The following is a 113,213-nucleotide window of genomic DNA, read 5'->3' as shown; positions in this document are numbered from 1 at the left end:
GGGGGGGGGGGCGGCCCCGCCCCCCCCCCCCCCGCGCCCGGGGCGGGACGGGCGCGGCCCCGCCCCCCCCCCGCCGCTGGCCCGTGCGCCGGGTGGGCCGCCGCGCCCGGGCTGGCTGCTGGCCGAGCCGCAGGCCTTGGCGCCCGAGGGCCTGCGCCTGCTGGCCGGGCCCGAGCGGATCGAATCTGGCTGGTGGGATGGCGGCGATGTACGGCGTGACTACTACCTGGTCGAAACCCCGGCTGGCCAGCGCGGCTGGGCCTACCGGCCATTGGGCGAAGGCGGGCCGTTGTGGCTGCAGGGCTGGTTCGCATGAGCGTGGGCTATGCCGAGCTGCACTGCCTGTCGAACTTCACCTTCCAGCGCGGGGCCTCGAGTGCCCGCGAGCTGTTCGAGCGGGCGCACCAGCAGGGCTACCAGGCCCTGGCGATCACCGACGAATGCACCCTGGCCGGTATCGTGCGCGCCTGGCAGGCGGCCAGGGAGACGGGCCTCAAGCTGATCGTCGGCAGCGAGGTGCGGGTGCACGACGGCCCCAGGCTGGTGCTGCTGGTCGAAAACCTGAGCGGCTACCAGCACCTGTGCCGGCTCATCACCCTGGCGCGGCGCCGGGCGAAAAAGGGCGAATACCAGCTGCTGCGCGAAGACTTCGCCGGCCCGCTGCACGGCCTGCTGGCGCTGTGGGTGCCGGACGAGCCGTTGCAGGCCGGCCCCGGCCTGTGGCTGCGCGAGGTGTTCGGCGAGCGCCTGTGGCTGGCGGTGCAACTGCATCGCGGTGCCGACGATCATCAGCGCCTGCAACAACTGCAGGGGTTGGCCGCGAGCCTGAACCTGCGCGCCGTGGCCTGTGGCGACGTGCACATGCATGCGCGTGGGCGGCGCGCGCTGCAGGACTGCATGAGCGCGCTGCGCCATCACAGCACCGTGGCCGGTGCCGGGCAGCACCTGTTCGCCAATGGCGAGCGGCACCTGCGGCCCCTGGCGCAGCTGGCCGAGCTGTACCCGGCCCACCTGCTTGAGGCCACCCTGGAGATTGCCCGGCGCTGCACCTTCGACCTCGGCCAGTTGCGCTACCAGTACCCGCGCGAAGTGGTGCCCGAGGGGTACACGCCGACCGGCTGGCTGCGCACGCTGTGCGAACGCCAGGTGCCGTGGCGCTGGCCGGGAGGAATCGAGCCGGCCGTGCGCCAGACCCTCGAACACGAACTGGCGCTGATCGCCGAGCTGGGCTACGAGAGCTACTTCCTGACCGTCTACGACATCGTTCATTTTGCCCGTGGCCAGGGCATCCTGTGCCAGGGCCGGGGCTCGGCAGCCAACTCGGTGGTGTGCTTCGTGCTGGGCATCACCGAGCTGGACCCGACCCGCACGCACCTGCTGTTCGAGCGCTTTTTATCGCGTGAACGCGACGAGCCGCCGGACATCGACGTGGACTTCGAGCACGAACGGCGCGAAGAGGTGCTGCAATACGTGTTCAACCGCTATGGCCGCCACCGCGCCGCCCTGACGGCCGTGGCCAGCACCTACCATGCCGCCGGGGCGGTGCGCGACATTGCCCGGGTGCTGGGGCTGCCGCCCGACCAGATCAACGCCCTGGCCGATTGCTGCGGGCGCTGGACCGACCGCATCCCGCCGCCGGAGCGGTTGCGCGAAGCCGGTTTCGACCCCGACAGCCCGCTGCTGCACCGGGTGCTGACCTTGACCGGCGAGCTGATCGGCTTCCCCCGGCACCTGTCGCAGCACCCTGGTGGCTTCGTGATTTCCGAGCAGCCACTGGACACCCTGGTGCCGGTGGAGAACGCCGCCATGGACGAACGCACGGTGATCCAGTGGGACAAGGACGACCTGGACATGGTCGGCCTGCTCAAGGTCGATATCCTGGCCCTGGGCATGCTCAGCGCCTTGCGCCGCTGCTTCGACCTGGTGCGCTACCACCGCGGGCGCGAGCTGACCATCGCGACCCTGCCGCCGGACGATGTCCCCACCTACGACATGATCGGCCGTGCCGATACCGTGGGGGTGTTCCAGATCGAGTCACGGGCGCAGATGGCCATGCTGCCGCGGCTCAAGCCACGCGAGTTCTACGACCTGGTGATCGAGGTGGCCATCGTGCGCCCCGGGCCGATCCAGGGCGACATGGTGCACCCGTACCTGCGCCGGCGTAACAAGCAGGAGCAGGTGATCTACCCGTCGGATGCGCTGAAGAAGGTCTTCGAGCGCACCCTGGGCGTGCCGCTGTTTCAGGAACAGGTGATGGAGCTGGCCATGGTGGCCGCCGACTATACGGCGGGCGAGGCCGACCAGTTGCGCCGTTCGATGGCCGCCTGGAAACGTCACGGCGGGCTGGAGCCACACCGCGAGCGGCTGACCCGGGGCATGCTGAACAACGGCTACAGCGTCGAGTTCGCCGAGCGCATCTTCGAGCAGATCAAGGGCTTTGGCAGCTACGGGTTCCCCGAGTCCCACGCGGCCAGCTTTGCCTTGCTGACCTACGCCAGTTGCTGGCTCAAGTGCCACGAGCCGGCGATCTTCGCCTGTGCGCTGATCAACAGCTGGCCGATGGGCTTCTACAGCCCGGACCAGATCCTGCAGGACGCGCGCCGCCACCGCATCCAGATTCGCCCGGTGGATGTGCAGCACAGCCAGTGGGACTGCAGCCTGGAGCCGGTGGGCGGCGATGAACTGGCGCTGCGCCTTGGCCTGCGCCAGGTGCGCGGCTTTCGCCAGGACGATGCCCTGCGCCTGGCACAGGCCAGGGCGCAGCGGGCGTTCGGCGATGTGGCCGACCTGTGCCTGCGTGCCGGCCTGGATGCGCGGGCGCGGGCGCTGCTGGCCGATGCCGGGGCCCTGGGCGCCCTGGCCGGGCACCGTTATCAGGCGCGTTGGGAAGTGGCGGCGGTGCAGGCGCAACTGCCGCTGTTCGCCGGGGTGGAGCCGCCCCGTGAAGCGCCGGTGAACCTGCCGGTGCCCAGCGTGGGCGAGGACCTGTTTGCCGACTATGCCAGCGTCGGCACCACATTGGGCCCGCACCCGCTGAGCCTGCTGCGCCGACGCCTGAATGGCCTGGGCTGTCGCAGTTCGCAGGCCCTGGAGGGGGCCGAACACGGCGATGCGGTGAGCGTGGCGGGGCTGGTCACCGGGCGCCAGCGGCCAGGCACTGCCAGCGGCGTGACCTTCGTGACCCTGGAGGATGAGTTCGGCATGGTCAACGTGGTGGTGTGGCGCGAGCTGGCCGAGCGTCAGCGCCGGGTGCTGGTGGGCTCGCAGCTGCTGCGGGTGATGGGTACGCTCGAATGCGCCGACGGCGTGCGCCACCTGATCGCGAAGCGCCTGGAAGACCTCAGCCCGCTGTTGCACGGGCTGGATGTGCGCAGCCGCGACTTTCGCTGATCACACCATCGCCAGGCGCTGCTTGCGGGTGGGCGGCGGGAAGGCGCGGTCGATGGCGCGCAGGTCTTCGCTGCTCAAGGTCAGGCTGGCCGCGGCGGCATTGAGCTGCACATGGCGCTTGTCCACCGCCTTGGGGATCGCGATCACGCCGTCTTCACGGGTTACCCAGGCCAGCGCCACCTGGGCCGCGGTGGCGCCATGGCGTTCGGCGATCTGGTTGAGGGTCGCGTTTTTGAGCAGGCGTCCGGCCTGGGCCAGCGGGCAGTAGGCCATGGTTGGCAAGTGGCGCTTGTGGCTGTAGGGAAGCAGGTCGAACTCGATGCCGCGCTGCTCGGGGTTGTACAGCACCTGGTTGGTGGCGCAGGCCGGGTTGTCCAGCTCGCGCAGGTCATCGGTATCGAAGTTGGACACGCCCCAGCGCCGGATCTTGCCGGCCTCGCGCAGGCGCTCGAAGGCTTCGACGGTTTCCTCCAGCGGGTACTGGCCGCGCCAGTGCAGCAGGTACAGGTCGATATGGTCGGTGCCCAGGCGCTGCAGGCTGCGCTCGCAGGCGGCGGGGATGCCGCTGCGGCTGGCGTTGTGCGGGTACACCTTGCTGACCACGCAGACCTGCTCGCGACGCCCCTGGATGGCCTGGCCCACCACCCGCTCGGCGCCGCCCTCGGCATACATTTCGGCGGTGTCGATCAACGTCAGGCCCAGGTCGATGCCGTGCTGCAGGGCGGCGACCTCGGCTTTCTGCTGGCCGGGGTCTTCGCCCATGTACCAGGTGCCCTGGCCGATGACGGGTACGGTGGAGTCGCCGAGTTCGAGCGTACGCATGGAAGGCTCCTGCAAAGTGGGGAGGGTGGTCTACTGTCCTTTAGGGTTTTGTGGCGGGTCAAGCCTACCCGCGTCGACATTGATTTGAATAACCAATCAATCCATCAAAAAAACAAAATTAACAAATGAGTGGCCAAGGGCGAAGATGGCCCCAGACGCTCTCCGACGACCCTCGTCGGTTCTACAACTACAAAAGGCGAATCAGCATGGCCGGACTGGACAAGCGCGTAGCGACCTATGAAGAGGCCCTCGAAGGCCTTGCCGACAACATGACCGTACTGGCAGGCGGCTTCGGCCTGTGCGGCATCCCTGAAAACCTCATTGCCGAGATCAAGCGCCGCGGCGTGCGCGGCCTGACCGTGGTGTCCAACAACTGTGGCGTCGACGGCTTTGGCCTGGGCGTGCTGCTCGAAGACCACCAGATCCGCAAGATGGTCGCCTCGTATGTGGGCGAAAATGCCGAGTTCGAGCGTCAGCTGCTCAGCGGTGAGCTGGAAGTGGAACTTACCCCGCAAGGCACCCTGGCCGAGAAGATGCGCGCCGGCGGCGCCGGCATCCCGGCCTTCTTCACCGCCACCGGCTACGGCACCCCGGTGGCCGAAGGCAAGGAAGTGCGCGAATTCAACGGGCGCAAGTACATCCTCGAAGAAGCCATCACCGGTGACTTCGCCATCGTCAAGGGCTGGAAGGCCGACCACTACGGCAACGTGGTGTACCGCAACACCGCGCAGAACTTCAACCCGCTGGCCGCCACCGCCGGCAAGATCACCGTGGTGGAGGTCGAGGAGATCGTCGAGCCAGGCGTGCTGCTGCCTACCGAGATCCATACCCCGGGCATCTACGTCGACCGGGTCATCGTCGGCACGTTCGAGAAGCGTATCGAAAAACGCACCGTCAAAGCCTGACCCGACCCCGCGCAGAACAACAAAGAGAACCTGAGCATGGCACTTACCCGCGAACAAATGGCACAACGTGTAGCCCGTGAACTCAAGGACGGCTACTACGTCAACCTTGGCATCGGCATCCCGACCCTGGTGGCCAACTACGTCCCGGCGGATATGGACGTGATGCTGCAATCGGAGAACGGCCTGCTGGGCATGGGGGAATTCCCCACCGAAGCGCAGCTGGACGCCGACATGATCAACGCCGGCAAGCAGACCGTGACCGCCCGCACCGGCGCGTCGATCTTCAACTCGGCCGAGTCCTTCGCGATGATCCGTGGCGGTCACGTCGACCTCACTGTGCTGGGGGCGTTCGAGGTGGACGTGGAGGGCAACATCGCCTCCTGGATGATCCCGGGCAAACTGGTCAAGGGCATGGGCGGGGCGATGGACCTGGTGGCTGGTGCCGAGAACATCATCGTCACCATGACCCATGCCTCCAAGGACGGCGAGTCCAAGCTGCTGTCGCGCTGCAGCCTGCCGCTGACCGGTGCCGGCTGCATCCGCAAGGTGCTGACCGACCTGGCCTATCTTGAGATCGAGAATGGCGCGTTCATCCTGCGCGAGACAGCGCCGGGGGTGAGCGTGGAAGAGATCGTCGCCAAGACCGCCGGCAAGCTGATCGTGGCCGATGATGTGAAAGAGATGACGTTCTAGGCTGATAACCGCCTTGCCTGTGCTGGCCTCTTCGCCGGCAAGGCCGGCTCCTGCAGGGAACCACGCATTCCTGTGCAGGAGCCGGCCTTGCCGGCGAAGGGGCCTTCAGCCGTTCAAAAAAAATCAATAAGAAGGAAAATCCCGTGGCCGCCGAACTCCAAGACAGCCGCTCCGCCCGCTTTGCCCTGCGTTGCTCCAACTGGGCCGAACGCTGGTTCCCCGACTCCTGGGTGTTCGCCGCCCTGGCCGTGGTGCTGGTGTCACTGGCCGCCCTGGCCATGGGCGCCAAACCCCTCGATACCGCCACCGCCTTCGGTGACGGGTTCTGGAGCCTGATCCCCTTCACCATGCAGATGGCCTTCGTGGTCATAGGCGGCTATGTGGTGGCCAGCTCGCCGCCGGCGGTGAAACTCATCGACCGCCTGGCGCGCATTCCGAAGAACGGCCGTTCGGCCGTGTGCTGGGTGGCGCTGATCTCGATGGTCGCCTCGCTGCTCAACTGGGGCCTGTCGCTGGTGTTCGGCGGCCTGCTGGTACGCGCCCTGGCGCGCCGTACCGACCTGAAGATGGACTACCGCGCCGCCGGTGCCGCCGCCTACCTGGGCCTGGGCGCCGTATGGGCCCTGGGCCTGTCCTCGTCGGCTGCGCAGCTGCAAGCCAACCCGGCCAGCCTGCCGCCGTCGATCCTGGCGATCACCGGGGTGATCCCGTTCACCGAAACCATCTTCCTCTGGCAGTCGGGCGTGATGCTGGCGGCGCTGGTCATCGTGTCGCTGATCGTGGCCTACGCCACTGCACCCGGCCCGCAGAGTGCCCGCGATGCCCAGGCCTGTGGCATCGACCCCAGCTTCAGCGCACCACCACCGGCGCAGCGCACGCGCCCGGGTGAATGGCTGGAATACAGCCCGGTGCTGACCCTGCTGCTGGTGGCCCTGGCGGCTGGCTGGCTGTACCACGAGTTCTCGACCAAGCCGGCCATCACCGCGATCTCGGGGCTCAATACCTACAACTTTCTGTTCATCATGCTCGGCGCCTTGCTGCACTGGCGCCCGCGCAGCTTCCTGGATGCGGTGAGCCGTGCGGTGCCGACCACCACCGGGGTACTGATCCAGTTCCCGCTGTACGGCTCGATCGCGGCCATCCTCACCCAGGTCAAGGGCGTGGACGCGCAAACCCTGGCGCACCATATCTCCACCTTCTTCGTGCAGATCGCCTCGCATGACACCTACGCCTTGCTGATGGGCGTGTACTCCGCGGTGCTGGGCTTCTTCATTCCCTCCGGTGGCGGCAAGTGGATCATCGAGGCGCCCTACGTGATGCTGGTGGCCAACGACCTGCAGTACCACCTGGGCTGGGCGGTGCAGATCTACAACGCCGCCGAGGCGCTGCCCAACCTGATCAACCCGTTCTACATGCTGCCGCTGCTGGGCGTGCTGGGGCTCAAGGCGCGCGACCTGATCGGCTTCTCGTTCGTGCAGTTGCTGGTGCACGTGCCGCTGGTGCTGTTCTTGCTCTGGGCGCTGGGCACCACGTTGCAGTACACGCCACCTGTGATGCCGTAGCGCGTCCGACGGGTGAAAAAGGCGATCTTCGGATCGCCTTTTTCATGCCTAAATTAAATCGATAAGCATTCGTATTAAGGGTGATCCGATGATGTCCCGCTGTGTATTTCTAAACGGAATTTCCCGTCGTAAAACAAGGAGAAGGCCGCGATGTTCGCGCCGATTACCCGTTCCATGACGTTGACACTGGGCCTGTGCGGCACCGCCTGCAGCGCCGTCGCACTGGCTGACAACGAACCCCTGCCCGACGCCGCCCCCCAGGCGCTGGAGCTGGGTTCGACCAACGTGAGTGCCCAGGGCCTGGGCAGCACCACCGAAAACACCGGGGCCTACACCACCGGCAGCATGAGCACCGCAACCCGCCTGAACCTGTCGATCAAGGACACCCCGCAGTCGATGTCGGTGCTGACCCGCCAGCAGCTGGACGACTTCCAGCTCGACAACCTCTCCGAAGCCATGGGCCAGGTGACGGGCGTGGTGGTGCAGCGCAACGACTCCGAGCGCCCCACCTACAACTCGCGCGGCTATGCCATCGACAACTTCCAGATCGACGGCATGCTCAACACCTTCGCGGGGCTCAAGTCCGACTCGGACACCATCATCTACGACCGCATCGAAGTGGTGCGTGGCGCCACCGGGCTGACCACCGGCGCCGGCGACCCGTCGGGCACCATCAACATGATGCGCAAGCGCCCCACCCATGAACTGGCGGTGAAAACCGGCCTGCGTGGCGGCAGCTACGACAACTACTACAGCTATGTCGACGTGGGCGGGCCGCTGGCCTTCGACGGCCGTCTGCGCGGGCGCAGCGTGCTGGCCTACCGCGATGCCCATTCGTTTCGCGACCGCTACCAGACCCAGCGCGAGGTGGCCTACGGCATTCTCGAGGGCGACCTGAGCGACGACACCGTGCTGGCGGTGGGGTACGACTACCAGAACAAGCATGTACAGGGTGCCTCGTGGGGCACCGTGCCGTACTGGAACGCCTCCGGTGGCAAGGCCAAGCTGCCGCGTTCGAACAACATCTCGGCGCCGTGGAGTTCATGGCCGCTCAAGGACGAGACCGTGTTCGCCACCCTCGACCAGCGCCTGGGCGGCGACTGGCACCTCAAGGCCGCCTACACCTACCGCCAGAGCGAAACCGACGGCAAGGTGTACTTCGGTGGCCAGGGCTTCCCCGAGGCCGACCGCAGCGGCATGAATGCCTGGGTCAGCCACTTCATCGGCGACGAGAAAATGAGCGCCGCCGACCTCAACCTGGGCGGGCCCTTTGCGCTGCTGGGGCGCGAGCACGAATTCATGATCGGCTATGGCGAGTCGCAGCGGCGCAACAGCGCGCCGCTCAAGCGGCCCCTGGACCTGCCGCCCGGCTACACGACCATCCCCGACTGGAAGTACCTGGGCGGGGTAGACAAGTTCGCCGATACCGTGACCAACCTGGATGGTTCGCGCGATACCACGCAGCAGAAGGCCGGCTATGTCGCCACCCGGCTGAACGTGACCGATGCACTGCACCTGGTGCTGGGCAGCCGCTACGGCAGCTGGAAGGTCACGGGGCGCTCATGGGCATTCGATGCGGCGGGGCAGGTGGTGGAGAACCCGCGCTCCAGCCGCACCCACAATGACGTGTGGACACCCTATGCGGGCGTTCTGTACGACATCACCGACCACTACACCGTGTACGCCAGCTATACCGACATCTTCAAGCCGCAGAACTACAAGGATGTCGACGACAAGTACCTGGAACCGGTGGTGGGCAGCAACTACGAGGTGGGCCTGAAGGGCAGCCTGCTGGACGAGCGCCTGAACCTGTCGACGGCGGTGTTTCGCAGCAAGCAGGACAACGTGGCCGAGGTGGACGATTCCATTCCGGTAGGGCCCAACGGCGAGCAGTATTACAAGTCCGGCGGCAAGGGCAATACCGTGGAGGGCTTCGAGGCGGAGGTCGCTGGCGAGGTGATGGCGGGGTGGAACATGACCCTGGGCTACAGCTACACCCACTCGCTGGATGCCGAGCACAAGCGGCGCAACACCACCCAGCCGTTGAACATGGTGCGCTGGAACAGCACCTACAGGGTGATGGACAGGTTGACCGTGGGTGGGTCGGTGGATTGGCAGAGCGACATCTACCGCAGCGGCAATCGTCCGGTGGGGCGAGGCAGCGATGGCCGGATCATCACGGCGCCGGCTGACATTCGCCAGCGGTCCTACACGGTGGTGGGGTTGATGTCCCGTTACGAGTTCGACGAACACCTGTCGGCGTCCTTGAACGTGAAGAACCTGCTGGATACCAGGTACTACAACAACGTGGGGTTCTACAACGGGGTGTACTGGGGTGATCCGCGCACGCTGACGGTGAGCCTGGATTGGCGGTTGTAGCGCCCTGAAGCCGAGCCAACAGGGCTGGCGATGCATGCCCTGTTGGCCGGCGATACCGTGCGCCGAGGCCGTGATAAGGCCTTACCCCATCTGTTCGAGCAACCCGCGCAACCGCTCACGCCCGGCGTCATCCAGCCCGAACACCGGCCTGCGCGGCTCGCCCACCTCCAGCCCGGTCAACGCCAACCCTGCCTTCACCGTCGCTGGCAAGCCGCCCTTGAGGATGAACTCCAGCAATGGCAACTGCCGGTAGAACAGCGCCCGCGCCGCCTCAAGGTCGTTACCCAGCACGGCCTGGTACAGCTGCTGGTTGAGCGCCGGAATCAGGTTGGCTGCCGCCGTGCACCAGCCCGTGGCACCGGCCACGAACGCTTCCAGGGCCAACGGGTTGCAGCCGTTGTAGAACGGCACCTGGCCTTCGCCCAACTGCTGCAGTTTGTGCATGCGCTGGATGTCGCCGGTACTCTCCTTGACCATGGTCACGTTCTCGACCTGGCGCACGATGCGCATGATCAGCTCCACCGACAGGTCGGTGCCGCTGGTGGCCGGGTTGTTGTAGAGCATGATCGGCACGCCGATGCAGTCGCCGATGCTCTGGTAGTGCTGCAGGATCTCGGCTTCGCTCAGCTTCCAGTAGGCCGCCGGCAATACCATCACCGCATCTGCCCCATGGGCCTCGGCAAAGCGCGCACGGCGCATGGCACTGGCGGTGGTCAGGTCCGAGACGCTGACAATGGTCGGTACCCGCCCGCCAATGTGCGCCAGGCTGAACTCGGCCACCTGGTCCCACTCGCGGTCGCTCAGGTAGGCGCCTTCGCCCGTGCTGCCCAGGGGTGCGATGGCCTGTACCCCACCTTCGATCAGCCGATCGATGGAGCGGCCCAGGGCCGCCAGGTCGAGCTGGGTGCCGTCGGCGCTGAACGGGGTGATGGTGTAGCCGATGATGCCGTGAAAAGTCGTGGACATGAAAAACACTCCGCAGAAAACAGGTTCAGTTCAGGCAGTCGGCATGCTGACGCAGGCACTGCCGGGCATAGTAGGCGAACGCCGCGCCGTGGCGCTTGGGGCGGGCGATCCAGTCGTGCGCTTCGCGCCCCAGCACCGGCTCGATGGGCTTGATCTGGCCGGCTGACATCGCCAGCAACTGCAGGCGCGCCGCGCGCTCGATCAACTGCGCGATCACACAGGCTTCCTCGATGCTGGCGCCGGTCGACAGCTGGCCGTGGTGCGAGAGCAGGATGGCGCGCTTGTCGCCCAGCGCCGCGCTGATCAGCTCGCCTTCCTCGTTGCCCACCGGCACCCCGGGCCAGCCTTCGAGAAACGCGCAGTCCTCGTACAGCGGGCAGAGGTCCATGTGCGACACCTGCAACGGTACCTCGAGCATCGACAGCGCGGCGATGTGGGTCGGGTGGGTGTGGATGATGCAGTTCACATCCGGGCGTGCGCGGTACACCCAGCTGTGAAAGCGGTTGGCCGGGTTGGGCATGCCGCTGCCCTCGAGCACCTCCAGGTCCTCGTTGACCAATAGCAGGTTGCTGGCGGTGATTTCATCGAAGCCCAGCCCCAGTTGCTGGGTGTAGAAGGTGCCCGGTTGCGGGCCGCGGGCACTGATCTGCCCGGCCAGGCCGGAGTCGTGGCCGTTGTCGAACAGGATTCGACAGGTCAGCGCCAGCTTTTCACGCACAGTCCACGTATTATCGGCAAGCGAGCCCTGCATCTGTTCCAGGGCCTGCTTGACCAGTTGGTCCTTGGGGAGTGCTAATGTCTTGGCCATTGGGGTTTCCTCGGTGGCGGATCGGACGTCAGGGCTGGCCCGCCCCGGTTGCTTGGAAGGTGAGCGGGGTGGTCAACCTCATGACACAAACAAGGCTATATGACACAAAGTGTCATTGGCAAGGGAAAGGTTGCCCATTGCACCGGGAATAGCGGCGTTAAATGTCTATCCGATTGAAAGTATTAAGAAAAAAACTTGGGCTGACGCTTGAGACGCTGGCCGAGAAAACGGCCATGACCAAGAGCTACCTGTCCAAGGTGGAGCGGGGTCTGAACACGCCTTCGATTGCGGCGGCGCTGAAACTGGCGCGGGCGTTGAACGTGAACGTGGAAGAACTGTTCGCCGAAGACCAACCTGCGCAGGCGCGCTACAGCCTGGTACGCCGGGGTGAACGCCAGGCGTTGTCCGGCAGCGCCGAAGGGCCGGGCTACGCGGTGCTGGCCCAGCATATCGGCCAGCGCAGCCTGCTGCCGTTCATCATCTGCCCGCCGGCGGACTTCAGCGACTCGACGTTCAAGGAGCACCTTGGCGAAGAGTTCCTGTTCGTGCACGAAGGGCAGGTGGAAGTGGACTTCATGCACGAGCGGGTGTTGCTCGAGCGCGGCGATGCGCTGCACTTTAATGCCCAGACACCGCACCGGCTACGCTCGGTCGGGGCGGTGCAGGCGCAGTTGCTGGTGGTGGTGCACGACGCCGATTCGCCGGTTTAACCGGGCTGTCGAATGTACGCCACCGGCACGTGGGCCGTCAGCCATACGCCATTGTCGGCCTGGAAGAACGCCAGGCCCTGGGCGTGCATTGCCGCTGCATCGATGTGCAGCAGTACCGGTGAGCCGTAACGCTGGCCGACCGCAATGGCCGTGGCAGGGTCGTGGGACAGGTGCACGTGGTGACGGTTGCCGGCGATCAGGTCCTGTTGGGCAATCGAGTCGAGAAAGCGCGTTGCCGTACCGTGGTACAGCTCGGCAGGCGGCGCCTTGGGCGCGTACTGGAGCTCGACCGTCGCTGTCGAGTGCCCCTGTACGGCGCGAATCCTGCGGCCATCGTCCGACAGGCCGAAGCGTTTCTTGTCGCTGCTGGCCACCACCGCCTGCAGGTGCGCCAGGTCCAGCGCGCGGCCCTGGCGAGCGGCGCCGGCAATCAGTGCATCGACATCGCCCCAGCCTTCGCTGTCCAGTTGCAGATCGATGGATTCGGGGGCGTGACGCAGCACGTAGCTGAGAAATTTGCTGGTTTCGGTGAAGTGCTTGCTGTTCATGCGGGTCTTCCTTGAACGGTCTGCGCGGCAGCTTATCAGGGCGCGCAAGCGGCGACGAGCGGTGCGCAAGGGGCAGTGGCACGCCTTGAAGCCTGATAGAGTGCGCGTTGTTCCACTGCCCACAGGCCCGCACGCGATGACCACCACCTCGTATTTCTGGCGTGACCCGGCGTTGCCCTTCATCGAGGCGCGCGGGGTCGCAGACGGTCGCAAGGTCTGCTATGCGCGCCATTCCCATGCCGGGTTCTCCATCGGTGCGATCACTGCCGGGCGTAGCTCCTACCTCAGCGGGCACACCTGGCGCGAGGTCGAGACCGGCACGGTGGTGATGATGAACCCCGGTGTGGTGCACGCCTGCAACCCGATCGCCGACCAGCCGTGGTCGTACCTGATGTTGTACGTGGACATGCCGTGGCTGACCCGGCTTGGCTTCGCACCGGTCGCTGCCACCCTGAGTACCGCCCCGGCCCTGTTCGAGGCCCTGTTGCAGTTGTACGACGTGCTCATCGACAACCAGCGTGGCGCGGCGTGCAAGGCGGCGGCTGCCGAAGCGTTCTTCGGCGACCTGCGCCAGCAGCTGGAGGCAGCGCCACCGCCGCTGGCCAGGCCGGATGCGCGCCTGGAGCGGGCGGCGGCATTCATTCGCGCACATTGCACCGAACCGCTCAAGCTCGAAGACATTAGCCAGGCGGCCGGCTTGTCCACCTCGTATCTGATCCGCACCTTCAAGCAGCATTACGGCCTGACCCCGCACGGCTTTGTGCTGGACTGCCGCGTGCAGTACGCCCGCGCCCAGTTGCGCCAGGGCCGGCTGATCGCCGAGGTGGCGCTGGAGGCCGGGTTTGCCGACCAGGCGCATCTGCAACGGGCATTCAAGCAGCACCTGGCTGCGACGCCCGGGCATTACCGCTCAGCCTAGGCGCTGTACGAAAAGCCTTGATACTCGGTGATGCTGCGTTGAAAACAGCCTGACCTTCGTCTTTTTCATACAGACCCCTGCATCAGGTACAGCGCACTCAGCACCAGCAGGGCGGCCAGGCTGCGATTGAACAGGCGCAGGCGCCGCGGGTTGTCGAGGTAGCTGCGGATCAGGCTGCCGGCCAGCGCCCAGCAGCCCAGCGAGAGGTAGCAGATCACCAGGTAGATCAGGCTGAACTGGCCCAGCAGGGCGGTTTCGCCCTGGCCCACGAAGGCGCCGATGCCCGCCACGCAGGCCAGCCAGGCCTTGGGGTTGAGCCATTGCATGGCAGCGCCGCGCAGCAGGCTGGGTGCGTGGGTATCACGCCCTTCACCGAGCGCGCCGTCGTCGCGGGCCAGTTTCCATGCCATGTACAGCAGAAACAGCACCCCGGCCCAGTGCAGGGCAACGGCAAGACCTGGCCAGTGGCGCAGCACCTCATGCAGGCCTAGGCCGATCAGTACCAGCAGCAGGATGAACCCCAGGGTGGCGCCGGTAACGTGGCGCATGGCCGGGCGCAAGCCATGCCGTGCGCCGGCGCCCAGGGCAACGATGTTGACCGGGCCAGGGGAAATGGAGGCGGCCAGGGCGAAGGCGGCCATGGAAAGGCTGAGGCTCATGCGGCAGATCCTTGAGGGGGAGGGTGCAGCGAGGGTAGGCGGGAAGGTCGGTGGGGTATTGAAGGAAATTGCCCTGTGCCGCAGCGCGTGTTTTGCCACAGATTGAAATAATTTCACGCTGTGAGAAAAGTCAGCTGAAATTGTAGGATCACCGTCCCTAATTGACCCAAGGTTGATATGACTTCGTTCTCGGAGCCTCCCAGTACCCGGCCGTCCTGGCCATCCTCCCTTTCCCGTCCCCGTGACGTTTCCCGCCTGAGTACCTGCCCATGGAATGGCTAGCCGACCCCACGGCCTGGCTGGGCCTTGCCACGCTGATCGTGCTCGAGCTGGTACTGGGTATCGACAACCTGGTGTTCATCGCGATTCTCGCCGACAAGCTGCCGCCCCATCAGCGCGACCGCGCGCGGGTGATCGGCCTGTCGCTGGCGCTGATCATGCGCCTGGGCCTGCTGGCCAGCATCTCGTGGATGGTGACGCTGACCGCGCCGCTGTTCGAGGTGTTCGACAAGAGCTTCTCGGGCCGTGACCTGATCATGCTGTTCGGCGGTGTATTCCTGCTGTTCAAGGCCACCATGGAGTTGCACGAGCGTCTCGAAGGGCATGTCGCCCACCATCAGGGCCCGGCGCGCCATTCGGCGTTCTGGCCGATCGTGGCGCAGATCGTGGTACTCGATGCAGTGTTCTCGCTGGACGCGGTGATTACCGCCGTGGGCATGGTCGAGCACCTGTCGATCATGATGATCGCGGTGATCTTCTCCATCGGCATCATGATCGTTGCGAGCAAGCCGCTGACCCGCTTCGTCAACGCCCACCCCACGGTGATCATGCTGTGCCTGGGCTTTCTGATGATGATCGGCTTCAGCCTCACCGCCGAGGGCCTGGGCTTTCATATACCCAAGGGGTACCTGTATGCGGCAATCGGCTTCTCGATCCTGATCGAGCTGTTCAACCAGCTGGCCCGCGCCCGGCGCAAACGCAGCCTGCAACAGCACCGGCCATTGCGCGAGCGCACCGCCCACGCGGTGATGCGCATGCTGGGCGGGCGCCGGTTGCAGGCCGACGAGGTGGGTGAGGACATCGCCGACCTGGTCGAGGATGGCGATGAACAGGTGCTGTTCGACCGCCGCGAACGGGTGATGATCAGCGGCGTGCTGAACCTGGCCGAACGCCCCATCAGAACGCTGATGACAGTACGCGCCAAAGTCGACTTCATCGACCTGGCGCAACCGCCGGAGGCGATCCGTACCGCGCTGATGCATTCGTCCTACTCGCGCCTGCCGCTGATTCGCCAGGGGCGGGTGGAGGAGCCGCTGGGCTTCGTGCACAAGAAGGAGCTGCTCAGGGAGCTGCTGGCCGGTCACGAGCCGGACCTGGAGCGCCTGGCGCGCACGCCGCTGAACCTGCTGGAGAGTTTCAGCATCCTCAACGCGCTGGAGCAGATGCGCAGCCAGTCGACCCACATCGCCTTCGTGGTCAACGAATTCGGCGACTTCACCGGCGTGCTGACCATGACCGACATCCTCGAGTCCATCGCCGGCGAGCTGCCCGATGCCAGTGAAGTCGAAGGGCCGGGCATCGTGCAGGCGCCGGACGGCTACCTGGTCAACGGCGCGCTGAACCTGCGCCAGATCCAGGCGCAGATCGGCTTTGCGGCCAAGCCCACCGAGGACTACCAGACCCTCGCCGGCCTAGTCATGAGCTTGCTCGACCGCCTGCCGCGGGTGGGCGATCAACTGACCTGGGGCGACTGGCTGATGACCGTCGAGGCCGTGCAGGAGCGCCGGGTGCGGCAGGTACGGCTTACACCGAACGCCGCCGCTGACGCAGCAGGTGCCTGACCCCCTCGAGCACCAGCACCACCACTGCCAGCCAGATCGGCAGGTAGGTCAGCCACTGGTCCGGGGCGATGCTCTCGCCCAGGATCAGTGCCACCGCCACCAGCAGCACCGGTTCCACATAGCTGAGCAGGCCGAACAGGCTGAACGCCAGCAGACGGCTGGCCATCACGTAGGTGACCAGCGCCAGGGCGCTGATCACGCCCAGGATCGGAATCAGCACATAGAGCTGCGGGTGGGCCAGCAGGTCGGCTGCGCTCAGCGGGCCCTGCACGATGAAGTACACCGAGGGCGGCATCATCAGGCACATGTCGGCCCACAGCCCGCCCAGGTGATCGGTGCGCAACTTGCGCCGCAAGATGAAGTAGAACGGGTAGCCGCCGGCCACCAGCAGGGTTTCCCAGGCGAACGAGCCATGGCGTATCAGTTCATGCCCCACCCCCACCACGGCGCAGGCCACGGCGACCTTCTGCAGGCGTGACAGGCGCTCGCCATACACCACCCGCCCGGTCAGCACCATGGTCAGCGGCAGCAGGAAGTACCCCAGCGACACCTCCATGCTGCGCCCGTGCAGCGGTGCCCACAGGAACACCCACAGCTGCAGCCCCATCAATGTCGAGGTACCCACCAGCCCCAGCAACAGCAGCGGGTTGCGCCGGATGCGCTGCAGTACGCCGATTGCCAGTGGCCAGTCCTTGGACAGCAGCATGAACAGCGTGATGCACGGCAGGGTCAGCAGCATGCGCCAACCGAAGATTTCCTCGCCGTCGAGGGGGGTGAGCAGGGAGGTGTAGTAGTACATCAGGGCGAACAGACACGACGCCATGACCGATGAAACGATGCCTCTGGACAAGGGGGCCTCGGGAGCACGAAGGGGTAGGGAAGTGGTGAGCGCGCATGATCTCAGGGGCGCGTCACCTGGGCAACCGGCTGTGTGCCCAATGCAGCCACGAACTCGGCCAACGGCATCGGCCGGGCAAACAGGTAGCCCTGCTGGAAGTCCACCCGGTGCCGGGCCAGGTAGTCGCGCTGGGCGATGGTCTCCACGCCCTCGGCGACAATGCCCAGGCCCAGCTTGCCCGACAGCTCGATGATGCTGTCGAGGATATGCAGCGACAGGGCATCGACGCCGATCATGGCCACGAAGCTCTGGTCGATCTTCAGGTAGTCGACCTTGAACTGGCGCAGGTAGCCCAGGCTCGACTGGCCGGTGCCGAAGTCATCGATGGCGATCATCACCCCCAGGGCCTGCAGCCTTGCGAACAGCTGCTCGGTGGTGTCGCTGGGTACCACCAGCTTGCGCTCGGTCAGCTCCAGGGTCAGGATCACCCGGCCAGGCGGGAAGGCGGCGAGAAAATCGCGGCAGTCGTCATACAGGGCCATGTCCTGGCAGTGATCGGCAGTGATGTTGATGCCCACATGAAAGCCGTCGCCAAAGCTCTGGGCGTGGGGCGCCAGGCCTTCGGCCACGCGCTGCATCAGGCGCCGGGTCATGGGCACGATCTGGCCGCTGTGCTCGGCGTAGGGAATGAACAGGTCTGGGCGCACCATGCCTTCGCGCGGGTGCTGCCAGCGCATCAGCACCTCGGCGCCGGCCCAGCGGTAGTCACCCTCGCGCACCACCGGCTGGAAGTACGGGATGAACTCGTCGGCCTCCAGTGCCCGTTGCAGCTCCACCCGTGGCGAACTGGCCCTGCGCAGCTGCCAGCGGCAGGCCGCGCCGGCCATCACGCCCAGCAGGGTCACCAGGCCGAACAGCCCCGGGTACTCGGCGCGCATCAGGCGCCAGGGCTCGCCAGCGGCATAACCGCTGTGCACCGAAAAACGATAGCGCTGCGAGGCCTGCTGCGTCGGCGCCACGGCAAACACCGGGGGCGGGCCCTGGTGCACCACGCCGTCTTCGCCCATCCAGTTGGGGCCTACCTGCAGCACCAGGGTGGTGCCCTGGTCGAGCAGCTCCAGGGCGCTGCTCAGGTGGTCGCCATCGACGGTGGTGATGGCGCCGTCGTTGCCCTTGCTGAGCCGGTAGGCCAGCAGTGCATGGCCGGGCGTCACCGAGTTGCCGTTCATCAGCCACAGGCTGCCATCGACATAGTCCTTGGCATCCACCGGCTCGCTGAAGTTGCCAAAAAGCGAACTGCAGTACAGGTCATTGTCACGAAACAGGTTGCTGGAGCGCACGAACGAGCCGCGTGTCACCTGTTCGCGCAGGGCCAGCGTGGCCTCTGCGCAGGGTTGGCGGGTCAGGGGCAGCAGGGCCTGGGCGGCGCCGGCGATGTTGTCGAGGATGCGTTCGAAGTGCCCGGTGACCAGGGCGGTAGTGTTCGCGGCCCTGGCCTCGAGCTCACGCTGGGCCTGCCAGTGCATGATCAGCACGCCGGACACCACCGGTATCGCCCCCACCAGCCATGGCAGCAGGGCTCGCAGGGTCCAGCGACCGGGGCGTTTTTTCGTGAGGGGCATGGTGGCTACCTGTGCGGGATGAGCGCGGATGATTTCAAGGGCAGGGTTTCCCTGTTACCCCTGAGCGCACAGCATAGCCGTTCATCGGCCCGTATACAGCTGAGGCGTCAGCCTGATGTACTGCAGGGGAGGCTGCCGCTGTCGGCAGGCCCGGGCACTAAAGTACTTACAATTTTTCTTACGCCCTGTAGAATCGCGTTACGCATACAATAATAAGGTCCTTCGCCACTGGAGGATCAGACGGCCGAGAATAGGTCCCATATGAAGTGTCATGGGTTCAAACTGATTTATGGTGACTACCTCGCCCGCAGTGTGAGGGGCATCTCCTGCGCGCCGCCACGTTCGCTCCACATCGACAGCAAGCTACCCCTGTGATTTGAACGCTTTGATGATGAGGAAACGAACATGGCAGATATCTTCGAAAACCCGATGGGCCTGATGGGCTTCGAGTTCATTGAACTGGCCGCACCTGTCCCGGGTACCCTGGAGCCGATCTTCCAGATCATGGGCTTCACCAAGGTTGCCAGCCACCGCTCCAAGGACGTGCACCTGTACCGTCAGGGCGGCATCAACCTGATCCTGAACAACGAACCCAAGAGCGTGGCGTCCTACTTTGCCGCCGAGCATGGTCCGTCGGTGTGCGGCATGGCCTTCCGTGTGCGCAATGCTCATGAAGCCTATGCCCGTGCCCTGGAGCTGGGTGCCCAGCCGGTCGAGATCGAGACCGGGCCGATGGAACTGCGCCTGCCGGCGATCAAGGGTATCGGCGGCGCGCCGCTGTACCTGATCGACCGTTTCGAGGAAGGCAGCTCGATCTACGACATCGACTTCAAGTGGATCGAAGGCGTGGACCGCAACCCGGTCGGCGCCGGCCTCAAGATCATCGACCACCTGACCCACAACGTGTATCGCGGGCGCATGGCCTACTGGGCCGGCTTCTACGAGAAGCTGTTCAACTTCCGCGAGATCCGCTACTTCGACATCAAGGGTGAGTACACCGGCCTGACCTCCAAGGCCATGACCGCCCCCGACGCGATGATCCGTATCCCGCTGAACGAGGAGTCCTCCAAGGGCGCCGGCCAGATCGAAGAGTTCCTGATGCAGTTCAACGGCGAGGGCATCCAGCACGTCGCCTTCCTCACCGACGACCTGATCAAGAGCTGGGACGCGCTGAAAAAGCTCGGCATGCGTTTCATGACCGCACCGCCGGACACCTACTACGAAATGCTCGAAGGCCGTCTGCCGAACCACGGCGAGCCGGTGGGCGAGCTGCAGTCGCGGGGCATTCTGCTGGACGGCTCGTCCGAGGCGGGCGACAAGCGCCTGCTGCTGCAGATCTTCTCCGAAACCCTGATGGGCCCGGTGTTCTTCGAGTTCATCCAGCGCAAGGGTGACGACGGCTTCGGCGAGGGCAACTTCAAGGCCCTGTTCGAATCCATCGAGCGCGACCAGGTTCGCCGCGGTGTACTGACCGCCGAATAAACGCGGCGCGTATGCAAAAAGGCCATCGAGCATGCCTCGATGGCCTTTTTTTGTGCCTGCGCCGGCCTCAACCGTAACGACGGACCGATGGCGCGCGGCGGTTGCGAAACAGCGTCCAGTACACCGCTGCCGAGGTCATGACGCCCACCAGCAGCAACGACGGGATGATGGCCTGGGCGTTGGACAGCATCGCCTGCCAGATATGGCCGTCCGGGTAGCCGCCATGGATGGTGTACCCGTAACTGGCGGACAGCACGCGGACATGCTGTTCGGAGTGATCGGGCAGCACGTCGTCGAAGGTGCTGCCCTCGCTCCACAGGTAATCGTCACCGAACTGCAGCACCAGATTGGCGCTGGCCTTTACCCGCTGCATCGTGGCTTGCAGGGTCTTGGCGTCGACCAGGGCCAGCACGCCGAGCGGGTACTCCTGCAGGCGGTAATACAGGATGGCCGAGTCCGGGGTCACATCGTTGCCCGGCTCCAGGCGCAGGCGCTGGTTGAAGAAGCTGCCCGGGTCGACCAGCAGCTGGTATTCGCCGTGCACCGTGCTGCAGTAGGCACGGTTCTCGCGCACCAGCACCAGCGAGCGCAGCTCGGGGCGCATCACCACTTCGGTACGCAGGCTGGGCAGGGCCCGCGGGCAGGGGAAGTCCGCCAGGTTGAGCACCTTGTTGCTGGCATTGTGCAGCGAGTCGAGGATGCGATCGATGTCCTGCTGGGTGTGCTGGATCGAGACCAGGGTCGACTCGGCCAGCATCTTTTCCACCTGCCAGCTCATGATCAACAGGCCGCACCCCACAGGGGTCAGGCCGATCAACAGGATGACCAGCAGTTCCAGCAGCACACGGCCAGCGCGAAATTTGTGACGGGGCATGATTCACCTATGTTGACAGAGCGGGCCGCAGGGGCGCGCGGGCATCTTGAGCGGATGCCGTTCAGCATAAGTGAGGGGCGTAGTTTGCCCTTGTAAGACGCGACGACATTGGCCGTGCTATTCGTCGACACTCCGGGGGGCTAGCCTGCCTTCGATGCGGCCAGTACTGCCAGCACCTGGCGTGCGACAGCGGCCGAGGAGGCGGGGTTCTGCCCGGTGATCAGGCGCCCCTCGCGCTGGTCGCGCACCACGTATTCCTGCCAGGGGTCCTCGGCCTTGCTGTACAGGCCACCGCGCGCGGCCAGTTCGTTCTCGGTCAGAAACGGCACCACCTTGTCCAGTTCGACCAGTTGTTCCTCGACGTTGGAGAACCCGGTAACCTCGCGGTCCTTGAGCAGCAGGGTGTTGTCACTGAGCTTGATGTTGAGCAGGCCGACCGCGCCATGGCACACCGAGGCCACCACGCCGCCGGCCTCGAAGATCTGGCGCGCCAGGCCCTGCAATGCCGTGTTGTCGGGGAAGTCCCAGATCACCCCGTGGCCGCCGGTGAAATAGATCGCGTGGTAGTCCTGCGCCTTGACCTGGTCAGGGGCCAGGGTGGCGCCCAGGCGGTTCATGAACGCCTTGTCGTCGTACCACTGCCAATCCAGGTCCGGGGCCATGCTCAGGCTGTGCGGGTCGATCGGCACGTAGCCGCCGGCAGGGCTCACATAGTCCACCTTGTAGCCGGCCTTCTCGATCACCGCAACGAAGTGCACGGCTTCGCCCAGCCACAGCCCGGTGGCGCGCTTGAGGCTCGGATACCTGGCGGTATTGGTCAGCACTACCAGTACTTTCTTGCTCATTGCAGCGTTCCTCTGGTGATCGAGCGCGGGGAGGGGTGGAGCGAAGCAAACCTATAGAGCATAGTCGCGGCCGCAAAACCCGCCATCGCCCAGGGCGTTGTGCTAGTTTCCACCCATACAGCCGCTGTCACAGGAGTCACCGCCATCATGTCCACACACACCGATCCGTTCATGCAGGCCGCCATCGACGAAGCGCGGAAGAGCCTGGCAGAAGGTGGCATTCCCATCGGCTCGGTGATCGTGCACCAGGGCAGGATCATCGGACGCGGCCACAACCGCCGGGTGCAACAGGGCAGCGCGATACTGCATGGTGAAATGAGCGCGCTCGAAGATGCCGGGCGCCAGCCGGCCAGCGTGTACGCCGACGCCACCCTCTATACCACCCTGTCACCCTGCGCCATGTGCAGCGGCGCCATCCTGCTGTACGGCATCAAGCAGGTGGTGATCGGCGAGCACCACACCTTCCTGGGCGAGGAGGCCCTGCTGCAGAGCCGTGGCGTGAACCTGCAGGTGCTGCATGACGCCACCTGCACCGGCCTGATGCGCGGATTCATCGAGGACCACCCCCAGCTCTGGAACGAAGATATCGGCGAGCAGTCCGAGCCTTGAGCCCCAAGGAAGCGCACCCGATCATGCACACCCCCCACTCTGAAGCGGCCCCGAACCTGTCGGGCGGCATGAGCGATGCGGTACGCCAGTTCGACTGGAGCCGCACCGCCCTGGGGCCGGCGCCGCAATGGCAGGCTTCGCTGCGCATCGCCGTGGACATGCTGCTGGCTTCCAAGTTTCCGGGTTGCTTGGTGTGGGGCCCCGAGCTGATCAGCATCCACAACGACGCGTTCGTGCCCTTGCTCGGCGCCAAGCCGGCGCCGCTGGGCAAGCCGCTGAGCGTGATCTGGAGCGACGTGTGGGACGATATCAGCGCCCTGGCGCAGCGGGCCTACGCCGGCGAAGCGGTGTTCATGGAAAACTTCGCGCTCGATACCGACCGCAACGGGGATGTGGAGCGGGCGTACTTCACCTTTTGCTACAGCCCGGTGCGCGACGAGTCCGGCCAGGTGGCGGGCTTTCTGAACACCGTGTTCGAAACCACCGAGACGGTCAGAAACGAGCAGGTGTGGCGCGAACGCGCCGATGCCTTCGAACAGAAGATCATGGAGCAGACCGCAGACCACGAGCGCATCTGGGAGCTGTCCAGCGACATCATGATGCTGGTGCGCGAAGACCTGCAGATCTACGCCATCAATGCCTGCGGTCGCGAGCTGCTGGGCTGGGACGATTCGTTCATCGGCAGGCCGGTGCTGGAGCTGTGCCATGTCGACGACCGGCCGGGCATCGAAGCGGTGCACCAGCAACTGCGGGCCGGGCAGACCGTGCAGGGCTTCAAGTGCCGCTACCGTCACCGCGACGGCCACTACCGCTGGTTCAACTGGTCGATCGTGCCCAGCACCGGCATCTATACCGCCATCGGCCACGACATCACCCTGGACCAGGAGCGCGCCGCGGCCCTGGTGCAAGCCGAGGAACTGCTGCGCCAGAGCCAGAAGATGGATGCCGTGGGCCAGTTGACCGCCGGCATGGCACACGACTTCAACAACCTGCTGACCGGCATCAGCGGCAGCCTGGAAATGATCGAGCGGCGTATCGGCAGTGGCCAGCTGGACGGCCTGGATCGCTACATCGCCGCCGCCAAGGAGGCGTCCCAGCGCGCGGCGGTGCTCACCCACCGCCTGCTGGCGTTCGCCCGGCGCCAGCCCCTCGACCCGCGCCCGGCAGACCTCAATGCCCTGGTGCACGGCATGGACGCCCTGATCCGCCAGACCCTGGGCCCGGACATCGCCCTGCAGCTGAAGGTCGAGCCGCAGCTGTGGCGCACCCTGGTGGACGCCAACCAGCTGGAAAACGCCTTGCTCAACCTGTGCATCAACGCACGCGATGCGATGCGCGCCGGCGGGCGCCTGACCATCAGTACCGGCAATGAACGCTACGATGCCCGGGTCGCAGGCAGGGACGGCCTGCCCCCTGGCGACTATTGCTCGCTGACGGTAGAGGACGACGGCCAGGGCATGAGCCCCCAGGTGATGGAGCGCGCCTTCGAACCCTTCTTCACCACCAAGCCCGTGGGCCAGGGCACCGGCCTGGGCCTGTCGATGGTGTACGGTTTCGTGCGTCAGTCGGGCGGGCGGGTGTGGATCGAGGCGTCCGATACCGGCGGCACCCGCATCAGGCTGGTGCTACCACGCTACTGTGGCGCCGACAGCCAGTCTGCGGCCAGCGTACCGGTGCCGGCCAAGGCCAGCGTGCCGGGCAAGGGGCGGATCCTGCTGATCGATGACGAACCGACCCTGCGCATGCTGATCAAGGAGGTGCTGCAACAGGAAGGCTACGACGTGATCGAGGCCGTGGATGGCCGTTCAGGCCTGGCGGCGTGCCTGGCCGGCCCGCCGGTCGACCTGCTGATCACCGACATCGGCCTGCCCGGCGGTTTCAGTGGGCGCCAGGTGGCCAGCGAGGTGCGCCGGCACAACCCGCAGCAGAACATACTGTTCATCACCGGCTACACCGACGAAGCCATCGCCCAGCGCGACACCCTCGAGGCGGGGGTGGAACTGCTGACCAAGCCCTTCCCGCTGGACCGCCTGCAGCGCAAGGTCAAGGCCATGCTTCAGCGCGCCGAGTCGCGCGGGCCGGGGGCCGGCACGCCGGCGGCCTGACTGGCCACGCGCTCCAGCAGCAGGTAGACGACGCAGGCCACCAGCAGCGGCAGCAGAAAGTACAGTACGCGGTAGGCAATCAGCGCCGCCAGCAGGGTGCCCTTGGCGTACTGGCCCTGCAGCAGGGTGATGAACACCGTCTCCAGCACCCCCAGGCCTGCCGGAATATGCGTGATCACCCCGGCAATGCTGCTGATCATCAGCACCCCGACGATGCTCGGGTAGCCCACCTTGTCCGGCAGCAGGGTGTAGATCACCAGCCCCATCAGCAGCCAGTTGCATGCCCCCATGACGGCCTGCAGCAGTGCCAGGCGGATGCCCGGCAGCGTGAGCACCTGCCCGCGCACCTGCCAGCTGCGGCGCCTGGCGAACGCGCAGGCGCCCAGGTAGGCCGCAGCGGCCAGCAGCATCAGCACACCGATCACGCGCAGCCCGCCGGTGCCGATCTCCATCCCCGCCGGCAGGCGCGGCAGGCCACAGGCGAACAGGCTGCCGGCCACCAGCAGGTAGCCCAGCCAGTTGGTCACCAGGCCCAGCCCGAGCAGGCGGCTGATGGTCGGTACATCCAGCCCCAGGCGCGAATACAGGCGATAGCGCAGGGCAACCCCGCCCACCCAGGCACTCAGGTTCAGGTTGAACGCGTAGCACACGAAGGCCAGCGGCACGACCTGGCGCGCCGGCAGCTGGTGGCCGGTGTAGCGCCGCCCCAGCAGGTCATAGCAGCTGAACAGCACGAAACTGCACGCCGCAATCGCCCCGCCCAGCAGCAACACCCCGGGCGGGTAGGACACCAGGGCGTGACGCACCTCGCCCCAGTCCTGGTTGCGCAGCAACATGAACAGCAATGTCGGTATCAGGATGAAGAACGCCAGGGTCAGGGCCCGGCGCGCCCATTGCCAGTGTGTGCCGGAAAGCTTCATGACAGCGGCTCCTGCAGCGCCGCTGGCGGCTGCAGCGGCTTGAGCCGGGGCTGGTGTGCAGGCAGCCAGCCGACGATGGCCGGGAACAGCCGGGTGAAGTGGAACGCCATGAAGATCAGCGGTGCGCGCCACCAGTAGCCGCGCAGCACCCGTTGCAGGCTCACCGGCTTGCATTGGCTGTTGGCCAGCGCCTGCAGGTGCTCGCCCAGCAGCTGGTTGAAGGCCTGGTCGCGGATCACCAGGTTGGCCTCGAGGTTCAGCGACAGGCTTAGCGGGTCGAGGTTGCTCGACCCCACCGTGGACCACTCGCGGTCCACCACCGCGACCTTGCCGTGCAGCGGGCGCTCGCAGTACTCGTGAATGCGCACGCCGTCGCGCAGCAGGTAGTTGTAGAGCATGCGCGAGCACAGCCGCACCAGCGGCATGTCGGGCATGCCCTGCAGGATCAGGGTGACGTCCACGCCACGCCGGGCCGCATTGCGCAGGGCCCGCAGCATCCGGTAGCCGGGGAAGAAATAGGCGTTGGCGATGATGATCCGTTCGCGCGCGGTGACGATGGCGCGCATGTAGTGCTGCTCGATGTCGGTGGGGTGCTCGGCGTTGTCGCGGATGCACAGGCACATGCGCGCCTGCACGCTGTCGGCACTGATCGGCGGCGCCCGGCGCCACCAGCCCCGGGGCCGCACAGGGCGGGCGCGCTGGGCGTCGAGCAGGGTCAGGGTGGCCTGCTGCAGGTCGGCCACGATCGGCCCCCGTACCCGCACGGCGTAGTCCTGCTTGGCCATCGGCCCGAAGTCGGCCAGGTGGTCGGCGCTGTAGTTGATTCCGCCGACAAAGGCAGTGTGCCCGTCGATCACCAGGATCTTGCGGTGCAGGCGGCGGAACAGGTTGGTGCGCAGCCCCAGCCGCCGCGGGCTCGGGTCGAACGCCTGCAGGTGCACACCGGCCTGGCTCAGCGCCAGCAGAAAGGCGCTGCTCAGGTCGGCGGTGCCATAACCGTCCACCAGCACCTCCACCTGCACGCCGCGTTGCGCTGCCTCGATCAATACCTGTTGCAGCTGCTTGCCGACCTTGTCCTCGAAAATGATGAAGGTCTCCAGCAGCACCTGCTCCCTGGCATTGGCAATCGCCTCGAAGGCGGCCGGGAAGTACGCCTCGCCATTGATCAGCAATTGCACCTCGTTATCCTCGCGCCAGTCGGCCTTCATAGCAGTACCTCCACGAACAGCGGCAAGTGGTCTGACAGGTGCGACCAGGGTTTGCGCCCCATCACCCGGGGTTGCCGGGCCTGGGCGTTGCGCACATAGATACGGTCCAGGCACAGCAGTGGCCAGCGCGCCGGAAAGCTGCGTGCGGGGCGCCCGTGGGCCTGGGTGAACACCTCCACCAGGCCGCAGCCGGCCAGGTGCTGGTCGGCGCGCTGGCGCCAGTCATTGAAGTCGCCCGCCACGATCACCGGCGCCTCGGCGGGCAGGCTGTCCAGCAGCCGGCACAGCAGGCGCAACTGCTTGACGCGCTGGCGCTCGTCCAGCCCCAGGTGCGCGCACACGGTGTGCAGCGGACGCTGGCCGGGTACATCGAGCACGGCGTGGAGCAGGCCGCGGCGCTCGCTGCCGGTCACGCTCACATCGAGGTTTTCGTAATGCCGGATGGCGAACTTGGACAGCAGCGCATTGCCGTGCTCGCCGTCCGGGTACACCGCGTTGCGCCCGTAGGCGTACTGCGGCCACAGGCTGTCGGCCAGGAACTCGTACTGCGGCACGTGGGACCAGTCCGGGTGGCGGCTGGCATGGCCACGGTGGCTGCCCAGCACCTCCTGCAGAAACACCAGGTCGGCGTCCTGGCTGCGCACGGCCTCGCGTAGCTCGGGCAGCACATAACGCCGGTTGAACGCGCTGAAGCCCTTGTGCACATTCACCGTAAGCACCCGCACGGCGTGCTCGGTGACCTGCCGGCCGGCCACCGGCGGGGGCTGGGGCAGGCTCATGGGGCGTTGCCCGGGCCGAGCATCTGCGCCACCTTGCGCGTCAGCTGGGTGAACTTGAATGGCTTGTTGATCATCTGCATGCCCGGGTCGAGAAAGCCCCGGCACGAGGTGGCGTTTTCAGCGTAGCCGGTGATGAACAGCACCTTCAGCCCCGGGCGCAGCTTGCGCGCGATCTCCGCCAGCTGGCGCCCGTTCATCCCCGGCAGCCCCACATCGCTGATCAGCAGGTCGATCGGCCGGTCGGAGCGCAGAACCGACAGTGCCAGGCTGGCGTCGGCCACCTCGCAGCACTGGTAGCCCTGCTCGGCGAGGGTCTCGTGGACCAGCTGGCGCACCGTGTGGTCGTCTTCCACGATCAGCACGCGGTTGCTGCCATTGGCCTCCGGCGGCGGGCCGGGGGCGGGCGCTGGCGCGCCCTGTACATCCCCCACATGACGCGGCAGGTAGAGCTCGACCTGGGTGCCATGGCCGATGCTGCTGTACAGCGCCACGTGCCCCTGTGACTGGCGACTGAAGCCATACACCATCGACAGGCCCAGCCCGGTGCCCTGGCCGATGGGCTTGGTGGTGAAGAAGGGATCGAAGGCGCGGTCCACGCTGCTTTGCGGCATGCCGCAGCCGTTGTCGTGCACGCTCAGCAGCACATAGTCGCCGCTGGCCAGCGGATGCCCGCCAGGCAACGGCTTGCCCTGGCGACGGTTGCCGGCGTGGATGCGCAGCTCACCGCCGTTGGGCATGGCATCACGGGCATTGCTCAGCAGGTTGTCGATGGCTTCGCGCAACTGCTGCGCGTCCACCTCGATGTGCCACAGGTCGGCGTCGAGGCTGACCTGCAGGTCGATCTGCGGGGTCAGCAGGGCGCGCAGCTGGTCGCCGTCCAGCAGGCTGGCCAGGCTGACCGGGCCCGCATCCAGCGGCTGACGGCTGGAGAATGCCAGCAGCCGATGGGTCATGCTGGCGGCGCGCTGCACCGCCCCCAGGCTCATGTCGATAAGCTTGGGCAGGTCTTCCTGGCGGCCCTGGGCAAGGCGCCGGCGGATCAGCTCCACGCTGCCGCCGATGCCGGTAAGCAGGTTGTTGAAGTCGTGGGCCACACCGCCGGCCAACTGGCCGATGGCTTCCATCTTCTGCGTGTGGCGCAGCTGTTGTTCGTCTTCGCGCAGGTGGCGCAGTTGCTCTTCCACCCGTTGCTCCAGGTCCTGCAGGCGGGCCGCGCTGTACTGGGCCTGGTACTGGCGACGGCGTGCGCGCAGCGAAGCGTGGGTCAGGGCCAGCAGGCCGCTGGGCTGGAACGGGCATGCCAGCAGGAACAGGTTGCCCAGCGCCGTGTGCAGGTCGGCGTCCGGCGCCCGGGCCGGGCTGGTCAGCAGCACCACCGGCAGGTCCGACCAGGCGGGCTGGGTACGCAGGTAGTTGTGCACGGGCGACTGCACGAAGCCGCCCAGGGACTCGTCGGCGATGATGGCCAGCCCCGCACCCTGTCCCAGGGCATCGGCCATCTCGTCCAGGTCGCGGGTGGCCAGCGCCTGTATGCCGGCTTCGTCGAACAGGTTCAGCGCCAGGCGGCTGAGGGTGGGCGGGGCAAGTATCAGTGCGCGTTCGCCGTTTGGCACCGAATTGTTCACGGGCGATCTCCTTTGATAACGCACAGCCAGGCGATTGCCTTTTTATCCATGCACTATCACTGGACACGCCACTTTCGGCGGGGTTCAAAACGCTTGCGGGAGCCCGGACGAGGGGCCTCAGAGGCCTTGCTGCACCAGCGGATCGTCCGGGTTCTGCTGCTCCAGCTGGGCCAGCAGCACCTGCACGTTCTGCAGCTGGCCGGTCTCTTTCCAGTAGCCGATCAGCAGCACCCGCGCCTTGCGGTTGGCCGGCTGGCGGGCGAGCAGGGTTTCGAGCTGCTTCTGCGCCACCTCGACCTGCTCCAGGCTGTGCAGGGTCAACGCCAGGGTATAGCGATACTCGGCGTTGTCCGGGTCCAGCGCCAGGGCCCGGTCGAACGCCAGCAGCGCGTATTCGTGCTGGTCGTGGCGCATCAGCCACAGGCCCAGCTCGTGTTGCAGGAAGGCCGAGTCGGGGTGGCGCTTGAGCGCCTGGGCCAGCAGCTCGCGGGAGGCATCGGCGTGGCCCTGGCTGTCGAGCAGGCGCACCTTGGCCGCCAGTGCCTCGAGGTCGTCGGGGGCCAGCGCCAGCGCTCGCTCCAGTGCCTGCGCCGCCTCGTCGTCATGGCCCTCGTGCACGTACAGCCGGGCCAGGTGCACCTGGGCGGCGGCATCGTCGAGCTGCTTGAGCAAGGCCTGCTGGTACTGCTCCAGTGCCTGCTGCAGCGGGCCGTAGTACAGGCCGACATCGTCCGGGCCCAGCCCCAGCAGCGCATCGACCGCGGCAAAGCGCACGCTCTGCTCGGGGTCTTCGAGCATCGGCCCCAGCAGCACGCTGCGCTGCGGCGCCGGCACCAGCGCGCTGATGCTGGCGATCGCCGCGCGGCGCACCAGCGGGTCGTCGTGGCTCAGGTCCTGGTCGGCCAGCTTCAGCGCCAGCGGCGAAGGGTAGTTGGGCAGCTCGGCATGCAGGCTGGCGCGGCGAATGCCCGACAGGTCGGCGCGCGCCAGTTGCTGGTACAGCACCCGCGCCGCCCCCGGCTGCCCTTCATGGGCCATGGTCAGCGCCTTGGTGTAGCCATGGCTGGGGGCCGGCGCGGGGGCCGGGGCGTCACCCAGCCAGCCGTAGCCCAGCCCGATGACGAGCAGCACGAGCAGGCTGAGCAGGGTATAGAGGCGCGGTTTTGACATGCGGCATCCGGGCAGGCGGGGTGGGGCAAGCTTGGGTCAGCCAGGAAACGGAGTCAATCCGTTTTCCCCCTTCACCTGCCCGCGCCCTGCGCCGCAGCCCGTGCCGCGAGCCGTCAGGTGCGAAAATGCACCACCAGGCTCTGCAGGTCGCTGCCCAGGCGCGCCAGTTCGACGCTGGAGCTGGCGATCTCGCTGCTGGCCAGTGCCGACTGGTCGGCGGTTTCGCGCACATGCAGCACGTTGCGGGTGATTTCCTCGACCACCGTGGTCTGTTCTTCGGCGGCGCTGGCGATGCGCAGGCTCATCTGCTGGATGTCCGAGACCTGCCGGGTGATCGCCGCCAGCGCATCGCCGGTGTTGCGCACCCCGGTCACGGTCGACTGGGTCTGCTCCACGCTGGACTGCATGATCTGCGTACTCTCGTTGGCAATGCGCTGCAACTCGCCGATCAGGTGCTCGATCTCCTCGGAAGACTGCTGGGTACGCTGGGCCAGGCTGCGCACCTCGTCGGCCACCACCGCGAAGCCGCGCCCGGCCTCGCCGGCACGTGCCGCCTCGATGGCGGCATTGAGCGCCAGCAGGTTGGTCTGCCCGGCCACGGCCTTGATCACCCCGAGCACGCTGGCGATACGGTCGATTTCCTGGTGCAGGCGGCTCATCGACTCGGCCGACACCCCGACCTCGCCGGCCAGCGCCTCGATCTGCACGATGGCATTGCGCGAGATGCCCGAGGCGCCGCTGGCTTCCTCGTCGGCCTGGCGGGCCGCCTGGGCCGCGTCTTCGGAGTTGCGTGCCACGGCCTGCACCATCGAGGTCATCTGGTTCATGGCGGTGGCGACCCGGTCGGTGTCGCTGCGCTGGCTGTCGGTGCCGGCCTGGGTCTGGGTGGTGATGGTGGCCAGCTGGCTGGCCGATACCGCCAGTTGCGAGGAGCCGTGACCAATGCGCGTGATCACCTCGCGCAGACGCTGGCTCATGTCGCCGATGGCGCGCAGCAGCTGGCCCAGTTCGTCACGCCGATGGCTGTCCAGCTGCACGGTGAGGTCGCCGTGGGCGATGCGCTCGGCCGCCTCCAGGCTCTGGCGCAGCGGGCGCACGATCTGCCGGCCGATCAGCCAGGCGATCAGGGTGCCCAGCACCAGGGTCGCGACGGTCACGCCCAGCAGAATCGAGACCACCGTGGCCACGCTGGCGGCAGCGCGCTCCTCTTCCTTCTTGTACAGCACGTTGATGCTGCCCTGCAGGTCGGCCAGCAGGGCGTTGGCCTGCACCACCCGGGCGCTGTCGGGCGGGTCCAGAGCCAGGGCGGCCTGGTGGGTGGTGATGTAGCCCTGCAGGCCGTCGGCCAGTTGCTGCACGGTCTGCAGGTCTTCGGCGGGCCAGGCGCCGCGCTGCACGTCCTCGAGCACCGCGTTCAGTGCGCTGTGCAAGGCCTGCTGGTGGGTCTGGTGGGTGTCCAGGTGGGCGGCCTGGGGCGCCAGCGCGTACTGGTAGTTGGCCTCGCGGGCAAACACCGTTTCGTCGAACAGGGTGCTCAGTCGGTTGATCCGCTCGAACGAGGTCTTGTCGTTGTGCAACCCCTTGAGGCCGGTGGCGGCCAACCACACCGCCAGGGCCAGCATCAGCCCGAAGCCCAGTGCCAGTTTGCGGGTGACGGTGAGGTTTTCCAGTGAAAGTACGCGCAGCATGAACGCTCCTTAGAGTGGGGGGAACGTGGTTCCCGCCACACTATAGAAGCGCTGTCGCAGTGGATGAAGGCTAAGTGCCATACATCACGCCAAACGTTGATCCAGCTCAATTTTATTGTCGGACAAAACTCAGAAGTCGTAACTCAGGCTGGTGTAGTAGAACGCGCCCTGGGCGCCCTCGGGCGAGGTGATCGAGTACTTCTGCACCCCGTACAGGGTCTGGCCTTCGAGTTTGTCGGGGTGACTGTCGAACAGGTTGATCGCACCCACCGAGACCTTCAGCCCCTGGTCGAAGCGGTAGCTGAGGTCCAGGTCGGTGATCCACTGTGCGCTGAAGGTCTGGTCCAGGTCGGGGTTGCTGGCATTGAGGCTCTGCCATTCACCGTAGCGGCGCTGGGTCAGGGTCACGCCCCAGTTCTGGTACAGCCAGTTGGCGCTGAGGGTCAGCTTGGTGTCGGGGGTGCCGTGCTCGATCAGGCCCTGGGTGGCGCGCCCGACGATCTGGTTGCCGGCAATGCCGCCGGCATCGCGCAGTTCGGTGATGCGCGTGCGGGTCTTGGCGAAGCCGGCGTTCAGGTCCAGCCGGCCGTACTGCGCCAGGTCCCACTGGTACTGGCCGGCCAGCTCGATGCCGTCGGTGCGAGTGTCGGCAATGTTGGTATAGAACGCCGCACTCTGGATGTTGGCATACGGCGTACCGGCGAAGATCGGCCCCACCACGTTGGCCGGCAACTGGTCGGACAGGGTGATGCGGTTGTCGATGTCGATGCGGTAGGCGTCCACGGTCACCGAGGCGTTGGCCAGCGGGCGCCACACCAGGCCCAGGGAGTAGTTGGTCGACTCTTCGGGCTTGAGCGCGCGCCCGCCCAGCAGCGCGGCCTCGGGGCTGTCGGCACGCAGGGTGCGCTGCTGCACCTCGACCCAGTTGCCGCTGCCAGGTGGCTGCTCCACCACCTGCACGCTGAACGAGGACAGCCCGCTCTGCACCAGTGAAGGGGCGCGGTAGCCGGTGCTGAGGCTGCCGCGTGCGGCGATCTGCGGGGTGAAGTCGTAGCGCAGCGACAGCTTGCCGTTGGTGGTGTCGCCAAAGTCCGAGTAATGCTCCGAGCGCAGCGCCACGCCGGCCTGGAACTTGTCGGTGAGCTGCCCTTCGAGGTCGACATAGGCGCCGAACACCTTGCGCTCCAGCGACGCGGCATCGACGTTGGTGATGCCCGAGTAGTAACCGGGGATCGGCCGCCCGCTGACCGGGTCCAGGCTGCCGAACAGCGGCCCGTTCTGCCAGCCGGCCGCCTCCCCGGCGCCCAGGTGGTAGTTCTCCTTGCGCCAGGCCAGGCCCGCCGACAGGGTCAGCGGCCTGGCCAGCAGGTCGGTGGGGAAGTCGCGCACCCAGTCCAGGGTCAGGTTGGTCTGTTGGTTCTCGCGCTCGCCGGTGTAGATGCTCGACGGGCTGGCCGTGCCCCAGCTGGGGTTGATGGCGTTGCGGTCGGTGGACTTCAACGTGTCGTTGCCGTAGTTGGCAGCCAGGTCGAACGTGCCCAGGGTTTCGTCCTCCCAGCGCAGGCCGCCGGTCACGGCATAGTCTTGCAGGTTGTAGCGGGTGACCGGCAGGCGCCCGTCCGGGTAGCGGCGCAGCGCATCGCTGCCGTAGTTGCGGGCCAGGGTGGTGGGCGGGTCGAAGAAGCCGTCGGCGTCGGTGTTCTTGTGCGCATAGGTGGCAAAGCCATAGGCGGTCAGCCCTTCGCCCAGGCCGATTTCGCTGTTGGCCACCAGGTTGTACTGGTCCGAGACATTGCCCGAGCCCCAGCGCCAGGTGCGGTAGCGGTTGTTCTGCTCGCGCGGGGTATCGGTGCTGGTGCTGCCGGGGTAGAAGATCCGGTTGTCGGGGTTGGTGTCGCTGGCCGGGTCCTGGCTGCCGGCATCGAAGCTCAGGGTCAGGAAGCCATCGTTGGGCAGGGCCAGGCCCTTCCAGCCGCTGAGCTTGCGCTGCAGGCCGTCGCCCTTGTCATAGCCGCCGAAGCGATAGCCCACGTTGCCGCCGTCGTCGTTCTCCTTGAGCACGATGTTGATCACCCCGGCGATGGCGTCCGAGCCGTACTGGGCGGCGGCGCCGTCGCGCAGGATCTCCACCCGCGACACCGCGCTGAGCGGGATCAGGCTCAGGTCCACGGCCGCTGCGCCACGCCCGTTGGCCAGGCCCTGGCGGGTCACGTTGGCGCTGGTATGGCGGCGCTTGCCGTTGACCAGCACCAGCACCTGGTCCGACGCCAGGCCGCGCAGCGAGGCGCCCTGGGCGATGGAGCCGGCGAACGCGCCCTGGGGCGACTGCGGGAAGCTGAACGAGGGCGACAGGGCGGTCAGCGCACCGGACAGGTCGCTGGCGCCGGTGTCCTGCAGCTTTTCGGCGCTCAGCACATCCACCGGGGCTGCGCTTTGCAGCGCGGTGACGTCGCTGCGGCGGGTGCCGACCACGACCACGGTATCGAGCTTGTCATCCGCGCCGGGTGCGGCCTGGGCAGAGCATTCGGGCACGGCAACGCTGCCGATGACCAGCGCGATGGCGCCGGCCAAGGGGGTGGGACGCAACATGGGGTGTACTCCTTGCAAGGCAGTTGAAGTGCGCCGGCAGCCTGCCGCCGGCGCGTTCGATCAGAATCGGCTGGTGACGCTGACGCCGACCGTGCGCGGGTCGCCGTAGGTCAGCACGTACTGGCCCTGGGGGCCGTTGGGCCGGCCGTGCACCTGGTAGCGGCGGTCGGTGAGGTTGTTGACGAAGCCGGTCACGCTGAGCTTTTCATCCGCGCTGAACCAGGTCAGGCGGCTGTTGGCCAGGGTGTAGTGGGGCTGGCTGAGGGTCGGCTCGGCGCTGCTCTGGCGGTTGGCCAGAAAGTATTCCTTGTCGCGAAAACTCACGTCGGCGCCGGCCACCAGCTTGCCGCCGATCGCCAGCGGGATGGTGTAGTCGGCGCCCAGCGACACCACGTTGCGCGGCGAGCGCACGAAGCTGTTGCCGGTGTAGTCGGCGGTCACTTCGCCGGTGGTGGGGTTGACGTTCTTGAAGTCGGTGTACTCGGTGTCCAGGAACGACACCGCCGCGCGCAGGTGCAGGTAGTCGGTGGGCTGGCCCTCGATCTCCAGCTCCGCGCCCTTGACCTTGCCCTTGGCCCCGTTGGTGAGCGCGGTGGTGAGCACGCCGCTGTTGACCGTCAGCAGGTTGACCTGGATGTCCTGGTAGTCGTAGTAGAACAGGTTGGCGTTGACCGTCAGGCGGTGGTCGAACCACTCCGATTTCAGGCCCAGCTCGTAGGCATCGAGCTGTTCCGGGTCGACCGTGGTCAGCTGCGCCAGGTTGCTCGACAGGCCGGTGTTGAAGCCGCCGGAGCGAAAGCCGTGGGCATAGCGAAAGAACACCCGCAGGTTGTCGTTGATGCGGTACTCGGGCGTCACATCGTAGGTCCAGGCGTCCCAGCGCTTGCTCTCGTCGCGGTTGCCGTTGGCACCCGCAGCGCCCAGCGGCACCAGCGGGCCGTTGGCGCTGGTGCGGGTGAGCTGGGCCAGGTCCAGGTCGATGCTCTTTTTCTCGGTGGTCCAGCGCAGCCCGCCGGTCACGGTGAAGTTGTCGCTCAGGTCATAGGCCAGGTTGCCGAACAGCGCGTAGCTGTCGGTCTTGTGGGTGTAGTCGAGGCTGCTCAGGTCGACCCCGCCGATCTGGTTGGAGCCGGTGCCGTTTGGCGTCGGGCCCGGGGTCACGAAACGCCGGTCGGTGCTGTCGAGGGTTTCGTGAAAGTAATGGGTGCCGAGCATCCAGCGCAGGGTTTCCTGCTGCGGGGAGGCCAGGCGAAATTCCTGCGAGTACTGGTCGTAGCGGTTGTCGGTGTCGCTCGCGCCGTTGACCTCGTAGGGGGTGTAGTCGGCGTCGGTCAGCGACTGCTGGCGGATAGAGTCGTAGGCGGTGATGGAGGTCAGCCGGTAGTCGCCGATGTCCCAGTTCAGGGTCAGCGAGGTGCCGTCGTGGTCGAGTTTGGAGTGCTCGTCCACGTTCAGCTCGATGCGCCGCCCCTGCGGGCGCTGGTAGCCGACGTTGTAATAGGTGCCCAGCGGCAGCGAACCGCTGCTGCCATCGCCCTTGAACTGGCGCCCGTGGAGCTTCCACAGCGCCTCCAGGTCCGGGTTGAGCCTGGCCAGAAACTGCACGCGCACGGCCTTCTTGTTGACGTCGCCATAGGTCTGGTCGTTGGTCAGGTTGTGGGTGAAGCCGTCGCGCTCCTCGGAATACAGCGACACCCGGCCGGCCAGGCGTTCGTCCACCAGGGTGCCGCCCAGGGCGCCGTTGAGGATGCGTTCGTTCTTGCTGCCAAAGCCGATGGTGCCGAAGCCGTCGGTGTCGAAGGTGGGCTTTTTCGAGATCACGTTGACTGCCCCCGCCGTGGTGTTCTTGCCGTACAGGGTGCCCTGAGGGCCGCGCAGCACCTCGATGCGCTCCAGGTCGAACAGCGGGCCGCCGCCGGCGACGGGTGCGTTGAGGTAGACGTCGTCGGCATAGATGCCCACCGGGTAGACCGTGGCGGCGCCGGTGTCGCCGGTGCCCAGGCCGCGGATGTACCAGCGCGGGCGGCCATCGCCATCGGGGTTCTTGGCCGAGGCGTTGGGGATGAAGGTGGTGATGTCGCCCATGGCGCGCACGCCGTCGGCGGTGATACTGGTGCCCTGGACCGCGCTGACCGCCACCGGCACTTCCTGCAGGGTTTCTTCGCGGTGTTGTGCGGTGACGGTGACGGTCTTGAGTGCCGGCGTGGTGCTGTCGTCGGCGTGGGCGGTGCTGGTGCCTGCGAGCAGCAGGCCCAGGCCGATGCCCCTGGCCAGTGGATGAAGCTGATGCATGGTGTGGCTCCCCGAGTGTGGCTGATACGGGGCTAGAGCAGGGTTTGTGCCATGTTTGCAAGCTGTTGATTTACATGGGTTTTATCGGGTGTTTCGGGGTGGGTTGCTAGTGGTGCAGCAGGGGGCTGTGGAATGCCTGCTGCTGCAGCAGCAACCGGTTGGCAAGGCGGCGCCTTGCATCGCGGGTCAAGCCCGCTCCCACACGGACCGTGCGAATCCTGTGGGAGCGGGCTTGACCCGCGATGGGCTGCAAAGCAGCCCCAGCAATCAGGTGGCCACCCGCGACGTCGACCCGATCACCGCCTCCAGCACACTGAAATCGATCCAGTCGCGCACATCGAAGCGCCGCGCAATGAAATGCCACCGATGCAGAAAATCGGTGAAATCCTGCAGCGCCTCGATCGAGCGACTGTCCAGCGTGGTGCGCAGGCGCCGGTGCGCGTCCTCGCCATACGCCGCCGCCACCCAGTACTCGCTGGTGTTGAGCTCGCGCGCCAGGTAGCGCCGGGTTTCATCGGGGTTGGCCCAGGCCCACTGCTCGGTACGCAGCACCACGTCGACGATGCGCGTGCACGCGCCGAAATGCTGTTGCAGCAGGTTCAGGTCAACAGTCAGGGTGCGCGGCGTGCCGTTGTTGGAACGGATCAGCGGGTCGGGGTGCGAGCCGGTGTCGATCACCACCCGCAAACCGAACTCGTGGGCCAGTTGCAAGGCCGAGGCCCCCTTGAGGAAGATCGCGTCGATGTCGCCGCGCAGCAGCCCGATCAGTTCGTTGTTGCGCCGGCTCACCCGGTTCATGCCCAGGGTCACCGTGGCGCCATGCACATGGGTGACCTGCTCGTCGCTGTGGGTGCCGCCGTAGGGGTAGTCCACCAGTTCCACATCGGCCACGTCCAGGCCTTCGAGCCTGAGCGCGTTTTCCAACCCGCGCAGGGCCTGGGCGCGGGTGAAGTCGATCTGCACGTTGGCCCACTTGGGCAGGCCGAAGCGGCGGTTCTTGAGGTCGCGCACGCTTTTCACGCCGCTGTCCTCGGTGGTCAGGATCAACTGCACCTCATCGGCCCAGCTCAGCCCCAGCACGCGGGTCTGCACGCCGCTGGCGTAGGCCCAGATCGCCGGAATGTTGCCGCCGTGGCGCACCGAGTTGGGCAGGTGATGGTCGTAGTGGGCTTCGCGCACTTCGCGCTCGCTGGACTCGCGCAGCGACTGGATCGAGGTGCCCAGCGGCTGGAACGCCTCGGCCAGGCGCCCGGTCTGCACGGCGATGCCAAGGCCGGTCGGCACCGGGCTGTGGGTGTACCAGAGGGTATCGAGAGGGGTGGTCATAGGGGCATCGGGTCCTTGATGGGTTGTTGTTGCACCAGCGGCAGCACTTCCTGGCCGATGCGCAGGGCTTCTTCCAGGTGCGGGTTGCCGGCCAGGATGAAGGTCGAGAAGCCGGCGTCGCGGTACTCGGCCAGGCGTTCGGCGATGTTCTGGTGGCTGCCCACCAGGCCCACGGTGGGGCCGGGCTTGGCCTTGGCGAAACCGGCCCACAGGTTTGGCCCCAGAATCAGGTCGTCGAAGCGCTGGATGTTCTGGTGATAGGCGCTCTGGCGGGCGCCGCCGACCGAGTCGCTGGCAGTGCTGAAGGTGCTGGAGAGGGCGCTGGGCCTGCCGTCGAGCCTGTCGAACTGGCGGCGCAGGTCGCGCCAGGCGGCCTCTTCGGTTTCGCGGGCGAACAGGTCCACGCGCAGGCCGAAGCGCACCGTGCGGCCCTGCCTGTCGGCCAGCTCGCGCACGCGCTCGATGTGCGGCCTGAGCTGCTCGATCGGCTCGGCCCAGTTCAGGTACACGTCGGCATGGCGTGCAGCCACGTCCAGGGCCGGGTCGGAGAAGCCGGAGAAGTACACCCCCGGCTTGCGCACATGGCCCAGGTGCTCGGGCAGGGCGCCGTTGTCCAGTTGATAGACCTCGCCCTGGTAGCTGAAGTGCTCGTTGCGCCACAGGCCGTCGATGATGTCGAGAAATTCGCCGGTGCGCCGGTAGCGCTGGTCGTGGTCGAGAAAGTCGCCCTGGGCGCGCTGGCTGGCGGGGTTGCCGCCGGTGATGATGTTCCAGTCCAGGCGGTCGTGGCTCAGGTGCTGCAGGATGGCGGCCTGCTGTGCGGCATAGGCGGGCAGGGTCCAGGCGGCCTGGAAGGCGATCAGAAAGCGCAGGCGGCGGGTTTCGCGGGCCAGTGCGGCGGCCACGATCCAGGGTTCGGGGCCGGTGGGCAGCAGGGCGCCTTCGAAGCCGGCCAGTTCGGCAGCCTTGGCCACCTGTGCGATGTAGTCGATATAGGTGAAGCCGTCGGGGCGGCCGTCTGCCAGCCGGCCGGGTGCGATATGGCCGTGCTGGTGGCTGAAGCTGCCACGGTTGTGCCGGTCGGTGCTCAATTGCGGCCCGTCGGTGCCCAGGGGTAGGCGCCAGAAGAATTCGGTGCTCATGGCTGTTCCTCGGTGAATGTGCCAGAGGTGGTGCAACCGTCATGCCACGCGGTGCGGGCCCGATTTTGCGGGGGGTGGGCGACTGCACTGCTGCCAGGGCAGCAGTGCAGCAGCAGTGGGTGCGGCGGTTGCAGCACCAGAGCAATGCCCCCCTGTGGGAGCGGGCTTGACCCGCGATTGGCCCTAACCGGCCCGCGCATAGCTGCGATGCAGCGCCGCATACGCCCCACCCCTGGCCAGCAACTGCGCATGCGGCCCTTGCTCCACCAGGCGGCCCTGGCCGATCACCACGATGCGGTCCGCCTCGCGAATGGTCGCCAGCCGATGCGCGATGATGATCGCCGTGCGCCCCTCGCACAGCCGACGCAACGCCCGCTGGATGCGCCGCTCGGTATGCACGTCCACCGCCGAGGTGGCTTCGTCCAGCACCAGCACCGCGGGGTCTGCCAGGTACGCCCGCACCAGGCACACCAGCTGGCGCTGCCCATGGCTCAGGTGCGCGCCCAGCGCCCCCACCTGGGTCGCGTACTGGTGCGGCAGGCGCTCCAGCACTTCATCGGCGCCCAGCTCGCGGGCCGCCGCGATCAGCGTCGCATCGTCCGCCCCCGGTGCTGCCAGGCGCAGGTTGTCGAGGATGCTGCCGGCAAACAGCACGTTGTCCTGCAGCACCACACCCACGTGCCGGCGCAACTGCTGCTGGCTCAACTGGCGAACATCGATGCCATCGAGCTTCACCGCGCCGCCGTCCACGTCATAGAAGCGCGTGAGCAACTGCACCAGCGTGCTCTTGCCATGCCCCGACGGCCCGACCAATGCCAGCACCTCGCCGGCCCGTATGTGCAGGTCCAGCCCGTCGATCACCGGCGTTGGCGCCTGACGCTCATAGGCAAAGCGCACCTGCTCGAAGCGCACCTCGCCACGCGCCCTGGGCAACGCCACGGGCACCTGCGGGTCGAGAATCTGCGGCGCGGTGTCCAGCAGCAGAAAGATCCGCTGCGCCGAAGCCGAACCGGTGGCATAGCGCTCGAACAGGTCGGTCAGCTCCTGCAACGGCCCCAGAAACAGCATCACGTAGAACAGGCTTTCACCCACCTGGCCTACCGTCACCGAACCCTCGGCCAGCCCGTAGCCACCCACCAGCACCAGCACCGCCATGCCCATCGCGGCCAGCAGCGCGGTGAACGGCGCGAACCAGCCCGAGCGCAGGCTGCCCAGAATCAGCGCGCGGTTGAAGTCGTCCAGCAGGCCCTGGTAACGCTGCAGGTTGGTCTGCTGCCGGCCGGTCTGCTGCAGCAGGCGCACGCCGCTGACGCTCTCCACCAGATGGGCGGTGAAGCGGCTGCGGTTTTCCGCGACCTTCGCCCAGTTGTGCTGGGCGATACGCTTGAAGCCCCAGGTGGCGAGCAGCAGCAACGGCACGCTGCCGATCAGGCTGAAGAAGAACAGCGGCTCGATCAGCCACAGCATCACCGCCGCCAGGCTGCAGCGCAGCAGGGCGCCGAGCAGCTCGGGCGGGCCCTGGATCAGCAGCGGCTCAAGCGCGTCCACGTCGCGGTCGGCCCGCGAGATGATGCGCCCGGCGCGGGTGCGGTCGAAGTAGCCCACGCTCAGCGCCTGCACGTGCGCAAACACCCGCACGCGCAGGTCGTTTAGCACGCTGATCGCGGCGCTGCCGGCGATGTACTGCGACAGCCCCGCCAGCACGAAGCGCCCCAGCCAGCTTGCCGCCAGGCCCGCGCCCAGCCACAGCACCAGCGGCGGGTCCAGCAGCCAGGCGTTGCCGTCATGGATCAGCCCGTGATCGAGCAGCTCGCGCACGAACCACGGGCGCAGGAACACGGTGAACACCAGCACCAGCTCCAGGCCGATCACCCAGCCGATCTGCCGGCGCACCGGGCGCAGCAGGGGCAGCAGGCGCCGGAACATGCTGCGGTCCAGGGCCTTTCTTGCCAGTGATTCTTCTATTTCGATATCGCTCAGGGCAGTGCCCGCTTGCGGCTTAGCCATGCTCGATCCCCAGCAGTTCACGGTAGGTCGGGTTGCGGTGCAGCAGCTGCGCATGGCTGCCGCTGTCGGCAATGCCGGTACTGCTCAGCAGCAGCACGCGGTCGGCCAGTTGCACGGTGCTCAGCTTGCTGGCGATCAGCAGCAGGGTCGGTGCATGCCCATCGCTGCGGCGCTGGCGCAGGGTGTCGAGCACACGCTGTTCACTGATCGCGTCCAGCGCGCTGGTGGCGTCGTCCAGGCACAGGATGTCGGGGGCCGCCAGCAGGGCGCGGGCCAGGCACAGGCGCTGGCGCTGGCCGCCCGAGAGGGTCACGCCACGGTCGCCCAGCGGCGTGTCCAGGCCCTGGGGCAGGCGCGCCAGCACGTCCTCGGCGCTGGCCTGGCGCAGTGCATCGAGCAGTTGCGCGTCGCTGGCCGTGGGCGCACCCAGGCGCAGGTTGGCAGCCAGGCTGTCGGCGAACAGAAAGCTCTCCTGGGGCAGCACATGCACGCGCCGGCGTAGTTCATCCAGCGCCAGGGTGCGCACGTCGTGCCAGCCCCGTGCAGCGCTGCCCAGCAGCACGCGGCCCTGGTCGGCCTCGGTCAGGCGCGGCAGCAGGCTGGCCAGCAGGCTCTTGCCGGTGCCGGTGGCGCCCACCAGCGCGACCACCTCGCCGGGTTCTATCTGCAACGAGCACTGGCTGAGCACCGCCTGCCCACCGCCGGGCGCTGCCACGCCGACAGCCTCCAGCTTCAGGCCCAGCGGCCCCGGGGGCAGCGACTGCTGACCGCTGACGATGTGTACCGGCGCATCGAGCAACTGCCAGATACGCTCGGCCGAGGCGCGCGCGTCGGCGAAGGTCTGCATCACCCGGCCGATGCCTTCGATGCGAAACACCAGGGTGGTGGCGATCAGCAGCGAGGTCACCAGCTCGCCGATGCCGATGCGCCCCTGGGCCACCAGCTGCGCACCGACCACCAGGATCCACACATGCCCCAGCGCCACCACCGCCTGCGGCAGCGGTATGCGCGAGCTGGCGTAGGCCAGCGCCTGGCGTGCATGCCCGGCAAACACCTGCACCTGCGCGGCAAAGCCCTCGATGCGCTGGGCCTGCAGGCCGAACGACTTGATCACCCGTACCGCGCCGATGCCTTCGGCCAGGTCCTGGTTGACCCGGTCGTAGGCGGCGCCCACGGCCCGGTCCAGTGCCACCAGGCGCTCGGTCTGGTGCACGAAGATGCCCAGCCCGAGCACGGTCAGCAGCAGCGGCCCCAGGGCCAGCCACGGGTCGTACCAGGCCAGCAGGCCGACGGTGGCCAGCACCACCAACGGGGTTTCCACCAGTTGGCGCCAGAAGCTGATCAGCGCATCGCGCACCTTGTCCGCATCGCGGGTGGTGCGGGTGACCATCTCGCCCATGCCGTGCTGCCAGTGGTAGCCCAGGTGCAGGGCCTGCACCTGGGCCAGCAGGCGCTCGCGCAGGCGCGTAAGCAGCGCCTGGCCGAGCACCAGCGAGCCGATGGCCGCGGCGTACTGCAACACCGCGCGGCCCAGCGCCACCGCGGCTATCAGCCAGAACCAGTGCCAGGCCAGGCGTGCATCCAGGCTGCCATCGGCCAGGCGTACCACGGCGGCGCCGGCACTCACGTCGTTCAGCGCATGGCCGATCAGCCATTGCTGCCAGACCAGCCCCAGGTTGATGAAAACGAACAGCCCGGCGACCAGGGCGAAACGCCAGGGCATTTCGCGGTAGATCGCCAGGCTGCGCAGCAGCGGGTGTCGAGGGCTCATGGAAAACTCGAGGCAAAGGGGAAAGCAGGCGCAGGGCAGGCCCCGCGCCCGGTGTTCAGCGGCTGGCGCCCGCGCTCTGCCTGGCGGCGAGAATGGCAGTGTATTCGCCCGGGTCGATGCCGTTGAGGTAGTAGTTGCCCACGTGGTGCAGGCGCCAGCGGATCGGGTCGTGGGTGGTGTGCACCCGCGCATTGCGCCAGAAGCGGTCCAGGTTCCATTTGCTCAGCGAGGCGCTGGCCCCCAGCAGCGAGAAGATGTCGCTGGAGATCTTCAGCGAGGCGGCATCCGAGTGCGCCCGCGCGGTGGCTACCGCGAGAATCAGCTCGTCCTGCAGGGCCTTGTCGTCGGGGGCCAGCTCGTGCGCATCGAAGGTCCGTGCGGCATCGCGCAGCAGCGATTCGGCGGCGCGCAGGGCCACGGCGTATTCACCGATCTGGCGGATGATGTGCGGCTCTTCGCTGGCGCGCTCCACCTCGCTCTCCACCCACGGGCGCGCGTGCTGGTTGAGGTAGTCGATGCCGGCCTGCAGGGCGCCGGCGGCGATGCCGGTGTCGATGGCCGCGTGCAGTATCTGCGGGAAGGTCAGCCCGGTGCGCTTCATCGGGCCCTGGCGGCGCAGCACATAGCGCTCGTCCAGCTCGATGTTGTCGAACTGCACCGTGCCGCTCACCGAGTTGTTCTGGCCGAAGGCGTCCCAGTCGTCGAGCAGGGTCAGGCCCGGCGTGTCGCGGTGCAGCAGCACCCCGGCGCCGCCGTCGTCGCTGGCGGCGGTCAGCGAGATCCATTCGGCCAGGTACGAGCCGGTGGAGTAGAACTTGCTGCCGTTGAGCACCAGCTTGCCGTCTTCGCGGCGCTCGATGCGGGTCTTGAGGGCGAACTTGTTCTTGCCGCCGACCTCGGCCAGGGCGTTGCCCAGGCGCTTGCCGGCCAGCAGGTCGGCGATCAGGCGCTCGCGCACTTCATCCGGGTAGCCGCTGAGCACACCGCGCAGCATCACGTTGTGAATCTGCAGCAGTTGCCCGACACCGCCGTCGGCGGCGGACACGATGCGCACGGTCTCGACGATGGTCTGTACCGAAGCGCCCAGCCCGCCGAACTGCGCGGGCACGCCGATGGCGGTCAGGCCGCTGTCGGACAGCAGCTGGGCCTGGCGACGCGGCAACTGGCGGTTGTTGTGCCGGTCGCGGGCCAGCTCGGCGATCTGGCCGGCGATTTCATGGGCGGCGGCGATGGCCTGGGCGGCGCTTTCCAGGCGGCGGGGCGGGGTACTCATGCGGGGGCTTCCTTGAATGAACAGGTTTCAGGCCCTTGAGCAGGTTCTGTGCCACACGCCGCAAAGCCTTGTGCCACAAGGACTGCGGCCAGGTGCGGGCGGCGGGGTGCTGCTGGGGCAGCAGCGGGGCGCCGATTGTTGCTCTGGCAGCAGCAGGGCAGCTGCAACACTGCTGCCAGGCCAGCACCCGGTGTTCAACAGGTCTTTATAAAGCCAACAAAAACAATGAGTTGGTGAGTTGGCACGGGCGCTGCAATGGCACGGCTACCTTCGCTTGATGGAACATGCCCATGTCAATCGCCGCTACCTTGCCGTTGCCTGCCGCACCGGCCCTCGAACAGATCTGGTTTACCCGCTGCCCGGTGCCGACCGCCTCCGGCATCGCCTACACCCTGGGCTGGCTGGGGGAGGAATTCGCCGCCGACGGCCTGCCGGTGGAGACCCTGCAGGAAGCCCGCCAGCTCGGCCATCACCACTACGATCACCAGTTGCCCGGGCTGTTTCGCGAGGGCGGCAACGTGCCGGCCCTGGCCGCCCGCGCCGCCGGTTCGCCCAGCCGCCTGATCGGCCTGACCTGGATCGAGGAATGGCAGACCATCCTGGTACGCCCCGACTCCGGCATCCGCAGCGCCCGGGACCTCAAGGGCAAGCGCCTGGCGCTGCCGGCCTGGGGCGACAACCGCCCGGGCAGCATCGCCCGCGCCATGAGCCTGCATGGCTACAAGGGCGCGCTGAGCCTGGCCGGCCTGAGCTTCGACGATGTCGAACTGGTGGAAGTGGCGCTGCACAACCAGGACGACGCCCCCACCCCCGAGCAGGGCCTGCAGCGCCTGTGGTCGGGGCTGGACTACCTGGCCCGTGGCGAGGTCGACGCGGTGTACGTCAAGGGCGCCGCCGCTGCCGATGCAGCGCGCCGCCTGGGCCTGGTGGTGGGCATCGACCTGGACCAGATCAGCGACCCGCGTTACCGCATCAACAACGGCACGCCACGGCCGATCACCGTGCACCAGAGCCTGCTGGACAACCACTTCGAGCTGGTGGTGCGCTTCCTCGCGCAGACCCTGCGCGCCGCCGACTGGGCCAGCCACAACCGCGAGGCACTGCTGCGCATCCTGCAGGACGAGACCCGCGCCGGCGCCCAGGGCGTGGACGAAGCCTACCGTGGCGACTTCCACACCACCCTGGCCCCGGACCTCTCGGCCCAGCGCCTGGGCTACCTGGACATCCAGAAGACCTTCCTCAACCTGCATGGCTTTCTCGAAGCCGATTTCAACCTGGCCGACTGGGTCGACCCGCGTCCACTGCAAGCTGCCCATCAACTGCTGGCCCGGCGCGCCCGCGCCTGAACCAAGGAGTCCGCCATGACCGTACTGACCACCGAGCACCTGATCGACGCCGACCTCAAGGCCTTCATCGAGCAGGTGCTGCACGAGGCCGAACAGGCCTTCACCGTGTTCCGCGAAACCAACACCCTCACCGCCGCCGGCACCGTGGGCTTCATCGAGCGCGTACCGGGCCGCGAGCTGCTGGTGTCGGTCAACTACCCAGGCCCGTGGGACTACCGCAAGCCGCTGCAGGCCACGGTCAGCGACTTTGCCGGCAACCTGGTGCATGGCCAGGGCAAGGGCGGGCTGGGCCGCTACACCCGGCTGTTTCGCGAAGACGCCGGCATCACCACGGTGTCCCACGTGCACACCCCGTACCTGGGCGCCTGGGCGCAGACCCAGCGCAGCCTGCCGTTCCACTACGTGCCGGTGCAGCGCTACCAGCTGGCCCGCGAGCTGCCGGTGTACATCGACCGGCGCCAGGACGAGGTCGACTTCATTCTCGAGCGCCTGGCCGAGAACCCCTACACCCCGGCGATTCTCGAAGCCAACGGCGGTGCGACCGTGTGGGGGCGCCAGGGCCTGCGCGCCACCGCCGAATTCATCCTGCTGCTGGAGGAGGGCGCGCAACTGCAACTGCTGGCCGAGTCCATCGGCGGCTCGCGCCCCTACGGCCCCGGCGTGCTCACCCAGCAATGGAACATGAGCAAGCTGATCGACCGCGCCCACGCGCTGGGCCTGGTCCCGGCCATCGACCGCCCACGCGCCTGAGGAACCTGCCATGGCCATCAAGATCCTGTGGTACCTCACCAGCCCCGACGGCCCCTACCCGTGGGAGCCCCAGGGGCGCTGGAAAACCGATTTCGCCCACCTCAGGCAACTGGCGGTGGCCAGTGACCGCCTGGGGTTCTACGGCGCCCTGCTGGGTTCAAGCCCCAACGAGAGCCTGGCGGTGTCGGCGGCACTGATCGATGCCACCGAGCGCCTGCGCTTTCTGGTGGCGCAGCACCCGGGCGAGCTGTCGCCGGCGGTGCTGGCCAAGTGGGCGCTGACCTTCGACGAGTTCTCCAACGGCCGCCTGCTGTTCAACGTGGTCAATGGCAGCGACGCGGGCCTGGCCACCCTGGGTGTTCATTACCCGCACGATGAGCGCTACCAGTTCAGCCTGGAATACTGGCGCGCCTTCCAGCGCATCTATGCCGGCGACACCGCCGGTTTCGACGGCCAGTACGTGCAGCTCGCGCCACGCCCGGCTGCGGCGGCGCGCCATCCGCTGGGCGGTTGGCACCCGCCGCAGCGCCTGGCGGTACCCCTGTGGGGCGCCGGCACCTCGGACGTGGGCGTGGCGCATTCGGTGCAACTGCTGGACGTGTACCTGAGCTTTGCCGACACCCCGCCCAGGCTGGGCGACAAGTTCCGCCGCGTGGCCGCCGAAGCGGCGAAGATCGGCCGCGAACTGACCTACGGCACGCGCCTGCAGGTCATCGTGCGCGAGACCGAGGCCCAAGCCTGGGCGCATGCCGAGAATCTGCTGCAACAGACCTCCCTGGCCACCGCCCGCGCCGCCATCGAGCGCCGCCTGCCGCCGGGCCAGACCCTGGACACCTTCCACAGCGACAACCCGCAGGTGCAGCGCAACGTGCAGAGCATCCGCGACGGGCGCCTGCCCACTGCGCGCGAGCTTGAGATCTACCCCAACGTGTGGACCGGCCCCAGCCTGTTCGGCTTCGACATCCTCGGCCCGTCGTCCGGCACCTACCTGGTGGGCAGTGCCGAGCAGGTGGCCGAGCGCATTCGCGAGTACCAGCAGCAGGGCACCTCGGCGTTCATTCTCTCGGGCTTTCCGCTGATCGATGAAGCGCACCGGGTGGCCGACCTGCTGTTCCCGCTGCTGGAACTGGACCACGGGTTCGAGATCCCGCGCCTGGGTGCGCGCACCGCTGCCGAGCCGGCCTAAGGAGCTGCCCATGCCTCATGAATTCTCGCGCCGGATCTTCCTCGGCAACAGCCTGGCCGTCGGTGGCGGCCTGTTGCTGGGCTCCAGCCTGCTGGGCGGCTGCGATGCCGGCGGGCCTGCCAGCAGCGCGGCGGCCATTGCACGCCCGGGCACCCCGGTGCACGGCGGGCGCCTGCGCGTCGGCATCATCGACGGCGACCAGGCCGGCAACCTGGATGCACACAAGCCTTCCGGTGGCGGGATCATTCGCGGCTGGGCGCTGTACAGCAAGTTCTGGGAGTGGAACGACGACGTCAGCACGCGCCTGGGCCTGGCCGAATTTGCCGAGCCCAATGCCGATGCCAGCGCCTGGACCATTCGCATCAAGCCGGGGCTGGAGTTCCACCACGGCAAGAGCATCGGCGCCGACGACATGCTGTTCTCGATCCTGCGCCTGACCGACCCGAAACTTGCCTCGCCATTTGCCGGGCTGGTGGGCGCCATCGACCGCCAGGCGCTGCGCAAGCTCGACGAGCGCACCATCGAGATCCGCTTCAAGCAGGGCCGCAGTTTCTTCCCGCTGGACGAGACCCTGATTGCCTTCGGCGGCATCGTGCCTACCGACTACGACCCGGTCAGCAACCCGGTGGGCGCCGGCCCGTACCGGCTCAAACGTTTCGTGCCGGGCCAGCGTGCGCTGTTCAGCCGTTTCGAAAACTACTACAAGCCCAACCAGCCGTACGCCGACGAGCTGGAGATCATCGAATTCAAGGACCAGGTATCGCGCGTGGCCGCCCTGCGTGCCGGGCAGATCGACATCGCCAGCGGCGTGCAGGCCGAGCACAGTGCCTTGCTCAAGGCCGACCCGCGCCTGCAACTGGTGGTGTCGCCCACCACCTCGTTCAGTGGCTTCAACCTCAACACCGCCAAGGCGCCGTTCCAGGACGAGCGGGTGCGCCAGGCCTTCCGCCTGCTGGCCGACCGCCAGGAGCTGGTGGGCCGTGGCCTCAACGGTTTCGGGCGCATCGCCAACGACCTGTATTCGCCAACCGACCCCACCTACAACCATGCCATCGCCCAGCGCCCCTTCGATCTGGACCAGGCCCGTTCGCTGCTGCGCCAGGCCGGGCAGACCGACCTGCGCATAGAGCTGACCACCACCGCCAACGAAATCAACGCTGCCCTGGTGTTCGCCCAGCAGGCGAAGAAGGCCGGGGTCCAGGTCAAGGTCACGCCGGTGGACGCCTCGGTATTCAACGGCCCGCAGAAGGAGCAGTGGCTGATGTCGCCCGGCTCGACACCGGCCCGCGGCTTTCTGGCCACCGGCCTGCACAACGATGCACCGCTGGCGATCTACAACCGCAGCAACTTCCGTGACGAGCGCTTCAGTGCGCTGTTCACCCAGGCCCTCGGCCAGCCGGATCTGGCGCAGCGCAAGCAACTGGTACACGAGGCGCAGGCCATTCAGCACCAGCGCGGCGGCCTGCTGATCTGGGGCTTCACCGACGTGCTGGACGCCGCCTCGAACAAGGTCGGCGGCCTGCACGGCGAACAGACCACCTTCGCCTCCTGGCGCTTTGACAGCCTGTGGTTGAACCATGCCTGAACCGTGCGCAACCTCTCATCGACTGCCGGCCTGGCTGCCCTGGTTCATCGGGCGCCTGGGCTATGGCCTGCTCACCGCCTGGGTCATCAGCCTGGTGGTGTTCATCGCCACCCAGGCGCTGCCCTCGGACCCGGCGCGGGTGATCCTGGGCCCCGACGCGCCGCTGGAGAGCATCCAGACCCTGCGCGAGCAACTGGGCCTGAACCGGCCGATCCTGCTGCAGTACCTGAGCTGGCTGGGGCAGGTGCTGCACGGCGACCTGGGCATCTCGCTGGATTCGAACCAACCGGTGGCCGGCATCATTCTCGCGCGCTTTGGCAATACCCTGGCGCTGCTGGGCGGCGTGCTGCTGGTGGTGGTGCCGCTGGCGTTGAGCATCGGCGTGAGCCTGGCGCTGCGGCGTGACAGCCGCCTGGACCGCTGGGCGCTGTCGGCGCTGATCTTTCTCAAGGCCACCCCGGGTTTTCTGCTGGCCATCGGGCTGGTGCTGCTGTTTTCCATGCCGCAGTTCAGCCTGCTGCCGGCGGTGTCGATCCTCGACCCGGACAAGCACCTGTGGCAGCAGCTGGAGTTTCTGCTGCTGCCGATCCTGGCCCTGAGCCTGTCGTCGCTGCCGTACCTGGCGCGGCTGGTACGCGCCTCGATGATCGAGGCGCTGGAATCCGACTACGTGAGTGCGGCGCGCCTGCGCGGGGTGCCCGAATGGCGCATCGTGTGGCGCCACACCTTGCCCAACGCGCTGGTGCCGGCGGTGCAGGGCGTGGCCCTGACCTTGCGCACCCTGATCGGCGGCGCGCTGCTGGCCGAGGTGATCTTCAGCTACCCCGGCATCGGCACCCAGCTCAACACCGCGATCCAGATGCGCGACCTGCCGCTGATCCAGGGCGTGGTGCTGGTGATCACCCTGGGCGTGGTGGCGATCAACCTGCTGGCCGATCTGCTCACCGTGCTGCTGACCCCCAGGCTGCGCACCGCGCGCCGGGTCACGTTGATCCAGCGCAACCGTCGCGGCATCCAGAGCTGGTGGCGCCGCCCGGCAGCCAAGGCCCCTTGAGAGGAAGAGAGCATGTTCAGTGCAAGTGTCTGGCGTGAGCCGCAAATTCGTCGGGGTGGGCTGGTGACCCTGGCCATCGTGCTGCTGGCGCTGCTGGGCCCGTGGCTGGCGCCGCATGCGCCCACCGACATGGTTGGCGGGGTGTACGGGCCGCCCAGCGGCGAGGCGCCGTTGGGGCATGATTTTCTGGGCCACGACGTGGTGTCGCGGCTGCTCAGTGGCGGTGTGTCGATCCTGTGGATGTCGCTGGCGGCCGCTGCCATTGCGCTGGTGCTGGGCACGGCGCTGGGGCTGCTGGCCGGGCTGTCGCGCCAGCGCCTGGACCAGGCCATCACCTGGCTGGCAGATGTGTGGCTGGCGTTTCCGGACCTGATCCTGGTGCTGCTGATCGTGTCGATGCTGGGGCGCGCGCCGTGGCTGATCGTGATGACCGTGGCAATTGCCTTTACCCCCGGCGTGATCCGCCTGGCGCGCGGCAGTGCGGTGGCGGTGGCCAGCCAGGAGTTCGTGGAGGCGGCGCAGATGATGGGCTTTTCGCGCACGCGGATTCTGCTGCGCGAGATCCTGCCCAACGTGCTGACGCCGCTGCTGGTGCACTTTGGCAACATGCTGACCTGGGGCGTGGGCATGTTGTCGGGCCTGAGCTTTCTGGGTTACGGCGTGGCGCCGCCGGCGGCGGACTGGGGGCTGATGATCAACGAGAACCAGGCCGGGCTGCTGGTGCAGCCGTGGGCGGTGCTGGCACCGGCGCTGCTGATCGGGGTGTTCGCCTACGGCACCAATATTCTGGCCGAGGGCATTGCCCGGCACAGTGCGGGAGAACGCAAATGAATGCGCATGCCTTGATGGCCTCTTCGCCGGCAACGCCGGCGCCTACAGGTTTTGCACCGTCTGTAGGAGCCGGCGTTGCCGGCGAAGCGTTGCGGGTCGAGAACCTGCGGGTCGAACTCGCCAGCGGCGCCGATATCATCGACCACATCCACTTCAGCCTGGCCCCCGGTGAAATCCTCGGCCTTGTCGGCGAGTCCGGCTCGGGCAAGACCACCCTGGCCACCGCGCTGCTGGCCCATGCCCGGCGCGGAGCGCAGATTGCCGGCGGGCGCATCGACATTGCCGGCGCCTCGCTGCTCGAGCTCAAGGGCGATGCCCTGCGCCGCGCCCGCGGCGGGCTGATCGGCTATGTTGCGCAAGACCCGGCCATGGCCCTCAACCCGGCGCTGCGCATCGGCAACCTGCTGCGCGAAACCCTGCTGGCCCACGAGCCGCAGCTTGCCCGCGCGGCCCAGGCCGACCGCCTGCAGCAGACCCTGGTGGACGTCGGCCTGCCCGGCGATCGCGAGTTTCTCAGGCGCTTCCCCCATCAACTGTCCGGCGGCCAGCAGCAACGGGTGATGCTGGCCCTGGCCTTCGTGCTGCGCCCGCGCCTGATCGTGCTCGACGAACCCACCACCGCCCTCGACGTCGGCACCCAGGCGCACATCCTGCAAACCCTGCGCAGGCTGTGCAAGGAGCAGGGGGTGGCGGCGGTGTACGTGTCCCACGACCTGGCCGTGATCAAGGACCTGGTCGACCGCGTGATGGTGATGTACGCCGGGCGCATCGTCGAGGTGGCGCAGCGCGAACGCCTGTTCGCGCGGCCCGCGCACCCGTACACCCTGGGCCTGCTGGCGGCGATTCCGGACGTGGCCCGCCAGCGCCCATTGCAGGCGATTGCCGGCCATGCCCCGGCGCCCGGTCAGCGCCCGCAAGGCTGCGCCTTCGCCCCGCGGTGCGCGCGCCGCAGCGCTGCCTGCACCTCGCTGGAGCCGTCGCTGAATGCGCTGGACAGCGCGCAGCAGGTCGCCTGCCTGCACCCGCAACTGACTGCTGTGGCTGCGCCGACGGTGGTGCCGGCAACGATGCTCAGCTGCGCTGACACGCCGCTGCTGAGCCTGCGCGACCTCAACCTGAGCTACGACCGCCAGGTGCTGTTCGACCTGTCGCTGGACCTGTACAAGGGCGAATGCCTGGCGGTGGTGGGCGAGTCGGGCTCGGGCAAGACCAGCCTGGCGCGCACCCTGGCGGGGCTGGGCGATACCGCCCAGGCCGAGCTGACCTTCGACGGGCAGCCGCTGAGCCTGCTGGCGCGCCAGCGGCCCGCGGCCACGCGCCACCGTATCCAGTACATCTTCCAGAACCCGTACCGCGCCCTGAACCCGCGCCAGACCGTGGCGCAGTGCCTGCAAGCGCCGCTGGAGCACTTCTTCGGCCTCAAGGGCGCGGCCTGCCGGGCGCGTATCGACGCGGCGCTGGCACGGGTCGCGCTGCCCCCGGATGCGGCGCACAAGTACCCGCATCATCTGTCGGGTGGCGAGCGCCAGCGCGTGGCGATTGCCCGCGCGCTGGTGTGCGAGCCTTCGGTGCTGATCTGCGACGAGGTGACCTCGGCCCTGGACGTGTCGGTGCAGGCGGCGATCCTGGCGCTGCTCAAGCAGTTGCAGGGCGAGGGCATGACCCTGCTGTTCGTCACCCACGACCTGGGCGTGGTGCGCGCCATCGCCGACCGCGTGGTGGTGGTCAGGGAAGGGCGGATTGTCGAGCAGGGGCCGGCGCAGGATGTGCTGGACCACCCCCAGGCGGCGTACACCCAGGGCTTGCTGGCGCACTCGCCACGGCTGGGCTGAGCGGGCGGCCGGCGTGCATCAGCGCATGCACCAGCAGGCCGGTCAGCAACCCCCAGAACGCGCCGCCGATACCCAGCAGGGTGACATTGGCGGCGGTGGCCAGAAAGGTGATCAGCGCGGTCTCGCGGGTACGCGCATCGCCCATCGCGCTGGCCAGGCTGCCACCGATGGCGCCCAGCAGGGCCAGCCCGGCGAGGGTGGTGACGAAGGTGCGCGGCAGCACCATGAACAGGCTGGCCAGGGTCACGCCGAAAACCCCCACGGTGACGTAGAACACCCCGCAGGCGATGCCGGCGAGGTAGCGCCTGGCCGGGTCGGGGTGCGCGTCCTTGCCGGTGCAGATGGCCGCAGTGATGGCGGCCACGTTGAACGCATGGGCGCCAAACGGCGCCATCAGCAGCGACCCCAGCCCGGTGACCGTGATGATCGGGTTGGCGCTGGTGGTGTAGCCGTCGTTGCGCAGCACCAGCATGCCGGGCATGTACTGCCCGGTGAGGGTGATGACGAACAGCGGCAGCGCCACGCCGAACAGCGCGCCAAGGCTGAACTGCGGGGTTTCGAACACCGGCAGCGCCATGCTCAGGTGCACGCCGTGCAGGTCCAGGCGCTGCTGGGCCAGCAGCATGGCCAGGCCCGCCACCAGCACCCCGACCACGGCAAAGCGCGAGGTGAAGCGGCGCAGCACGGCGTAAGTGAGCACCAGCACGATCACCAGCAGTGGGTCGGCGCTGGCCCCGCCGAAGGCGTTGACCCCGAACTGCAGCAGGATGCCTGCCAGCAGCCCGGCGGCGATGCCGGCCGGTATCCAGCGCACCAGCCGCTCGAACACCCCCGACAGCCCCAGCAGGATGAAGCCGATGGCGCACAGCACGTAGGCGCCGATCACCTCGCCATAGGGTGTGAACGGCATGACCGTGGCCAGGAACGCCACGCCCGGGGTGGACCAGGCGGTGATGATCGGCGCGCGGTAGCGCCAGCTCAGCCAGGCCCCGGTCAGGCCCACGCCGATGCTCACCGACCACACCCACGAGGCGGTTTGCGCGGCGCTCAGGTTGCCCAGTTGCGCGGCCTGGAACACCAGCACGAAGGTGCCGCCATAGTTGACCATGACGCTGATCAGGGCGGCCAGGGTGGGTGAGACGAGGTCACGCGGGTGCAGGCGCGAAGCGGTTCGGTTCATGGGCAGGTCCTTGCGGGATGGGCTGGGGTGCCGAGCGTATCCGCGCCAGGGGTGGCCCGATCAGTCCACCTCGCTGGCCTGCGCCAGACCGCTGCGCACGCCGGGGCGCAGGGCCTTGGCCAGGCGTGCCACGGCACTGCCGATCTGGTGCGGGGTGAGCGCTGCGAAGCCCAGCAGCCAGCCGCCCTGTGCCGGCGGCGTGGCGTACAGGCGGCTGAGGCCGGGCAGGTGGATGCCCGCCCGCGCGGCCTGGCGGATCGTCTCGGCCTCGCTCCAGCCATGCTCCAGGCGGCACAGCATCTGCAGGCCGCCCGGTGGCAGCTGCGCGCTGGCGATGCCGCCCAGGTGCTGGTGCAGTGCCTCGGCCATGGCCTCGCGGCGCACGGCATACAGCGTGCGCATGGCGCGAATGTGCGCGGCGAAATGGCCGTCTTCGATAAACCGCGCCAGGGTCAACTGGGCCAGTTGCGGGGTGTGCCCGTCGAGCATGCTGCGCGCGTGGCTCATGGGCGCGACCAGGGCCGGCGGCAGCACCATGAAACCCATGCGCAGGCCGGGGTACAGCGACTTGGCGAAGGTGCCCAGGTAGATCGTGCGCTGCGCGCTGTCCAGGCCCTGCACGCAGGCGGTGGGCAGGCCGTCGTAGTGGAACTGGCTGTCGTAGTCGTCCTCGATGATCCAGCCGTTGCGCTCGGCGGCCCAGGCAATCAGGTCCAGGCGCCGCTCCAGGGCCAGGGTGACGCCGGTGGGGTACTGGTGCGACGGGGTGACGTAGACGGTGTTGGCGCCGCTGCGGTCGGCACGCAGCAGGTCGGTGCGCAGGCCGTGCTCATCCACGGCCACGGGCACCACCTGCAGCTGTGCCATCTCGAAGGCCTTGCGCGCGCCAAAGTAACCCGGGTCTTCGAGCAGGATCGGCCCGCCGGGGTCGGCCAGCACCTGCGCGCACAGGTACAGCGCCTGGCGCGCGCTGCTCAGCACCAGCACCTGGTCGGCGTGCACCCTGGCGCCGCGTTCCAGGTTCAGGTAGCGGGCGATGGCCTGGCGCAGCGGCGCGGCACCCAGCGGGTCGCCATGCAGCAGCACCTGGGCGCGGTAGTCCTTCTGGGCCTGGCGTTGCAGGCGGTCCCAGGTGTCGAGGGGGAAGTTGCGCGTCTCGGGCAGGCCGGTGGCGAAGGCCTTGACCTGCTGCTGGTCGCTGACCCCGCCGCTGGCCAGGATCGCCGCGCCACGGGCGCTGAGGCCGACGGTGGCAGGCGCGTGCTGCGGCGCGCCGGTGCGCGGGGGGCGTGCACCCAGCAGACGCGGCCCCAGGTGCTCGGCCACATAGCTGCCCGAGCCTGGGCGGCGGCAGATGCAGCCCTCCAGCTGCAGTTGCACATAGGCCATCTCCACGGTGTCGCGAGACAGTCCCAGGGAACTGGCCAGGGTGCGGGTGGCGGGCAGGCGGCAACCCGGTGGCAGTTCGCCGGCAAGAATGAGTTCGCGCAGGGCGCGCTGTACCCGCACGCGCAGCTCCAGCGGGGCCAGCTCGGCGGCGGCCAGGCGGATCTTCAGGGTGTCGAGTTGAAAACTGTGGGCCATGACGTCTGTGCAGTGAAGAAGGGCAGGCCGGCATGCTGACCTGCCAGGGCCCGGCTGTCCATGCCTGCCCTTGAACGGGGGAAGGTTACAGCGCGATCTGGTAGAGGATCGTGCCGGGGTTGACGGCCACACGGTTGTACAGCTGCTGGGCGCGATGGTTGGTCTGGTGGGTGTGCCAGTACAGGCGTGTGCACTGCTGCTGGTCGGCGGCGGCCTTGACCCAGGCGATCAGGTGCTCGCCGGTACCCTGGCCGCGCATCTGCGGGGCGACGTAGAGGTCTTCGAGGTAGCAGTAGTGGGTGGTCGACCAGGTAGAGCGGTGGATGACCCAGGTGACCATGCCGACCAGCTCGCCGTCGTACTCGGCCACTGCGGCGAACACGGGCTCGTCGGGGTCCAGAAAGCGCTTGAAGGTGGTGGCGTTGACGGCTTCGCCCAGGTCGACCTGGTAGAAGTCCTGATAGGCCAGCCAGAGCGGCAGCCAGGCCTCGAAGTCGGTGGGCTGGATGGGGCGGATGGCGAGTGATGCGGTACTGCTGGTCATCGCTGATGGTCCTCGTTGATGGCAAGGCTGCATGCCTCGCGACCTGCCCAAGCATAGGGGCAGGGCGCGGGCATCAACCGACCACTTGGAGGGCGGCGGGCAGTCCGCGTGCCTCAGGCCGCCAACAGGCCGGCCAGCGCGACCAGCCGCTGTTCGACCGTGTCGCGGGGGCAGTGGCTCTGCAGGTAGCCGGCCTCGACGACAAAGTCGAAGTCCTGCTGCAGGGCATGGGCCAGGGCGTCGCGCCCGAGCAGTTCATCGACATCGATCTGCAGCAGGAAGCCATGCGACGTGGAGGTGACATAGAGATGGGTGTGCACCTGCGGGCTGTGCCTGTGCAGCAGGTAGAAGTAGGGTTCGTCGGCACTGCCGGAAACCGGCACGTAGCCTTCGACCGACAGCGGTGCCAGTTGCGCCAGCCGCTGCGGGGTTTGCAGCCGTTGATGCAGGGCGAAGCTGAACAGCTCGGCATGGCTGCCACTCATGCGTTCCCTGGCCAGCAGGTACACCTGGTCGCGTTCGAAGCGCAGTTGGCGCAACGCGCAGTACCCGAGGGCCGAGGGGGTCTGGATCAGCACCTGGCGCCACGGCTCCCGCACCCGGGCCTGGTCGATGATGCGTTGCAACTGGGCCGGCAGCGGGCGGGTTTCGTCCAGTCGGTTCCAGAGGCAGAACAGCGTCACGCGCATGCCGTCTTCATTGGCCAGCAGGCGTTTCCAGGTGCCAGGGCCTGTGAGACCGTCGCCAAGGAACGAATGGTTGTAGCCGCGTTTGAGCAGGTAATCACCCTCGCTCAACAGCGCGCGCTCCCAGAGGAAATCGTCGATTGCGCGTAGGCCGTGGTCGTCGAACATCTGCTCGGCCAGCGCAAGGCTGCTGGCAAAGTGTTCCTGCCAGGTGGCATGCGCGTGGCTTTGCAGCGCCCAGGCGGCGCTGCTGTGGTCGAGCAGAAAATCGATCTGGCCCTGAAAGTAGCCGTGCTGCTCGGCGTGTTCGAGCAGCGGCCGCCATTGGCTGTCGGCGACGATCAGTTTCGCCTTGGTGATTTCCTCGCGCACCTGGGTACCGCGAAAGCCGCTGACGGGCCTGTCGACGCTGGCAAAGTGCGCGAGGATGTCCAGCGCCTGCTCCAGCATTTCGCCGAGCCCGCTGACGCTGCGCTTTACATCGTCCGGCCCGTCGTAGCTGGCATTGACCGACAGGTTGACCACCAGCCGCATCCACTCGCCAAATGCCTGCGGTTGGCTGCTGCCATGGCGGCGCAGGAACATCGCATAGCCGCAGAACTGCACCAGGCGGGTGTAGTTCAGTGGCTGGTCGCTGATGGCGTGGTTGAAGAAGGCGACCTCGTCGAAGTAGTGCGCCGTGGGCAACTGGGTGGCGAAACTGTCGGGCCCCTCGCTCCAGGCTTCGAGCAGCAGCATCAGGGTTTCGGAAAACGCATCATCGAGCCAGCCGTTGTCCTCGTACACCTGGTAGCTCAGGCGCTGCTGGCGGTTGCGCAGCTTGAGCAGGTCGGCTTCGTAGCTCGGCGCATCGACGGCGCGGGTGGCCGCGGCGACCATCTGCAACAGGTTCATCACCGCCTGGTCGAACAGGCGCATGGTCGCGGGGGCCGTGGCGTCATTGCGGGCGTTGCTGAAGTTCCAGAAAAAATCCGCCCAGCGCGTGTCCATGCGCCAGGCGAAGAAGGTCGCGGTGCTGACCGGCTTGCCGTGCATCTGCCGGGTGTGACCGTCGAACTGGGTGTGCAGGTGCCGTTCATAGCGCGCCTTGAACGTCTCGAAGGCGGTCAGCGGCATGCCGCGGGCGTTCATCTTGATGTACAGGTCGTCGGCCAGGCCGAAGTCGTCCAGGTCGAGGATCTGGAAGCTGATCACCGGCCGCTGTACATCGATCAGGCGGGCAAAACGGGCGGTGGCGGCGTTGTGAAAGCGCTCGTGCATGGCCTGCAGCATGGTCAGGCATGACTGGATGGTGGGGTCCAGGCGCCAGTGGCGAAAGTACCAGGGCTGGTCGGTGAGGTGCTCGATCAGCGAGTCGTCGGCACCCAGCGCGGGCGAGGGCGCATGCTGGCTGAGGGCGTCGAAGAACTCGCTGCTGCTGGGCCTGACGCTGTAGGCGAATCGGGCGCTGCCGTTGGCGTTGCAGAACAGCTGGGCGAAGGCTGCCAGCTCACCGTCGCGTTGCGCCAGGTACCAGTGCAGCAGAAACAGCGTGGTCAGGCGCTGCTGGCCGTCGAGCGGGACGAACTGGCGCTGGGGGTTCAGCGTGCCGTAGACGAAGTCCAGGTTCAGCGGCAGGCTCGGGTCGTCGGGCGGCAGTGCCAGGGCGCGGGCCAGGGCACCGAGGAACTCGCTGCGCACCTCTTCGGTATCGGCCCTGCCCTGGGCGTAGTCGCGCTGGATCAGCGGGATGCGGGTGCCGGCGTAGCGCTCGAACAGCTGGCCGAAGATGATCTGGCTGTTGGCGCTCATGCGTGCTGCTCCTGCGGGTCGGCGAAGAAGGCTATCAGGGTGTGCAAGAGCGCAAGCGCGTAGCTCTTGCGGTCCTGTTCGCCCCAGAACAGCAGGTGCTTGACGTCAGGGCTGTAGCATTTGAGGAACAGGTTGCGCGTGCACAGCGGCACGAACACGCCGCCCTGGTCCAGGGCCAGCAGGCGCTCGCGCTTGACCGCGAAGATCGCGTTCTTGTAGCTGCGGTTGGTCTTCTGGTCGAGCAGCGTGAGGTTGCCGATGCTGTCGTCGACCTCCTGGTTTTCGCCGAACGCCTCCAGCACTGCCTGGTGGAGCGCGTTGAAAGCCTCATCGTCTGCACCCTTGGGGTCGCCAATGAATGCCTCCAGGGCCTCGCGCAGAGGCCGGGTTTCGGTCTTGTCCGGCAGGTGCGGCAGGCAGCGCTGCAGCCATTGCTGTTTTTCCTCGGCGCCGTTGAAGCGGTGGGCGGTGACCGAGCGCACATGTTCGATGTCCCAGCGCTCCTTCTTGAAGCTGTCGAACTGGAAGCGCACGTTCGATTGCGGGTTCTGCAGCAGGCTGGCGAGGTTGAACAGCAGCAGGGTCGCGCGAATGGCCGATCTGTCCCGCTGTGAGTAGTCCAGGCCGGCGAGGAAGGGCGAGAGCGCATCGGTAATGGCGTCGCGGGTAGCCGGCTGGGGCAGGGGCGAGCCGGTCAGTTGCATGAACACGCGCTGGCGCAGGCGCTGTTCGAACTGGCTCTTGGGCAGGCCTTGCGAGAGGGCGAACAGCTCGGCCACGGCGACACCCTGCTGCACCAGAAAACCGATGATGTGGTAGAGCCGGCGGTCCTCGAACCATTCCTCCAGCAGCATGCAGGTGTTCTTGACCTGCTGCCATAGCGGTTGCGCCGAGGCGTCGGGGGCAGCCAGCCGGCGACTGTAGTGATGGAACACGGAGTAGCGCTGTCGGGCTGGCGCGCTTGCGCCTTCCAGCCGGGCTACCAGCTGGAACAGGAAGCCGATGCGGTTCTGCCCGGTGCTTGGCTGCTCGTTCAGGAAGTACCAGAGCGCGTCGTTCTGCAGGGCCTTTTCGAGTTGATCCCATTCGTGGGCGATGCGCAGTTGCTGGGGCGTTTCGCCCGAGGCGTCGTCGGCGTTGCGCTTGAGGAACAGCGCACGGATCAGCTCGTCGTCGGTCAGGGGGATCTTGCCGATGTTCAGGCGCGTGAAGGCGTCCACCGGGTTCTCGCTGGCGGCCAGCTCGTACCAGATGACCTTGGTGCGGTTGAGCAGGGTGGACTTGAAGTCGTCGACTTCGTTGTCGTGCTGATCGAACCAGTGCTCGATGCTGTGCATGGCCTGGTACAGGTGGAAGAAATCGACATTGCCGCGGGCCTGTTCGGCCGAGGGCTCAAGCAGAAAATCCGGCAGGTGCGGGCGGGTTTCGTAGCTGAGTTCGAACACCGGTGCGCGGTGTCTTTCGGTGAGCCGCTGGTTGAAGAAACGCAGAATCAGCAGCAGCGTGGTGAGGCGCTGCTGGCCGTCGACCACTTCATACTGGCCATTGTCGCGGGCCTTTAGCACCAGCGGCTGCAGGCAGTAGAAGTCGTCGTTCTGCGGGTTCTTGCGGTAGGCGAACTCGAGGATGTCTTCCAGCAGTTGTTGCACCTGCTCGGGTTTCCAGCGGTAGCCGCGCTGGTAGGCGGGGATCCAGAAGCGATTGACCGGGCTTTGCCTGTCCTCCCTGATCAGCTGGTGGACGGGCTTGGGCCGAAAATCGGGTGAGGTCATTGCAATGGTCCTTATTGCCGAGGGTGCGCAACAGCCGAGCGATGGCAGAGTGCCTTGGTAGGGCGAGGTTGGCAACGGAGTGGGCAGAAAAACCGCGTGGGCAGGTTTTGCTGGCGCTGCGCACCAGATCGCGGGGCAAGCCCGCTCCCACGGCCTGGCGGCCCGAAACAGATCATTGAGCCATGCATAATCCGCTTCTGCCCGCAGGGCGTGGGAGCGGGCTTGACCCGCGAATCGAGCGCGAAGCGGTCGCAGGGCCTACATGCACAATGCAGGCTTTTGCTGCGAGGCCACCGCGCCAATCGCCAGGGAAGTGCCCCTCACTCACCCCCCATCATCAGGTCCAGATTCTGCACCGCCGCCCCCGCCGCGCCCTTGCCCAGGTTGTCGAACACCGCCGCCAACAGCACCTGCTCGCCATTCTCGAACACCATCAGGCGCAGGTCGTCGGTGCCGTTCATCACCTGCGGGTCCAGGTACGTCAGCGCCTTGGCCTGCTGCAACGAAAGCACCTCGACGTGCTGCAATTGCGCATAGTGCTCGGCCAGGCACGCATGCAAGCGCTCCCCGGTAACACCCGGCGCCAACAGCCGCAGTTGCACCGGGATGGTCAGCACGATGCCCTGGCGGAACGCACCATAGGCCGGCATGAACATCGGCCGCTGGCCCAGCCCGCTGTACTGCTGGATCTCCGGCACGTGCTTGTGCGCAAGCCCCAGCCCATACGCCTGGTATGCCGGCGCCCCGGCCGCATCCGGCCCCTCGTATAGCTCGACACCGGCGCGCCCGGTGCCCGAGTAGCCCGACACGGCATGCAGGCTGGCAGGGTAGTCCTGCGGCAACAGGCCGGCATCGATCAACGGCTTGAGCAGGCCGATGGCCCCGGTCGGGTAGCACCCGGGGTTGCTCACCCGCTTGGCTGATGCAATGCGCTCGGCCTGCTGCGGGCTCATCTGGGCGAAACCATAGACCCACTCCGGGTGGGTACGGTGCGCGGAACTGGCGTCGATCACCCGCACCGTCGGGTTGCAGATGCTGGCCACCGCTTCGCGCGCGGCATCGTCGGGCAGGCACAGCATGGCGATGTCGCAGGCGTTGATCGCCTCGGCGCGGTGCTGCGGGCTCTTTCTGTGTTCGGCGGGCAGGGTCAGCAACTGCAGGTCGGTTCGGCCCTGCAGGCGCTGGTGGATCTGCAACCCGGTGGTGCCCTGGTCGCCATCGATGAATACAACGGGTGTGGCCATGAGTGTGCTCGCACGTGAAAAAGGTCAGGGCTTATCTTCGATGCCCGGTTAAGATAGGAAAAGTTGAATTTGACAAAGGTCAGGTTCAGTTTTACTGAAGAGGCAACACCCATGCGTGAAATCAGCCTGGACCGTTTGCGTACCCTGGTGGCGATTGCCGACCTGGGGTCGTTCGCCGAAGCCGCGCGGGTGCTCAACCTGGCGCCGCCCACGGTCAGCCTGCATGTCGCCGAGCTTGAAGCGCGAGTGGGCGGCACCCTGCTTTCGCGCACCCGTGGCAACGTGCAGCCCACTGCCATCGGCGAAACCCTGGTGGAGCGCGCCCGCCGCCTGCTGGCCGACGCGCAGCAGGCACTGGACGACGTGCAGCGTCAGGTGCTGGGCCTGGCCGGGCGCGTGCGATTGGGGGCGTCCACCGGGGCGATTGCGCAACTGATGCCCCAGGCGCTGGAAGCCCTGGGCCATGCACACCCCGGCATCGACGTGCAGGTGGCGGTGCTGACCTCGCGCGAAACGCTCAATAAGCTCGCCGAGGGCTCGCTGGACATCGGCCTGGTGGCCCTGCCGCAAAGCCCGGTGAAGGGGCTGAGCATCGAGCCCTGGCGGCGCGACCCGGTCATGGCGTACCTGCCGGCACGCTGGGACTGCCCGGCGCAGGTCACGCCCGAGTGGCTGGCGACCCAGCCGCTGATTCTCAACGACAGCAGCACCGGGCTGTCACGCCTGACCTCGGAGTGGTTCAACGCGGCCGGCCAGCAGCCGGCGCCGCGCATCCAGCTCAACTACAACGATGCGATCAAGAGCCTGGTGGCTGCCGGCTACGGCGCCACCCTGCTGCCCAACGAGGGCTCCACGCCGCTGGCCGATGCGCGCATCGTGATGCGCCCGTTGCAGCCGCTGCTGTGGCGCCAGCTGGGCATCGCGCACCGCAGCGGCGAGGTGGAGCGTGCCACCGGCCATGTGCTGCAGGTGCTGTGGGGCTTGAGCGCGGGGTAGGGCGGGGCCGCGCAGACCTGTAGAATCCCCGCCAGGACCGCAAGGTCACCCTGTTTCCGGAGCCAGACGCCGCATGCCTGTCATCACCCTGCTGCAAACACCCCCCGACGAACCGATCAAGGGCCAGATCCTGCAGATGGTGGTCGACTACCTGACCGACATCAGCAGCGTGGCCCTGCCGCCGAGCAACCCGCTGTACAGCCTCTACCAGTACGGCATCGGCTATGAGGTGCACCTGTACCTGGAGGCCCTGAGTGGCGCGCGCGGCATCCCGGTGGAGCTGCTGGTGGCCACCGACGAGCAGGACCCCTCGCGGCTGCTGGGGTTCGTGCTGTACCTGCCGGTGCAGGACGACCCCCAGGCCTGCGCGGTGGCGTACATGGCGGTACTGGCCAAGCACCGGCGCCAGGGCATCGCCCGGGCCCTGCTGGGGCAGGTGCGCGAGCGCTACCCGCACGTGGAGCTGGCCTGCGCCGTGGGCAAGGTGGCGTATTTCGAGGCGATGGGCTTTCAGGTGCTGGGGGCACGCGGGCCGCAGGTATTGATGAACACCCGCGATCACGCCACCGAGGGGCTGCTGGCGGTGCTCGACGTGGCGCCGATCTACCGCACCCTTGAGGTCCAGCAGATCCACGCCTACCTGCTCAAGCAGCACGGCAAGCGGGCCATGGTGGACGCCGAAAAGCAGCGCGACCGTCATCTGGATCAACTCACCCGCCAGGCCAGGGCATTCGTGCAGCAGCGCCTTGGCGACACGGGCGCGCAGGCCGCTGCCAGCCTGCGGCTGGTGTGAGGGCAGGGGCGTCAACCGGTGGATTTGTGCGCAGGGCAAGGAACGCCGGCCGGCACTGCGCATCCAAGCTCGATAGCGGCGCACAGGCAGGTATTGATAATGCGTCGCATCCCGTGGTGCTACGAAAGCAACACAAAATCCCGCATCATGGGCGCAGTTTGTTCAAGGGAGAGTTACATGCACGACTTATCATCCAGGCTGCGTCTGGGCGCGTTGGCGCTGGGCATGCTTGTCACCACGCTGGCGGTGGCGAGCGACGAGACGCAACTGGTCGAGTCGATCAATGGCTATCGCAGCCAGTCGCAACGTTGTGCCGAGCAGGTGTCGCTGGAACTGCCGCCGCTGGCCAGCGACCTGCGCCTGGTGCTCCCGGCCAACGGTGTCGGTGACTTGCAGCAGGCGCTGGTGAAGGCCTCGTACCCGATGGTCAGCGTGCAGGCCATCAGCCTGTCGGGGCCGCGCGATGCAGCGGCAGCGATGAAGGCGATCCAGGAGAGCTTCTGCAAGGTGGTGCTCGACCCGCAGTTCGTCGATGTGGGCGTGAGCCGCGAAGGGCGTGACTGGCGCATCGTGCTGGCGCGCCCACTGCTCAGTGCCAAGCTGGCGGAGTCGCAGGTGGAGGGGCAGAAGCTGCTCGACGCGATCAACAGTGCACGGGCCCAGCCGCGCCAGTGCGGCGCCCAGGCCTATGCGGCCAGCGCGCCGCTGGCCTGGAATACCACCCTGGCAGAGGCCTCACAGGGCCATACGCGGGCCATGGCCAACGGCAATTTCTTCGACCACCGCGACCGTGACGGGCGCATGCCGGGCGACCGCGCCGAGTTGCAGGGCTACAGCTATCAGCTGATCGGGGAAAACATTGCCGCCGGGCAGGACAACGTGCGCAAGGTGGTCGATGGCTGGCTGGCCAGTGCCGGGCATTGCGCCAACCTGATGAACCCGCAGTTCAAGGAGCTGGGCGCGGCCTATGCGGTGGACCCCAAGAGCGATGCGGGGATCTACTGGACGGCGATGTTCGGGACGAAGTGACAGCATCGCGGGTCAAGCCCGCTCCCACAAGGCACACCGCCATCCTTGTGGGAGCGGGCTTGACCCGCGAGAGGCCGGCGCCGACCTGTACCAGTACCTTGGTCATGGGCACACACGCCAGGTCGATGCCCCGTGGTGAGTGATAGAGCGCTGTCGCTTCGCCCACATAACCACACTGTCGATAGAAGGCTGCTGCGTTCAGCGTGGCGTCCAGGTTCACCTGCGCCAGCCCCAGGTTGCGCGCCAGCGCTTCAAGAAACGCCAGCATCTGTTTGCCCAGGCCTTGCTGCATGTACCCCGGCAACACGAAGATCGCCCCGATTTCACGGGCATTCACATCCAGCATGCCGGTTGCCACCGGCTCACCTTCGATGCACCCCATGTAGAAGTGACTGGCCATGAGGCTGGCGTAGCCATCCTCGGCCGTGCCCGCCGTCCAGGCCAGCATCTGTTCTGCCGGGTAGGCCCCGATGCAGTGATGACGGACTGCCTCCCGACGTATGTCGTAGGCCACTTGGGCATCGGCGCTGGTAGCGGGTCTGATGGTGAGCATTTCACAGTCCATTGGTTCAGGAGGAGGTTGCGGTGGCACTGGCAGTATCGCTGCGGTGGCAGTTCAGGCACCAGACCACGCCACCGACCAGCAGCGCAATAGCAACCAGCTCCAGCGCACCGGGCAGCCGCTGTTCCCACAAAAAGCCGAACAGCAGCGCCGCCAGGGTTTCCACCACCAGCACCTGGCCGCTGAGCGCCAGCGGCAGCAGCCGGCTGGCCTGGTTCCAGAAGGCGCCGCCGACCACCGACGATAGCAGCGCCACGCCCGCGGCCACCAGCACGAAGTGAACCCAGGTTGCCGCGCCATGGGCCGCCACTTCAGGGCCCAGCACCGGGATCGCCAGCACCAGCGCCTGTGCGCCGGTCATCAGGCCCGTGAGCAAGGCCCAGTCGTGGGAGGACACGCCGCCGACCAGGGCCAGCCGGCGGGCGTTGGCCACCGCGTACCAGCTCCAGCTCACCAGCGCGCCCACGGCGCACAGCAGGCCGGCTATCACCTGGCCGCTGCTGGTGCGGGTGTCGGCGCCGCTGTGCAACGCATCGAGGCTGATCAGGGCCACGCCGGCCATCGCCAGCGTCAGCGAGGGGATCAGCCGCCGCACAGGCACCGCGTTGGCGTCATGGCGCCCCGCCAGGGTCACCAGCACCGGGATCAGACCGACGATCAACGAGGTGGTGGCGATGCCGACCAGTTGCACGCCGGTGCCCACCAGCGAGTAGTACACCAGGTTGCCCACCAGGCTCAGCCAGAACAGCGAGACCCAGTCGGCACGGGTGAGCTGCGCGCATACCCGCTGCAGGCGCGGCATCAGCAGCACCAGCGAAAACAGCCCGTAACACAGGAACCGCAGTACCGCGAACTGCACCCCGCTCAACCCTGGGGTGAGTTCGGGGCCCAGGAAGATCACGCCCCAGCACACCCCGGCCGCCACGCCGTAGCCAAGCCCCTTTACCAACGAACGATCAGCGAACATCGCACCACCCCTGCCGTGAAAGGTGCCCAGCATGCGGGTTTTGCCAGTGGTGGTATTGGCGCCGACTGCGGGGTTTTTTACCCAGGCTGTTGCTGGCGCCTGCGGTAGGCGGCGGGGGTGATGCCGCCCACCCGCTGCATGGCGCGGGTGAGGGCGGCCTGGTCGCTGAAGCCGCTGCGCAGGGCAATCTCGGCAATCGCCAGGTGGCTGTCGCCCAGCCAGCGCTGCGCCTGCTCGATCCTTACGCGGGTCAGCCAGCCCTGCGGGGTGCAGTCATGCAGCTCGCGAAAGCGCTGATGCAGCTGGCTGAGGCTCATGCCCGCGACATGGGCCATGCGCTCGTTGCTCCAGGCGGCGGCTGGTCGGGCGTGTACCTGGGCAATCAGGCGGTTGAGGCCGGGGTTCGGCTGCACCGGCAGGGCGGCCAGCGACGCCAGCAGCAAGGGCGCCAGGTGCGTTGCAGTGGCCGCCAGCTGGTCACGGCCGATGAGCTCGGCATATTCGATCAGGCGCCGGGTAGCGGGCGGGATGGTGACATAGGTGCGTTGCGCCAGCGCCGTGAACGGCTGGCCGTGCAGTGCATCGGGGGCACAGTCGAGCACCAGGAAGCGACTGCCGGGCTGCGCCAGCTGCGCGTGCTGCGAACCGGGTCGCACCAGCGCCGCCAGGGCATTGTCGATGCTGCCGCCACGGCCATCCACGTCGATTTCCATGCGCCCGCAGATGGGCAGCACCAGTTGCGTGAAGTCATGCTGGTGATGAGCGCTTTCAGCCTGATAGCTGCGAATATCGAGGTTCAAGACCAATGGTGCACTCCTGGCGTCAGACGTCGGCATGGCCGCCGTGCGCACAGGCTATCCTCGACCCTCTGAACATTCAATCGCACGTGCGCGCCCCAGCCGACAGCCGGCTGTTCGAGATGATCGCACAGTGCCACAATGCGGCTTACCAGCGCTTCACCATAGCGGGCATAGCCAATGGATCATCCCTTTTCGCACCCTGATGCCACTGTGGCGCAACTGGCCCGTACCGACCGTTTGCAGTTGCTGTTCCGTCAGTCGCTGACCGCGGTGTACGGCAGCTTTCTTGGCGCAGTGATGCTGTGCTGGCTGTGCTGGGACTACATCGAACACAACGTCGCGTTGAGCTGGATCGGCGTGCTGAGCGTGGCGACCCTGTCGCGCATCGTGCTGTTCACCGCTTACTACCGCAGCCCCGAGACCAGCCATACCCCCTCGCGCTGGGAACGCAGATACTGGGTCACCCTGGTGTTCAGTGCCGGCGTGTGGGGCCTGGGGGCGCTGGCGGTGATGCCGCACGACAGCCTGCTGGCCCAGGCGATCGTGCTGTTGTTCGCCGTGGGCATGTCGGGCAGCGCGGTATCCTGCTATTACGCCTACCGCTCGATGACCCTGGCCGCCATCGGCCTGGTGCTGCTGCCCTGCACGCTGTGGCTGCTGTTTCAGCCTTCGCAGCTGCAGACCGGCATGGCCCTGGCGGTGCTGGTGTTTTCCTCGTTCATGCTGCGTGCCACCGGCAAGCTCTGCGCGGCGCTGGAGAAGGCGTTATGCCTGACCCACGAGATGGAACGCGCGCACCACATCGCCAGCAGCGCGGCGCAAACCGATGAGCTGACCGGCCTGAAGAACCGCCGGGCGTTCTTCGAACATGCCCAGCAGTTGTACTCCCACAGCCAGCGCGAGCACCGCCCGCTGTGCGCATTGATGCTGGACATCGATCACTTCAAGCGCATCAACGACACCTACGGTCATCAGGTCGGCGACGAGGTGCTGCGCCAGATCGGCGGGGTGATCAAGGCCTCGTTCCGCGACACCGACGTGTACGGTCGGCTGGGCGGGGAGGAGTTCGCGGTGCTGCTGGCCGACACCCCGATGGACACGGCGCTGGGCATCGCCGAGCAGTTGGCGCAAGCCATCGCCCAATTGCAGTTCGTGCACCACAGCGATGGTCGCCAGGGCATGACGGCCAGCTTCGGCGTGGCGGTGGCCAGTGCGGCGCACAGCGACCTGCACACCCTGCTCAACAGCGCCGACCAGGCGATGTACCGCGCCAAGGCCCAGGGGCGCAATCAGGTGGTGGCGGCCGACTGACCGCCTGTGCACTGCAACTGAACGTTCGGCCACGCCCGGCACTCACTAGAGCTGAGTGACCCAGAGGACAATGCCATGTCGGTTGACCGCAATACGCCTGAACTCAAAGCCTGGTATGCCGTGCTGGACGATCAGAGTTACCGGCTGGAGTCGCCGGATGCCTACCACCAGGCCCTGATCAGCCTGGCCCAGGCGCTGCTGGACGACGGTGCCATCGAATGGGACGACTGGCTGGCGCTCAAGGCCATGGCCGACGAGGCGAACACGCACGCCATCGAAGCGGCCGTGGAGGCCAAGGTCGACGACCCGGATACCTGATCGCCAGGGAGGTGCGGATGAAAACGCTGAAGATCGCCACATTCAACATCAACGGCCTGCGGGCGCGGCTGCCCAACCTGCTGGCCTGGCTGGAGCGGGAACAGCCCGACATCGCCTGCCTGCAGGAGCTCAAGGCGGTAGACAGCGCGTTCCCTGTGGCTGACTTCGAAGCCCTCGGCTATGGCTGCCTGCACCATGGCCAGGCGTCGTGGAACGGCGTGGCGATTCTGGCCCGTGACGCGCAACCGCTGGAGGTGCGCCGCGGCTTGCCGGGAAGCGAGGACGATACGCAAAGCCGGTATCTCGAAGCGGCGGTGCTGGGCATTCAGGTCGGCTGCCTGTACCTGCCCAATGGCAACCCGCAACCGGGGCCCAAGTTCGACTACAAGCTGGCCTGGTTCGAACGCCTGATCGCCCACGCCCAGGGCCTGGTGAACAGCGAGCACCCGGTGCTGCTGGCCGGCGACTTCAATGTGGTGCCCACCGACCTGGATATCTACAACCCGCGCTCCTGGCTCAAGGACGCGCTGCTGCAGCCCGAAAGCCGCGAATGCTACCAGCGCCTGCTGGCCCAGGGCTGGACGGACGCTATCCGCCACCTGTACCCGGACGAGCGGGTGTACACCTTCTGGGACTATTTTCGCCAGCACTGGCAGAAGAACTCGGGGCTGCGCATCGACCACCTGCTGCTCAACCCGCCGCTGGCCAGGCGCCTGAAAAACGCCGGGGTCGACGCCTGGGTGCGCAACGAAGCGCATGCCAGCGACCATGCACCCACCTGGATCGAACTCAAGGCCCCTCGATGAGCCCCTTGTTGCGCATCGGCTGTGCCGGCTGGAGCCTGCCGCGCGCGTACTGGCCGGCGTTCGCCGAGCAGGGCACGCACCTGCAGCGTTATGCGTCGCGCCTGCCGGCCGTGGAAATCAACAGCTCGTTCTACCGCCCGCACCAGCCCGCCACCTATGCGCGCTGGGCTCATGCGGTACCGCCAGGCTTCGCATTCTCGGTCAAGGTGCCCAAGCAGATCACCCATGTGCAACGCCTGCATGACTGCGCCGGGTTGCTGGATGCGTTTGTGCAGCAGTGCACGCAGCTGGGCGAGCGCCTGGGATGCCTGCTGGTGCAGACCCCGCCATCGCTGGCCTGCGAGCCGCAGGTGGCGCAGGCGTTCTTCGGTGCACTGCGTGAGCGCTACGCCGGCGCCGTGGCGTTCGAGCCGCGCCATGCCTCCTGGGCCGACGCCGGGGCGTTGCTCGAACGCTGGCGCATTGCCCAGGTGGGGGCCGACCCCAGCCCCATCGGTGCCGTGCAGCCAGGTGGCTGGGCCGGCTTGCGCTATTGGCGCCTGCACGGCTCGCCACGCCTCTATCACAGCGCCTATGGGCACGAACGCCTGGCACTGCTGGCCCAGGACATACGCCAGACCCTGCAGGCCGGCGTGGAGTGCTGGTGCATCTTCGACAACACCGCCAGCGGCGCTGCGGTAGGCGATGCACTGGGCCTGCTGCAACTGCTGGAGGACACATAAGGCAATTTGCTGGCCCCGGCGCCTTTTCATCCTTGGCAAACTCGCCGCCTTTCAACGGGTTAGGATGACTTCATGCGAGGTTTCGTGATGACCGTGGCCGTGTGCGCACTGGCCACCTTCTCGCTGGCGACGCACGCCAAGGCGCTGAACAAGAATGACCGCTTCGTGTGCAGCTGGGGTTCGGAGATTGCCGCCGGCGCGCAGCAGTCCAAGCTGTCCGGGGTCACGCTGTATGCCGCGCGCAAGCGCCTGCAATCGCGCAAGTTCCCCAAGCCGTGGATGCGCATGACGGCCATGGGCATTACCGAACAGACCTACAACAGCCGCTCGCGGCTCAAGCCGCCAGCCATCAAGCAGACCTACTACGAACAGTGCGCGCGCCATGCCATGGCGCAGCGCTAGGCGCCGAGCAGGCGCTCGATCCGGGCCAGTTCCCAGGTGCTGAGCAGGTAGACCGGGTCGGTGCCGTAGCGCAAGCCAGGCTCGTACACCCGGCCATCCGGGCTCTGGCAACGCTGGCAGTGGTGCAGGTGGCCGTGTTCGACATCCAGGCTCAACTGCCAGCCGTCGATCTGCACCTGCATCACGCCACTGGCCGGTTGCGCCTGCAGGCACTGCAGGCTGGCCAGCCCCAGGGCGGCGTCACGTAGCTGCTGGCACACCTCGCGGGCGGTGAGGGTGTGGTCAGTGGGCGCGTTCATCCATACCTCCCGGAAAAAAGCGTCACTTTATGCGGTGGCGCGGGCGATGTCTTCGCCTGCCTGAGTCGCGCTATAGTCGCCGGCTTGTCGAAGCCCAATGAACGAGGTGTGGTGTGAGAGTGCTGATCGTGCTGTTGCTGGGCCTGATGCCCATCGTTGCCCAGGCGCTTGAGGTGGGCGAGCGCGTGGCCCCGTGGACCCTGCTCGACCAGTTCGAGCAGCCGTATACCCTAAACGACGACACGGCCCTGGTGCTGGTGGCGCGCAGCATGGAGGGTGGCAAGCTGGTCAAGGCGGTGCTGGAGGGGCAGCCCAAGGGCTACCTGGAGGCGCGCAAGGGTGTGTTTGTCGCCGACGTGCAGCGCATGCCGGCGCTGATCGCCAAGCTGTTCGCCATCCCGGCCATGCGCGACTACAGCTACCGCGTGCTGCTGGACCGCGAGGGGCGGGTGGCCTCGCGTTACCCGGGCGCCGAGGACACGGTGCTGTTGCTGCAACTGGAGCACGGGCGCGTGACGGCCAAGCAGGAAGTGGCCGATGCACAGGCACTGCGCGAGGCGCTGGCCGAGGTGAAGGCGCGTTGAAGATCCCCGCTGAGTTCATCGTTCACGAAACCGCGCACTGGGATCGCGGGCCAAGCCCGCTCCCACAGAAGCAGCGCAAACCTGTGGGAGCGGGCTTGACCCGCGATCGGGTGCGCAGCACCAGCAGGCAGGCACCTACGCCCCTCACTTCACCGGATGCGCCGCCACCGCCACCTTCAACGCTTCGGTCACCAGTTCGATCAGCACCGGCCTGGCACTGGCCTGCATGGCCTTGCCGATGTCTGGCTGCTTGGTCATCACCTTGTCGGCATACTTGGATTCGCGACCTTCGCTGGCCAGTGACGCCAGCTCCTTCGCCGAAAACGACTGGCTGTAGGCCTCGACCAGGTGCTGGTCCCACTGCGGCTGGTACTTGGGCAGCAACCCCTTGATGGCCGCCGTCACGCTCTTTTCCGCTTGCTGGCTGCCGACCTGCGCAGTCAGCAGGCCGTAGGTGTTGGTGCGCATGGCCGCCGACAGCGCAATCGGCCCCAGGTTGGCCCCGGCCTGGCTCTTGACCACGAACTCGCGCGCCGCCTCTGCTGCCGGTGCCTTGGCATAGGCAGTGCCACCCAGTCCGCTCAACGCCAGCAGGGCAAGCAGGGTATACAGAACTTTCATGATCACTCCGTTCTCGACAATCCGAATCTACTGCGCCAGATGCTCCAGCGCGATGCCCGGCCGCTCCACATGACGGTAGCCGGTCTGGCCGGCCACCGGCACGGGCACGCCCGGTTGCGGGGCCCTGGCCTGGGTACGATAACCCAGCGGGCTGGTGCCCAGCTCTTTCTGAAACACCCGGCGCATGCGTTCTTCGCGGCCGAAGCCGACGGTTTCGGCAATGCGCTTGATCGGCTCGCGGGTGGTCTCCAGCAGGCGGCACGCCGCTTCAAGGCGCAATGTTTCCACCGCCTGGGCCGGCGTGTCACCCGTGGCCGCCACATAGGCCCGGGCAAAATGCCGCGGGCTCATGCCGAACTGCTCGGCCAGGCGCTCCACCCGCAGGTCGCCATCCAGATTGGCGGCGATCCAGGCATGCAGCCGGGCCAGGCGCACATCCGGTGCGGTGCGCAGCGCGTTGGACTGTGCCTGCAACGAGGCACTGAGCTGCGGTTGCCCGGCCGAGCGCCACAGAAACACCGTGAAGTAGCGTGCCAGCGCCAGGGCCGCGTGGGGGCCGAGGTCCTGCTCCACCAGTGCCAGCGCCAGGTCGATGCCCGCCGTGGCGCCGCCGCAGGTCCACAGGTTGGCGTCATTCAGGTACAGCGCGTCGGGCTGGCACTGCACGCTGGGGTAGCGCGCCTGCAACTCGTCATTGAACTTCCAGTGGGTCACCACCCGACGGCCATCGAGCAGGCCCGCAGCCGCCAGCGCGAAGGTGCCCGTGCCCACCGAGCACAGCCGGCGAATCTGCCCATGGCGCCGGCGCAGCCAGTCGCACGCGCGCGGGTCTGCTTCCAGTGCGGCCACCCCAGGGCCGCCGGCCACGATCAGGGTGTCGATGTCGCGCAGATCCAGGTCCAGCTGCGCCAGTGAACGGGTCATCACCTCGATGCCCGACACCGTGCTGATCAGGCCGCCCTCGGGCGAGGCCAGTACCAGGCGATAGGGCGGGTGCTGTGCGAACGCGCCGGCCAGCAGGCGCGGCACGGCGCCGAACACCTCCAGCGGGCCGGCCGCATTGAGCAGCAACGCATCGTCGAAACCCAGCACCACCACCGCGCGGGGCGCGGGTGGCGTGGCAGCAAAGGAGGGGTGTTTGGCATGGAGTTGCACGGGGGGCCTCGACATACTGGGTTCAACACGAAACAAGGGGACGACAATGCCGTTATTCGCTGCTGCTGCCAAGCACCTGCACGCCCGCCGCACCACCTTGCGCGCCGTGGCGCTGTGCGCCGGCATGGTGCTGGCCCAGGCCGTCAGCGCCGCACCTGCCGCGCTGCGGGTCGGCGACCAGAGCGGGCTGGTACAAACCCTGCTGCAGGCCGCCGGGGAGGCCCAGACTCCTACCTTGCCCCTGAGCTGGCACCCGTTCCCGGCCGGCCCGGCCTTGCTCGAGGCGCTGAGTGCCGGGGCGGTGGATGTGGGGGTGGTGGGCAATGCGCCGCCGGTGTTTGCCCAGGCCGGTGGTTTCGACATCCGTATCATCGGCGTGGCCGACGGCGCCCAGAACAACAATGCGCTGCTGCTGCCACAAGGCTCGACGGTGCAACAGGTGGCCGACCTAAAGGGCCGGCGCGTGGCGGTGGCCAAGGGCTCCAGCGGCCACTACCTGCTGCTGGCCGCGCTGCGCCAGGCCGGGCTGAGCCCCCGGGAGGTGAAGATCGCCTATGCCAGCCCCATCGATGCGCAAAACGCCTTTGCCAGTGGCCACCTGGACGCCTGGGCGGTGTGGTACCCCTTTGTCGGGCAGGCCACCGCCCACGGCGCCCGGGTGCTGGTGGACGGCTCGGCCTGGCCCGAGACCGGCCTTAACTTCACGGTCGCCAGCGGCCAGGCCCTGGCCGACCCGCAGCGTGCTCGACAGCTGGGCGAGCTGATGGTGCGCCTGGCCAGGGCGCAGGCGTGGGCCACCGCCCACCCGGATGCCTGGGCCCAGGCGCTGGCAGGCAGCACGCGCCTGCCCCTTGAGCTGGTGCGCGAGATGCTGGCGCACCAGCACCTGCGCTATGTGCCCATCGACCCTTCGATCATCGCCTTGCAGCAACGCCTGGCCGATGCCTTCGCCGCCGAGCGCCTGATCCCAAAACCGCTGCAGGTTGAACAGGTATTCGATAGCCGTTTCAACAGCTTGCTGCCATAACCTGACTAAACACTTCAACTCGACCTGCCATGCCGACCTGCCGTCGGCAGGGCACCACTTACCCGGAGAAACCTCATGACTGCCCTGCACACCCCGACCCTCAAACGCCACAGGACCGGCCTGGTTGCCGTGGATCACGCCCGCAGCGCCGGGGGTTACACCCTGTTCGCACCGCAGACCGCCGACGGCAACGTGTTCCTGATCGACCTGGACGGCGAAGTGGTACACCGCTGGAAGCTGCCCCAGCGCCCCGGTCGCGACGCGGTGATACTGCCCAACGGCAACCTGGGCTACAACGGCAACCACCCCGACTCCCCCGAGCTGTTCCCCGGCTGGTCGGTGTGGCACGGCGGCGCCTTCAGTGAAGTCACCGCGCAAGGCGAGGTGGTGTGGCAGCACACCGACCTGCTGCACCACCACGATGCCCAGTGGCTGGACAACGGCCACCTGCTGTACACCACGGTCGAGCCCCTGAGCCCCGAGCTGGCCAGCCGCGTGGTGGGCGGTATTCCCGGCAGCGAGGCGGCGGGCGGGGTGATCTATGCCGACGTGGTCAAGGAGGTGGATCGCCAGGGCCAGGTGGTGTGGGAGTGGCGCAGCTGGGAGCACCTGCGCCCCGAGGACTACCCGCTGCACGACACCTTCGAGCGCTACCACTGGCCCATGACCAACGCGGTGACCCCGGGTCGCGATGGCAAGGTGATCCTCAGCCTGCGCAGCGTGTCGTCGGTGATCGCCGTGCAGCGCGGCAGCGGCGAGGTGCTGTGGCGTCTGGGCCACGATCTGGTGGCGCAGCAGCATTGCCCGAGCGAGCTGGAGAACGGCCGCATCCTGGTGTTCGACAACGGTATTTCGCGGCCCCACGTGTCGATGCCGCACTCGCGCATCCTGGAGATCGACCCGCTGACCCGGCGCATCGAATGGCAGTACGCCGATACCCCCGGCTATGCCTTCTTCACCCCGTTCATGGGCGGTGCGCAGCGCCTGCACAACGGCAACACGCTGATCACCGAGGCCAACTTCGGCCGCCTGTTCGAAGTGACGCCGGCCGGCGAGGTGGTGTGGGAGTACATCAACCCGCATTTTGCCGCCTACCCCGATGCGGCCTCGCGCCGCTACCTGCCGGGCGAGAACAACGCGATCTTCCGCGCGCACCGTTACCAGCGCGACGACATTCCCTGGCTGAAAGCCTGAACACAGCGCACCAGCACCCACCCTCACGCTCACGCACACCACGCGCAGCGAGGTACCGCCATACCCCCAAAGGAATCGATGATGAAGCTGCCTTATCCACGCCCCCTGTGCCTGGCCGCACTGGGCCTGCTGTCACTGCCTGCGTCAGCCACTGAACCTGCCCCCACCGACGCCCCGACCCTTGCCCCGGTGACGGTCGAGGCGCGCCGGCGCAGCGAAGAGGCGCAGCACGTGCCCACCCCCATGAGCGTGCTGGGCGCCCAGGCCCTGGAGGCCCAGCGCCTGTATCGCCTGCAGGACCTGCAACAGGCCATGCCCAGCGTCAACGTGGCGTTCATGAACCCGCGCCAGTCGAGCCTGTCGATTCGCGGGCTGGGCAACAACCCGGCCAGTGACGGCCTGGAGGGCAGCGCCGGGATCTACCTCGACAACGTCTACCTGGGCCGCCCCGGCATGGCCGTGTTCGACCTGCTGGACATCGAGCAGATCGCCTTGCTGCGCGGCCCGCAAGGCACCCTGTTCGGCAAGAACACCACGGCCGGGGTGCTCAACATCGCCACCCGCCAGCCCACCTTCACCCCGCAGGGCAACGTGTCGACGTCGCTGGGCGAGGACGGCTACCGGCAGGTGCAGGGCGGTGTGTCGGGGCCGTTGACCGACACGCTGGCCGGGCGGGTGGCGGCCTACCGCACCGACGAGAACGGCTACGTGGAGAACCGGTTCGACGGCGACACCCTGGGCGGCGGCCGGCGCCAGGGCTTTCGCGGGCAGTTGCTGTTCAAGCCGCAGGAAGACTTCAGCCTGCGCTGGATCGGCGACTACAACGAGGAGCACTCCAGCGCCGGCACGCGCTCGCTGTTCAGCACCGGGCCGACCATCAACGGGGTCAACCGCTATGAACAGCGGGCCCAGGCGGTGGGCGCGACGCTGGTCGACGGGCGCAGGGTCAACCTCGATGCCGACCAGCGTGTCACGGTGTTCCAGGGCGGCACCTCGCTGGAGGCGAACTGGGGGCTGGCCGATGGCTTCACGCTGACGTCGATCAGCGCCTACCGCTGGTGGGACTTCACCCCGCGCAACGACGACGAACTGAACGTGGACGTGATGCACAACGTCGGCCAGTCGGCCCGCGACAAGCAGTATTCGCAAGAGCTGCGCCTGGCCTCGCCGCTGGGTGAGCGGTTCGATTACGTGGTGGGCGGCTATTACTTTGGCCAGCAAATGCGAAACCGCGTGTTCACCGAATACGGGCCGCTGGCCGACACCTGGAACGGCACCCCGCAGGGCGCATTGAACGATGTGAACAGCGTGGGCCACGGCAGCATCGACACCGACAGCTTCGCCACCTTTGCCCAGGGCACCTGGCACCTGACCCCGCGCCTGGACCTGAGCCTGGGCCTGCGCGGTACCTACGAGCGCAAGTTGGCCAGGGTGACGCGCGATGCCCCGGTGGGCGGCGCGAGCGTGACGGGGGCGGCGGCAGCGGTAAGGCAGGGGCGTGTCGGCGCCTATGATTCGGGCGACCTCAGCCTCTACAGCTTCAGCCCGTCGGCGCTGGCCAGCCTGGCCTGGCGGGTGAACGACCAGGTACTGGCGTATGGCTCGTTGTCCCATGGGGAGAAGTCCGGCGGGGTCAACCTCAGCGTGGCCAGCGCCCCGGTGGCCGGCGCCGACTCGCTGCTGATCGGCAGCGAACGGGCCAACGACGCCGAACTGGGCATCAAGACCACGCTGCTGGATCAGCGCCTGCAACTCAATGCCAACCTGTTCTGGACGATTGTGCACGGCTACCAGACCAACGCCTACGACGACGCCAACCTCACCAGCTACCTGACCAACGCCGGCAGCGTGCGCAGCCGTGGCCTTGAGCTGGACAGTACCTGGCGGGTGAGCCGTGGCCTGACGCTGAGCCTGAACGGCTCGTGGAATGATGTGCGCTACCTGTCCTACGACAACGCCCCATGCCCGGCGGAGGTGGCCTTGCGCCCCGGCGCCCCGGCCGCCTGCGACCTCAGCGGGCATAACGTGGTGGGCGCGGCCAAATGGATTGCCAACACCAGCGCCAGCTACCAGTGGGACCTGGAGAACGGCCTGCAACCCTACGTGAACGGCAACTACGCCTGGCGCTCGCAGGCGGTGGGCACGGTGGACGATTCGCGCCTGGCGCAGTTGCCGGGGTATGCGCTGGTCAACCTGTCGGCGGGGGTGCGCGGCGACTGGGGCCAGGGCCAGTGGGACGTGTCGCTGTGGCTGAAGAACGCCTTCGACAAGACCTACTACACCACCCTGTGGAACTCGCCCAACGGCGCCTACACCGGGGTGCTGGGTACGCCGCGCACCCTGGGCATGAGTGCACGCTACGACTTCTGAGGCGTGGGCTTCAGGAGTACGCCTGCACCACCCAGCGTACCTTCGCCAGCGCCGCGCGCAGCGTGTCCAGGTCCACCGAGCCCAGCGCCAGCCTGAGTGCACGCGGCACGTGACTGGTGGTGGCGAACGGCTGCGCGGTGGACACCGCCACCTGTTCGCGCATCAGGGCGGCGGCGATCTGTTCGGCGCGGGCGTCATCGGCCAGCGGTAGCCACAGAAAGTACGAAGTGGGGTGGGTGACGCAGGGCATGCCCGCCAGTACTTCGCGGGCGATGGCCTGCCTGGCCTGGGCATCGGCGCGCTTCTCGGCTTCCAGGCGCTCCACCGTGCCGTCCTCGATCCAGGCGCAGGCAATGGCGGTCATCACCCCGGGGGTGTTCCAGGTGGTGGCGCGAATGGAGCGCTCCAGCGCGGCAACCTGGTGCGGCGGGGCGGCAATGAAGCCCACGCGCAGGCCGGTGGCGACGTTCTTCGACAGGCCTGATACGTACAGCGTGCGCTCCGGTGCCAGCTGGGCCAGGGGCGGCGGCGCGTCGTCGGCCAGGAAGGCGTAGGCGGCGTCCTCGATCAGGTGCAGGTTGTGGGTGCGGGCAATCGACACCAGTTGTTCGCGCTGCTCCTGGCTCATCACCCAGCCCAGCGGGTTGTGCAGCGTGGGCATGCTGTACACCGCGCGTACCGGGCGGCTGCGGCACAGCCGCTGCAGGGCGCCGAGGTCCGGCCCGTGGGGCGTGACCGGAATCGGCAGCATCTCGAGGCGCAACGCCTCGGCCAGCACCTTGAACCCGGAGTAGGTGAGGGCGTCGACCGCGATCACGTCGCCGGGCTGCAGCAGGGCCATCAGCACCACGGCCAACCCGTGCTGGGCGCCGCTGACGATCAGTACCTGCTCTGGATTCACCTCTAGCCCGCAACCGAGCAGGTGCCGGGCGATGCAGGCGCGTTCATGGGCGCGCCCGGCATGGGGCTGGTAGCGCAGCAGCGCCTCCAGGTCGCCGCTCAGTGCCAGCTGGCGCAAGCCGCTGCGCAGCAGGTCGGCCTGGCCGGGCAATGCCGGGTAGTTGAAGTTCAGGTCGGCCATGCCGGCGGCCACCACCTGCTGGTCGACGCCCAGGTCGGGCGGCAGCGAGGTTTCGCGCACGAAGGTGCCGCGCCCGGTCTCGCCGCTCACCAGGCCCATCTGCTCGAGTTCGGCATAAACCCGTGACGCGGTGACCAGGGCCAGGCCATGGGTCGCGGCCAGGTGACGGTGGGTGGGCAGGCGGGTGCCAGGGGCGAGCCTGCCGTCACGAATGTCGGCGGCAAAGGTGTCGACCAGGGCCTTGTAGCGCGAACGAGGCATGTGCAGATGTATCCATGACGATTTTTTGATTGTGCTGATCGTCGGCCCTAGCATGGTTTTTGGCAAGCGTGCCCTTACCCCTGCAACCTGTCGAGCGTGACTTCAATGGAACAGACTCTCAAACCTCGTACCCTGGACGACGCCACCCGTGGCTGGATCAACGGCCTGATCGGCGTGGTGATTTTCAGCGGCTCCTTGCCGGCCACGCGCCTGGCGGTGCTGGAATTCGACCCGGTGTTCCTCACCGTGGCGCGTGCCGCCATTGCCGGTGTACTGGCGCTGGCCTTGCTGATGCTGCTCAGGCAACCGCGCCCGACCCGGGCTCAGGTAATGCCCTTGATCGTGGTGTCGCTTGGGGTGGTGGTGGGGTTTCCGCTGCTGACCGCGCTGGCCTTGCAGTACGTGACCTCGGCGCATTCGATCGTGTTCATCGGCATGCTGCCGCTGGCCACCGCGGTGTTTGGCGTGCTGCGCGGGGGCGAGCGCCCGCGCCCGGTGTTCTGGCTGTTTTCGGTGCTGGGGTGCTTGATGGTGGTGGGCTTTGCGTTGTCGCAGGGCTTGGCGGCGTCGCCCCAGGGTGACCTGCTGATGCTGCTGGCGGTGGTGGTGTGCGGCCTGGGTTATGCCGAGGGGGCGCGGTTGTCGCGGGCGCTGGGCGGTTGGCAGGTGATCTGCTGGGCGCTGCTGGTGTCGTTGCCGGTGATGCTGGTGCTGACCTGGTACCTGGCGCCGTCGACGTTCGCGGGTATCAGCCTGCCGGCGTGGGTGAGCCTGGGGTATGTGTCGCTGTTCAGCATGCTGATCGGTTTCGTGTTCTGGTACCGCGGCCTGGCCCAGGGCGGGATTGCGGCGGTGGGGCAGTTGCAGCTGCTGCAGCCGTTCTTTGGCCTGGCCTTGGCGGCGGGGTTGCTGGGCGAGCAGGTCAGCCCGGGTATGCTGGGGGTGACGGTGGGGGTGATCCTGTGTGTGGCGGGGGCGAGGCGGTGGGCGCGGTAGACGGTTGCGTCCAGCCTGGGCTTTTGAGCCGAACTCATCTGATCCGCTTTTTGCCTCGCTAGCTGCATCTGTTTCCAGATCAGAAGGGGGCAGACAATGTGGCCTTCGACAGCCGCACCCCCTCAGTTAGGAGCTCCCATGGGCAAGATGGCAATTTTTGTATTCGGCTTTCTGGTATTGGCCTTCGCAATCGGAGCACTGGGTACCATCTCCCCCCTGTAACCCCCGCCACACCCCGCACAGAACCAGGAAGGCGCCGAGACTCCCGCGCCTTCTTTTCTATTCTGCCACCAAGCCCTTGTTCACCCGCCACGCCAGCGGCAGCGTGAGCAGCAGCGTGGCCGCCAGCACCACCACCGCCGTGGGCACCCCGGTAACGTCCCCCAGCCGCCCGAACACCACCGGTGCCAGCGCGCCGCCACCGATGGTGCCGGTGTAGAACAGCGCGAAGGCCTGCTCGTGCTTGCCGGCAGCCGCCAGCTCCGGCACCACGCCATACAGCACCGACGAGGTGCCGTTCAGCGCCAGGCCCAGCAACGGCAGCATCACCAGCGTGGCCGAATACGGCAGCACCACCGCCAGCACGATCAACAGTGCAGTCCCCGCTTCGGTGAGCGAGACAGTTTTCAGCAGGCCGATGCGTGCGCCCAGGTAGCCGCACAGCAGCTTGCCGAAGGCCCCGCCCACGAACAGCAGCGTCAGCGCCAGGCCGATACCGGCGGTGCCGGCGCCCTTGAGCCTGAGCAGAAACGGCAGGAAGGTCAGAAACCCCATGCGCACCGCGCTGTCGAGCATGCCCAGCATCAGCAGGGCACGCAGGCCGCCCGGCGAGCCGTTTCCGGTGGCCAGCTTCGGCGCCTTGCCGCCCGCCGCCAGGGCCTGGGCCCGGGAGGGGATCAGCCACCACAGCAACACCGCCGCAGCCACACCCAGCACGCCCAGCAGCGTTGCACCGGTACGCCAGCTGACGGCCACCAGCAGCACGCCCATCAGGCCCGGAATGACCGCCTTGCCGATATCGCCCGCGAAGTTGTAGTGCGACAGCGCCTGCTTGACCCCGCCGCCCGCCGCGTGGCTGTCGGTGATCATCGAGGAGGCCAGCGGGTGCTGGGTACTGGCGCCCAGCCCGCCCAGCATCAGCGCCACCAGCAGCACACCCAGGCCGGTGGCCTGGCCGGCGACCAGGTAGGCCACGCCGGCCAGCAGCGTGCCGCCCACCAGCAGGCGCTCGCGGCCAAAGCGCCGGGCCGCGCGGCTGGCCAGCAGCTGAAAGCCGGCCATCATCCCGGAATAGGCCCCGCGCAACAGGCCCACCTGGGCCAGGCTGAGGCCGAACTGCGCCTGCCACAGCGGCAGCAGCACGTAGATCACGTCGGTGAGCCCGTCGTGCACCGCGTGGGCGCTGCAGCCGGCCAGCAGCGAGCGGCGGCGCACCGAGGTTTCGGTGGTGGCGGTGGCGTTACGGGGTACCGTTTCTTCCATGGATGACAAACCCTTCGCGTTCGGTCAGACGCTCGTAGTATGCCCGAACCGCTGCAAAATCCGGATGCTCCAGCGGGGTTTCGAACCAGCGATTGACCGACAGGCCGATGGCGATGTCCGCCAGTGAAAAGTCCTGGCCACTGACGTAGGCGCCGGTCGATTCGAGCTGGCGGTCGAGGATCTGCAGGTTGGTGGTCCACTGCCTGCATGCCGCCGCCAGTGCCTCGGGGTCCTGATGGTCGGGGGAATGGCGCACCAGCGACAGGAAGGGGTAGGTCCAGGACTTGTTGAGGTCGGTGGCCTGCCAGTCCATCCACTGGTCCACCCGTGCGCGCACCCGGGGCTCGGCGGGGTAGAGGTGCTGCCCGTGGTACTGGTTGGCCAGGTAGCGCAGGATGCTGTTGGACTCCCACAGCACGAAGTCGCCGTCCTTGATCACCGGCACCATGGCGTTGGGGTTGAGGGCCAGGAACTGCGGGCTGAAGGTGGACCTGAAGCCCGAGCCCCAGTCCTCGCGCTCGAAGGCGATACCCAGCTCGGTGCAGGCCCATAGCACCTTGCGTACATTGATGGAGGAAGCTTTGCCGAGTATCTGCAGCATGGGAGGCCCTTGTGGTTCGGTAGGGGAGTGAGGCGCGTCAGGCGCCGGTGGTGTCGTCGAGCGAGGCCATGTCGATCACGAAGCGGTAGCGCACATCGGAGCGCTGCATGCGTTCGAACGCCTCGTTGATCTGGTCCATGCGGATCATTTCACACTCCGGCAGAATGTTCTTCTTCGCGCAGAAGTCGAGCATCTCCTGGGTTTGCGCAATCCCCCCAATCGGCGAGCCGGCCAGGCGCCGCCGGCCGAGGATGAACGGCACGGTCAGTTGTTCGTCGATCGGCCCCACCTGGCCGACGATCACCAGGGTGCCGTCCACGTCCAGCAGCGACATGTAGGGCGACACGTCATGGCGCACCGGCACCGTGTCGATGATCAGGTCGAAGCTGGAGCGCGCGGCGGCCATGGCCTTGGCGTCGGACGACACCAGCAGCTTGTCGGCGCCCAGCGCCCGCGCATCATCGAGTTTGTCGGGGGTGCGGCTGAGCACCGTGACGTCGGCACCCAGGCCCGCTGCCAGCTTCACGGCCATGTGCCCCAGCCCGCCCAGGCCGATGACCGCGACGCGGCTGCCGGGCCCGGCATTCCAGGTGCGCAGCGGCGAATAGGTGGTGATGCCGGCGCACAGCAGCGGCGCGGCCTTGGCCAGGTCCAGGCCGTCGGGCACGCGCAGCACGAACTCCTCGCGCACTACAAGGTGCTTGGAATAGCCGCCGTAGGTGGGTTCGCGGGTGATGCGGTCCAGGCTGTTGTAGGTTTGCGTGTTGTTCTCGCGGCACAGCTGTTCCTCGCCCTTGCGGCACTGGTCGCACTGCTGGCAGGAGTCGACCATGCAGCCCACCGCCACGGCGTCACCGACCTTGTAGCGGGTGACCTGGCTGCCAACCTCGGTCACGCGCCCGACGATCTCGTGGCCGGGCACGATCGGGTAGCGGCTGAAGCCCCAGTCGTCGCGGGCCTGGTGCAGGTCGGAGTGGCATACACCGCAGTACAGGATCTGCATCGCCACGTCGTTGGGGCGCAGGGCGCGGCGTTCGAACTTGAAGGGTGCCAGCGGTGCTTCGCGGTGCTGCGCTGCATAGCCAATGGTGTACATGTTCACCTCTCGTCACGCTCGGGAATGGGGACCAGGGTTTCAATATAGCCAGCATGGCGGGCTTCGGTGGGCGGGTAGGGATATTGGCGGGAACTCTTGGCCTGGGGGGCCTATCCTAATAAATGTAGGTTCCCCCCCATCACGGAGGCATCGTCATGCGCCGTTTACTGCTGGTTTCTTCCCTTGTGCTCTGCCTGCCTTTGGGCACGGCCCTGGCCCGTGTGGATGGTCGCGATGTCGCCACCTCCGCCGGGGTTTCCGCCTCGTTGTACTCGACCTTCAAGGACGACAAGCTGGTGATTCCGGCGCGCGATGATGCTTCGACGTTCATCGCCAGCGGCGGCGAAATTCGCGGTGTGTACCTGGAGTCGATGCTGCAGCGTATCCGTCAGCAGAACCCGGGGTTGCAGGCCAGTGACGAAGACCTGGCCAAGGCGATACTGACCCAGGATGAGCTGGGGGCGGGGCAGTAAGGCGCCGCAGGCAAGGTGAGCCCATCGCGGGTCAAGCCCGCTCCCACAGGGATCTTCATGGTCTTTGTGGGAGCGGGCTTGACCCGCGATGGGTACGCCGCGATCTATCAGACTGAAGCCGGATCAACCTTGCCAGGGTCGATGCCCAGCGCTTCGATCGCCCCGGCCACCACCTCGCGCTCGATCACCCCGTCCGCCGCCAGCGCATTCAGCGCCGCCAGCACGATGAACTGGCGGTCCACCTCGAAATGCCGGCGCAGCGCCTCGCGTGTGTCCGACTGGCCGAAGCCGTCGGTGCCCAACGCCACGAAACGCCTCCCGGTCACCCACGGCCGGATCTGGTCGGCATGAATCTTCATGTAGTCCGTGGCCACCACCACCGGCCCCGCATGCCCCTGCAGCAGCGTTTCGATGTATGGCGTCTTCGGCGCCTGCAGCGGGTGCAGCAGGTTCCAGCGCTCCACCGCCTGCGCCTCGCGCCGCACCTCGGTCAGGCTGGTGGCGCTCCACACCTCGCTGCTGACGCCGAAATCACGCTGCAGAATATCCGCCGCCGCCAGCACCTCGTTCAGTATCGAGCCGCTGCCCATCAACTGCACATGCCGCTCGCCCTGCGGCGGTTTTTCCACCGGCAGGCGGTACAGCCCCTTGAGAATGCCTTGCTCTGCGCCTTCGGGCATGGCGGGGTGGGCGTAGTTCTCGTTGAGCACGGTGATGTAGTAGTACACGTCCTCCTGCTCGGCATACATGCGGCGCATGCCGTCCTGGATGATTACCGCCAGCTCGTAGGCATAGGTGGGGTCGTAGGAGACGCAGCACGGCACGGTGGCCGACATCACGTGGCTGTGCCCGTCGTCATGCTGCAAGCCTTCGCCCATCAACGTGGTACGCCCGCTGGTGGCGCCCAGCAGAAACCCCCGTGCGCGCGCATCGCCCGCCGCCCACAGCAGGTCGCCCACTCGCTGGAAGCCGAACATCGAATAGAAGATGTAGAACGGCAGGGTCATCACGCCATGGTTGGCGTAGGCGGTGCTGGCGGCAATCCACGACGAGGTGGCGCCGGACTCGTTGAGCCCTTCCTGCATGATCTGGCCGTCGGTGCTCTCCTTGTAGTAGCTGAGCGTGCCGGCATCCTGCGGCGTGTACAGCTGGCCCACATGGGAGTGGATGCCGATCTGGCGGAACAGCCCCTCCATGCCGAAGGTGCGTGATTCGTCGGGCACGATCGGTACGACGAGGCGGCCGACCTGCGGGTCCTTGAGCAGGGTGCCGAGAATGCGCACGAACGCCATGGTGGTGGAGATGGCACGGTCACCGGTGCCCTTGAGCTGGCTGTCGAAGGCCTCCAGGGCCGGTACCTGCAACGGCTCGACCCTGGCCTGGCGCGCCGGCACATGCCCGCCCAGGCGATCACGGGCCACCTGCAGGTAGCGCGCATCGGCGCTGTCGGGGGCGGGCTTGAGGTAGGGGATCTCGCCGAGGCGCTCATCACTCAGGTCCAGGCCGAAGCGGTCGCGGAAGGCCTTGACCGCCTCGTCGCCCATCTTCTTCAACTGGTGGTTGATGTTCTGGCCTTCGCCGGCTTCGCCCATGCCGAAGCCCTTGACGGTCTTGGCCAGGATCACCGTTGGCCGCCCCGTGTGACGCACGGCCGCCGCGTAGGCGTTGTACACCTTGACCGGGTCGTGCCCGCCGCGAGCCAGCTTCCAGATGTCGTCATCGCTCAGGTCGCTGACCATCGCCAGCAGTTCCGGGTACTTGCCGAAGAAGTGCTCGCGCACGTAGGCGCCGTTCTGCGACTTGTAGGTCTGATACTCGCCGTCCACGCACTCCATCATGCGCTGGCGCAGGATGCCGCTGCTGTCCCTGGCCAGCAGCGCATCCCAGCCGCTGCCCCACACCACCTTGATCACGTTCCAGCCGGCAGCACGGTACAGGCTCTCGAATTCCTGGATCACCTTGGCGTTGCCACGTACCGGGCCGTCCAGGCGCTGCAGGTTGCAGTTGACCACGAAGATCAGGTTGTCGAGTTTTTCGCGCCCGGCCAGCGAGATGGCCGCCAGCGACTCGGGCTGATCCATTTCGCCGTCACCGAGAAACGCCCACACCTTGCGGCCCTGGCGTGGGGTGAGGTCGCGGTCTTCGAGGTAGCGCATGAAGCGCGCCTGGTAGGCCGCGGTGATCGGCCCCAGGCCCATGGACACGGTGGGAAACTGCCAGAACTCGGGCATCAGCCGCGGGTGCGGGTAGGACGACACGCCATCGCGGTCGGTCTCGCGGCGAAAGTTGTCCAGCTGCGCTTCGCTCAGGCGCCCTTCGAGGTAGGCCCGGCCATAGATACCCGGCGCCGAGTGGCCCTGGATGTACACCATGTCGCCGGCAAACTGCGCGGTGCGCCCGCGAAAGAAATGATCGAAGCCCACGTCATACAGCACCGCCGCCGAGGCGTAGGTGGCGATATGCCCGCCCACCCCCGAATGCTTGCCGGCGCGCAGCACCATGGCCAGTGCGTTCCAGCGGATATAGGCATTCAGGCGCTGCTCGGTGGCCAGGTCGCCGGGGTAGGGCAGTTCGCGCTCGGGGCCGATGGTGTTGACGTAGGGGGTGTTGACGCGGCCACGAAAGTCGCCGTGCAGCGACACGTCCAGGTCCAGCATCTGGTCGATCAGGAAGTGCGCCCGCGAGCGCCCCTCCACCTCGACAACGGTGGCCAGGGACTCAAGCCATTCCTGGGTCTGCTCGGGATCTGGGTCGTTCAACAGAGGGGGCTGCTGTTGCATCGGTAATCCTCCTGCGGGGTTGTGGCGGGCAGTGCCGGCAGGCCTGCCGGGTAGTAGTTGCATTTGCAATTGATTCTAGGCATGCGCCCCGTATGATTGCAAATGCAATAACTTTGACCCGAGGAACCCTCATGGCTGCACCCACCGCTGACCTCTGGTTCAGCTTCATTCGCGCCCACCGCAACCTGATTCGCGAAATCGAACGTCGCCTGGCCGACCAGGGCCTGCCCGTGTACGCCTGGTATGACGCGCTGTGGGGCATCGAGAGCGGCCCCGATGGCTGCCGGCGCATGCACGAGCTGGCCGATGTGATGGCCATCGAGCGTTACAACCTGACCCGCCTGGTCGACCGCCTGGAGGCCGAAGGGCATGTGGTGCGCAAGAAGGTCGCGGGCGACGGGCGCGGCGCCCTGGCGTGCATCACCGACAGCGGCAAGGCGCTGCGCAAGCGCATGTGGGCGGTGTACAAGCAGGCAGTGGACGATCTGTTTCTGAGCCAGTTCACGCCCGAGCAACAGTCGCTGTTCGCCCAGGCGCTGGAACAGTCGAGCTTCAAGGCCCGGGCGTCATTCGCCTAGGCCCAGCCGGGCCTGTGCGGCGGGTAGCGCCTGGGTGTCGAACAGGCCCTGGCCGGCCAGTGCCTGCAACGCGCTGAAGGCTATCCAGCGCCGATCCAGGCAGTTGCCCGGCGCCAGGCTGTCGGCGCCCAGTGCGGTGAAGGGCGCCGTGACATGCGGGGCAAGCTGGTCGGCGATGTGCTGGGCATAGCCGGTCACGGCGATCACCGGCGTGCTGGCCGACATCAGGCAGTACTGCAGGTAGCTCTTGCGTGGCGCGGCCTCGGGGTGCAGGCGGTTCCAGCGCGCGGCATCGTCGCTGTCACGGGCCAGGCGCGTGTAGCTGGGGCAACTCCACAACTGGCTGGCGATGCCCCAGTGCGTGTCGAGCAGCACCGCGGCGGCGCGCACCTCCCGGAGCATGGCGCCGGCACCCAGCAGGCGTACCTGGGGGCGGGCAGCGCTGGTGGGCTGCAACGGGTACATGCCCAGGAATGCATCGCTGCAATCGTCGTGTGCCGGTTCATCGGCTGCCGGCGGCTGGTCGTGCAGGGTCATGTAGTAGAAGCCGTGGCGCCCCTGTACGTACAGCTCGTCCAGCGCCGCCAGCAGGATGGCCTGGGCCTCGGCAGCGCTGGCGGGGTCGTACGGGCGGCACTGGGCGTTGGCCGACAGCCACAACGGCAGCCACGGGTGCGCACCCTTGGGCCAGCGCGAGGCGGCCGATTCCAGGTCGTTGAACACGATGCCGCGGTGGCCGATCTGCTCGGCCAGCATCGACACGCGGGCCGAGCTCGGCGACTGGGTGAGGTAGATCAGCGGGCGTTCGCGGCTGGGCGCCTGCTGGCGAAACCAGATGCCCCAGGGGCTGACCACCTCGCTCGCGCTGTCGGCGCGATCATTGATCACCCACAGGTTGCCCGCCACGGCCGGGTCGTGCTCGATGCGGTGCACGGTCTGCAAAATCTGCAACAGTGGCGAGTGCGACGCTGCGCCGGTCGACGGCAGGCCGGCCTCGATGCTGCGAATGCAGGCGTGGGCGGCCAGTCGGGCAGGGGGGATGGCAGGCAGTGAATCCACGGGGCAGCTCCATGATCGGTCCTTGGCAGAAGCGCAAGGGATACTGCAATCTGATTGCAAATGCAATCAGATGCTGTCGACACGATCAGGGCGCTGCGCTTTCAGGTATGGGGCACCGCGGCGGCGGCTGCGTTGCCCGCATACTGGGGCTTGAGGTGGCCTTGTTCGTCCAGCAGGTAGGCGTCCATGATTTCCCGGACCACCGGCCCGGCCACGCGCCCACCGGCCTCGCCGTTCTCGATCATCACCGCGATGGCGATGCTCGGGTGGTCGGCGGGGGCAAAGCCCACGAACAACGCGTTGTCGCGGTGGCGCTCCAGGGTCTTGTCGCGGTTGTAGCGTTCCCCCTGCTTGATCGCCACCACCTGCGCGGTGCCGCTCTTGCCGGCGATGCGGTACTGCGCCCCGGCAGCGGCGGCGCGGGCGATGCCGCGCGGGGCGTGCATGACCATCTGCATGCCCTGGTTGACCTGGTCCCAGGCGTGGCGGTCATGCAGCACGATGTCGGGCATGGGGTTGGGGTCTACCGGAGGCTCGTCGCCGATGCTCATGGCCAGGTGCGGGCGGTGCCACACGCCCTTGCTGGCCAGCAGGCTGGTGGCCTGCGCCAGTTGCAGCGGGGTGACCTGCATGTAGCCCTGGCCGATGCCCAGGATCAGGGTTTCGCCGGGGTACCAGGCCTGGCGCCGGTTGGCGCGCTTCCAGGCGGGCGAGGGCATCAGGCCGGGTGACTCTTCGAACATGTCCAGCGAGACCTTCTGGCCCAGGCCGAATTCGCTCATGTAGTCGTGCAGGCGCTCGACCCCCAGCTTGTGCGCCAGGTCGTAGAAGTAGGTGTCGTTGGAACGCATGATGGCGCTGTACATGTCCACCCAGCCGTCGCCGCTGCGGTTCCAGTTGCGGTACTTGTGGTCGTAGTTGGGCAGCTCGTAGTAGCCGGGGTCGAATACCCGGCTGGCCGGGGTGATCACGCCGCTGTCGAGGCCGGCGATGGCCACCTCGGGCTTGATCGTCGAGCCCGGGGCGTACAGGCCGCGCAGCACGCGGTTGAACAGTGGCCGGTCGATGGAATCGCGCAGCTCGGCGTACTGCCTGAAGCTGATGCCCTTGACGAACAGGTTGGGGTCGAAGCTGGGGTTGCTGACCATCGCCAGCACCTCGCCGGTGGCCGGGTCCAGCGCCACCACCGAACCACGGCGATCGCCCAGGGCCTTTTCGGCGGCCAGCTGCAGGTGCGCGTCCAGGCTCAGGGTGATGTTCTTGCCGGGCACCGGGTCGTGGTGGCGCAGCACGCGCATGATGCGGCCCTGGGCGTTGGTCTCGACCTCTTCGTAGCCCACCTGGCCGTGCAGCTGGGCCTCGTAGAAGTGCTCGATGCCGGTCTTGCCGATGGACTGGGTGCCACGGTACTCGGTGGCATCGAGGGTCTTGGCTTCTTTCTCGTTGATGCGCCCCACGTAGCCCACCGAGTGGGCAAAGTGCGCGCCCATGGGGTATTCACGAATGAACTGCGGCTCCACGTCCAGCCCCGGCAGACGGAACTGGTTGACCGCGATCAGGGCGATCTGCTCTTCGCTCAGGCCGAACATCAGCGTCACCGGCTCGAACGGCTTGCGGCCACGGCGCAGGTCCTTCTCGAAGCCCTGGCGGTCCTCCTCGCCCAGGCCCAGGATCTGCACCAGGCTGTCGAGCACCCTGGGCGTGTCGCCAGCACGCTCGCGGGTCATGGTGAGGTTGAAGCTGGGCTTGTTGTCGGCCAGCACCTCGCCGTTGCGGTCGTAGATCAGCCCGCGCTCGGGGGCGATGGGCAGCACGTGCACGCGGTTGTTCTGCGACACGGCGGCATGGTAGTCGTGCTGCACCACCTGCAGCACGTACAGCCGCCCCACCAGCACCGCCACCAGCACCAGTACCAGCAGCGCACACGCGATCAGCCTGCGGTTGACCAGGTGCGTTTCTTTCTCGTGGTCCTTGAGGGGGATAGGCTGGGGCATGTGCAGGCTCTTGCGGAAAACGGATACACCACCGGCCTGGGAGCAGGCAGTGAACGGGCGCGATGGCTTGAATGAACGGCGATCCTACGCAAGCTGCTGCGGTGCCTCAAGGCCGGTTGTCCGCAGGCGGGCGAGGGTGCGCCGAGGTTCCCCGGTTAGCGGGGCGCAGCGTTCATGAAGATTTTTTCATGAAGGCCGCAGCGGCCCGGTCGACAGGCTGCGCTTGCATGCGTGGCGAACTGCGAATACTGTATGGATAATCAGTATCGAGGTGGACCCCATGCAGCTCATCGCCAAGCTCGGCATCCTGGCCGATGCCGCCAAGTACGACGCCTCGTGCGCCAGCAGCGGCGCCCCCAAGCGCAGCTCGCGCGGTCGCGACGGCCTGGGCGCCACCGATGGCATGGGCATCTGCCACAGCTACACCCCCGACGGGCGCTGCGTGTCGCTGCTCAAGGTGCTGCTGACCAACTTCTGCCTGTACGACTGCCAGTACTGCGTCAACCGCCGCTCCAGCAACGTGCCGCGGGCACGCTTCACGCCTGAGGAGGTGGTGCGCCTGACTCTGGATTTCTACCGGCGCAACTGCATCAGCGGGCTGTTCCTCAGCTCGGGCATCATCCGCTCCGCCGACTACACCATGGAACAGTTGATTCGCGTGGCGCAGCTGCTGCGCGAAGAGCACAACTTTCGCGGCTACATCCACCTCAAGACCATCCCCGACGCCGACCCGCTGCTGATCGAGCAGGCCGGGCGGCTGGCCGACCGCCTCAGCGTGAACATCGAGCTGCCCACCGAAGCCAGCCTGCAGCGCCTGGCGCCGGAGAAACAGGTGCGTACCATTCGCCAGGCCATGGGCACCATCCACCACGGCCAGCAGGCGGTGGCCGGTGAAGTCAACGCACCGCGCTTCACCCCTGCCGGGCAGAGCACCCAGATGATCGTGGGCGCCGATGCCACCGACGACCACACCATCCTGGGCAATGCCGAATCGCTGTACCAGGGCTATGGCCTGCGGCGTGTGTACTACTCGGCGTTCAGCCCGATCCCCGACAGCCCCACCAGCGTACCCCTGGCCGCGCCGCCGCTGCTGCGCGAGCACCGCCTGTACCAGGCGGACTTTCTCATGCGCGGCTATGGCTACAAGGCCGGCGAACTGCTGGGCGGCGCGGGCAACCTGGCGCTGGACATCGACCCCAAGCTGGCCTGGGCCCTGGCCAACCGCGAGGTGTTTCCGCTGGATGTGAACCGCGCCGAGCCGGCGCTGCTGGCGCGCATTCCCGGCATCGGGTTGCGCAGCGTGCAACGCCTGGTGGCGCTGCGCCGTGAACGGCGCATTCGCTATGACGACCTGATCCAGCTGCGCTGCGTGCTGGACAAGGCGCGCCCGTTCATCGTCACCAGCGACTATCGCCCGCCCCAGTCGGAAACCCGCAGCGGCCTGCTGCGCGAACGCCTGCGCGAGCCGCAGGCACCGGTGCAGATGGGGTTGTGGGGATGATCGCGCTGGACTGCGACGAGCACTTCGACACCTGGCGCGACCAGGCCCGCGTGCTGCTGGGCCACGGCATCGACCCCACCGAGGTGGTGTGGGCCCACGGCCCGGTGCACGATCTGCTGGCGGTGCCGGCGGTATTGCCGCAGGGCCCCGGGCCGTTTCGCACACGGGTGCCGGCCGCCTTGCTGGATCAACTTGAGCAGGCCGCCCGCTACCGTGGCGAGCAGCGCTGGAACCTGCTGTATGAAGTGCTGTGGCGCGTGGCCCATGGCGACCGCACCGCCATGCTGGCGGGCGACCGGCTGGGCAGCGAGCTGCAGCGGCGCATCAAGCAGGTCAGCCGCGAGGCTCATCACCTGCATGCCTTCGTGCGCTTCGTGCCATTGCCGGCGGCACTGGCCGAGCAACTGCAACTGGACCTGGTGGCCTTCCATGAACCGGCCCACGACATTCTGCAAAGCGCCAGCGGCCATTTTGCCGACCGGCTGGGCCGCCAGCGCTGGCTGATCGCCACGCCACGCGATGGCATCCGCTTCGATGGCAGCACCCTGGACTACCGACGGCACTGCCCCGAGCAATGGCGCCAGTGGGCCTGCCACGCCGACGACCCTGGCGCCGAGCTGTGGCGCACCTACTACCGGCACACCTTCAACCCGGCACGGGTCAACCCCGATGCCATGCGCCAGCACATGCCGGGGCGCTTCTGGCGTCATCTGCCCGAAGGCCCGCTGATCGCGCGGCTGGTGGGCCAGGCGCGCCAGGGCAAGCAGCGCGACGGCCAGGCGCAGGAGGTGGGGCAGCAGGGCGGCAAGCGCATCGGGCGCGGGGATTCGCCAACGCGCTGAGGGCCGCCTTTCCATATGCCACCCTGGCTGTGTATGATCGGCGCGGGCCGATGCTGCCCGCCGCTCGCTCCCGTTGGGAAAGGTGAAAGCATTGCAGTTACCCCTGACGCGATCATTCTCTTGAACGTCGAGGCCTGGCAACGCGAGCCCCACACTGCCTCGTCACCAGGAGCACATGATGATCTCGATCGAACAGGCCAAACAGATGGCCAAGCGTCTGCGTACCGCCCTGCAGGCGCAGAACCCGCCGCTGACCCACTCCGGCGCACTGGAGCTGGTGGCGCAGCAGTTGGGCTACAAGGACTGGAACACCGCCTCGGCCCTGCTTGCCCCCGCCACCCCTGCAAGCGAAGTGAGCTTCGACAAGCCTATCCCCATCCTGCGCATGTTCGACGAAGCCAAGGCGCGCGAGTTCTACCTCGACTTCCTGGGCTTCAGCGTGGAGTTCGAACACCGCTTCGAAGCCGACCTACCGCTGTACCTGGGCATCGTACGCAATGGGCTGCAACTGCACCTGTCCGAGCACCACGGCGACGCAAGCCCTGGCTCTACGGTGTTCATCCCCATGCACAACATCGAGCAATTGCGCGACGAGCTGCTTGCCAAGCGCTACGGCTATGGCCGCCCGGACATCGTCGAGCAGGGCTGGGGCAAGGTGCTTGAGGTGTACGACCCGTTCGGCAATCGCATTCGCTTCTGCCAGGGCTGACCGGCCTTTCCCCCCAGGCTGAAGATGCGCCGTTTGTTCAAGCGGCGCAGGCTGCGGCTGCACGAAACTCCAGGCTCTGACCTGCCTGGAGTTTCACGATGCGAACCCTGTACGCCCCTGTATTTTTCCTTGGATTCGTCGGCTCGGCCGTGTGGCTGCTGGACGAGGGCGCAAGCCTTGGCTGGTTGCCGGTTCTGCTGTTGCTGGCGATTGGCGTGTCGATGCTGTGCGAGCGGCTGTGGCCCTATCGCGAGCGTTGGAATGTAAGCCAGGGCGATGGCACCCGGGACGTGATTCACGCGGGGGTGAACGAGGCGCTCAACGCGGCCGGCATTGCCGCCATCCCCCTGATTGCCCTGGTGCTGCCCGATACCGGCCTGTGGCCGAGCGACTGGCCGCTGGCGCTGCAGCTGTTGCTGGCGTTGCCGGTGGCAGACCTGGGCATCACCCTGGTGCATTACGCCAGCCACCGCCTGCCTTTGCTGTGGCGCCTGCACGCCGTGCATCACAGCGTGACCCGAATGTACGGCTTCAACGGGCTGATGAAGCACCCGCTGCACCAGATGCTCGAAGCGCTGGGCGGCACCTTGCCCTTGCTGCTGTGCGGGTTGCCGCTGGATGTGGCGGCCTTGCTGGCGTTCAGCATATCCATCCAGCTGCTGTTGCAGCACAGCAACGTCGACATGCGCATCGGCTGGCTGCGCCATGTGTTTGCCTGGGCGCCGGTGCACCGGCTGCATCACCTCAAGTACGGCACCACGGGGGATGTGAACTTCGCGCTGTTCTTCAGCGTTTGGGACCGCCTGCTGGGTACCGCCTTGCACCTGCCGCACTATCACCTGGCGGACGACGACCTGGGTATCGGCGACTTTCCGGACTACCCGGTGGGCTACGGCGCGCAGTTGCGCCAACCCTTTCGCCGCGACCAGCCCGAGCATCCACCTGCCGTACTGCCCGATGCCCTGAGCCGTGCGCTAGTCCAGCAGCCTTAGGCGCAGGTGGCGCAGGGTACGGTCGGCACGGATGCCGAACTGCTGGCGCACGCTGCGTGACAGGTGGGCCGAGTCGGCAAAGCCTGCGCAGGTGGCTGCCTCGGTCAGGCTGCTACCGCCCAGTGCCAGCTGCAAGGCCACGCGCAGGCGTTGCCACAACACCAGTCGGCGCACCGACAGCCCCAGTTGACCGCTGAACAGGCGCTCCAGCTGGCTGAGCGACAGCGCCGCCTCACTGGCCAGCTGCGCGGCGGGCAGGGTGTTTTCATCCAGTGCACGCACCCGTTGCAAGGCGGTGGCCAGGCGCGGATGCAAAGGGCGCCGGGGCAGGGCGCGCAAGCGTTGGTTCAGGCCCTCCAGGTCTGCGCCGGCGTCTTCGCAGAGCTGGCGCAGCACCGGCAGTTCGAAAGCCAATGGCTCGGCAAACAGCGTGATCGCTGGTTGCTCGCTGAGAATCGCATGCGGCTGCCCGGAGGCAATGAGCAGCAGCGGCCCGCACTCGACCTGGCCCTGGATCGACGCCTGCACCGGGGCAGCGCAGGCGATCAGTACCTGGTGGGCATAGTGGGCATGGGCCTGGGTTTGCCCGACCTGCCCGGCCACCAGGCAGTAGTCGGTGGCCAGCCACAGGTCGCCTTGCCAGGGTTCGTTGGGTGCGCGGTGGATAGTGGTGCTCCTGAATGAGGCTGAAGGCGGGCGGCGAGGTTACAACGGCAAGGGCCGGTCCTGCACCACGCGCTTCATCACCAGGGTGGAGGTGAGCCGCTGCACGTTGGGCAGCGACGACAGGCTTTCATCATAGAGCCGCTGGAAGGCCGGCAGGTCCTGGGTGATCACATGCAGCAGGTAGTCCGGCTCGCCGAACAGGCGCTGCGCATCCACCACCTGTGGCAACGCCACCAGTGCGTTCTCGAACGCCTCGACCGCCGTGCGATCGCCCTCGCGAAGGGTGACGAAGACCATGGCGGAAAAGGTCAGGCCCAGGGCAATGGGGTCCAGTTTCGCCCGATAGCCCAGCAGCACCCCCGATTCTTCCAGGGCACGCACCCGCCGGTGACAGGGGGAGAGGCTCAACCCCACCCGCTCGGCCAGTTCGGTGATAGAAAGGCGCCCGTCTTTTTGCAGTTCGGCAAGAATGTTCCGGTCGATGCGGTCCATCTGGAAGGATCTTCCCCTATTGGCCTATGTCGCGATTATCTTCGAAAGAAAATTCTAGCAAGATTTCATTATTGTTCCCTGCATCAATTTGCTTGTGGAGCAGGACGATGCAGCCAACCGTGGATCAACCCCTGGCGTGGGTAGCGCCATGACCCTGAATGTTTTCGTGGCGTTCTGGGCGGTGTCGATGTTGTTCATCATCACGCCGGGTGCGGACTGGGCCTATGCGATATCGGCCGGGCTGAAGGGGCGGGTGGTATTGCCCGCCGTGGCCGGGCTGTTGTCGGGGCATCTGATCGCGACACTGATCGTCGCCGCCGGGGTGGGCACGCTGGTGGCGGGGCATCCGTTTGCGCTGTCGGTGCTGACGGTGGCCGGGGCCGGGTACCTGCTATGGTTGGGCATCGGCATGCTGCGGCACCCGACTGTGCCCCAGGCGGACCAGGTGCAGGTAGCCGGTGCGTGGCAGCGCTGGGCGGTGAAGGGCCTGTGTGTGAGCGGCCTGAACCCCAAGGTGTTCCTGCTGTTTCTGGCATTGCTGCCACAGTTCACCGACGCCACGGCGCCGTGGCCGGTACCGCTGCAGATCGTGGCGCTGGGGCTGGTGCATGCGCTCAGCTGCGGGGTGATCTACCTGCTGGTGGGCTTTGGTTCGCAGGCCGTGCTGGGCGCGCGGCCTGCGGCGGCGCTGTGGGTCAGCCGGGTGTCGGGGGCGGCGATGGTCATCATCGCGCTGGTGCTGCTGGGCGGGCAGCTACCCAGGTAGGCAGAATGTACGCGGCAATCGAACAGGGGGAGTGCCATGAAGAGCTTGAGAGCACGGGCCGTACAGGGCCTGGAGGTGGGGGCGCAACTGAGCGTGAGCCGGTGCTTCACCGATGAGGACATCCGCTGCTTTGCGCAGCTCTCGCGGGACTACAACCCCGTGCACTACGATGCCGCCTCGGCCGAACTGCGCAGGTTCAGGTCGATCATTTCCCATGGCCTGCTGACGGCCAGCCTGGTGACCGAGATCGGCGGGCAGATCGGCTGGCTGGCGACCAGCATGAGCTTCGAGTTCAAGCGGCCGGTGTATGCCGGCGATGCAATCACCTGCCACTGGCTGATCGTGGACAAGGACGAGCGCGGGCATGCGCGGGCGCAGTTGAGCATCGTCAACGCGCAGGGCGAAACCGTGCTGGAAGGCATGACCACCGGGGTGTTGCCGAACGCAGCGGCGCGTGAACGCATGGCGCAGCTGTTGGCCGAGGGCGACCCCGGCAACCTGGCTGCGGCAGGTGCCTAGGGCGCCGGCACGCGGCAGGGTTCAATTGCGAAAGTACAGCTCGTCCAGCTGGCGCCGACGAATCGCCACGTACTGCTCCCACACCTTGGGGAACTCCGCCTCGCGGATGAACGGGAAGGTGAGGTACACGAATCGCCCCTTCACCTGAATGTACTGGCGTGCACGCTGGAAGGCCGGCTGCTCGGTCAATGCGATGCTCTCGTCGTAGCCGTCGTGATAGTGACGAATATCCACCCGGTGCGGGGCAAGCATGCCGCGGGCAAAGTCGATCACCCAGCCGGTGCCCACCGAGGTGCTCAGGTAACCGTAGACGCCGTCCTCCGACAGCTGCAGGCACGCCTTGGCCTGCGTGCCGTCGTCATCGTTCACCAGCACGATCTGGTCGTTGAAGTACTGGATGGATTGCCCCTGCGGCCCGTGCAGCACCAGGTTCCAGCCTTCGGCATCCATGCGGAACTCGCCCTGGTTGGCAAACTCGGCGATCCATCCGTTTGACAGCTCGATTCTGTGGTTGGTCATGGGGGTGGGGGTCCTGAGGGATGGGGCAGGCAGTTGCTTCAGCTGTGCTCGATCAGCATGACAGCAATGGTATCGGGCTCCAAGGCTTCGAACACATGGGGCTGGTTGGCCGGGTAGCGCAGGTAGTCGCCGGCATGCAACAGCACCGGTGCACTGGCCGGGCCTGCGCTGGCGGCCCCCTGGCACACGAATACATGCTCGAAAGTGCCCGCCGGGTGCGCCTGGGAATGGTGCGGCTGCCCGGGCTGGGCATGCACGCGGTACAGGTCCCGGCGTATGCCGGGCGGGCAGTCGGCGAGCAGGGTCGCCGCGTAGTCGGCGTCGTCGGCCTTGAGCGCCGCACCTTCGCCTGCGCGAATCACCGTGACCGTCTGCGCCGGCTGCTCGAAGAACCGCGTGACCTGAATGCCCAATGCCGTGGCCAGCGCCCACAGGGTCTCGATGCTGGGGTTGCCAAGGCCGGACTCCAGCTGCGACAGCGTGGATTTGGCCACGCCGGCGCGGCGCGCCAGATCGCTGACGGACATCCCCGACTGCAAGCGCTCGCGCCTGATGGCCTGGGCCAAAATCATGATCGGCGCATCGTTCGATATAATGGTCATTTGTTCGTTATGAGTTGACTGGGAGAGAGGGCGTCGGACATTATGGCACCCACTTGTTCGTTTTGATGGATTTTGTTCGATGACACAGCCTTCTGTTTTTGCCTCGACGGGACACCGCGCGCCATGAATGCACGTTCACGCGGCACCCTCGAAATGGTTACCGCCATGTGCATTTCTGGCACTGTCGGCTGGTTCGTGGTGCAGTCGGGCCAGTCGCCTTCGTCGATCGTGTTCTGGCGCTGCCTGTTCGGCGCCGCCGTGATGGCCCTGGCGTGCTGGGCGCTGGGGGTGTTTGGCACGCTGCGCCCGACCCGCGCGCAGTGGGGGTGGATGCTGCTGGGTGGCGTTGCGCTGGCCTGCAACTGGCTGCTGCTGTTCAGCGCCTACAGCCAGGCCTCCATCGCGGTGGCCACGGTGGTCTACCACACGCAACCCTTCATGCTGGTGGGGCTGGGCGTGCTGCTGTTTGGCGAGCGAATTTCGGCCAGTGGTGCTGGCTGGTTGGGCCTGGCGTTTGTCGGCATGCTGCTGATTGTGACGGCCAAGACGGGGGCGGCCGGGGAAAACTACCTGATGGGTGTGATGCTCGCGCTGGCGTCGGCCTTGCTGTACGCGATTGCGGCGATCATCGCCAAGCGCCTGCAGGGCGTGCCGCCGCACCTGATCGTACTGGTGCAGCTGCTGGTGGGCGCGGCCATGCTCTGGCCTTGGGCGCAGGTGCCGGACATGACCGCGCAGCCCCAGGCCTGGGCCTACCTGCTGACCATTGGCGCGGTGCATACCGGGCTGATGTCGACCCTGCTGTACGGCGCCATCCAGAAACTGCCCACGGCGCTGATCGGCGCCCTGTCGTTTCTGTACCCGGCGGTGGCCATCCTGGTCGACTGGCTGGCCTTCGATCACCCCCTCAGCGGGCTGCAGGCAGCCGGGGCGCTGGCCATATTGCTGGCGGCGGCCGGCATGAACCTGGGCTGGCGCCTGGGCTCAAAGCCGGCCCTGAATACCTGAGTTAGACCACCGCGTGCCCTGGGCCGCACTGGTCGAGCGTGGCCAGGTAAACACTGGGCGGGGCGCCCAATTGGCGGTGGAACATGCTGGAAAAGGCGCTGGGGCTGTCGTAGCCCAGCTCCAGCGCGACCCGTGTGACCGAGGCGCCGGCCGCCAGGCGGGTGACGGCAGCCATCAGGCAGGCCTGCTGGCGCCAGGTGCCGAATGAAAGCCCGGTTTGTTGGCGGAACAGGCGGCTGAAGGTTCTTGCACTGCAATGCAGGGCACTTGCCCAGGACTCGGCGCTGGTGTCGATGCGGGGTTGGCGCAGGAAGTAGCGACATAGTTCGGCCAGCCGCGGGTCGTTTGGCAAGGGTGCGAACAGCGCCAGGCTCGGCGCGCTGCGCAGCTCGTGCAGTACCAACTGAATCAGATGCCCGTCGCGACCGTGTGTTTCATACAGTGCGGGTACGTGCGCCGTGGCCAGCAACAGGTGGTGGAGCAGGGGCGAGACCACCAGGGCCTGGCACTGCGAGGTATCACGCACCGGCTGCGCCGGCTCTATGTACAGGCTGCGGGTGCTCACCCCGCGCATCAGCACCTGGTGCGGCTTGCCGGCGGGTATCCACACCCCGCTACCGGGCGGAATCACCCAGCTGCCGTCCTGGGTTTGGACCTCCATCAGGCCACTCATGCCATACAGAAACTGTGCGCGCCGATGCACATGGGTGGGCAGCAGTGTGTCGGGCGGGTAGTCGGTACCGATGGCGAGCACCGGGCGGGCGACCGCGTCGACGCTGGCGAGCGGAACATTGAGCATGTGAAGCACCTTGGCCGGAACGCGAGGATTATTGGCCAATTCGCGAGGGCTGGCCACATGTCTGGCCGTTAACGTGTGGCTCCCCCCTTGTGTTGGAAGCGATGCATGTTCTGGTTTCTGCTGTGTGCGTTCGGTGTGGTAGCCGGTGTGACGACTGTGCTGTTCGGCTTTGGTGGCGGCTTTGTGGCGGTGCCGCTGCTGTTCACCCTTATCAGTGTGAGCCATGCGCCGGGGTCGGCCATCGGCGAGGCCGCGATGCATATCGCCGTGGCCACCTCCACGGCGGCGATGATCTTCGGCGCAGGCCTTTCGACCTTGCGCCATGCCCGTGCGCGCACCTTGCAGTGGCCTGTGGTGCGGCCGTTGCTGGGTTACGTTGCGCTGGGTGCAGTGCTGGGCGCATGGGCCGCCACGCAGGTGCAAGGGGCGTGGATACGCTGGCTGTTCATCGGCTACCTTGGCCTGACCATTCTTGATGCCGTGTTGCGCCCGGGGTTTACCGTGAGCACAAGCGATGGCATGCGCCCGCTGGGCCGTCGAGCCAGCGCCGTGATCGGTGTCGGCATGGGCGCCGTGGCCGCATTCCTGGGTGTAGGCGGCAGCGTGATGAGCGTGCCGCTGATGCGCAGGCGTGGGGCGAGCATGGCCGTGGCGACGGCGTCGGCCAACCCGCTGTCGCTGCCGATGGCGATTGCCGGTACTGCCGCCTACGCCGTGCTTGCGTGGCGCACCGAAGTGCTGGGGCCCTGGTTTGCCGGCTATATCGATGTGCGTGCCCTGGCCGTGCTGGTGCTGGGCTCGTGGTGCGGCATTCGCCTGGCCGCGCCGTGGATCGGGCGCATGCCCGACGCGCTGCATGTGAAGTGCTACCTGGCCCTGCTGGGGGTGGTGCTGGTGGTGATGGTGGTTGCCTGACTAGCCCAGCCAGACGCTCAGCAACACCGCAGCCAGCGCGACCAGTGCCGTGTTGAGGCACACCAGCGCAAAGCCGAAGCGCACCAGTTCGCCTTCTTCACTGGCGCTGGTTCTGGCCAGGCCCAGGATCAGCATCACGATCGACAGCGAGCCCAGCGCCGCATGCCCCGCCGCGCTGTTCTGCACCGCCGCGAGCAACAGGCGGCCGTGTTCGGGCAGCATGGCGATGGCGGGCATGAAGATCGCATTGCCGCCCACGTTCGAGCCGGTCATGTAGCCGGACAACCCGCCCAGCAGGGCGACCAGCAACGAGGCGGTGGACGGTGCCAGGCCGGTCAGCAGCTGCATCAGGCCCGCCAGAAAGCCGGCCTTGACCATCAACTGCGACATGGCGAGAAAAAAGAAGATCGTCAGCAGGGGCCGCTTCGCCCGGGCCAGCAGTGCGGTGCCGATGCGGGTGCCCGGCACCGGCAGGGACGGTGCGCTTCGCGCGTGAAACCCCAGGCCCACCAGCACCAGGATCAGTGCCACGCCCGGCGAGGCAAGCGGCTTCCAGGTGACCTGGGCGCCCTGGACGACCCACAGGTTCTGCCAGCCGGTGATGGCCCACAGCGCCTTGAGCGCGACGATGCTGGTGATCAGCACCAGGTAAGGCCACGCCTGGCGCGGCCATTGTCGCGCCCCGCGTGTGCCGCCGTGGTTGCGCAGGCGCCGCAGCCCGTTGGCCAGTACGGCGGCTGCGCTCACCAGGCCCGCCGCCACGCCGGCTACCTCCGGCCCCAACCCGCGGCTGCTGCTATAGAGCACCCCCACGAATACCAGCCAGCCAGCGCCCAGCACCATCCATTCGCGCAAGGTGCGAACCTCGGCCAGGTACAGCGCCATCGCCCCGAGCGCGAGAAACACCGGTGCGCTGGTCAGCGCCGAAGTGGCTGCCAGCGCCGCAGCGTCCAGATGGGCCAGGGAAGCGCCGATCACCGATGCCAGGCCCAGCGTGCCCCACGGCATGATCGCCATGCCGGCCAACGCGATACGCAGCGCCACCCGGCGGTCGAACAGGCTGAGCAGCAGCGGCACGGTGGCGATCAACGACACGCCAAAGCCGGTCATGGCTTCGAGCAACGGGGCCAGCCCGAGCACGATGAACACCACCTGGTCGCCGCGCCCGAGCCCGAGCGAGCGTACCCACTGGCTGAATGCCAGGTTCACGCCCAGGCGCTCGATGAAGATCACGAAGGCCAGCCCCGGTACGATCACGAACGCGGTGCTGGCAAACAGCACGGCAGTGTCCTGGGCGGCCGCCACCAGGCTGCCCAGGCGCCACGTATCGGCAGCACCGACCAGCCACAGCACCATTACCAGCAGCGTACCGGCGATGGCGGCATGCACGGGTGGGCGGCGCAGCACCACCAGCATGGCCGTGACCAGCAGCACGGGCGACAGATGAAACAGTGCGAGCATGCGAGCAATATCCTGTGTGAGTCCCGACCAGGGCTGCGGCTGCAGGCTGGGGCTCGATAATATTTCTCGCTGTCAGATAAAGGGGCGCGGATTTCTGGTAGTTTTCGAGAAAATTTCTCGCAGGGTTTCCATGGCCATTCACGATGTAGCGGCTGAGCCGCTGGACAAGTTCGACCGCGCCATTCTTGACCTGGTGCAGCGCGACAACACCGTGCCGCTACGGTTGGTGGCCGAGCAGGTCAACCTGTCCACGGCGGCGGTGCAACGGCGCATCAAGCGCATGGAGGAGCGGGGCGTCATCACCGCCAATGTCGCCGTCGTCGACCCTACTGCGGTGGGTCGGCCGATCACCATCATCGTGGAGGTGATGGCCGAGCGCACCAGCCTCGATGCGCTGGAGGCCATGAAGGCGCACTTTGCGGTGCCTGAAGTGCAGCAGTGCTACTACGTCACTGGCGAGGTGGATTTCGTGCTGGTGCTGACCGTGGCCAGCATGCAGGAGTACCAGGCGTTGGCGCGGCGGTTGTTTGCCGAGAACGCCAATGTCACCTGGTTCAAGACCATTGTGGCGCTGGACCGGGTGAAGGTCGGGTTGCAGGTGCCCAGCCTGTAGGAGCGGGCCTTGCCCCGCGATCTGGCGCGCAGCGCCAGCAGAACCTGCGACGCGATCAGCCTGAAACACCGCACACTTTCCAAGGTAACGATGTTGGTGCAGCATAGGCCCGCGTCGACAAAGGGACATGAGACTCGAATGAAGCTGATCGCTGCGCAAATCTCGGCCACCCCGGGGGATGTCGAAAAGAACCTCGCCCAACACATCGACGCTATCCACGCCGCCGCAAGCCAGGGAGCCGATGCGGTGGTCTTCCCCGAACTTTCGCTGACCGGCTACGAACCCGAACTGGCCGGTGGCCTGGCGATGGCGCCCACCGACAGCCGCCTCGATGCGTTCCAGGCCTTGAGTGATCGCTACACCCTGCTCATCGCTGTGGGTGCGCCAACCCAGGGGAGGGAGGGCACCCAGATCAGCATGATCGCCTTCCAGCCAGGGCTGCCACGTGCGGTGTATTCCAAGCAGCTTCTGCACGCCGACGAACTGCCATTCTTCACGCCTGGTACCCAGCAGCAGGTGTTCCGCCAGGGCGGGCATGTTCTGGTGCCCGCGATCTGCTATGAATCCTTGCAACCCGCCCATGCAGACCAGGCCGCCGCGGCAGGTGCCCAGGTGTACCTGGCCAGCGTGGCCAAGTCGCAGAAGGGCGTGGACCTGGCCTGCAACCATTACCCGGCAATGGCCCGCAAGCATGGCATGACCGTGATCATGGCCAACTGCGTAGGCCCCGCCGACAACTTCATCGGTGCAGGCCAGTCCGCGGTCTGGAACCCGAATGGCGAGCGCGTCTGCACTGCCGACGCCACCCGGCAAGCCCTGGTCGCATATGACACACGCACGGGAGAAGCGGGCACTGTCAGCCTGGCTTGAATCACCATCGCCACCCCAATTCGTCGACCTTCGGAAGCACTCATGCCCGCCTTGATTCCGCTTGACCCCGCAACACTCCCGGACATCGCCACGCTGCGCCAGCGCGCCAAGGCCCTGGCCATGCTCGATGCCATCGTCTCCCCCGAATGGGAATACCGCTATTTCAGCTACAACGCGAGCTGGTTCGACGGTGAGGAAATGGCGTCGATGCGCAATGGCTCGGGCGATGAATGGTTTGTGCACTTCGGGCCGTTCGGCGCGGCCATCAAGGGGATTGCGCATGAATCCCCGTTAGCCGGCGACAGCCGTCTCGTCGAGGCCGTACAGCAACAAGTGCCGCCGGCCTTTGCCGCCTTTCTCAACGAAGCGGCCTTCAGCATGGACTGGCTGAGCTACTGCTACTGGAGAAGCCCTGACGACGCGGCCTGGCAGAAGGTGGCAGCGCCGAACGTCACAACGGACCACCTCGACGATGGCTCGGTGGAGTTTCTGGCGCTGCTGATCGAACCGGCCAGTGGCTACGTGGAGTTTGCCCAGTGGTACTACGAGCAGGCCGTGCCATTGGCGGCGGTGCAGCAACTCTACGACCACACCCCGTTGACTGCCGACCTGGTGGCCGCGCTCAACCCGGAACTGGACTTTGCCGAGGCGGTGGCCTCGGCTGTCGAAACGGGCTACCCCTGCGCCGGATAAGTGCTACCACCCCTGGGCCAGCGGCGCTGGCCCTTGCAAGGTGGGGAACAGCGGCAACACTTCTTCGGCCAATTCCTGAATGACCTCGTCAACCGGCCGCCGGGCCATCTGAATGCCCAGCGCCGCATGATTGACGCCCGCTGCCTTCCATTCGCCAAGCAACGCGATCAGCCCGTTGCGCCCGGTCTTGAGCACATACCCACCTTGCAACGGCGTGCGTGGGAAGTCGGGGTCTTCGTCCAGGTCGATCCACTCGTTGGTCATGTGCGGGCGAAACCCGCCGTTGGGGATCTGCGAGCGCCACGCCCGAACCTTTTCTGCCAGGCGAAGCGGGCCCTGCGCCGTGTGGGTGGCGTCCGGGTAGGTCAGCCAGCCATCGGCCTGCTCACCCAGCCACTGCAGGGATTGACGCGACGACCCCGTCACAATCAGCGGAATGCGCCCGGTGACCGGTTGTGGCAGCAACTGCGTGCCGCTCATCTGGCCCAGCGGCGAGCGGAGGGTCGCAGGGCCCTGCGCCAGCAATTGCCGAAAGTAGTCCACGCTGTGGGCAAAGCGCTCACCGCGCTGGTCATGGGCCAGGCCGTAGGCGGGGAACTCCACGGCCCTGTCCCCCGACGCGATGCCCATCACCAACCGGCCGCCCGACAGGCGATCGAGGCTGGCGGCAGACTTGGCCAGGTCGATGGGGTGGCGCAAGGTGAAGATGGCGCTGCCGGTGACCAGCGCGATGTGCCGGGTATGGGCGGCCAGGTAGCCCAGGTACACGAAGGGGTCGAACACCTGGCCGGCATCGCCGAAGGCCGGGTCGAACAAGGGCACGTCGCGCACCCATACGGCAGCAAAGCCCAGGCGCTCGATCTCGCTCACATGCTGCGCCTGGGCGTGAAGCACCGCCATGTCGCCCTGGTAGAAGCGCAGTGGCAGAAAGATGCCCAGTGTCAGGTGATCGGCGGCGAACATGCGCCGGTAGCCGGGGTGGTGGGCGAAGGCTTCGGCGTTCGCGCCGCAGGTGACGGCGGGTGCAGTGGGGTGGGTCATGGTGTTCATGCCTGTTCCTTGGTGTTGGGGGTCATGGGCCGGTGGCAGGGGCGGGCAGGCGAATGCCGCGTTGCACCGCAGGGCGCTGCTCTACCTGCGCGTACCATTGGCTCAACCAGGGCTGCTGGCTGAAGTCGAAGCCCACCAGCTGCGCGATATGCAGCCAGGCGAAGGTGGCGATGTCTGCAATCGAATAGGTGGCGCCACCCAGCCACGGCTGGTTTGCCAGGTGCTGATCGAGGGTGACGAAGGTGGCTTCGGTGAGGGTCCTGTAGCGCTGGATGGCGGCAGGGTTGGGCACGGTGTCGAAGCATTCGAAGTGCACGCGCTGGCCCAGCAACGGCCCCATGCTGGCGCTGTGAAACATCAGCCAGGTGATGCATGCCCAGCGCTCGGGGGCGTCGTGGCCAAGCAACTGGCCGCTCTTGTCCGCCAGGTACAGCAGGATGGCGGCGGACTCGAACAGGGTGATGCCGGTGGCGCGGTCGATCAGCACCGGAATGCGACCGTGCGGGTTGAGCGCAAGAAACTCGGGCCGCTGGTGCTCGCCCTCATCGATGCGCACATGGCGCAGGCTGTAGGGCAGGCCCATTTCTTCCAGGGCGATGGTGATCTTGAAGCCGTTTGGGGAACTGTCGGTGTAGAGAATCAGGTCAGGATCGGACACAGGGCACATACCTCAGGCAGACTAATGCTTGTTGCGTGGTGTGGGTGCCATGCTAGTGAGTGATTGCCTGGGACTAAAACGATTAGTCCTGCGCTTTGACGTTAGATTTTCTAAACCAAGGAATACGCCATGGGCGCCGTTCTACCCTTGCTGGCGCTGCGCGCCTTTACCGAAGCTGCACGGCTGGGCAGCCTCAAGGCGGCGGCCGAGCACATGGGCGTCACCCCCGGCGCCATCAGCCAGCAGATCCGCCAGCTGGAAGACCGTCTGGGCGTCACGCTGCTGCTACGGGGGCGGCATGGGGTGCAGCTCAGCGATGCCGGCGCACGTCTTTTCCCCGGGTTGTCGCGGGGCTTTGGGCAGATCGAGAACGCGCTGCTCGAACTTGAGTCGTTCACCCACGAGCAAACGCTTACCATCAGCACCGTGCCGTCGTTCGCGTCCACCTGGCTGGTGCCGCGCCTGGGTGACTTCAGTGCCCGGCATCCTGACATCGAAGTGCGGGTGGAGGCGTCGGCAAGGCTGGTGGATTTTCAGCGCGAGCGCATCGACATTGCGCTGCGCCATGGCCTGGGCCAGTACCCGGGGCTGGAGTCGATCCCACTGATGGCGCCGGTGCTGCTACCGGTGGCCAGCCCTCGGTTGCTGGCTGAGGGGCCGCCGATCAACAGCCCGCAGGATTGCCTGAACTACCCGTTGCTGCACGACACCGAGCGAGCGGATTGGCCGCTGTGGCTGCAAGCGCATGGCGTGGAGGCTGACAGCCGTAGCCAGCGCGGTGCCAGTTACGATGAAGACCTGTTGCTGCTGCGCGCGGCGGCGAGCGGGCAGGGCATTGCCTTGGTGCAGGACAACCATGCCCAGGAAGATCTGCACAACGGCAGGCTGGTGGTGGCGCTGGACAGGCCGTGGCCGTCGCGATTTGCGTACTACCTGGTAACGCGCAAAGAGGCCTTGAAGCGGGCGCAGGTGCAGGCGTTCATCGAGTGGATAACGCAGCAGGCGGGCGCTGCGTGACAGGTGTGGCTCAGCTTTCGGCGGCGGGGGTTGGGGTTTCGGCGGCTTCTGCAGCCAGCTTCAGTCGGTCGGCCTTGCAGATGTATTTGGGTTTGCTTTTGGGGGCCCGCTTGGCGCTGGCCTTCTTGGCGTTGGCCTTGAGTATCTGCTTGATCTTCTTTTGGCGGTTCATGGTTCTGCTGGGCCTGTAGATGCTTGAAAGCGGTGCGATGGCGGGGAGGTTGCAGGTGTTCTGCAGAGCCTTGCCGGTATTGCCGGTGGGGCGAGTTTACTAAAGGTTGCGCTGCAAGCGTGAGCGTTGTGCGTGGGGGGCTTTGAGGGCGCGTGCACAGGTTTTGCTGGTGCTGCGCACCAGATCGCGGGTCAAGGCCCGCTCCTACGGCCTGGCGGTCAGAGGCGGAGTGTGCCCGAGGCCTACATGCACGGTGTATCACGCGAACTGCATGTGCAGGTTTTGCTGGCGCTGCGCGCCAGATCGCGGGTCAAGCCCGCTCCCACGGCCTGGCGGCCCGAAACAGATCATCGAGCCATGCATAATCCGCTTCTGCCCGCAGGGCGTGGGAGCGGGCTTGACCCGCGAATCGAGCGCAAAGCGGTCGAAACGCCTGAGTGCGCGGTGTATCAGGCAGACCGCATGTGCAGGTTTTGCTGGCGCTACGCACCAGATCGCGGGGCAAGGCCCGCTCCCACGGCCTGGCGGCCAGAAGCGGAGTCTGCCCGCAGGGCGTAGGAGCCGGCGTTGCCGGCGAACGAGCGCAAAGCGGTCGCAAGGCCTGAGTGCGCGGTGTATCAGGCAGACCGCATGTGCAGGTTTTGCTGGCGCTGCGCACCAGATCGCGGGGCAAGGCCCGCTCCTACGGCCTGGCGGCCCGAAACAGATCATCGAGCCATGCATAATCCGCTTCTGCCCGCAGGGCGTGGGAGCGGGCTTGACCCGCGAATCGAGCGCGAAGCGGTCGCAGCGCCTGAATGCACGGTGCATCAGTCAATCTGCATATGCCGGCAATCACGCTGACCCCGGCGCATCATCAGAAGCTGTACTTCGCCGTAACCATCAAGTTGCGCGGGTCGCCAAACACGTCATATGGGCTCCACGTGGAGTTGCTGGCGATGCCCTGGTAGTACTTCTTGTCGAACACGTTGTTGATGTTCAACTGCGTGTCCAGATGCTTGTTGACCTGGTAACCCGCCATCAACCCGACCAGCGCATACGCCTCCTGCTCGACATGGTAGTTGCCGAACACATTGCTGCCCTTGTTGAACGTCGCGCTCTGGCTATAGAGGTTGGCCCCCACACGCCACTGCTTCAGATCACCCTGCAACTGGTACGTGGTACTGGCCTTGAACATATGACGCGGCAGGTCGGTGTCGAACAGCCGGCCTTCCTTGGCCTTGTCGGCATCCTTCTCGTACTTGGCTTGGGCGAACGTATAGCCGGCGCCCACTTGCCAGTTGGGCGTCAGCGCACCATTGATCTCGAACTCGATGCCCTGGCTGCGCACCTTGCCGGCCGCTTCATAGCACCCGTAGCTACCCACCGGGATGACCTTGCACAGGCTTGCATCCGCCACCTCGGCCGCGCGGTTGAGCTGGTCGATCTGGAACAGCGAAGCACTGGCATTCAGCGCGCCGCCAAAATACTCACCCTTGATACCCACTTCGTAGTTTTCACCGGTAATAGGCGCGATGCCTTTGCCTTGGCCGTCCTTCTCGGTCTGCGGCTGAAAGATATCGGTGTAGCTGGCATACACCGAATGGTTGTCGTCCAGGTCATAGATAACCCCGGCATAACGGGTGACGTTGCGCACCACCTTGGTCTTGCCCGAGGTGTAGTACTGGTCGTTGATCTGGTCATAGATGGCAGTGGCGTCGTACCAGTCCAGGCGTGCACCGAGTATCACCTTCAGCGGGTCGGCCAGGTTCCAGCGCGAGGTGAGGTAGAGGCCTTCCTGATCGACCTTGTCGTCGATGGAGTAGATGTCCGGCACGTTCGGTCTGGCAAGGCCACCCGGGTTGAAGCGGTTGATGTCCGGCACATCGACGAACACCGTGCCGCCGGTGGCTTCGGTCTTGAGCTGGCGCTTGCTGGCGCCGACCACCAGTTCATGCTCGCGCCCCAGCAGTGTGAACGGGCCTGTGGCATAGACATCGTAGGTGGACTGATCGAAGTCGCGGTTCTGGTTGAAGATGCGCTGGCGGTAGGTGGCGTCGTTGTTGCGCTCCAGCACGCCGCCCATCATCTTGAATTCGGACCAGTTTTTCGACGCGCCCAGGTGAAGGCGCCAGTCGTTGTCGAAGCGCTGGTCGAGCTCGACGAACACGGTCTTGTTCTCGACGTCCTGGTGCGACCAGCTGTAGCCGAAGGTCTTGGAGCGAGAAAAGCCCATGTGGCTGCCATCGGGGTTCACCGGCAGGCCGCCCCAGTTGATGTTGTTATTGTCGTTCTGGTCGGACGCGCCCACGGTCAGGGTGGTGCTGTCGGTGAGGTCGAACTCGCTGATGCCGTAGAACACCCCGCGCTCGCGCCCGGCGTAATCCTGATAGCTGCCCTTGTCGTTGTACGCGCCGACGATGCGGCCACGCACGCTGGCGCTGTCGTTCAGCGGGCCGGACACATCCAGCTCGCTGCGGTAGTTGTCCCAGCTGCCGGCGCTGCCGGTCACGCTGGCCTGGAACGCCTGGGTAGGGCGCTTGCGCACCATGTTGATGGCGGCCGACGGGTTGCCGGCCCCTTGCATCATGCCGGTGGCGCCGCGCACCACTTCGACGCGGTCATAGGGGGCCAGGTCGGCGGTGGCCACCCAGTCGGCGTTGTAGGTGGTGGGCAGGCCGTCGAACATCAGGTTGGTGATGGGGAAGCCGCGGGCGAAGAACTCGCTGTTGGCCGGGCGCGCGGCCGACAGGCGCAGCCCGGGCGTGGCCTGCACCACGTCGTCGAGGCTGCGCATGCCCTGGTCGTCCATGCGCTGGCGGGTAATCACCGTGACCGACTGCGGTGTTTCGCGCAGCGACAGCGGCAGCTTGGTGGCGGTCTGCATGGCGCCGGTGGTGTACGAACCGCTGTGCTCGGTGGTCGAGCCCAGGCCCAGGGCGCTGATGGTGGTGGCGCCCAGTTCCAGGGCATCTGCGCTTTGGCTACGGGCAATCAGCAGGTAATTGCCGTTGGCGGTGCGGGTAACCGTGAGGCCGCTGCCGGCCAGCAGGCGTTCGAGGCCATCCTGCACGGCATAGTCCCCACGCAGTGCCGGGGCGCGCTTGCCCTGCACCAGCGCCGGGTCGAACGGCAGGCTGATGCCGGCCACCTGGGCAAAGCTGTTGAGCGATTCTTCCAGCGGGCCTGCCGCCAGCTCGTAGTGGCGGCTGCTTGCCTCGGCGGCCTGCGCGGCCACGCTGGCCAACGACACGCTGGTGGCACCGGCCAGCAACATACTGCGCAGGGTAAGTGCCAGCACGCTGCGCTGCAAAGGCCGGGTGGGGATAAAAGCAGAAGACATGGACGGCGTGCTCCTTTCGAATGACGAGGTGTATTGCCTGTCTGTCGAAGAGGGCGGCAAAACCCGTAAAAGTTTTTGAGATTTCTTCTCATCAGCCTTACCGGGCGACGATACGGGTCCATAACGGGGTAAAGCGTTCCACCCGCACCGGCAGCGAATCGCTCAGGGCGCTGAGGGCCTGGTCGATGTCATCGAGCTGGAACACGCCCGACACCTCCAGGTGCGCAATGGCCGGGTCGCAGCGCAGCCAGCCGTGGCGATAGCGCGCCAGTTCTGCGGTCAGCTCGCGCAGTTGCATGCGCTTGGCCACCAGTTGCCCGCGCGCCCAGGCGCTGGCGTCGAGGGTGCTGGTTTCGACCCGCTGGCTGCCGATTGCATCGATCAGGTATTGCTCCCCGGCGGCAACCATCACCGGCTGGCCCTTGCCCTGAATCGCCACCACCCCATCCTCGACCCGCAACCGCGTGCCGCTGGCTTCATCACGCACGGCAAAGGCCGTACCGATGGCCTGCAACTGCGCATGCCGCGTACTGACCCAGAAGCTGCGACGCCCGCCCGCCGTGGCGGCGTCCTTGCCGGTGTCGATAAAGATTTCGCCGCGCCGCAGCACGATCAACCGGCGCTGGGCGGTGAACTGCACGTCCACTGCACTGGCTGTGTTCAGTTGCAGGCGGGTGCCGTCGTCCAGCACAAACTGACGGCGCTCGCCCACCTCGGTGGCGTAGTCCGCGCCCCAGGGCACCAGCGTGCTGTCACGCATCGACCAGCCGGTAACGCCGCTGGCCAGCAGCCCCACGCCCAGCAGCTTGAGCGCCTGGCGCCGGCTGTGACGACCGCCTTGCAGGCGTTGCAGGGTGTCCCGCGCCACCGAGCCGGGCAGTGCGGCCAGGCCCTGGAAGGTGGCATCGCTTTTCTGCAGCGCTTGCCAGGCCACCTCATGCAGCGCGTGCGCCTGACGCCAGCGTTGGCAGGCCTCCAGCAGTTGCGGGTTGGCGCCGTCGGACTCGATGCGCACCAGCCAGCCGATGGCCTGGTCCAGCACGTTGTCGGGCAGTTCGGGCAATGGCGGGCGGCTCATCGCTGGGCCAGGTAGCAATGGCGAATGGCGCTGGCCATGTACTTCTCCACCGAACTCAGGCTTACCGCCAGGCGCTCGGCGATCTCCTTGTAGCTCAGGCCCTCCAGGCGCGACAGCAGAAAGGCCATGCGCACCTTGGGCGGCAGGCCGTTGAGCAGGGCGTCCACACGGGCCAGGGTTTCCAGCAGTATCAGCTGCGACTCGGGCGACGGCACCTCGGCTTCGGGCAGGTGTGCGATGGCCTCCAGATACGCCCGCTCGACCCGCTGGCGGCGCACGCGATCCACCAGCAGCCCGTGGGCCACGGTGCTCAACCAGGCACGCGGCTGACGCAACTGCTGCAGCTGCTCCGGCTTGCCGAGGATGTGCACGAAGATGTCGTGGGCCAGGTCCGCCGCGTGGTCGCCGTGGCGCATGCGCTTGCGCAACCAGCCCAGCAACCAGGCGTGATGGTTGATGTACAGCGCACGAACATCGGCGTGAGGGGTGGGGGAAGTGGATGGCGACGACACGGAAAACCTCAGCATGATAGCCAGGTGCATTTGAGAATTTGTCGCATCCTAGTGCCAGTGGGCCGTGGACAGCAAGGGGAGAGTGCGTGATGTGGGGGGGCAGGTGGGGTTTTGGTGGGCGGAGCGAGCTCGGTAGGCCGCGTGTGCGGCCCGTGTGTTGCGTCGTTACTCGGGTGCCGCGTTTGCTTCCATGCCGTCCAGCACGGTGTCGATCAGTACGGTGCTCATTTCCAGCGATTGCTGTGCGGCGATCAGCAGCGTCTTGAACTGCTCGTCGGCGCGTTCGCAGGCTTGGGCGGTGGTGTCCTTGGCGCATTGGATCTGGAGCGACAGGTGAACCAGGGCGTCTTCCAGCTCGATGCCTTCGCAGACTGAAAACAGGGGCGGGTGATTACCGTTGCAACAGCCGAAGGCGGTGTAGATGCGTTTGCGGGGTTGAGTAGTAAGCGGGGGATTGGAGACGGTTTTGACCATTGTGCAGCTCCCTTTTTGAGTGGAACCGCCATCTGATGTTCAGGTGGCGCAGTTGCGCCTTTTGCATTAGCGGGCCGCGACGCCCGGTCGCTGGATTGACAGCGACGTCGCAAGATTAGCGGGGTTGGGGTGGGGATTCAAGGCGTTCTACAGCGGTATGCGCACCCCCCATGAAGCGGGAGCCGGATGCTTGTGCATTATTGCTCAGGCAGCAAGGCTGGATCCGCTCGATGCAACTGGCAAAGTTGACAGTTGTGACAAGAAAAATGACGTAGCAAGCTATCCAGGAGCACATAGCCGAGTGCCTTTCCTGGGAGCATCGATCATGAGTGCAACATCCTTCAGCGTACAACTCCAAAACGAAATGGAAGGTAAGATCAATTATTTCCACTACCAAAAGTTCGGCGACCCCGCCTCGGGTACAAAATCCGCATTAACATCGCCCCAAACTACTTATGACTTCAATCTCTACCCCGGCGGAAAGTTTATAGCGACGACCGCCGAGTCCTACCAAACGCAGCTTGAAGATCCAAAACTTCTTCGATTCAAATTTACAAATAATTCAGGTTTTCCTGTCGGGTTGCTCCGCGTATACGGTGAGCCCCCTTATCCCGACTGGGTAATAGCCGCGCTGGAGGACATTCCGGGGGACGAAAGTGAGGAAGACGTTCAATCTCAGCACGAGTTAACAATCGATAGATACAACCAAATGGTTGGGGGGGTGAATACAGGACCGAAGCGGTTTCCAGGGGGGGTACTACGGCGCTGGATCGACTACGAACCTCGCCGTGGCGACCCCTCTAAATGGTACGCATGGCTGCTACCTCCAGGAAGGGCGGCCTCAGGTTCCAAGT

The 113,213-nt window shown here is 66.8% G+C and carries 99 protein-coding genes and 2 pseudogenes; 47 read left to right on the top strand and 54 right to left on the bottom strand.

Features of this window, described 5'->3' with window-relative positions; all coding sequences use genetic code 11:
• Positions 1–316, top strand: a pseudogene (locus B4I46_RS07725) (hypothetical protein); the annotation flags it as partial.
• Entirely contained in the window at positions 292–3,390 is a 3,099-nt protein-coding gene (locus B4I46_RS07720; protein WP_286899428.1) for an error-prone DNA polymerase, read from the top strand. The pseudogene B4I46_RS07725 and the gene B4I46_RS07720, both read left to right, overlap by 25 nt.
• Here the strand turns inward: B4I46_RS07720 and B4I46_RS07715 are convergent, their stop codons facing one another.
• Positions 3,391–4,212 (bottom strand): aldo/keto reductase, encoded by an 822-nt coding sequence (locus B4I46_RS07715; RefSeq protein WP_043862942.1) that lies wholly within the window; start codon positions 4,210–4,212, stop codon positions 3,391–3,393. It lies immediately after the preceding gene.
• A gap of 206 nt (positions 4,213–4,418) precedes the next feature.
• On the opposite strand from B4I46_RS07715, the gene B4I46_RS07710 reads away from it, so the two are divergent.
• The 4 genes from B4I46_RS07710 to B4I46_RS07695 all read left to right on the top strand — a co-directional run bounded on the left by B4I46_RS07710 (position 4,419) and on the right by B4I46_RS07695 (position 9,751).
• Positions 4,419–5,117, top strand: coding sequence for a CoA transferase subunit A (locus B4I46_RS07710; protein WP_043862941.1), 699 nt, complete (start codon positions 4,419–4,421; stop codon positions 5,115–5,117).
• A gap of 36 nt (positions 5,118–5,153) precedes the next feature.
• A complete protein-coding gene (locus B4I46_RS07705) occupies positions 5,154–5,810 on the top strand; it encodes a CoA transferase subunit B (RefSeq protein WP_054915387.1) in 657 nt (218 codons plus the stop codon).
• A 143-nt stretch (positions 5,811–5,953) separates the two neighbouring features.
• Entirely contained in the window at positions 5,954–7,372 is a 1,419-nt protein-coding gene (locus B4I46_RS07700) for a short-chain fatty acid transporter (protein WP_104573086.1), read from the top strand.
• 150 nt (positions 7,373–7,522) lie between these two features.
• On the top strand, positions 7,523–9,751 hold the full coding sequence (locus tag B4I46_RS07695) for a TonB-dependent siderophore receptor (RefSeq protein ID WP_236176894.1): 2,229 nt from the start codon (positions 7,523–7,525) through the stop codon (positions 9,749–9,751).
• Positions 9,752–9,832: 81 nt separating this feature from the next.
• On the opposite strand, the gene B4I46_RS07690 is transcribed toward B4I46_RS07695, so the two are convergent.
• Entirely contained in the window at positions 9,833–10,717 is an 885-nt protein-coding gene (locus tag B4I46_RS07690) for a dihydrodipicolinate synthase family protein (protein ID WP_100633914.1), read from the bottom strand.
• 25 nt (positions 10,718–10,742) lie between these two features.
• Positions 10,743–11,525, bottom strand: coding sequence for an aldolase (locus tag B4I46_RS07685; protein WP_043862936.1), 783 nt, complete (start codon positions 11,523–11,525; stop codon positions 10,743–10,745).
• Positions 11,526–11,686: 161 nt separating this feature from the next.
• Here B4I46_RS07685 and B4I46_RS07680 point away from each other — a divergent pair, with 161 nt between their 5' ends.
• Positions 11,687–12,235, top strand: coding sequence for a helix-turn-helix domain-containing protein (locus tag B4I46_RS07680; RefSeq protein ID WP_043862935.1), 549 nt, complete (start codon positions 11,687–11,689; stop codon positions 12,233–12,235).
• Here the strand turns inward: B4I46_RS07680 and B4I46_RS07675 are convergent.
• A complete protein-coding gene (locus tag B4I46_RS07675) occupies positions 12,232–12,783 on the bottom strand; it encodes an RNA 2'-phosphotransferase (RefSeq protein WP_286899422.1) in 552 nt (183 codons plus the stop codon). The two genes, B4I46_RS07680 and B4I46_RS07675, sit on opposite strands and share 4 nt — an antisense overlap.
• Positions 12,784–12,919: 136 nt before the next feature.
• Here B4I46_RS07675 and B4I46_RS07670 point away from each other — a divergent pair, with 136 nt between their 5' ends.
• Positions 12,920–13,702: an AraC family transcriptional regulator gene (locus B4I46_RS07670; protein ID WP_088515382.1), complete on the top strand. Its 783-nt coding sequence runs from the start codon at positions 12,920–12,922 to the stop codon at positions 13,700–13,702.
• Positions 13,703–13,767: 65 nt separating this feature from the next.
• Here B4I46_RS07670 and B4I46_RS07665 read toward each other — a convergent pair whose 3' ends face one another.
• A complete protein-coding gene (locus B4I46_RS07665; protein ID WP_058540672.1) occupies positions 13,768–14,361 on the bottom strand; it encodes a LysE family translocator in 594 nt (197 codons plus the stop codon).
• 269 nt (positions 14,362–14,630) lie between these two features.
• Here B4I46_RS07665 and B4I46_RS07660 point away from each other — a divergent pair, with 269 nt between their 5' ends.
• The gene (locus tag B4I46_RS07660) at positions 14,631–16,202 is read left to right on the top strand and encodes a TerC family protein (RefSeq protein ID WP_043862931.1); all 1,572 of its coding nucleotides are present in this window, start codon (positions 14,631–14,633) and stop codon (positions 16,200–16,202) included.
• Here the strand turns inward: B4I46_RS07660 and rarD are convergent.
• Positions 16,165–17,052: an EamA family transporter RarD gene (gene rarD, locus B4I46_RS07655; RefSeq protein ID WP_043862930.1), complete on the bottom strand. Its 888-nt coding sequence runs from the start codon at positions 17,050–17,052 to the stop codon at positions 16,165–16,167. The genes B4I46_RS07660 and rarD overlap by 38 nt on opposite strands.
• 50 nt (positions 17,053–17,102) lie before the next feature.
• Positions 17,103–18,662, bottom strand: a complete 1,560-nt coding sequence (locus B4I46_RS07650) for an EAL domain-containing protein (protein ID WP_376787215.1) — start codon at positions 18,660–18,662, stop codon at positions 17,103–17,105.
• Positions 18,663–19,067: 405 nt separating this feature from the next.
• On the opposite strand from B4I46_RS07650, the gene hppD reads away from it, so the two are divergent.
• Positions 19,068–20,144: a 4-hydroxyphenylpyruvate dioxygenase gene (hppD, locus tag B4I46_RS07645; protein WP_054915379.1), complete on the top strand. Its 1,077-nt coding sequence runs from the start codon at positions 19,068–19,070 to the stop codon at positions 20,142–20,144.
• 67 nt (positions 20,145–20,211) lie between these two features.
• On the opposite strand, the gene B4I46_RS07640 is transcribed toward hppD, so the two are convergent.
• Both B4I46_RS07640 and B4I46_RS07635 read right to left on the bottom strand, forming a co-directional pair.
• Positions 20,212–21,018 carry a CSS-motif domain-containing protein gene (locus B4I46_RS07640; protein WP_043862927.1) on the bottom strand — a complete coding sequence of 269 codons (807 nt, stop codon included), beginning with the start codon at positions 21,016–21,018 and terminating at the stop codon, positions 20,212–20,214.
• Positions 21,019–21,158: 140 nt separating this feature from the next.
• A complete protein-coding gene (locus tag B4I46_RS07635; RefSeq protein ID WP_043862926.1) occupies positions 21,159–21,863 on the bottom strand; it encodes a type 1 glutamine amidotransferase domain-containing protein in 705 nt (234 codons plus the stop codon).
• Between the two features lie 147 nt (positions 21,864–22,010).
• Between B4I46_RS07635 and B4I46_RS07630 the strand changes: the two genes are divergently transcribed.
• Complete coding sequence (locus B4I46_RS07630; RefSeq protein ID WP_236176895.1) at positions 22,011–22,472, top strand: nucleoside deaminase; 462 nt, start codon at positions 22,011–22,013, stop codon at positions 22,470–22,472.
• A gap of 23 nt (positions 22,473–22,495) precedes the next feature.
• A complete protein-coding gene (locus tag B4I46_RS07625; RefSeq protein WP_286899415.1) occupies positions 22,496–24,577 on the top strand; it encodes an ATP-binding protein in 2,082 nt (693 codons plus the stop codon).
• On the opposite strand, the gene B4I46_RS07620 is transcribed toward B4I46_RS07625, so the two are convergent.
• From B4I46_RS07620 to B4I46_RS07560, 13 genes are all read right to left on the bottom strand, one after another.
• Positions 24,529–25,497: a lysylphosphatidylglycerol synthase domain-containing protein gene (locus tag B4I46_RS07620; RefSeq protein WP_286899413.1), complete on the bottom strand. Its 969-nt coding sequence runs from the start codon at positions 25,495–25,497 to the stop codon at positions 24,529–24,531. The two genes, B4I46_RS07625 and B4I46_RS07620, sit on opposite strands and share 49 nt — an antisense overlap.
• Entirely contained in the window at positions 25,494–26,705 is a 1,212-nt protein-coding gene (clsB, locus tag B4I46_RS07615; protein WP_286899410.1) for a cardiolipin synthase ClsB, read from the bottom strand. The genes B4I46_RS07620 and clsB overlap by 4 nt, the downstream gene beginning before the upstream one ends.
• Positions 26,702–27,484: an endonuclease/exonuclease/phosphatase family protein gene (locus B4I46_RS07610; RefSeq protein WP_043862922.1), complete on the bottom strand. Its 783-nt coding sequence runs from the start codon at positions 27,482–27,484 to the stop codon at positions 26,702–26,704. The genes clsB and B4I46_RS07610 overlap by 4 nt, the downstream gene beginning before the upstream one ends.
• The gene (locus B4I46_RS07605; protein WP_088515376.1) at positions 27,481–29,109 is read right to left on the bottom strand and encodes a response regulator; all 1,629 of its coding nucleotides are present in this window, start codon (positions 29,107–29,109) and stop codon (positions 27,481–27,483) included. The genes B4I46_RS07610 and B4I46_RS07605 overlap by 4 nt, the downstream gene beginning before the upstream one ends.
• 117 nt (positions 29,110–29,226) lie before the next feature.
• Positions 29,227–30,279, bottom strand: coding sequence for a tetratricopeptide repeat protein (locus B4I46_RS07600; protein ID WP_054915374.1), 1,053 nt, complete (start codon positions 30,277–30,279; stop codon positions 29,227–29,229).
• A 113-nt stretch (positions 30,280–30,392) separates the two neighbouring features.
• A complete protein-coding gene (locus B4I46_RS07595) occupies positions 30,393–31,967 on the bottom strand; it encodes a methyl-accepting chemotaxis protein (protein ID WP_043862919.1) in 1,575 nt (524 codons plus the stop codon).
• 129 nt (positions 31,968–32,096) lie between these two features.
• Positions 32,097–34,556 (bottom strand): TonB-dependent receptor plug domain-containing protein, encoded by a 2,460-nt coding sequence (locus tag B4I46_RS07590; RefSeq protein ID WP_210014756.1) that lies wholly within the window; start codon positions 34,554–34,556, stop codon positions 32,097–32,099.
• A gap of 60 nt (positions 34,557–34,616) precedes the next feature.
• Positions 34,617–36,848 carry a TonB-dependent receptor gene (locus B4I46_RS07585; RefSeq protein WP_286899404.1) on the bottom strand — a complete coding sequence of 744 codons (2,232 nt, stop codon included), beginning with the start codon at positions 36,846–36,848 and terminating at the stop codon, positions 34,617–34,619.
• Between the two features lie 267 nt (positions 36,849–37,115).
• Positions 37,116–38,174: an ABC transporter substrate-binding protein gene (locus B4I46_RS07580; RefSeq protein WP_043862916.1), complete on the bottom strand. Its 1,059-nt coding sequence runs from the start codon at positions 38,172–38,174 to the stop codon at positions 37,116–37,118.
• Positions 38,171–39,316, bottom strand: coding sequence for an LLM class flavin-dependent oxidoreductase (locus B4I46_RS07575; RefSeq protein WP_058540679.1), 1,146 nt, complete (start codon positions 39,314–39,316; stop codon positions 38,171–38,173). The genes B4I46_RS07580 and B4I46_RS07575 overlap by 4 nt, the downstream gene beginning before the upstream one ends.
• Before the next feature lie 183 nt (positions 39,317–39,499).
• A complete protein-coding gene (locus B4I46_RS07570) occupies positions 39,500–41,323 on the bottom strand; it encodes an ABC transporter ATP-binding protein (protein ID WP_286899398.1) in 1,824 nt (607 codons plus the stop codon).
• Positions 41,316–43,094: an ABC transporter ATP-binding protein gene (locus tag B4I46_RS07565; protein WP_286899396.1), complete on the bottom strand. Its 1,779-nt coding sequence runs from the start codon at positions 43,092–43,094 to the stop codon at positions 41,316–41,318. The genes B4I46_RS07570 and B4I46_RS07565 overlap by 8 nt, the downstream gene beginning before the upstream one ends.
• A 55-nt stretch (positions 43,095–43,149) precedes the next feature.
• Positions 43,150–44,367, bottom strand: a complete 1,218-nt coding sequence (locus B4I46_RS07560; protein WP_286899394.1) for an acyl-CoA dehydrogenase family protein — start codon at positions 44,365–44,367, stop codon at positions 43,150–43,152.
• Positions 44,368–44,657: 290 nt separating this feature from the next.
• Here B4I46_RS07560 and B4I46_RS07555 point away from each other — a divergent pair, with 290 nt between their 5' ends.
• The 7 genes from B4I46_RS07555 to B4I46_RS07525 are packed head-to-tail and all read left to right on the top strand — an operon-like array spanning position 44,658 to position 52,951.
• Complete coding sequence (locus B4I46_RS07555; protein WP_286899392.1) at positions 44,658–45,713, top strand: ABC transporter substrate-binding protein; 1,056 nt, start codon at positions 44,658–44,660, stop codon at positions 45,711–45,713.
• Between the two features lie 15 nt (positions 45,714–45,728).
• Entirely contained in the window at positions 45,729–46,463 is a 735-nt protein-coding gene (locus B4I46_RS07550; RefSeq protein WP_054915366.1) for a class II aldolase/adducin family protein, read from the top strand.
• A 10-nt stretch (positions 46,464–46,473) separates the two neighbouring features.
• Positions 46,474–47,649 (top strand): LLM class flavin-dependent oxidoreductase, encoded by a 1,176-nt coding sequence (locus tag B4I46_RS07545; protein WP_043860482.1) that lies wholly within the window; start codon positions 46,474–46,476, stop codon positions 47,647–47,649.
• Positions 47,650–47,659: 10 nt separating this feature from the next.
• The gene (locus B4I46_RS07540; RefSeq protein WP_196932390.1) at positions 47,660–49,234 is read left to right on the top strand and encodes an ABC transporter substrate-binding protein; all 1,575 of its coding nucleotides are present in this window, start codon (positions 47,660–47,662) and stop codon (positions 49,232–49,234) included.
• Positions 49,227–50,288, top strand: coding sequence for an ABC transporter permease (locus B4I46_RS07535; RefSeq protein WP_054915363.1), 1,062 nt, complete (start codon positions 49,227–49,229; stop codon positions 50,286–50,288). The genes B4I46_RS07540 and B4I46_RS07535 overlap by 8 nt, the downstream gene beginning before the upstream one ends.
• Before the next feature lie 12 nt (positions 50,289–50,300).
• Complete coding sequence (locus tag B4I46_RS07530; RefSeq protein ID WP_104573098.1) at positions 50,301–51,119, top strand: ABC transporter permease; 819 nt, start codon at positions 50,301–50,303, stop codon at positions 51,117–51,119.
• Positions 51,116–52,951 carry a dipeptide ABC transporter ATP-binding protein gene (locus tag B4I46_RS07525; RefSeq protein WP_286899384.1) on the top strand — a complete coding sequence of 612 codons (1,836 nt, stop codon included), beginning with the start codon at positions 51,116–51,118 and terminating at the stop codon, positions 52,949–52,951. The genes B4I46_RS07530 and B4I46_RS07525 overlap by 4 nt, the downstream gene beginning before the upstream one ends.
• On the opposite strand, the gene B4I46_RS07520 is transcribed toward B4I46_RS07525, so the two are convergent.
• The 6 genes from B4I46_RS07520 to argC all read right to left on the bottom strand — a co-directional run bounded on the left by B4I46_RS07520 (position 52,845) and on the right by argC (position 61,752).
• The gene (locus B4I46_RS07520; protein WP_286899382.1) at positions 52,845–54,131 is read right to left on the bottom strand and encodes a benzoate/H(+) symporter BenE family transporter; all 1,287 of its coding nucleotides are present in this window, start codon (positions 54,129–54,131) and stop codon (positions 52,845–52,847) included. The genes B4I46_RS07525 and B4I46_RS07520 overlap by 107 nt on opposite strands.
• Positions 54,132–54,191: 60 nt before the next feature.
• The gene (locus B4I46_RS07515) at positions 54,192–55,715 is read right to left on the bottom strand and encodes a PLP-dependent aminotransferase family protein (protein WP_210015223.1); all 1,524 of its coding nucleotides are present in this window, start codon (positions 55,713–55,715) and stop codon (positions 54,192–54,194) included.
• Between the two features lie 85 nt (positions 55,716–55,800).
• Complete coding sequence (locus B4I46_RS07510; RefSeq protein ID WP_054915360.1) at positions 55,801–56,259, bottom strand: GNAT family N-acetyltransferase; 459 nt, start codon at positions 56,257–56,259, stop codon at positions 55,801–55,803.
• A 113-nt stretch (positions 56,260–56,372) separates the two neighbouring features.
• Positions 56,373–58,736 (bottom strand): DUF262 domain-containing protein, encoded by a 2,364-nt coding sequence (locus B4I46_RS07505; RefSeq protein WP_210015222.1) that lies wholly within the window; start codon positions 58,734–58,736, stop codon positions 56,373–56,375.
• Entirely contained in the window at positions 58,733–60,508 is a 1,776-nt protein-coding gene (locus B4I46_RS07500) for a DUF262 domain-containing protein (RefSeq protein WP_286899380.1), read from the bottom strand. The genes B4I46_RS07505 and B4I46_RS07500 overlap by 4 nt, the downstream gene beginning before the upstream one ends.
• 320 nt (positions 60,509–60,828) lie before the next feature.
• Positions 60,829–61,752, bottom strand: a complete 924-nt coding sequence (gene argC / locus B4I46_RS07495) for an N-acetyl-gamma-glutamyl-phosphate reductase (protein WP_286899379.1) — start codon at positions 61,750–61,752, stop codon at positions 60,829–60,831.
• A 111-nt stretch (positions 61,753–61,863) separates the two neighbouring features.
• Here argC and B4I46_RS07490 point away from each other — a divergent pair, with 111 nt between their 5' ends.
• From B4I46_RS07490 to B4I46_RS07480, 3 genes are all read left to right on the top strand, one after another.
• The gene (locus B4I46_RS07490) at positions 61,864–62,748 is read left to right on the top strand and encodes a LysR family transcriptional regulator (RefSeq protein ID WP_286899378.1); all 885 of its coding nucleotides are present in this window, start codon (positions 61,864–61,866) and stop codon (positions 62,746–62,748) included.
• A 73-nt stretch (positions 62,749–62,821) separates the two neighbouring features.
• On the top strand, positions 62,822–63,541 hold the full coding sequence (locus tag B4I46_RS07485; RefSeq protein ID WP_104573103.1) for a GNAT family N-acetyltransferase: 720 nt from the start codon (positions 62,822–62,824) through the stop codon (positions 63,539–63,541).
• Between the two features lie 177 nt (positions 63,542–63,718).
• Complete coding sequence (locus B4I46_RS07480; protein WP_286899374.1) at positions 63,719–64,570, top strand: CAP domain-containing protein; 852 nt, start codon at positions 63,719–63,721, stop codon at positions 64,568–64,570.
• Between the two features lie 91 nt (positions 64,571–64,661).
• Here B4I46_RS07480 and B4I46_RS07475 read toward each other — a convergent pair.
• The 3 genes and pseudogenes from B4I46_RS07475 to B4I46_RS07465 all read right to left on the bottom strand — a co-directional run.
• A pseudogene (locus B4I46_RS07475) lies at positions 64,662–65,123 on the bottom strand (GNAT family N-acetyltransferase); the annotation flags it as partial.
• A gap of 16 nt (positions 65,124–65,139) precedes the next feature.
• Positions 65,140–66,099: a DMT family transporter gene (locus tag B4I46_RS07470; RefSeq protein ID WP_236176909.1), complete on the bottom strand. Its 960-nt coding sequence runs from the start codon at positions 66,097–66,099 to the stop codon at positions 65,140–65,142.
• 77 nt (positions 66,100–66,176) lie between these two features.
• Positions 66,177–66,905 (bottom strand): AraC family transcriptional regulator, encoded by a 729-nt coding sequence (locus B4I46_RS07465; RefSeq protein ID WP_104573105.1) that lies wholly within the window; start codon positions 66,903–66,905, stop codon positions 66,177–66,179.
• A 171-nt stretch (positions 66,906–67,076) separates the two neighbouring features.
• Here B4I46_RS07465 and B4I46_RS07460 point away from each other — a divergent pair, with 171 nt between their 5' ends.
• The 5 genes from B4I46_RS07460 to B4I46_RS07440 all read left to right on the top strand — a co-directional run bounded on the left by B4I46_RS07460 (position 67,077) and on the right by B4I46_RS07440 (position 70,458).
• The gene (locus B4I46_RS07460) at positions 67,077–68,210 is read left to right on the top strand and encodes a GGDEF domain-containing protein (RefSeq protein ID WP_286899368.1); all 1,134 of its coding nucleotides are present in this window, start codon (positions 67,077–67,079) and stop codon (positions 68,208–68,210) included.
• 75 nt (positions 68,211–68,285) lie between these two features.
• On the top strand, positions 68,286–68,528 hold the full coding sequence (locus B4I46_RS07455; protein ID WP_043860498.1) for a hypothetical protein: 243 nt from the start codon (positions 68,286–68,288) through the stop codon (positions 68,526–68,528).
• Between the two features lie 17 nt (positions 68,529–68,545).
• Positions 68,546–69,334 carry an exodeoxyribonuclease III gene (gene xth / locus B4I46_RS07450; RefSeq protein ID WP_286899364.1) on the top strand — a complete coding sequence of 263 codons (789 nt, stop codon included), beginning with the start codon at positions 68,546–68,548 and terminating at the stop codon, positions 69,332–69,334.
• On the top strand, positions 69,331–70,056 hold the full coding sequence (locus tag B4I46_RS07445) for a DUF72 domain-containing protein (protein ID WP_116054404.1): 726 nt from the start codon (positions 69,331–69,333) through the stop codon (positions 70,054–70,056). The genes xth and B4I46_RS07445 overlap by 4 nt, the downstream gene beginning before the upstream one ends.
• 72 nt (positions 70,057–70,128) lie before the next feature.
• Positions 70,129–70,458 carry a hypothetical protein gene (locus B4I46_RS07440; protein WP_043860501.1) on the top strand — a complete coding sequence of 110 codons (330 nt, stop codon included), beginning with the start codon at positions 70,129–70,131 and terminating at the stop codon, positions 70,456–70,458.
• Here B4I46_RS07440 and B4I46_RS07435 read toward each other — a convergent pair.
• The gene (locus tag B4I46_RS07435) at positions 70,455–70,757 is read right to left on the bottom strand and encodes a DUF7693 family protein (RefSeq protein ID WP_043860502.1); all 303 of its coding nucleotides are present in this window, start codon (positions 70,755–70,757) and stop codon (positions 70,455–70,457) included. The two genes, B4I46_RS07440 and B4I46_RS07435, sit on opposite strands and share 4 nt — an antisense overlap.
• 146 nt (positions 70,758–70,903) lie before the next feature.
• Between B4I46_RS07435 and B4I46_RS07430 the strand changes: the two genes are divergently transcribed.
• Positions 70,904–71,341 (top strand): FAD/FMN-containing dehydrogenase, encoded by a 438-nt coding sequence (locus tag B4I46_RS07430; protein WP_213086014.1) that lies wholly within the window; start codon positions 70,904–70,906, stop codon positions 71,339–71,341.
• 144 nt (positions 71,342–71,485) lie between these two features.
• On the opposite strand, the gene B4I46_RS07425 is transcribed toward B4I46_RS07430, so the two are convergent.
• Positions 71,486–71,962, bottom strand: a complete 477-nt coding sequence (locus B4I46_RS07425; protein WP_253087003.1) for a hypothetical protein — start codon at positions 71,960–71,962, stop codon at positions 71,486–71,488.
• 27 nt (positions 71,963–71,989) lie between these two features.
• Positions 71,990–73,117, bottom strand: a complete 1,128-nt coding sequence (locus B4I46_RS07420) for a GlxA family transcriptional regulator (protein ID WP_253087004.1) — start codon at positions 73,115–73,117, stop codon at positions 71,990–71,992.
• Between the two features lie 46 nt (positions 73,118–73,163).
• On the opposite strand from B4I46_RS07420, the gene B4I46_RS07415 reads away from it, so the two are divergent.
• The 3 genes from B4I46_RS07415 (at position 73,164) to B4I46_RS07405 (ending at position 77,708) form a co-directional block, all read left to right on the top strand.
• On the top strand, positions 73,164–74,144 hold the full coding sequence (locus B4I46_RS07415; protein ID WP_286899356.1) for an ABC transporter substrate-binding protein: 981 nt from the start codon (positions 73,164–73,166) through the stop codon (positions 74,142–74,144).
• Between the two features lie 75 nt (positions 74,145–74,219).
• On the top strand, positions 74,220–75,338 hold the full coding sequence (locus B4I46_RS07410; RefSeq protein ID WP_043860506.1) for an aryl-sulfate sulfotransferase: 1,119 nt from the start codon (positions 74,220–74,222) through the stop codon (positions 75,336–75,338).
• Positions 75,339–75,419: 81 nt separating this feature from the next.
• The gene (locus B4I46_RS07405; protein WP_286899354.1) at positions 75,420–77,708 is read left to right on the top strand and encodes a TonB-dependent receptor; all 2,289 of its coding nucleotides are present in this window, start codon (positions 75,420–75,422) and stop codon (positions 77,706–77,708) included.
• A gap of 10 nt (positions 77,709–77,718) precedes the next feature.
• Here the strand turns inward: B4I46_RS07405 and B4I46_RS07400 are convergent, their stop codons facing one another.
• Positions 77,719–79,050 carry a PLP-dependent aminotransferase family protein gene (locus B4I46_RS07400; RefSeq protein WP_043860508.1) on the bottom strand — a complete coding sequence of 444 codons (1,332 nt, stop codon included), beginning with the start codon at positions 79,048–79,050 and terminating at the stop codon, positions 77,719–77,721.
• 105 nt (positions 79,051–79,155) lie between these two features.
• On the opposite strand from B4I46_RS07400, the gene B4I46_RS07395 reads away from it, so the two are divergent.
• The gene (locus B4I46_RS07395) at positions 79,156–80,046 is read left to right on the top strand and encodes a DMT family transporter (protein WP_054915345.1); all 891 of its coding nucleotides are present in this window, start codon (positions 79,156–79,158) and stop codon (positions 80,044–80,046) included.
• A 279-nt stretch (positions 80,047–80,325) separates the two neighbouring features.
• Here the strand turns inward: B4I46_RS07395 and B4I46_RS07390 are convergent, their stop codons facing one another.
• The 3 genes from B4I46_RS07390 to B4I46_RS07380 are packed head-to-tail and all read right to left on the bottom strand — an operon-like array spanning position 80,326 to position 83,225.
• Positions 80,326–81,528 carry an MFS transporter gene (locus B4I46_RS07390; RefSeq protein WP_253087007.1) on the bottom strand — a complete coding sequence of 401 codons (1,203 nt, stop codon included), beginning with the start codon at positions 81,526–81,528 and terminating at the stop codon, positions 80,326–80,328.
• Positions 81,506–82,129, bottom strand: coding sequence for a glutathione S-transferase family protein (locus B4I46_RS07385; protein ID WP_043860541.1), 624 nt, complete (start codon positions 82,127–82,129; stop codon positions 81,506–81,508). The genes B4I46_RS07390 and B4I46_RS07385 overlap by 23 nt, the downstream gene beginning before the upstream one ends.
• 37 nt (positions 82,130–82,166) lie before the next feature.
• Entirely contained in the window at positions 82,167–83,225 is a 1,059-nt protein-coding gene (locus tag B4I46_RS07380; RefSeq protein WP_058540721.1) for an NAD(P)-dependent alcohol dehydrogenase, read from the bottom strand.
• Positions 83,226–83,380: 155 nt separating this feature from the next.
• On the opposite strand from B4I46_RS07380, the gene B4I46_RS07375 reads away from it, so the two are divergent.
• Positions 83,381–83,698, top strand: a complete 318-nt coding sequence (locus B4I46_RS07375) for a DUF2388 domain-containing protein (RefSeq protein ID WP_043860539.1) — start codon at positions 83,381–83,383, stop codon at positions 83,696–83,698.
• Between the two features lie 107 nt (positions 83,699–83,805).
• Here B4I46_RS07375 and aceE read toward each other — a convergent pair whose 3' ends face one another.
• A complete protein-coding gene (gene aceE / locus B4I46_RS07370) occupies positions 83,806–86,478 on the bottom strand; it encodes a pyruvate dehydrogenase (acetyl-transferring), homodimeric type (protein ID WP_210015196.1) in 2,673 nt (890 codons plus the stop codon).
• A 131-nt stretch (positions 86,479–86,609) separates the two neighbouring features.
• Here aceE and B4I46_RS07365 point away from each other — a divergent pair, with 131 nt between their 5' ends.
• The gene (locus B4I46_RS07365) at positions 86,610–87,056 is read left to right on the top strand and encodes a MarR family winged helix-turn-helix transcriptional regulator (protein WP_286899345.1); all 447 of its coding nucleotides are present in this window, start codon (positions 86,610–86,612) and stop codon (positions 87,054–87,056) included.
• On the opposite strand, the gene B4I46_RS07360 is transcribed toward B4I46_RS07365, so the two are convergent.
• Both B4I46_RS07360 and mrdA read right to left on the bottom strand, forming a co-directional pair.
• Positions 87,045–88,115, bottom strand: a complete 1,071-nt coding sequence (locus B4I46_RS07360; RefSeq protein WP_274096387.1) for a transketolase-like TK C-terminal-containing protein — start codon at positions 88,113–88,115, stop codon at positions 87,045–87,047. The two genes, B4I46_RS07365 and B4I46_RS07360, sit on opposite strands and share 12 nt — an antisense overlap.
• A 101-nt stretch (positions 88,116–88,216) precedes the next feature.
• Positions 88,217–90,109: a penicillin-binding protein 2 gene (gene mrdA / locus B4I46_RS07355; protein WP_058540702.1), complete on the bottom strand. Its 1,893-nt coding sequence runs from the start codon at positions 90,107–90,109 to the stop codon at positions 88,217–88,219.
• A 280-nt stretch (positions 90,110–90,389) separates the two neighbouring features.
• Here mrdA and B4I46_RS07350 point away from each other — a divergent pair, with 280 nt between their 5' ends.
• From B4I46_RS07350 to B4I46_RS07335, 4 genes are all read left to right on the top strand, one after another.
• A complete protein-coding gene (locus B4I46_RS07350; protein ID WP_054915341.1) occupies positions 90,390–91,610 on the top strand; it encodes a putative DNA modification/repair radical SAM protein in 1,221 nt (406 codons plus the stop codon).
• Complete coding sequence (locus B4I46_RS07345) at positions 91,607–92,452, top strand: TIGR03915 family putative DNA repair protein (RefSeq protein WP_054915340.1); 846 nt, start codon at positions 91,607–91,609, stop codon at positions 92,450–92,452. The genes B4I46_RS07350 and B4I46_RS07345 overlap by 4 nt, the downstream gene beginning before the upstream one ends.
• Positions 92,453–92,630: 178 nt before the next feature.
• Positions 92,631–93,161 carry a glyoxalase superfamily protein gene (locus B4I46_RS07340; protein WP_100633977.1) on the top strand — a complete coding sequence of 177 codons (531 nt, stop codon included), beginning with the start codon at positions 92,631–92,633 and terminating at the stop codon, positions 93,159–93,161.
• Positions 93,162–93,259: 98 nt separating this feature from the next.
• Entirely contained in the window at positions 93,260–94,153 is an 894-nt protein-coding gene (locus B4I46_RS07335) for a sterol desaturase family protein (RefSeq protein WP_286899339.1), read from the top strand.
• Here the strand turns inward: B4I46_RS07335 and B4I46_RS07330 are convergent.
• Together B4I46_RS07330 and B4I46_RS07325 are read right to left on the bottom strand one after the other, a co-directional pair.
• Complete coding sequence (locus tag B4I46_RS07330) at positions 94,136–94,756, bottom strand: helix-turn-helix transcriptional regulator (RefSeq protein ID WP_229589228.1); 621 nt, start codon at positions 94,754–94,756, stop codon at positions 94,136–94,138. The genes B4I46_RS07335 and B4I46_RS07330 overlap by 18 nt on opposite strands.
• A gap of 102 nt (positions 94,757–94,858) precedes the next feature.
• Entirely contained in the window at positions 94,859–95,311 is a 453-nt protein-coding gene (locus B4I46_RS07325; RefSeq protein WP_043860530.1) for an Lrp/AsnC family transcriptional regulator, read from the bottom strand.
• A 148-nt stretch (positions 95,312–95,459) separates the two neighbouring features.
• Here B4I46_RS07325 and B4I46_RS07320 point away from each other — a divergent pair, with 148 nt between their 5' ends.
• Positions 95,460–96,077: a LysE family translocator gene (locus B4I46_RS07320; RefSeq protein ID WP_258658975.1), complete on the top strand. Its 618-nt coding sequence runs from the start codon at positions 95,460–95,462 to the stop codon at positions 96,075–96,077.
• Positions 96,078–96,113: 36 nt separating this feature from the next.
• Positions 96,114–96,596 (top strand): MaoC family dehydratase, encoded by a 483-nt coding sequence (locus B4I46_RS07315; protein WP_043860529.1) that lies wholly within the window; start codon positions 96,114–96,116, stop codon positions 96,594–96,596.
• Positions 96,597–96,617: 21 nt separating this feature from the next.
• Here B4I46_RS07315 and B4I46_RS07310 read toward each other — a convergent pair whose 3' ends face one another.
• Together B4I46_RS07310 and B4I46_RS07305 are read right to left on the bottom strand one after the other, a co-directional pair.
• Positions 96,618–97,115, bottom strand: coding sequence for a hypothetical protein (locus tag B4I46_RS07310; RefSeq protein WP_043860528.1), 498 nt, complete (start codon positions 97,113–97,115; stop codon positions 96,618–96,620).
• Between the two features lie 38 nt (positions 97,116–97,153).
• Positions 97,154–97,717 (bottom strand): helix-turn-helix domain-containing protein, encoded by a 564-nt coding sequence (locus tag B4I46_RS07305; RefSeq protein ID WP_286899336.1) that lies wholly within the window; start codon positions 97,715–97,717, stop codon positions 97,154–97,156.
• A 123-nt stretch (positions 97,718–97,840) separates the two neighbouring features.
• On the opposite strand from B4I46_RS07305, the gene B4I46_RS07300 reads away from it, so the two are divergent.
• Positions 97,841–98,725 (top strand): DMT family transporter, encoded by an 885-nt coding sequence (locus B4I46_RS07300; RefSeq protein WP_286899334.1) that lies wholly within the window; start codon positions 97,841–97,843, stop codon positions 98,723–98,725.
• A 1-nt stretch (position 98,726) separates the two neighbouring features.
• Here the strand turns inward: B4I46_RS07300 and B4I46_RS07295 are convergent, their stop codons facing one another.
• The gene (locus B4I46_RS07295; protein ID WP_286899331.1) at positions 98,727–99,524 is read right to left on the bottom strand and encodes an AraC family transcriptional regulator; all 798 of its coding nucleotides are present in this window, start codon (positions 99,522–99,524) and stop codon (positions 98,727–98,729) included.
• Between the two features lie 105 nt (positions 99,525–99,629).
• On the opposite strand from B4I46_RS07295, the gene B4I46_RS07290 reads away from it, so the two are divergent.
• Positions 99,630–100,439, top strand: coding sequence for a sulfite exporter TauE/SafE family protein (locus B4I46_RS07290; protein ID WP_058540707.1), 810 nt, complete (start codon positions 99,630–99,632; stop codon positions 100,437–100,439).
• On the opposite strand, the gene B4I46_RS07285 is transcribed toward B4I46_RS07290, so the two are convergent.
• The gene (locus B4I46_RS07285; protein WP_286899328.1) at positions 100,440–101,900 is read right to left on the bottom strand and encodes a transporter; all 1,461 of its coding nucleotides are present in this window, start codon (positions 101,898–101,900) and stop codon (positions 100,440–100,442) included.
• A 130-nt stretch (positions 101,901–102,030) separates the two neighbouring features.
• On the opposite strand from B4I46_RS07285, the gene B4I46_RS07280 reads away from it, so the two are divergent.
• The 3 genes from B4I46_RS07280 (at position 102,031) to B4I46_RS07270 (ending at position 104,076) form a co-directional block, all read left to right on the top strand.
• Entirely contained in the window at positions 102,031–102,513 is a 483-nt protein-coding gene (locus tag B4I46_RS07280; protein ID WP_043860522.1) for an Lrp/AsnC family transcriptional regulator, read from the top strand.
• Positions 102,514–102,651: 138 nt separating this feature from the next.
• Positions 102,652–103,383: a carbon-nitrogen hydrolase family protein gene (locus B4I46_RS07275; RefSeq protein WP_088515346.1), complete on the top strand. Its 732-nt coding sequence runs from the start codon at positions 102,652–102,654 to the stop codon at positions 103,381–103,383.
• Between the two features lie 42 nt (positions 103,384–103,425).
• Positions 103,426–104,076, top strand: a complete 651-nt coding sequence (locus B4I46_RS07270) for a hypothetical protein (protein WP_058540711.1) — start codon at positions 103,426–103,428, stop codon at positions 104,074–104,076.
• 3 nt (positions 104,077–104,079) lie between these two features.
• Here the strand turns inward: B4I46_RS07270 and B4I46_RS07265 are convergent, their stop codons facing one another.
• Together B4I46_RS07265 and B4I46_RS07260 are read right to left on the bottom strand one after the other, a co-directional pair.
• A complete protein-coding gene (locus B4I46_RS07265) occupies positions 104,080–105,126 on the bottom strand; it encodes an LLM class oxidoreductase (protein WP_258658958.1) in 1,047 nt (348 codons plus the stop codon).
• A gap of 22 nt (positions 105,127–105,148) precedes the next feature.
• Positions 105,149–105,784, bottom strand: a complete 636-nt coding sequence (locus B4I46_RS07260; RefSeq protein WP_229589220.1) for a glutathione S-transferase family protein — start codon at positions 105,782–105,784, stop codon at positions 105,149–105,151.
• 129 nt (positions 105,785–105,913) lie between these two features.
• Between B4I46_RS07260 and gcvA the strand changes: the two genes are divergently transcribed.
• Positions 105,914–106,801, top strand: a complete 888-nt coding sequence (gene gcvA, locus B4I46_RS07255) for a transcriptional regulator GcvA (protein WP_100633997.1) — start codon at positions 105,914–105,916, stop codon at positions 106,799–106,801.
• Positions 106,802–106,811: 10 nt separating this feature from the next.
• Here gcvA and B4I46_RS07250 read toward each other — a convergent pair whose 3' ends face one another.
• The 5 genes from B4I46_RS07250 to B4I46_RS07230 all read right to left on the bottom strand — a co-directional run bounded on the left by B4I46_RS07250 (position 106,812) and on the right by B4I46_RS07230 (position 112,359).
• Positions 106,812–106,973: a DUF2986 domain-containing protein gene (locus tag B4I46_RS07250; protein ID WP_253087018.1), complete on the bottom strand. Its 162-nt coding sequence runs from the start codon at positions 106,971–106,973 to the stop codon at positions 106,812–106,814.
• Between the two features lie 856 nt (positions 106,974–107,829).
• Positions 107,830–110,295: a TonB-dependent siderophore receptor gene (locus B4I46_RS07245; protein WP_286899319.1), complete on the bottom strand. Its 2,466-nt coding sequence runs from the start codon at positions 110,293–110,295 to the stop codon at positions 107,830–107,832.
• A gap of 97 nt (positions 110,296–110,392) precedes the next feature.
• The gene (locus tag B4I46_RS07240; protein ID WP_286899318.1) at positions 110,393–111,373 is read right to left on the bottom strand and encodes a FecR domain-containing protein; all 981 of its coding nucleotides are present in this window, start codon (positions 111,371–111,373) and stop codon (positions 110,393–110,395) included.
• Positions 111,370–111,900 carry a sigma-70 family RNA polymerase sigma factor gene (locus B4I46_RS07235; protein ID WP_043860543.1) on the bottom strand — a complete coding sequence of 177 codons (531 nt, stop codon included), beginning with the start codon at positions 111,898–111,900 and terminating at the stop codon, positions 111,370–111,372. The genes B4I46_RS07240 and B4I46_RS07235 overlap by 4 nt, the downstream gene beginning before the upstream one ends.
• Before the next feature lie 150 nt (positions 111,901–112,050).
• Positions 112,051–112,359 carry a DUF6124 family protein gene (locus B4I46_RS07230; RefSeq protein ID WP_054915325.1) on the bottom strand — a complete coding sequence of 103 codons (309 nt, stop codon included), beginning with the start codon at positions 112,357–112,359 and terminating at the stop codon, positions 112,051–112,053.
• Positions 112,360–112,516: 157 nt separating this feature from the next.
• Here B4I46_RS07230 and B4I46_RS07225 point away from each other — a divergent pair.
• Positions 112,517–113,213 (top strand): hypothetical protein (locus B4I46_RS07225; RefSeq protein WP_286899317.1); only part of this gene is annotated, 697 nt, incomplete at its 3' end.

The organism is Pseudomonas sp. UBA7500 (assembly GCF_002478435.1).
GTDB classification, from domain to species: domain Bacteria; phylum Pseudomonadota; class Gammaproteobacteria; order Pseudomonadales; family Pseudomonadaceae; genus Aquipseudomonas; species Aquipseudomonas palmensis.
Note: the sequence above shows the minus strand (reverse complement) of the source record. Positions and strands in the feature narration are given on the sequence as shown.

Bases quoted from the DNA above. Each gene is read 5' to 3' on its own strand.
- B4I46_RS07250 (WP_253087018.1), bottom strand. From the start codon at position 106,973: ATGAACCGCCAAAAGAAGATCAAGCAGATACTCAAGGCCAACGCCAAG.
- B4I46_RS07585 (WP_286899404.1), bottom strand. From the start codon at position 36,848: ATGCATCAGCTTCATCCACTGGCCAGGGGCATCGGCCTGGGCCTGCTG.
- clsB (WP_286899410.1), bottom strand. From the start codon at position 26,705: ATGAAGGCCGACTGGCGCGAGGATAACGAGGTGCAATTGCTGATCAAT.
- B4I46_RS07425 (WP_253087003.1), bottom strand. From the start codon at position 71,962: ATGAAAGTTCTGTATACCCTGCTTGCCCTGCTGGCGTTGAGCGGACTG.
- B4I46_RS07555 (WP_286899392.1), top strand. From the start codon at position 44,658: ATGTCAATCGCCGCTACCTTGCCGTTGCCTGCCGCACCGGCCCTCGAA.
- B4I46_RS07240 (WP_286899318.1), bottom strand. From the start codon at position 111,373: ATGAGCCGCCCGCCATTGCCCGAACTGCCCGACAACGTGCTGGACCAG.
- B4I46_RS07515 (WP_210015223.1), bottom strand. From the start codon at position 55,715: ATGGCCCACAGTTTTCAACTCGACACCCTGAAGATCCGCCTGGCCGCC.
- B4I46_RS07380 (WP_058540721.1), bottom strand. From the start codon at position 83,225: ATGTACACCATTGGCTATGCAGCGCAGCACCGCGAAGCACCGCTGGCA.
- B4I46_RS07270 (WP_058540711.1), top strand. From the start codon at position 103,426: ATGCCCGCCTTGATTCCGCTTGACCCCGCAACACTCCCGGACATCGCC.
- B4I46_RS07545 (WP_043860482.1), top strand. From the start codon at position 46,474: ATGGCCATCAAGATCCTGTGGTACCTCACCAGCCCCGACGGCCCCTAC.
- B4I46_RS07275 (WP_088515346.1), top strand. From the start codon at position 102,652: ATGAAGCTGATCGCTGCGCAAATCTCGGCCACCCCGGGGGATGTCGAA.
- B4I46_RS07560 (WP_286899394.1), bottom strand. From the start codon at position 44,367: ATGAGTACCCCGCCCCGCCGCCTGGAAAGCGCCGCCCAGGCCATCGCC.
- B4I46_RS07295 (WP_286899331.1), bottom strand. From the start codon at position 99,524: ATGCTCAATGTTCCGCTCGCCAGCGTCGACGCGGTCGCCCGCCCGGTG.
- B4I46_RS07445 (WP_116054404.1), top strand. From the start codon at position 69,331: ATGAGCCCCTTGTTGCGCATCGGCTGTGCCGGCTGGAGCCTGCCGCGC.
- B4I46_RS07235 (WP_043860543.1), bottom strand. From the start codon at position 111,900: ATGCTGAGGTTTTCCGTGTCGTCGCCATCCACTTCCCCCACCCCTCAC.
- xth (WP_286899364.1), top strand. From the start codon at position 68,546: ATGAAAACGCTGAAGATCGCCACATTCAACATCAACGGCCTGCGGGCG.
- B4I46_RS07530 (WP_104573098.1), top strand. From the start codon at position 50,301: ATGTTCAGTGCAAGTGTCTGGCGTGAGCCGCAAATTCGTCGGGGTGGG.
- B4I46_RS07680 (WP_043862935.1), top strand. From the start codon at position 11,687: ATGTCTATCCGATTGAAAGTATTAAGAAAAAAACTTGGGCTGACGCTT.
- B4I46_RS07470 (WP_236176909.1), bottom strand. From the start codon at position 66,099: ATGTTCGCTGATCGTTCGTTGGTAAAGGGGCTTGGCTACGGCGTGGCG.
- B4I46_RS07290 (WP_058540707.1), top strand. From the start codon at position 99,630: ATGTTCTGGTTTCTGCTGTGTGCGTTCGGTGTGGTAGCCGGTGTGACG.
- B4I46_RS07340 (WP_100633977.1), top strand. From the start codon at position 92,631: ATGATCTCGATCGAACAGGCCAAACAGATGGCCAAGCGTCTGCGTACC.
- B4I46_RS07610 (WP_043862922.1), bottom strand. From the start codon at position 27,484: ATGAGCCTGCCCCAGCCCCCGCCGGTGGCCGGCCGGCAGGTCACCGAG.
- mrdA (WP_058540702.1), bottom strand. From the start codon at position 90,109: ATGCCCCAGCCTATCCCCCTCAAGGACCACGAGAAAGAAACGCACCTG.
- B4I46_RS07675 (WP_286899422.1), bottom strand. From the start codon at position 12,783: ATGAACAGCAAGCACTTCACCGAAACCAGCAAATTTCTCAGCTACGTG.
- B4I46_RS07635 (WP_043862926.1), bottom strand. From the start codon at position 21,863: ATGAGCAAGAAAGTACTGGTAGTGCTGACCAATACCGCCAGGTATCCG.
- B4I46_RS07405 (WP_286899354.1), top strand. From the start codon at position 75,420: ATGAAGCTGCCTTATCCACGCCCCCTGTGCCTGGCCGCACTGGGCCTG.
- B4I46_RS07325 (WP_043860530.1), bottom strand. From the start codon at position 95,311: ATGGACCGCATCGACCGGAACATTCTTGCCGAACTGCAAAAAGACGGG.
- B4I46_RS07510 (WP_054915360.1), bottom strand. From the start codon at position 56,259: ATGACCAGCAGTACCGCATCACTCGCCATCCGCCCCATCCAGCCCACC.
- B4I46_RS07415 (WP_286899356.1), top strand. From the start codon at position 73,164: ATGCCGTTATTCGCTGCTGCTGCCAAGCACCTGCACGCCCGCCGCACC.
- B4I46_RS07710 (WP_043862941.1), top strand. From the start codon at position 4,419: ATGGCCGGACTGGACAAGCGCGTAGCGACCTATGAAGAGGCCCTCGAA.
- B4I46_RS07525 (WP_286899384.1), top strand. From the start codon at position 51,116: ATGAATGCGCATGCCTTGATGGCCTCTTCGCCGGCAACGCCGGCGCCT.
- B4I46_RS07500 (WP_286899380.1), bottom strand. From the start codon at position 60,508: ATGACCTCACCCGATTTTCGGCCCAAGCCCGTCCACCAGCTGATCAGG.
- B4I46_RS07305 (WP_286899336.1), bottom strand. From the start codon at position 97,717: ATGACCATTATATCGAACGATGCGCCGATCATGATTTTGGCCCAGGCC.
- B4I46_RS07435 (WP_043860502.1), bottom strand. From the start codon at position 70,757: ATGAACGCGCCCACTGACCACACCCTCACCGCCCGCGAGGTGTGCCAG.
- B4I46_RS07385 (WP_043860541.1), bottom strand. From the start codon at position 82,129: ATGCTGCAGATACTCGGCAAAGCTTCCTCCATCAATGTACGCAAGGTG.
- B4I46_RS07285 (WP_286899328.1), bottom strand. From the start codon at position 101,900: ATGCTCGCACTGTTTCATCTGTCGCCCGTGCTGCTGGTCACGGCCATG.
- B4I46_RS07590 (WP_210014756.1), bottom strand. From the start codon at position 34,556: ATGTTGCGTCCCACCCCCTTGGCCGGCGCCATCGCGCTGGTCATCGGC.
- aceE (WP_210015196.1), bottom strand. From the start codon at position 86,478: ATGCAACAGCAGCCCCCTCTGTTGAACGACCCAGATCCCGAGCAGACC.
- B4I46_RS07660 (WP_043862931.1), top strand. From the start codon at position 14,631: ATGGAATGGCTAGCCGACCCCACGGCCTGGCTGGGCCTTGCCACGCTG.
- B4I46_RS07685 (WP_043862936.1), bottom strand. From the start codon at position 11,525: ATGGCCAAGACATTAGCACTCCCCAAGGACCAACTGGTCAAGCAGGCC.
- B4I46_RS07395 (WP_054915345.1), top strand. From the start codon at position 79,156: ATGGAACAGACTCTCAAACCTCGTACCCTGGACGACGCCACCCGTGGC.
- B4I46_RS07345 (WP_054915340.1), top strand. From the start codon at position 91,607: ATGATCGCGCTGGACTGCGACGAGCACTTCGACACCTGGCGCGACCAG.
- hppD (WP_054915379.1), top strand. From the start codon at position 19,068: ATGGCAGATATCTTCGAAAACCCGATGGGCCTGATGGGCTTCGAGTTC.
- B4I46_RS07460 (WP_286899368.1), top strand. From the start codon at position 67,077: ATGGATCATCCCTTTTCGCACCCTGATGCCACTGTGGCGCAACTGGCC.
- argC (WP_286899379.1), bottom strand. From the start codon at position 61,752: ATGGCCACACCCGTTGTATTCATCGATGGCGACCAGGGCACCACCGGG.
- B4I46_RS07575 (WP_058540679.1), bottom strand. From the start codon at position 39,316: ATGAGCACCGAATTCTTCTGGCGCCTACCCCTGGGCACCGACGGGCCG.
- B4I46_RS07490 (WP_286899378.1), top strand. From the start codon at position 61,864: ATGCGTGAAATCAGCCTGGACCGTTTGCGTACCCTGGTGGCGATTGCC.
- B4I46_RS07520 (WP_286899382.1), bottom strand. From the start codon at position 54,131: ATGAACCGAACCGCTTCGCGCCTGCACCCGCGTGACCTCGTCTCACCC.
- B4I46_RS07665 (WP_058540672.1), bottom strand. From the start codon at position 14,361: ATGAGCCTCAGCCTTTCCATGGCCGCCTTCGCCCTGGCCGCCTCCATT.
- B4I46_RS07570 (WP_286899398.1), bottom strand. From the start codon at position 41,323: ATGGCTAAGCCGCAAGCGGGCACTGCCCTGAGCGATATCGAAATAGAA.
- B4I46_RS07620 (WP_286899413.1), bottom strand. From the start codon at position 25,497: ATGAAGCTTTCCGGCACACACTGGCAATGGGCGCGCCGGGCCCTGACC.
- B4I46_RS07505 (WP_210015222.1), bottom strand. From the start codon at position 58,736: ATGAGCGCCAACAGCCAGATCATCTTCGGCCAGCTGTTCGAGCGCTAC.
- B4I46_RS07390 (WP_253087007.1), bottom strand. From the start codon at position 81,528: ATGGAAGAAACGGTACCCCGTAACGCCACCGCCACCACCGAAACCTCG.
- gcvA (WP_100633997.1), top strand. From the start codon at position 105,914: ATGGGCGCCGTTCTACCCTTGCTGGCGCTGCGCGCCTTTACCGAAGCT.
- B4I46_RS07430 (WP_213086014.1), top strand. From the start codon at position 70,904: ATGCCCATCGTTGCCCAGGCGCTTGAGGTGGGCGAGCGCGTGGCCCCG.
- B4I46_RS07455 (WP_043860498.1), top strand. From the start codon at position 68,286: ATGTCGGTTGACCGCAATACGCCTGAACTCAAAGCCTGGTATGCCGTG.
- B4I46_RS07595 (WP_043862919.1), bottom strand. From the start codon at position 31,967: ATGCTGCGCGTACTTTCACTGGAAAACCTCACCGTCACCCGCAAACTG.
- B4I46_RS07245 (WP_286899319.1), bottom strand. From the start codon at position 110,295: ATGTCTTCTGCTTTTATCCCCACCCGGCCTTTGCAGCGCAGCGTGCTG.
- B4I46_RS07480 (WP_286899374.1), top strand. From the start codon at position 63,719: ATGCACGACTTATCATCCAGGCTGCGTCTGGGCGCGTTGGCGCTGGGC.
- B4I46_RS07565 (WP_286899396.1), bottom strand. From the start codon at position 43,094: ATGAGCCCTCGACACCCGCTGCTGCGCAGCCTGGCGATCTACCGCGAA.
- B4I46_RS07580 (WP_043862916.1), bottom strand. From the start codon at position 38,174: ATGACCACCCCTCTCGATACCCTCTGGTACACCCACAGCCCGGTGCCG.
- B4I46_RS07485 (WP_104573103.1), top strand. From the start codon at position 62,822: ATGCCTGTCATCACCCTGCTGCAAACACCCCCCGACGAACCGATCAAG.
- B4I46_RS07315 (WP_043860529.1), top strand. From the start codon at position 96,114: ATGAAGAGCTTGAGAGCACGGGCCGTACAGGGCCTGGAGGTGGGGGCG.
- B4I46_RS07640 (WP_043862927.1), bottom strand. From the start codon at position 21,018: ATGCCCCGTCACAAATTTCGCGCTGGCCGTGTGCTGCTGGAACTGCTG.
- B4I46_RS07440 (WP_043860501.1), top strand. From the start codon at position 70,129: ATGCGAGGTTTCGTGATGACCGTGGCCGTGTGCGCACTGGCCACCTTC.
- B4I46_RS07625 (WP_286899415.1), top strand. From the start codon at position 22,496: ATGCACACCCCCCACTCTGAAGCGGCCCCGAACCTGTCGGGCGGCATG.
- B4I46_RS07400 (WP_043860508.1), bottom strand. From the start codon at position 79,050: ATGCCTCGTTCGCGCTACAAGGCCCTGGTCGACACCTTTGCCGCCGAC.
- B4I46_RS07375 (WP_043860539.1), top strand. From the start codon at position 83,381: ATGCGCCGTTTACTGCTGGTTTCTTCCCTTGTGCTCTGCCTGCCTTTG.
- B4I46_RS07365 (WP_286899345.1), top strand. From the start codon at position 86,610: ATGGCTGCACCCACCGCTGACCTCTGGTTCAGCTTCATTCGCGCCCAC.
- B4I46_RS07540 (WP_196932390.1), top strand. From the start codon at position 47,660: ATGCCTCATGAATTCTCGCGCCGGATCTTCCTCGGCAACAGCCTGGCC.
- B4I46_RS07335 (WP_286899339.1), top strand. From the start codon at position 93,260: ATGCGAACCCTGTACGCCCCTGTATTTTTCCTTGGATTCGTCGGCTCG.
- B4I46_RS07310 (WP_043860528.1), bottom strand. From the start codon at position 97,115: ATGACCAACCACAGAATCGAGCTGTCAAACGGATGGATCGCCGAGTTT.
- B4I46_RS07550 (WP_054915366.1), top strand. From the start codon at position 45,729: ATGACCGTACTGACCACCGAGCACCTGATCGACGCCGACCTCAAGGCC.
- B4I46_RS07300 (WP_286899334.1), top strand. From the start codon at position 97,841: ATGAATGCACGTTCACGCGGCACCCTCGAAATGGTTACCGCCATGTGC.
- B4I46_RS07630 (WP_236176895.1), top strand. From the start codon at position 22,011: ATGTCCACACACACCGATCCGTTCATGCAGGCCGCCATCGACGAAGCG.
- B4I46_RS07600 (WP_054915374.1), bottom strand. From the start codon at position 30,279: ATGTCAAAACCGCGCCTCTATACCCTGCTCAGCCTGCTCGTGCTGCTC.
- B4I46_RS07705 (WP_054915387.1), top strand. From the start codon at position 5,154: ATGGCACTTACCCGCGAACAAATGGCACAACGTGTAGCCCGTGAACTC.
- B4I46_RS07715 (WP_043862942.1), bottom strand. From the start codon at position 4,212: ATGCGTACGCTCGAACTCGGCGACTCCACCGTACCCGTCATCGGCCAG.
- B4I46_RS07695 (WP_236176894.1), top strand. From the start codon at position 7,523: ATGTTCGCGCCGATTACCCGTTCCATGACGTTGACACTGGGCCTGTGC.
- B4I46_RS07690 (WP_100633914.1), bottom strand. From the start codon at position 10,717: ATGTCCACGACTTTTCACGGCATCATCGGCTACACCATCACCCCGTTC.
- B4I46_RS07265 (WP_258658958.1), bottom strand. From the start codon at position 105,126: ATGAACACCATGACCCACCCCACTGCACCCGCCGTCACCTGCGGCGCG.
- B4I46_RS07410 (WP_043860506.1), top strand. From the start codon at position 74,220: ATGACTGCCCTGCACACCCCGACCCTCAAACGCCACAGGACCGGCCTG.
- B4I46_RS07320 (WP_258658975.1), top strand. From the start codon at position 95,460: ATGACCCTGAATGTTTTCGTGGCGTTCTGGGCGGTGTCGATGTTGTTC.
- B4I46_RS07650 (WP_376787215.1), bottom strand. From the start codon at position 18,662: ATGCCCCTCACGAAAAAACGCCCCGGTCGCTGGACCCTGCGAGCCCTG.
- B4I46_RS07280 (WP_043860522.1), top strand. From the start codon at position 102,031: ATGGCCATTCACGATGTAGCGGCTGAGCCGCTGGACAAGTTCGACCGC.
- B4I46_RS07670 (WP_088515382.1), top strand. From the start codon at position 12,920: ATGACCACCACCTCGTATTTCTGGCGTGACCCGGCGTTGCCCTTCATC.
- B4I46_RS07230 (WP_054915325.1), bottom strand. From the start codon at position 112,359: ATGGTCAAAACCGTCTCCAATCCCCCGCTTACTACTCAACCCCGCAAA.
- B4I46_RS07535 (WP_054915363.1), top strand. From the start codon at position 49,227: ATGCCTGAACCGTGCGCAACCTCTCATCGACTGCCGGCCTGGCTGCCC.
- B4I46_RS07350 (WP_054915341.1), top strand. From the start codon at position 90,390: ATGCAGCTCATCGCCAAGCTCGGCATCCTGGCCGATGCCGCCAAGTAC.